General features: G+C 36.6%; 74 protein-coding genes and 1 tRNA gene (1 of these 75 cut by a window edge). 52 read left to right on the top strand and 23 right to left on the bottom strand.

The features are described from left to right. Positions 1-182: 182 nt before the first annotated feature. A complete protein-coding gene (locus tag ACXAGS_RS13365; protein WP_474907434.1) occupies positions 183-2,201 on the bottom strand; it encodes a putative porin in 2,019 nt (672 codons plus the stop codon). Between the two features lie 188 nt (positions 2,202-2,389). Here ACXAGS_RS13365 and ACXAGS_RS13360 point away from each other — a divergent pair, with 188 nt between their 5' ends. The 3 genes from ACXAGS_RS13360 to ACXAGS_RS13350 all read left to right on the top strand — a co-directional run bounded on the left by ACXAGS_RS13360 (position 2,390) and on the right by ACXAGS_RS13350 (position 8,136). Further along, entirely contained in the window at positions 2,390-6,649 is a 4,260-nt protein-coding gene (locus ACXAGS_RS13360) for a thrombospondin type 3 repeat-containing protein (RefSeq protein ID WP_474907432.1), read from the top strand. After that, entirely contained in the window at positions 6,646-7,362 is a 717-nt protein-coding gene (locus ACXAGS_RS13355; RefSeq protein WP_474907431.1) for a hypothetical protein, read from the top strand. Before ACXAGS_RS13360 ends, ACXAGS_RS13355 begins: the two co-directional genes overlap by 4 nt. Positions 7,363-7,464: 102 nt before the next feature. Further along, complete coding sequence (locus ACXAGS_RS13350; protein ID WP_474907430.1) at positions 7,465-8,136, top strand: hypothetical protein; 672 nt, start codon at positions 7,465-7,467, stop codon at positions 8,134-8,136. Between the two features lie 670 nt (positions 8,137-8,806). On the opposite strand, the gene ACXAGS_RS13345 is transcribed toward ACXAGS_RS13350, so the two are convergent. The 3 genes from ACXAGS_RS13345 to ACXAGS_RS13335 are packed head-to-tail and all read right to left on the bottom strand — an operon-like array spanning position 8,807 to position 14,146. Beyond that, positions 8,807-9,613: a hypothetical protein gene (locus ACXAGS_RS13345; protein WP_474907428.1), complete on the bottom strand. Its 807-nt coding sequence runs from the start codon at positions 9,611-9,613 to the stop codon at positions 8,807-8,809. 19 nt (positions 9,614-9,632) lie between these two features. Next, on the bottom strand, positions 9,633-11,087 hold the full coding sequence (locus tag ACXAGS_RS13340; protein ID WP_474907426.1) for a RagB/SusD family nutrient uptake outer membrane protein: 1,455 nt from the start codon (positions 11,085-11,087) through the stop codon (positions 9,633-9,635). A 14-nt stretch (positions 11,088-11,101) separates the two neighbouring features. Further along, positions 11,102-14,146 carry a SusC/RagA family TonB-linked outer membrane protein gene (locus tag ACXAGS_RS13335; RefSeq protein ID WP_474907424.1) on the bottom strand — a complete coding sequence of 1,015 codons (3,045 nt, stop codon included), beginning with the start codon at positions 14,144-14,146 and terminating at the stop codon, positions 11,102-11,104. Positions 14,147-14,359: 213 nt separating this feature from the next. Here ACXAGS_RS13335 and ACXAGS_RS13330 point away from each other — a divergent pair, with 213 nt between their 5' ends. From ACXAGS_RS13330 to ACXAGS_RS13270, 13 genes are all read left to right on the top strand, one after another. Beyond that, entirely contained in the window at positions 14,360-14,956 is a 597-nt protein-coding gene (locus tag ACXAGS_RS13330; protein WP_474907422.1) for a ribonuclease HII, read from the top strand. A 35-nt stretch (positions 14,957-14,991) separates the two neighbouring features. Continuing rightward, the gene (locus ACXAGS_RS13325) at positions 14,992-17,448 is read left to right on the top strand and encodes a ribonuclease HII (RefSeq protein WP_474907420.1); all 2,457 of its coding nucleotides are present in this window, start codon (positions 14,992-14,994) and stop codon (positions 17,446-17,448) included. A gap of 104 nt (positions 17,449-17,552) precedes the next feature. Next, the gene (locus tag ACXAGS_RS13320) at positions 17,553-18,875 is read left to right on the top strand and encodes an OmpA family protein (protein ID WP_474907419.1); all 1,323 of its coding nucleotides are present in this window, start codon (positions 17,553-17,555) and stop codon (positions 18,873-18,875) included. A 10-nt stretch (positions 18,876-18,885) separates the two neighbouring features. After that, positions 18,886-19,569 carry a TapB family protein gene (locus ACXAGS_RS13315; RefSeq protein WP_474907418.1) on the top strand — a complete coding sequence of 228 codons (684 nt, stop codon included), beginning with the start codon at positions 18,886-18,888 and terminating at the stop codon, positions 19,567-19,569. A gap of 301 nt (positions 19,570-19,870) precedes the next feature. Further along, entirely contained in the window at positions 19,871-22,624 is a 2,754-nt protein-coding gene (locus ACXAGS_RS13310) for a tetratricopeptide repeat protein (RefSeq protein WP_474907416.1), read from the top strand. A gap of 188 nt (positions 22,625-22,812) precedes the next feature. Beyond that, positions 22,813-23,007 (top strand): hypothetical protein, encoded by a 195-nt coding sequence (locus tag ACXAGS_RS13305; protein WP_474907414.1) that lies wholly within the window; start codon positions 22,813-22,815, stop codon positions 23,005-23,007. A gap of 19 nt (positions 23,008-23,026) precedes the next feature. Beyond that, positions 23,027-23,410: a single stranded DNA-binding domain-containing protein gene (locus ACXAGS_RS13300; RefSeq protein ID WP_474907412.1), complete on the top strand. Its 384-nt coding sequence runs from the start codon at positions 23,027-23,029 to the stop codon at positions 23,408-23,410. A 1-nt stretch (position 23,411) separates the two neighbouring features. Continuing rightward, positions 23,412-24,227 carry a DUF4412 domain-containing protein gene (locus ACXAGS_RS13295; protein WP_474907410.1) on the top strand — a complete coding sequence of 272 codons (816 nt, stop codon included), beginning with the start codon at positions 23,412-23,414 and terminating at the stop codon, positions 24,225-24,227. A 9-nt stretch (positions 24,228-24,236) separates the two neighbouring features. Continuing rightward, positions 24,237-24,842, top strand: coding sequence for a hypothetical protein (locus tag ACXAGS_RS13290; protein ID WP_474907408.1), 606 nt, complete (start codon positions 24,237-24,239; stop codon positions 24,840-24,842). After that, positions 24,839-27,085 (top strand): hypothetical protein, encoded by a 2,247-nt coding sequence (locus tag ACXAGS_RS13285; protein ID WP_474907406.1) that lies wholly within the window; start codon positions 24,839-24,841, stop codon positions 27,083-27,085. Before ACXAGS_RS13290 ends, ACXAGS_RS13285 begins: the two co-directional genes overlap by 4 nt. After that, on the top strand, positions 27,069-28,955 hold the full coding sequence (locus ACXAGS_RS13280) for an OmpA family protein (protein WP_474907404.1): 1,887 nt from the start codon (positions 27,069-27,071) through the stop codon (positions 28,953-28,955). The genes ACXAGS_RS13285 and ACXAGS_RS13280 overlap by 17 nt, the downstream gene beginning before the upstream one ends. A 66-nt stretch (positions 28,956-29,021) precedes the next feature. Continuing rightward, on the top strand, positions 29,022-29,660 hold the full coding sequence (locus tag ACXAGS_RS13275; RefSeq protein WP_474907403.1) for a hypothetical protein: 639 nt from the start codon (positions 29,022-29,024) through the stop codon (positions 29,658-29,660). Positions 29,661-29,711: 51 nt separating this feature from the next. Continuing rightward, entirely contained in the window at positions 29,712-30,383 is a 672-nt protein-coding gene (locus ACXAGS_RS13270) for a hypothetical protein (RefSeq protein WP_474907401.1), read from the top strand. 29 nt (positions 30,384-30,412) lie between these two features. On the opposite strand, the gene lipB is transcribed toward ACXAGS_RS13270, so the two are convergent. From lipB to ACXAGS_RS13255, 3 genes are read right to left on the bottom strand one after another with little or no spacing between them, the layout of a single operon-like run. Next, positions 30,413-31,129 (bottom strand): lipoyl(octanoyl) transferase LipB, encoded by a 717-nt coding sequence (lipB, locus tag ACXAGS_RS13265; protein ID WP_474907399.1) that lies wholly within the window; start codon positions 31,127-31,129, stop codon positions 30,413-30,415. A 25-nt stretch (positions 31,130-31,154) separates the two neighbouring features. Next, entirely contained in the window at positions 31,155-31,889 is a 735-nt protein-coding gene (locus tag ACXAGS_RS13260; RefSeq protein WP_474907397.1) for a hypothetical protein, read from the bottom strand. Between the two features lie 6 nt (positions 31,890-31,895). Continuing rightward, positions 31,896-32,051, bottom strand: a complete 156-nt coding sequence (locus tag ACXAGS_RS13255; RefSeq protein ID WP_010518549.1) for a YqaE/Pmp3 family membrane protein — start codon at positions 32,049-32,051, stop codon at positions 31,896-31,898. Positions 32,052-32,188: 137 nt separating this feature from the next. Between ACXAGS_RS13255 and ACXAGS_RS13250 the strand changes: the two genes are divergently transcribed. From ACXAGS_RS13250 to ACXAGS_RS13210, 9 genes are all read left to right on the top strand, one after another. Continuing rightward, positions 32,189-33,151, top strand: a complete 963-nt coding sequence (locus ACXAGS_RS13250; RefSeq protein ID WP_474907396.1) for a helix-turn-helix transcriptional regulator — start codon at positions 32,189-32,191, stop codon at positions 33,149-33,151. A gap of 92 nt (positions 33,152-33,243) precedes the next feature. Next, positions 33,244-33,789 carry a TlpA family protein disulfide reductase gene (locus ACXAGS_RS13245; RefSeq protein WP_474907394.1) on the top strand — a complete coding sequence of 182 codons (546 nt, stop codon included), beginning with the start codon at positions 33,244-33,246 and terminating at the stop codon, positions 33,787-33,789. Between the two features lie 57 nt (positions 33,790-33,846). After that, positions 33,847-35,538 (top strand): lysine--tRNA ligase, encoded by a 1,692-nt coding sequence (gene lysS / locus ACXAGS_RS13240; RefSeq protein WP_474907393.1) that lies wholly within the window; start codon positions 33,847-33,849, stop codon positions 35,536-35,538. Between the two features lie 184 nt (positions 35,539-35,722). Further along, positions 35,723-36,556, top strand: coding sequence for an AraC family transcriptional regulator (locus ACXAGS_RS13235; protein WP_474907391.1), 834 nt, complete (start codon positions 35,723-35,725; stop codon positions 36,554-36,556). 127 nt (positions 36,557-36,683) lie between these two features. Beyond that, positions 36,684-39,407, top strand: coding sequence for a PSD1 and planctomycete cytochrome C domain-containing protein (locus tag ACXAGS_RS13230; protein ID WP_474907389.1), 2,724 nt, complete (start codon positions 36,684-36,686; stop codon positions 39,405-39,407). A gap of 10 nt (positions 39,408-39,417) precedes the next feature. Further along, entirely contained in the window at positions 39,418-40,938 is a 1,521-nt protein-coding gene (locus tag ACXAGS_RS13225) for a DUF1501 domain-containing protein (RefSeq protein ID WP_474907387.1), read from the top strand. A 24-nt stretch (positions 40,939-40,962) separates the two neighbouring features. Continuing rightward, on the top strand, positions 40,963-41,847 hold the full coding sequence (locus ACXAGS_RS13220) for a sugar phosphate isomerase/epimerase family protein (protein ID WP_474907385.1): 885 nt from the start codon (positions 40,963-40,965) through the stop codon (positions 41,845-41,847). A 16-nt stretch (positions 41,848-41,863) separates the two neighbouring features. Then, positions 41,864-43,243, top strand: a complete 1,380-nt coding sequence (locus ACXAGS_RS13215) for a c-type cytochrome domain-containing protein (protein WP_474907383.1) — start codon at positions 41,864-41,866, stop codon at positions 43,241-43,243. A gap of 59 nt (positions 43,244-43,302) precedes the next feature. Next, on the top strand, positions 43,303-44,733 hold the full coding sequence (locus tag ACXAGS_RS13210; protein WP_474907381.1) for an SLC13 family permease: 1,431 nt from the start codon (positions 43,303-43,305) through the stop codon (positions 44,731-44,733). Positions 44,734-44,787: 54 nt separating this feature from the next. On the opposite strand, the gene ACXAGS_RS13205 is transcribed toward ACXAGS_RS13210, so the two are convergent. Both ACXAGS_RS13205 and ACXAGS_RS13200 read right to left on the bottom strand, forming a co-directional pair. Next, positions 44,788-45,525: a Two component regulator three Y domain protein gene (locus ACXAGS_RS13205; protein ID WP_474907379.1), complete on the bottom strand. Its 738-nt coding sequence runs from the start codon at positions 45,523-45,525 to the stop codon at positions 44,788-44,790. 223 nt (positions 45,526-45,748) lie between these two features. Then, entirely contained in the window at positions 45,749-46,471 is a 723-nt protein-coding gene (locus ACXAGS_RS13200; RefSeq protein WP_474907377.1) for a hypothetical protein, read from the bottom strand. Positions 46,472-46,737: 266 nt separating this feature from the next. On the opposite strand from ACXAGS_RS13200, the gene ACXAGS_RS13195 reads away from it, so the two are divergent. From ACXAGS_RS13195 to ACXAGS_RS13175, 5 genes are all read left to right on the top strand, one after another. After that, positions 46,738-49,239 carry a zinc-dependent metalloprotease gene (locus tag ACXAGS_RS13195; protein ID WP_474907375.1) on the top strand — a complete coding sequence of 834 codons (2,502 nt, stop codon included), beginning with the start codon at positions 46,738-46,740 and terminating at the stop codon, positions 49,237-49,239. Positions 49,240-49,395: 156 nt separating this feature from the next. Beyond that, complete coding sequence (locus ACXAGS_RS13190) at positions 49,396-49,587, top strand: hypothetical protein (RefSeq protein ID WP_474907373.1); 192 nt, start codon at positions 49,396-49,398, stop codon at positions 49,585-49,587. 89 nt (positions 49,588-49,676) lie between these two features. Then, positions 49,677-50,129: a hypothetical protein gene (locus ACXAGS_RS13185; RefSeq protein WP_474907371.1), complete on the top strand. Its 453-nt coding sequence runs from the start codon at positions 49,677-49,679 to the stop codon at positions 50,127-50,129. A 167-nt stretch (positions 50,130-50,296) separates the two neighbouring features. Then, positions 50,297-50,920 (top strand): transcriptional regulator, encoded by a 624-nt coding sequence (locus tag ACXAGS_RS13180; RefSeq protein ID WP_474907369.1) that lies wholly within the window; start codon positions 50,297-50,299, stop codon positions 50,918-50,920. Then, the gene (locus tag ACXAGS_RS13175) at positions 50,901-51,641 is read left to right on the top strand and encodes a DUF3307 domain-containing protein (protein WP_474907367.1); all 741 of its coding nucleotides are present in this window, start codon (positions 50,901-50,903) and stop codon (positions 51,639-51,641) included. The genes ACXAGS_RS13180 and ACXAGS_RS13175 overlap by 20 nt, the downstream gene beginning before the upstream one ends. 234 nt (positions 51,642-51,875) lie before the next feature. Here ACXAGS_RS13175 and hemL read toward each other — a convergent pair whose 3' ends face one another. The 4 genes from hemL to ACXAGS_RS13155 are packed head-to-tail and all read right to left on the bottom strand — an operon-like array spanning position 51,876 to position 55,271. After that, entirely contained in the window at positions 51,876-53,156 is a 1,281-nt protein-coding gene (hemL, locus tag ACXAGS_RS13170; RefSeq protein ID WP_474907365.1) for a glutamate-1-semialdehyde 2,1-aminomutase, read from the bottom strand. Positions 53,157-53,173: 17 nt separating this feature from the next. Beyond that, positions 53,174-54,034: a glucosaminidase domain-containing protein gene (locus ACXAGS_RS13165; protein WP_474907364.1), complete on the bottom strand. Its 861-nt coding sequence runs from the start codon at positions 54,032-54,034 to the stop codon at positions 53,174-53,176. Next, positions 54,031-54,936, bottom strand: coding sequence for a 1-aminocyclopropane-1-carboxylate deaminase/D-cysteine desulfhydrase (locus tag ACXAGS_RS13160; RefSeq protein WP_474907362.1), 906 nt, complete (start codon positions 54,934-54,936; stop codon positions 54,031-54,033). Before ACXAGS_RS13160 ends, ACXAGS_RS13165 begins: the two co-directional genes overlap by 4 nt. Before the next feature lie 2 nt (positions 54,937-54,938). After that, the gene (locus tag ACXAGS_RS13155; RefSeq protein ID WP_474907360.1) at positions 54,939-55,271 is read right to left on the bottom strand and encodes a hypothetical protein; all 333 of its coding nucleotides are present in this window, start codon (positions 55,269-55,271) and stop codon (positions 54,939-54,941) included. Between the two features lie 169 nt (positions 55,272-55,440). Between ACXAGS_RS13155 and ACXAGS_RS13150 the strand changes: the two genes are divergently transcribed. The 3 genes from ACXAGS_RS13150 (at position 55,441) to ACXAGS_RS13140 (ending at position 56,624) form a co-directional block, all read left to right on the top strand. After that, the gene (locus tag ACXAGS_RS13150; protein ID WP_474907358.1) at positions 55,441-55,602 is read left to right on the top strand and encodes a DUF5522 domain-containing protein; all 162 of its coding nucleotides are present in this window, start codon (positions 55,441-55,443) and stop codon (positions 55,600-55,602) included. A 75-nt stretch (positions 55,603-55,677) separates the two neighbouring features. After that, on the top strand, positions 55,678-56,256 hold the full coding sequence (locus ACXAGS_RS13145) for a DUF4136 domain-containing protein (RefSeq protein WP_474907357.1): 579 nt from the start codon (positions 55,678-55,680) through the stop codon (positions 56,254-56,256). A gap of 140 nt (positions 56,257-56,396) precedes the next feature. Next, the gene (locus ACXAGS_RS13140; RefSeq protein ID WP_474907355.1) at positions 56,397-56,624 is read left to right on the top strand and encodes a PLD nuclease N-terminal domain-containing protein; all 228 of its coding nucleotides are present in this window, start codon (positions 56,397-56,399) and stop codon (positions 56,622-56,624) included. Between the two features lie 29 nt (positions 56,625-56,653). Here ACXAGS_RS13140 and ACXAGS_RS13135 read toward each other — a convergent pair whose 3' ends face one another. After that, complete coding sequence (locus tag ACXAGS_RS13135; RefSeq protein WP_474907354.1) at positions 56,654-57,115, bottom strand: Lrp/AsnC family transcriptional regulator; 462 nt, start codon at positions 57,113-57,115, stop codon at positions 56,654-56,656. Positions 57,116-57,281: 166 nt separating this feature from the next. Between ACXAGS_RS13135 and ACXAGS_RS13130 the strand changes: the two genes are divergently transcribed. Next, positions 57,282-59,054, top strand: coding sequence for an aromatic amino acid hydroxylase (locus tag ACXAGS_RS13130; RefSeq protein WP_474907353.1), 1,773 nt, complete (start codon positions 57,282-57,284; stop codon positions 59,052-59,054). A gap of 84 nt (positions 59,055-59,138) precedes the next feature. Here the strand turns inward: ACXAGS_RS13130 and ACXAGS_RS13125 are convergent, their stop codons facing one another. Together ACXAGS_RS13125 and alaS are read right to left on the bottom strand one after the other, a co-directional pair. After that, positions 59,139-59,756, bottom strand: a complete 618-nt coding sequence (locus ACXAGS_RS13125) for a DUF4230 domain-containing protein (RefSeq protein WP_474907352.1) — start codon at positions 59,754-59,756, stop codon at positions 59,139-59,141. 6 nt (positions 59,757-59,762) lie between these two features. Next, a complete protein-coding gene (gene alaS, locus ACXAGS_RS13120; protein ID WP_474907351.1) occupies positions 59,763-62,378 on the bottom strand; it encodes an alanine--tRNA ligase in 2,616 nt (871 codons plus the stop codon). A gap of 105 nt (positions 62,379-62,483) precedes the next feature. On the opposite strand from alaS, the gene ACXAGS_RS13115 reads away from it, so the two are divergent. The 7 genes from ACXAGS_RS13115 to pbpC all read left to right on the top strand — a co-directional run bounded on the left by ACXAGS_RS13115 (position 62,484) and on the right by pbpC (position 73,675). Next, entirely contained in the window at positions 62,484-63,461 is a 978-nt protein-coding gene (locus ACXAGS_RS13115; RefSeq protein ID WP_474907349.1) for a M23 family metallopeptidase, read from the top strand. Beyond that, a complete protein-coding gene (locus ACXAGS_RS13110; RefSeq protein WP_167989644.1) occupies positions 63,461-63,790 on the top strand; it encodes a MerR family transcriptional regulator in 330 nt (109 codons plus the stop codon). Before ACXAGS_RS13115 ends, ACXAGS_RS13110 begins: the two co-directional genes overlap by 1 nt. Before the next feature lie 19 nt (positions 63,791-63,809). Further along, complete coding sequence (locus ACXAGS_RS13105; protein WP_474907346.1) at positions 63,810-64,409, top strand: LemA family protein; 600 nt, start codon at positions 63,810-63,812, stop codon at positions 64,407-64,409. Beyond that, positions 64,409-64,849 (top strand): TPM domain-containing protein, encoded by a 441-nt coding sequence (locus tag ACXAGS_RS13100; RefSeq protein ID WP_474907344.1) that lies wholly within the window; start codon positions 64,409-64,411, stop codon positions 64,847-64,849. The genes ACXAGS_RS13105 and ACXAGS_RS13100 overlap by 1 nt, the downstream gene beginning before the upstream one ends. A gap of 5 nt (positions 64,850-64,854) precedes the next feature. Beyond that, positions 64,855-65,661 (top strand): TPM domain-containing protein, encoded by an 807-nt coding sequence (locus ACXAGS_RS13095; RefSeq protein WP_474907342.1) that lies wholly within the window; start codon positions 64,855-64,857, stop codon positions 65,659-65,661. Positions 65,662-65,755: 94 nt separating this feature from the next. Continuing rightward, entirely contained in the window at positions 65,756-71,305 is a 5,550-nt protein-coding gene (locus ACXAGS_RS13090) for an alpha-2-macroglobulin family protein (RefSeq protein ID WP_474907340.1), read from the top strand. Positions 71,306-71,311: 6 nt separating this feature from the next. After that, on the top strand, positions 71,312-73,675 hold the full coding sequence (gene pbpC / locus ACXAGS_RS13085) for a penicillin-binding protein 1C (RefSeq protein ID WP_474907339.1): 2,364 nt from the start codon (positions 71,312-71,314) through the stop codon (positions 73,673-73,675). A 1-nt stretch (position 73,676) separates the two neighbouring features. Here pbpC and ACXAGS_RS13080 read toward each other — a convergent pair whose 3' ends face one another. Together ACXAGS_RS13080 and der are read right to left on the bottom strand one after the other, a co-directional pair. After that, positions 73,677-76,460, bottom strand: coding sequence for an outer membrane beta-barrel protein (locus ACXAGS_RS13080; protein ID WP_474907337.1), 2,784 nt, complete (start codon positions 76,458-76,460; stop codon positions 73,677-73,679). Between the two features lie 109 nt (positions 76,461-76,569). Beyond that, on the bottom strand, positions 76,570-77,871 hold the full coding sequence (gene der / locus ACXAGS_RS13075) for a ribosome biogenesis GTPase Der (protein WP_474907335.1): 1,302 nt from the start codon (positions 77,869-77,871) through the stop codon (positions 76,570-76,572). 209 nt (positions 77,872-78,080) lie between these two features. Between der and mgrA the strand changes: the two genes are divergently transcribed. The 3 genes from mgrA (at position 78,081) to ACXAGS_RS13060 (ending at position 80,547) form a co-directional block, all read left to right on the top strand. After that, entirely contained in the window at positions 78,081-79,100 is a 1,020-nt protein-coding gene (gene mgrA / locus ACXAGS_RS13070; protein ID WP_474907333.1) for an L-glyceraldehyde 3-phosphate reductase, read from the top strand. Positions 79,101-79,277: 177 nt separating this feature from the next. After that, positions 79,278-79,778: a GTP-binding protein gene (locus tag ACXAGS_RS13065; protein WP_474907331.1), complete on the top strand. Its 501-nt coding sequence runs from the start codon at positions 79,278-79,280 to the stop codon at positions 79,776-79,778. Positions 79,779-80,013: 235 nt separating this feature from the next. Continuing rightward, a complete protein-coding gene (locus ACXAGS_RS13060; protein ID WP_474907329.1) occupies positions 80,014-80,547 on the top strand; it encodes a lipid-binding SYLF domain-containing protein in 534 nt (177 codons plus the stop codon). An 82-nt stretch (positions 80,548-80,629) separates the two neighbouring features. Here ACXAGS_RS13060 and ACXAGS_RS13055 read toward each other — a convergent pair whose 3' ends face one another. The 4 genes from ACXAGS_RS13055 to ACXAGS_RS13040 form a co-directional block, all read right to left on the bottom strand. Further along, positions 80,630-81,337, bottom strand: coding sequence for an acetyltransferase (locus tag ACXAGS_RS13055; protein WP_474907327.1), 708 nt, complete (start codon positions 81,335-81,337; stop codon positions 80,630-80,632). 133 nt (positions 81,338-81,470) lie between these two features. Continuing rightward, positions 81,471-82,358, bottom strand: coding sequence for a GTPase Era (era, locus tag ACXAGS_RS13050; RefSeq protein WP_474907325.1), 888 nt, complete (start codon positions 82,356-82,358; stop codon positions 81,471-81,473). A 5-nt stretch (positions 82,359-82,363) separates the two neighbouring features. Next, entirely contained in the window at positions 82,364-82,834 is a 471-nt protein-coding gene (locus ACXAGS_RS13045) for an RNA methyltransferase (protein WP_474907323.1), read from the bottom strand. Beyond that, entirely contained in the window at positions 82,821-84,185 is a 1,365-nt protein-coding gene (locus ACXAGS_RS13040; protein WP_474907321.1) for an alanine/glycine:cation symporter family protein, read from the bottom strand. Before ACXAGS_RS13040 ends, ACXAGS_RS13045 begins: the two co-directional genes overlap by 14 nt. Before the next feature lie 106 nt (positions 84,186-84,291). On the opposite strand from ACXAGS_RS13040, the gene ACXAGS_RS13035 reads away from it, so the two are divergent. The 8 genes from ACXAGS_RS13035 (at position 84,292) to ACXAGS_RS13000 (ending at position 91,301) form a co-directional block, all read left to right on the top strand. Continuing rightward, on the top strand, positions 84,292-85,794 hold the full coding sequence (locus ACXAGS_RS13035; protein WP_474907320.1) for an aryl-sulfate sulfotransferase: 1,503 nt from the start codon (positions 84,292-84,294) through the stop codon (positions 85,792-85,794). Between the two features lie 155 nt (positions 85,795-85,949). Beyond that, positions 85,950-86,022: transfer RNA gene (locus tag ACXAGS_RS13030), tRNA-Met, on the top strand. A 111-nt stretch (positions 86,023-86,133) separates the two neighbouring features. Beyond that, positions 86,134-87,462, top strand: a complete 1,329-nt coding sequence (locus tag ACXAGS_RS13025) for a tyrosine-type recombinase/integrase (RefSeq protein WP_474907318.1) — start codon at positions 86,134-86,136, stop codon at positions 87,460-87,462. Beyond that, a complete protein-coding gene (locus tag ACXAGS_RS13020; protein WP_474907317.1) occupies positions 87,463-88,419 on the top strand; it encodes a hypothetical protein in 957 nt (318 codons plus the stop codon). 152 nt (positions 88,420-88,571) lie between these two features. Further along, complete coding sequence (locus ACXAGS_RS13015; protein WP_474907316.1) at positions 88,572-89,153, top strand: hypothetical protein; 582 nt, start codon at positions 88,572-88,574, stop codon at positions 89,151-89,153. Between the two features lie 11 nt (positions 89,154-89,164). After that, complete coding sequence (locus ACXAGS_RS13010) at positions 89,165-90,196, top strand: AAA family ATPase (RefSeq protein WP_474907314.1); 1,032 nt, start codon at positions 89,165-89,167, stop codon at positions 90,194-90,196. A gap of 4 nt (positions 90,197-90,200) precedes the next feature. Next, the gene (locus ACXAGS_RS13005) at positions 90,201-90,377 is read left to right on the top strand and encodes a hypothetical protein (RefSeq protein WP_474907312.1); all 177 of its coding nucleotides are present in this window, start codon (positions 90,201-90,203) and stop codon (positions 90,375-90,377) included. Positions 90,378-90,449: 72 nt separating this feature from the next. Beyond that, complete coding sequence (locus ACXAGS_RS13000) at positions 90,450-91,301, top strand: DUF6371 domain-containing protein (protein WP_474907311.1); 852 nt, start codon at positions 90,450-90,452, stop codon at positions 91,299-91,301. Between the two features lie 86 nt (positions 91,302-91,387). On the opposite strand, the gene ACXAGS_RS12995 is transcribed toward ACXAGS_RS13000, so the two are convergent. Continuing rightward, on the bottom strand, positions 91,388-91,836 hold the 3' portion of the coding sequence (locus ACXAGS_RS12995; protein WP_474907309.1) for a uracil-DNA glycosylase family protein. 217 nt of this gene lie beyond the right edge of the window; 449 of the gene's 666 nt are visible here — the last part of the coding sequence; its start codon lies off the right edge, out of view — the gene reads right to left on this strand; it ends in the stop codon at positions 91,388-91,390.

The raw sequence follows: 91,836 nt of genomic DNA, 5'->3' as shown, positions 1-91,836 counted from the left end.
CTAAAAAAAACAGTATGTCAATGAGCTTTAGAACTATCCCCTAAAACAAACCCTTTGTTGTTTTTCGGGCTGCAAATGTAACACCATTTCCCAATAAACCAACAAACTTTTTAAAGGTTTTTTTAGGGTAATTTAGAAACCACTGATAACCTAACAGTTAGCCTGTCTATTTTTTTAATCTTTTATGAAAAGAAATTCCAAACCAGGCCAAATCGAATTACAAAATCACGATAAGGATAGTTAGGAGCTGCATAGTAATTGTACTGTTTGGTCCAAATAGTGTTTAAATGTTCTGCCTTTAAAAAGATTCTTGTTTGCCTAACTTTAGCATTAATAAATAAGTCTATTAAAGGATAAGCACCATTTTCTTCCAAGGTTTGGCTATAGAACTCTGCCAGCAATGGATTATAACCATCCATTTTGTAAGAACTAAAATATTTAAAAGTTACCCCAGTTTGTAGAAACATAGCTTTATCAAAAACATCACTACTAAAGTATAATGTGTTTCTAGTAACCAATTGAGGAACATTAAAAACTTCTGCATCTTGATTTACTTCTTGATACAGAAATGTATTATTGAGCGCCCATTTTCTGTATTTAATCTCCTTTTGATACTTTACCTTAAGATAGTTAATAGTACCACTATCCTGAAAAGGCCTAACAAAACTATCTTGGCTACCGGCATCTATGGCCTCTTGAGTAATGTCTGACGCAAGACCAAAGTAGGTATAGTTATCCAACAAGGAGTAATCTATATTAAGGTTACCAAACCATTTAGAAACAAAACCACCCGTTAAGGTTTTAACCTGTTCGTTTTCGAAACTGTCTTTATTGTACCAATTGTAGTTGGTATAATCACTTTGATACAATAGGTAATTAAAATCTGGAAGCTTAGAACTTAAAAACAACTTACCGTATATAAGATGGTTGTTGTTAATTTGATATCCGACTTGAGCATCTAATAAATTACCGGTTAACTCTCCAGATACAGTGTACCTTAATTTACCATCAACCTCTAACCCACCTAATTTATTTTTGTAAGATGCAACCACCCCAATTTCTTCTCCCTTTAATTGACTTGGAATTAACCCTTCATCAGTTATAACCAAACTCCCAAAAGCATAATCATAATTATAAAGACTAATACCGGCATTGAGGTTACCAAGATTTTGATTGCTAAAATTTGCTGTTAATTGATTATAGGTTGTTCTTAAGGTTGATTTATCGTCTATTGGCGAGACAAAAAGGGCTTCGCCCAACTCATCTACCCGTGCACTTTGAAGAAATTGATAATATTTGGTTTCGTAGCTAAATTGATGACCAATTGCCAATAAAGTTGACCTACTTTTAATGCTATCCTTTTTAGGTCTTACCAAATTAAATTGATGATCAAGAAAGTAACGTTTACCAACAATTTTATTATCAGCGTTGGTATACCTGAGGTCTATTCTACCCCTATCCAACAAATCCTCATCTCCACTTTCGAATTGTAAAACCTTATCATCGAGTCCGCCACTCTCCTCTCCTTCCAAATCTTGTGCAGTAAAATGCCCCCTTACCCAGTACCTATTATTTAGTGTTCTATAATTAAAGGTGGCCCTAAACCTACCCGCTTGGGTTTGCTCGTAATCATATTTACCCAAAGAGCGTAATCCAGTATAGGCAACGGAAGCATTAAACCTTTTTGAAGTATTTAAAGTTAGCAAAGCGTCTAACAGCTGACCACGTTCCATGGTAGTTTTAAAAAACAACTCGGTAAGCGGTGTTGCTACATTATAGTAATTTACATCCTCTACTTCAAAATAAGCTATGTTTCTAGCAGACGCACCAATGCGGGGATAAAAATGATATGGATTACCAGACCTGCTTAATCTATTGTAAGCATGCCCTAAATTAGCAAAAGACATTAATTCAAAATCGTCTTTCCTTAAGTAGTTAAATTTATATTCTTTATTAATGGTTAGCGTAGTATCTAGAAAAGTGGTATCCCTCTCAAAGTTGATTATTTTGTAGTTGGCTATTGTAACATCTTGTACCTCTTTTCTCTTTTTCTTTCCGTTTACGCTATCTTTTTTGGAACGATCAAGATTAAGACCTTCCTTTTTATCTAGCGGCATTTTCTTTTCTGGCAATTTTGTTTGAGACCAATTAAAATTAGAACTCAATAAAAATGCCATTAAAATAATAAGGTTATACTTCATCCTTCTGAATTGGATTTCAAAGGTAATTTTTTCGATTCTAAAAAAATGCTAAAATATAAAGCATCAAAAAACATGCAATAGAACGAGAGTTTTATATTCTTAACAAAATATGTGCTAAGTTTTAAGTATTTTGTCGACCATTTTAATAAAAAATTATGAAAAGAAAGTTACTTCTGCTTTTGATTTTGATGACAGGCATAGCGAATGCACAGTTTAATGAGAGTGCTCCTTGGATGAATAATGTTGAGCGAAAAGGAACTAATTCTAAAAATAGTAGGCGATTTGAAAAAGAAAACGGTTTGTCTATATATCAGATTACGCAGGCATTTAATAATTACTGGATAGATAAAGATTGGAAAAAAAAGGGTAGTGGCTTCAAACCATATAAAAGATGGGAGAATTATTGGTTAAACTTGGTAGATGAAAACGGCTACATTCCAGAGCCATATGACATTTGGCATACTTGGAGAGAAAAGACTACCAATGGTTTAAAGGCAAACTCAACAGCGAATTGGCTCAGTATCGGCCCCTCATACCCTAGCACTAAAGCTTTAGGACAACCAGGCATTGGAAGAATAAATGCAATAACTGTAGATCCAAATAATAAAAACATATGGTATGCAGGGGCTCCTGCAGGTGGTATTTGGAAATCTATAGATTCTGGTGACAATTGGGTAAACTTATTCGATAATTTTTTACAAATAGGAGTGTCTGGAATAGCCATTGACCCAAATGATTCCAATATTATTTATATAACAACAGGTGATGATGATGCTGCAGACACTTACAGCATCGGAGTATTTAAAAGTTTAGATGGCGGTATAACATGGAATGAAACCGGGTTGAATCCCTCTAACAGTACGGTTAATTCCTTAATGAACGAAATTTATATTGACCCAACTGATTCTAATATAATTTGGGTTGGATCAAAAGAAGGTTTAAAAAAATCTATTGATGGCGGGGATAGTTGGAATACTGTACTAAATGAAAGCATTAAAGATTTTAAATTAAAACCAAATGATAGTAAAACAATATACGCAGTAACTAATGACAGCTACTTTAAGTCAACCGATGGCGGCAACAGTTTCAATCAAATAACAGATATTTTGCCAGAGAATTCAGGTAGGCTAGTATTAGGTACAACCCCTGCCAATCCAGAGGTATTGTACATACTTAGTGCAAATACAGCTCAACAAAATTATTCTTATCAAGGTTTTTACAAATCTATTGACAGCGGAAATAGTTTCACAGAAAGTCCAAATGAAACCGATATCATGGAAAGAAACCAAGCTTGGTACGATTTAGCTTTGGAAATATCACCTACAGATGAAAATACTATATTCATGGGAGCCATAAATGTATGGAGGAGTATAGATGGTGGGGATTCATTTTTTAGACTAAATAATAATGATTCCGATGTTACTGCAGCATATACGCATGTTGATATACACACACTAAAATTTTTTAATAATCAACTATTCTGTGGTAGCGATGGTGGTTTATATGTTTCATCAGATAACGGACAAACATTTGTAGATAAAACTGCTGGAATGTCTATTTCTCAATTTTATCGAATTTCTGTTTCTAAAAACGACGCAAATAAAATTGCAGGTGGAACCCAAGACAATTCTGGATTTATTAGAGATAATGAGCAATGGAGTATTTACACACTTGGTGATGGAATGGATTATGAAATAGATCCCATAAATGATAATTTGGTTTACGGTTTTGTCCAGTTTGGTAACGCCCTCTTTGTTTCAAATAATTCAGGTCAATCTATTTCTTTTGTTCCACCTCCTACTGATGCTAATGGGAATAACAAATCTGGTAATTGGATAACTCCTCTTGCAATAGCACCAAATGGGGTAGTTTATTCTGGTTTTGATGGATTATACAAATTAAATGGAACCCAATGGGAAGAAGTTTCTTCTGCCACTGGTACGGGCAATGTAGAGGATATTGAAATTGACCCCAATAATTTTGACAATATTTACGTTGCCAATGATAATTTTATTTATAGAAGTCAAAATGGGGGATTAACCTTTATTCCATTACAAGGTTTCGATTCTGACATCTCTTCAATTGCAATTAATAAAAACGACGGCAATATTATCTATGTCACTACATCTAAAAGAGTAGGAACTAGTCAACGAGATCAACAAGTAGCAAGAGGTGTCTTTAAATTAACCGATTTAGGCAATGGAAATATTAATCTTGAAGACATCACTTTAAATCTTCCATCGAATGAAGCTTTTTTCTGTATTGAACATCAAAAAAGAGATCCCAACAATCCTATTTTTGTCGGCACAAGTTTAGGAGTTTATAGGTTAGATGATCAACTAACAGAGTGGGAAGAATTTGATACTAATTTACCAAATGTTGCCGTAAGCGATTTGCAAATCAATGTTGACGAACAAATAATTACTGCCTCTACTTATGGGCGAGGAGTATGGCAAAGTGCCATACCAGTGCAGTTACCTGATTACGACATAAGACTTATATCCGCAAATCCTAATCAAAACGATGTATTATGCGGTGAGATTTTTCCCAGTGTTTTGATTGAAAATAATGGATTGAATGAAATAACCCAAATAAACATAAAATATTCGCTGAATGGTAATCCGCCAATTTTGGAAAATAGAGATGTAGTTATTGGTTCTAAAGAATCCATAAACATTGATTTAAACTCTTTAACAGGTCTAGTATCCGGACAAAATACAATTGCATTTGAGATAACAACTCCTAATGATGCATTTGATGACAACAATGAATTATTGAACTCCTTTATAATTAATGATTTTTCTATTGGTAATGAAATATATGATTTTGAAGACAACACATTAAATTTAATTACTGTAACAGAGTTATCCACTGATGACATATGGGAAGTTGGCATACCCAACGGCACTTTACTTAACAACTCTAGTTCTGGCAACAATGTGATAGGCACAAATCTAGATGGGAACCATCCTGATGCAACAAAGGCATATATCTATAGCGGTTGTTACGAATTATCTTCTATCCTGGCTCCTGTTCTAAAATTTAACATGGCCTATGACCTAGAGGAAAATTTTGATATTTTCTATGTAGAGTATACTTTAGATAATGGAGCAAATTGGGAAGTTCTAGGCTCTGCTGAAAGTCAACCAAAATGGTATAATAGTGCTAGAACTAATGCCAATTCTGGTGAAGATGATGACTGTCAAAACTGCCCCGGAGCACAATGGACTGGAACTAGCATAGAAATGATGGAATATGCTTATGACTTTAATTTAAATGCATCCCGAGGAGAAACAGACTTAACTTCTTCTAACAACGTAATATTCAGATTGGTATTTCATTCTGACCCTTCTGTCAATAAAGAAGGGGTGATTATTGATGATTTTCTAGTTAGTGGCTTTCAAGATGACGATGACGATGATAATGATGGAGTTTTAGATTTAGTGGATAATTGTCCTCTTACTGCTAATGCAAATCAACTAGATTCTGATGGCGATGGGATTGGAGATGTCTGTGATCAAGACGATGACAATGATGGAGTTTTAGATGAGGAAGACAATTGCCCATTAATTTCAAATCCAAATCAACTAGATGATGATGAAGATGGGTTAGGAAATGTTTGCGATAACGACAATGATAATGATGGAGTAAATAATGATTTAGATATATGTCCTAATTCAGCTCCAAATGCAATTGTAGATACTAGCGGATGTGAAGTGTTCTCCTTGCCATCTAGTAATTTTGCAATTTCTATTAAAAGTGAAACCTGTGCTTCAAAAGACAATGGTGAAGTAAGTATTGTAGCCGAAACCAACTTAAATTACATCGCGACATTATCTGGAATTGATGTTAATGTTGTTCAAGAATTTAATAATAATTCTTTATTTAAAAACTTGAAAGCAGGCCCGTATAGACTTTGTATTGAGGTAAATGGAGAAGATGGTTACCAACAATGTTTTAACATAGAACTTTCTCAACCAGACACATTAGACGTAAATGCAATCGTGAATAGTTTTACTAATGAACTTACGCTTAATTTAAAAGGTGGTGAATTATATCATATTCAAGTAAACAACGAAAATTTACAAACTACTGAAAATACAGTTCAATTTTCATTGAAAGAAAATTTTAATAAAATTAGGGTTACAACAGATTTATTTTGCCAAGGTATTTTTGAAAAAAATATAGTCCTGGACAAGAAACCTATAATTTATCCAAATCCAGTAACAGACGGTTATTTAAATATTGTTTTAAATAATTCGAATAAATCTGAAGTTAGTCAGATTAGAATAAACAGTTTAGATGGGAAGACTTTATTAAAAAAGAATTACTCAGAAATAAGTGTAGAAAATTTAAAAATTAATGTAAGCCAATTTTCAAGGGGAATTTATTTATTAAACATAATAACCGAAAAAGAAATTTTAATCTATAAAATTCTAATAAAATGAGAAAAGCCATATTAAATCCAATACTTGTACTTCTCTTCCTATCTTGTAGTGGCGGAAATGAGGATGATGATAATAATATAGATGATAGTATAACCACAGTTACGCCGCCACAAGCAGCAAACCTAATATTTCCAGAAAATAATACAGAATGTAATACTGGACTAATAGTCAATGATAATAAGAGTGATGTTAATTTTGAATGGGAAAATGCAGAAAATACAGATTTATATGAAGTTACAATTAGGAATTTAGAAAATAACGAAATTACAAAATCTACAGTGCTTACTAATTCTACAGTTGTAAGGATTGACAGAGGTACCTTATTTGAATGGGAAGTGAAATCTATGGCTAATAAAACAGAAGAAATTGCAGTAAGTGAGAAATGGCGGTTTTACAATGAAGGTCCAGGTATCATAAATTACTCACCGTTTCCTGCGGAAGCAATTTATCCAAAAAGAGGAAGTACAATAACCTACGCAAATGAAATCTTGCTAGAATGGAATGCAAACGACTTAGATAACGACTTAATTAGATTTGAAATTTTCCTTGGGACAGCAATAGATAATATAGAGTTTATAGGGGAAACCGATAGTTTATCCTTTAACATAACCAATTTAGAGCGCAATCTTAGTTATTATTGGCAAATAAAAAGCATTGACTTAAATAATAACAATACTTTATCTGAAATATTTGAGTTTAAAACAACGAACTAAAGAGCTTCTATTTTTTCTAAAAATATTATGAACTTAATAACATTAAGTCTCATAATATTTTTAGTTCTTGCAAGAAAATAAACAGACTCAATTAATTTTAAGATGAATTACAAAATTTTTGCTTTAAGCTTATTTGCTTTAAGTACTGTAAGCGCACAAGTAAATTTCACAACACCAGATGGAGAAGGTATCGTCTCATACCAAACAAAGGAAATATCCGATACTCCGTTAAAAACAATTGGCTCCCCTTACATTGAGCCGCAATTTAAACAGGGTAAGGTTTATTTTAATGGTGAAGCAAAGATAAATGGAGAATTACGCTATAATGCATACACGAGTGAGTTAGAGCTAAAACAAGGGAAAGATAATTACACCGCTATCCTAAAAAGAAATACAATTTCAGCTAAAATTGGTAGAGATGTATATAAAATTTTACCTTATGAAGATGAAAATGATGGAACAAGAACAGGATATTTTGTAATTCTAAATAATGGCAAGACTAAATTACTATTTAAGCCAGAAATACATTTAAGAAGAGGCAAATCTGCTAGCACAAATTATGATCGAAACGTACCCCCACGATATATAGATATTAGCTCTTATTACATTCAAATTGGAAATCAACCTGCCCGAAAAATATATTTAAAAAAGAAGTATTTTTATAAATTTTTAGATAAGGAAAAAGTTAAAAATTTAATTGAAAATGAATCCTTAAGAATTTCTAAACCAAAAGAAGCTATTAAACTTATTAAACTATATAATCAGGAAGCTTAGGCTTTGAATTTAACCCTACTAAAAAAATTAATAAGTCCAGAAAATGTTTTCTGGACTTATTAATTTACACCTTACCTTCAAAATAACCTTACCCCAAAACCAATCAATTTACTCACCAAGAAATTGAGCTTTTAATCAAATCCGCTCCTTCCACAGAAAAAAGAATGTTCCTACTCAATTGCACCTTCAAAAAACTTTGCTTAATTAAACGAGCGTTCTTTTATTCAGTAATATTTACTACACATAAAGCAACATGAACTAATTTAAGCTACCCGTCGTGAGACGTCTAATCACAGAAATAACACCCAAAAAAACCATATACCTATGCTGTGTTAACTGTCACAGAACTAATTATCAAAGCATAGCTATAAACGAATAACATTGGGACGATGAAATCCAGATTATCTTACCAAATAAATTCTTTGTTAATGATATAATATGCCTTAAAGCCAAGGAACAAACCATTTAGTTTAATTATATAATTACTAGGAATACGGTATAGTTATTATTATAATCTGTATGTTTCTTTCCTAGGGATAGAATGGTTAATAGTATAAATTTTAAAATCCAAACATTTCTACAAAATAAAAAACCAGAGAAATTAGCTTCTCTGGTTTAATATTAATTAAAATGTAAACCTTTTAACGGTTAAATAGTATTATAACAAACTCTACTGTGCACAGAAATCAATTTCAAATACACCTGCAGGACTATCAGGACCAGCAGCGTACACAACATTACCATTTGGAGCAACAATACTAAAAGAGATTTCTCCCCAATTATCTCCTGGGAAAAACCATTCTGCCGATTCTGTTCCTTCTGGGATTGTAATTGTTGTTGACCCAGAAGAACCTTCGTTTGTACAATCATACTCATTGTCCTCATATGGAGTACATAGCCCAACTTCGAACACAGTACCATCATTCAACGTTACTGTAAGTCCAGGACCTCCATTGTTTGAAGTAGTCTGCCAACCATCTCCATAACTATCTTCCATATTTATAGTCCAGACTCCGGGAGTAGGGGCCATATCGCATTGCCTAAATAAGCTAATAGTAAGAGTTCCTGTTCCAAAAGTCAAATCATTAGAATTAGAAACATCTGTTAGATTAATTATCAATTGCCTTGTGCCTTCCTCTGGTAAAGCCGCAAAGTTACCTTCAATTGTAATTGTACCAGTAAACTCTCCCCCGGCAATATTAGACGTTGTAATTGTATACTGATCAGGAGTAGCAGTAGAAGAGGGATCTATTTCATAAGAAATCATTCTTTCGCTAGAATTCTCCGTACTCGCCGTAACGCTTACTACTTGGGAAGCCCCCTCAACGGGAACACCTAAATCTAAAGCTGAAGTACTAAAAGAAGCTATTGTCTGTCCTGAAACTTTATCGTACACTACATTCTCTTCTTCGCAAGAAGTTAACACTATACCAATTGTAGCCAATAAAACACCAGTATGTTTAATTAAATTTTTCATTTTTTCTTTCTATTAAAAATTAATACCCTGGATTTTGTTCCAAATTAGCGTTAGCATTAATTTCAGCTACTGGTATTGGCAACTGAAACATTGTGTCTCCAGCAGGAACAAGCAAAACTTCCGCCGGCGTTCCTGAACCATCTATAATATCACCATTTTCAGACCTGACAATAGATTCTCCTCTTCTTTTCAAATCAAAAAATCTATGACCCTCAAAACAAAGCTCAACTCGTCTTTCAAACTGAATTGCATCTTCTAAATCCTGGCCAGATTCGCCACCTGTAAAACTTGTATACCTGTTAGTTCTTAGAATATCTAAAGTTGCTAAAGCAGCCGACTCTAGCCCTAATTCAAATTCTGCCTCTGCTTTATTTAATAATACTTCTGCAGCTCTTAAAACCTTTATATCAACTCGGCCATTTACTTGACCCGCTTCACCTAAAAATTTTCTAACGGCATTGTAATTATTTCCTTGGTTTGTTCCAACAAATTGAATAACGTTTCTTCTTAAATCATTAGCATCAATACTGTTAAAAAAATCAAATTCAACAGCATACTCTGAAATTGTTGACTCAGAATTTGACTGGCTATATAGCACTCCTACATTGTTAAAATTAGACTCAGAAGAAGTGTTAACGGACCATTCAATTATAACACCATCGTTAACGGTATCTTCATACACATCAATTAAATCCGCAGCAGCAGCTAATCCTGTAGATACTTCATCAGCAGCATCAACAGCTAATTGATAATCTCCATTATATAAATAAACCCTTGATAACAAGGCAAATACAGCATCTCTATTAAGCCTACCCTCTCCATTATCCTCTCCAATCAAAGTACTAGCCCTTACCAAATCACTAATTATTTCCGTATAATTACTAGCTACAGTTTCCCTAGAAGGGGTAGCAAAGGGATCCCCAGTATCTCCATCTTCAACTTTCAAATACACAATACCCAAAGAACCATTTGCATCAGAACTTTGAGTAGGTATTTTACCGTAAGATCTAACCAAATCAAAATGAGCCATAGCTCTAGCCGCCAAGGCCTGTCCTAATATGTTATTCTTAACCTCTCCATCTGCTAAGTTATTAATTTGACCAATAATCAAATTAGCAGCGTTTACCGCTTCATAAGCTTCACTCCACCATAGGGTAATTGCACCTCCAGTATTTGGATTAAATCTATAATCATAATATACCTCATTAGATTTACGCCCTGATTGAACTAAGACTACGTTATCGGACAAGATATCTGGAATACCTTGCATTCCAGAACCTGTATTAGAATAGTAATTCCAAAACTGGCTATAAATCCCGTCTACACCATTTTGAAAGCTAGATGGACTGTTAAAGAAAGTCTCTGGACTTCCTTCTGTAAAAGGCTGTAAATCATTCAACTCATCATCGCAAGAAACTAAAGTTCCCAGTGCTAGAGTGAAAGCTAAACCTATTTTATAAAAGTTATTTTTCATTTTAATTTTTTTTATTAAAATCCGATTTCAACACCAAATGTATAAGACTTTGTCTGTGGGTAGCTAAATAAGCTTACCGCTCCTGCTAGGAAACCTGCATCACCAGGCTCTGAAGTTTCAGCAGATCCAAGACCAATCTCTGGATCACCATTAAATTCGGTCATAGTGAATAAATTTTGACCAGTTGCAAAAACTCTAAACACGTCAATACCCGTTCCATCTAAGAACTTACTTGGAAGTTTATAATCTAATGTTAGCGTTCTTAGCCTAATATAATCACCTTTTTCTAAAAATCTAGTACTAGTTTGATCAGCAGTTCCTTGGAAAATTGGATTTGGTAATACATTTACATCTCCAGGCTCTTTCCAATAGTTAAAAGCTTCTACTCTCTGATTGCTATCAATATTTCCAATATTTATCCCTGCGGATCTCTGGAAATTAACGATGTAATTACCTCCTTTACCCACAAAGTCAGCTCTTAAACCGAATCCTCCATATCTAAAAGAAGTATAAAATCCACCTTCAATGTTAGCATAAGGGGATTTACCATCTAAAAGAACCTGATCAGAAGCACTATACGTATTAGTAATATTTCCATCAATATCATAATATAAAGGCTCACCATTTGCAGGGTTAACTCCGGCATATCTAACCATATAAAAAGAGCTAATTTCTTCTCCTTCTCTAAGGATATTTAAACCAAACCCTTCATTAACAATGTCCTCCCCGTTTACCAATGAAACAACTTTGTTATCCAACAATGATACGTTACCTCCTATGCTCCAAACAAAGTTTTCTCCTCTAATAACATCAGCATTTAAAGTAAATTCAAAACCACTGTTTTCAATTTCACCGATATTTGCTACTATAGAATTGTTTTCGTCACCAACTGTTTGAGACAAAGGTTGATTCAACAATAAGTCTTTTGAATTCTTTTTGAAATAATCTACTACACCATTTATACGGTTGTTAAACAAACCAAATTCAACACCTATATCTAGTATTGCTTGTGATTCCCATTGAATTTGAGGATTCCCTACGCCAATTGGAATAGCAGTAGTATTACCATTATATGTATTAAACTGAAGTAAGTTTAAAAATTCAAAATTTCCAATATTTTGGTTACCAGCAGTACCGTATGATGCCCTTAATTTTAAATTATTAAATACAGAACCCTCCATGAATTTTTCATTAGAAATATTCCACGCAGCACTACCACTATAAAAATAACCATACTTATTCTCAGGACCAAAACGAGAAGAACCATCCCTCCTTACAGAGGCAGACAACACATACTTACTATCAAAGTCATAATCCAAAAATAAACCTTGAGAAAACAAAATATTTCTCTCCTCGTCAGAGCCTGCTGAAGTAGCCTCTGCCGCAACATCTTGATATGGAATATTAGGAGAAGGAAAGCCTCTACTTGTAGCAAATAAATCTGTAAAAATGTTCTCATTATATTCTAACAAGAAGCTTGCAGACAAATTATGAAATGTTCCAAATGTATCATTATAAGTAAAAATATTATTTACGTTATACTGAAGAGAATTGGAAAATTCATCTGTTTGTGTTCCAGGGAAATTAGCATCTCCCACAAAACCTTGTAAAACTCCTCCAGCAATTGATCTATTTGTTCTATTAAATCTATTGTTTGATGCACCTACTGAAAATCTATTAGAAAATTTTTCAGAAAAAGTCATGTCTGCATATAAGCTACCTACAATTAAAAAGTTTCTATTATCCTCTGGCTCTGTTTGTAGTGCTAAAGCGATTGGAAATCCAGTTGAAGTACGATTATAAACTGGCTCCCCTTGATCATCTAATCTAATACTACCATCAGCATTTCTAGCAAATAGTGGCTCGTATGGATTGTAATCATACATTGCCCTAAACGGGTTTTGAACATTATTTCTATCCCTTGGTAAATCAGTAGTACTGCGAGCCAAAGAAATACTCGTACCTACATTTAACCAATCCTTAGCTTGATATGTTGTGTTGATACGACCAGTAATTCTTTCAAAACCATCTAAGTTATCTATAATACCAGAGTTCTTATCATATCCCAAGGACATAAAGTATGTTAATTTATCATCCCCCCCAGAAATTGAAAGCGAATTTGATTGAATAACAGATTTTCTCAACAACTCTTCCTCCCAGTTAGTATCCAAACCAATAAGCCTAGCTCTTTCAGCGTCGTCAGCAGTAGCTCCAGGTAAAGATTGAGCCGCATTAACACCTAAAGCAGCATATTGCCTTTCTAATTCCAATTTTTGCTCGGCATTCATCAAATCAAAAGGATCAGAAACTCTTTCACCGAAACCATAAGAAGATCTAAAAGTAATTCTTGCCTCTCCTGAACGCCCTTTCTTTGTAGTGATTAAAACAACACCATTAGCTCCCCTTGAACCATATTTTGATACTGTGGCTGCATCTTTTAAAATAGAAAATGTCTCAATATCATTTGGGTTTAAGTTTCCAATAAAATCATCATCCACAGGAACACCATCCACTACATATAATGGAGTTGTACTTGCATTTAAAGAGCCAACACCTCTAATAGTAACAAATGCAGTTTGACCTGGCCTACCATTTGCAGCAGTAACTTGTACACCAGCCGCTTGACCTTGCAATATATTATCTACACTTGTAGAGGGAACAAAAGCTTCAATCTTCTCTGTAGACACTGTAGACACAGCAGAGGTTGAAAGTTCTTTTGATCTTGCTCCATAACCAGTTACCACCACCTCTTCTAACGCTTGTGCGTCTTGCATAAGTTGTGCGTTGATTGTACTAGAGGCTCCAACAGTTTTATTTACTGTTTTCTGTCCTAGGTAGCTAAACCTTAAAACTTGCCCTGTACTAGCGGTAATTGAATAATTACCATCAAAATCTGTTTGCGTTCCATTGGATGTACCAACAACTACAATGGAGACACCAGGCAACGGCAGACCATCTTGATCTGTTACATTACCTGAAATCGTTTTCTCTTGTGCAAAAGAAAATGAAAAAGTTAACACCAATAAAGGCGTCAACATCCACGTTAACATTGATTTCATTTAAAAAATTTTTGAATTAGTCAGTTCCAAAAATGATAATTAATCGTTAATATTCCAAAAATATCACACAATCAACCCCCTATGTTGTTAAAATATGTTCAATTTTTACAATAAAGCATCCATAAAGACGTTACTGATGAATTTTATTCAACGATTTGTCCCATTCTCTAATTTGTATCTATGTATTTTGTTAAAAAACACACCTATTAAGATATGATTAACAGTTTTTATCAATCCTTTAACGAAGCGGGGACAGACGAGGCAGGAAGAGGTTGTTTAGCCGGACCCGTCACGGCTGCAGCCATAATTTTACCCAAAAGTTTTGAAAATGAAATTCTTAACGATTCAAAACAGCTAACAAAAATCCAAAGAAACCGTTTAAGGGGCATTCTAGAAGCAGAATGTCCCGAATATGGTGTAGTACATATTTCCGAGCAAGAAATTGATCAAATTAATATATTAAATGCATCAATCTTAGGTATGCATCGTGCCTTAGATCAATTAAAACAAATACCGGAGCATATATTAGTTGATGGTAATAAATTTAAACCCTATAAACAAATACCACATACCTGCTTTATTAAAGGAGACTCTAGATACTTATCCATTGCAGCGGCCTCTGTTTTAGCTAAGACGTACAGAGATGAATATATGCTGAAAATACATGAAGAATTTCCAGTATATAATTGGGCTAAAAACAAAGGTTATCCAACAAAAGAGCATAGGGCTGCAATCCTAAAACACGGGCCTTGCAAATACCATCGTAAAACTTTTAAGTTATTACCTGAACAACTTAGTTTTGAGTTGTAACCAAACCTTTTAACTTTGCTATAAAAGGCCACTAAATGAACTACAAGTTCCTAATTCCAATTCTATTGCTAATTTTTTCATGTAAACAAGAACCGGTAGTAAAAGAAACCTTACTAGATCTACTACCTCAAGATGCGGCGTTATTCTTAAAAATAAACAACCTTACCAACTTTAATAGCGAACTAAAAAACAACACGGTTTTACAACAAATACAAAAAACAAAATACTACCAGCAAGTTCAAGAAAAAACTGACTACCTAAATCATTTAGCTATTAACGAAGGTGGTATTTTAGGCTTTTACGAAGTGGGTAAAAATAAATTCGAATTTATTTTTGCAACAAAAGCAAACCTACTGGATGCAGACCTAAATAAAGTAACCAACAAAAAAATAGAAACCATAACCTATGAGAACAAGGAACTAACTCGTGTTACCCTAAACAACCAAATCTTTTACCTATATAATTTAGAAGATTTATGGGTGCTAGCTTCTTCAAAACTCTTGATAGAAAATATAGTGAGAACTGGAAGGAAGAATAAACCAAATCCTATTCTAGAAAAGTTATATGGTACTAGTAGTAAAAATACTAGTGCAAGCATTTTTATAAATTTAAAAGCTAGCCAAAATATATTTAAGTCTGTATTAAAGGAATCCAAAACTGCTTCTGTAAAGCATTTTGCAGATTGGTTGGCCATAGAATTTAGCGGCAAACCAGACGAATTGTTTCTTAATGGAATAATATTAGCCAAAGACTCCATAAAAAATTTCACGAGCCTTTTAAGTAAAACTACCCCGGTTACAAGTTCTTTTGTTTCTTACACCCCCAAAAACATAGAGGTTGTTACCGACTATACTTTTAACAACTATGAAACTTTCTTGCGAAATCAAAAAATCTATCTCGATGCAAAAGAACCCCTAGACACCGGTATTAAAGGAGTTGAGCAGTTAAGTGTTTTGCAGCTTAAATCGGAAAAAGCAGTGATGCTAACTACTTTTGACGCCGAAGCCCTATTGGGTTTAATTGAAACTGCAAAAATTGAAGAGAGCACCTATCAAGGAACTACCCTAATTAAACTAAACAATTCTAATTTCATAAGTGATCGTTTTAATCCTTTGGTCAAAGATTTCGAATCTAACTTTTGCACGGTTTTTGAAAATACATACATATTCTCAGAAACGGAGTCTGGCCTACAAACAATTATTGCCAATATAAAAAGTGGTAATACCTTAAGTAATGACCATGCTTATAATACAACCAAAGACCTATTGGCCAATGAAAGTAGCATTCAATTCTACGCCACTAAAAATGGACTCTTACAACTTTCTGAACTAAATGGACTAAAACCCCTTACAGAGAGCATTTCCAATTTAGACAATTCAACGGTACTTGCCGCCCAAGTAACGGCGGATGCAAATTTTTACCATGCTAATTTAGTCATCAAAAAACCTGGCAAAACAACCACTACAACGTCTGTAAGCCCATTGTTTACTTTGGAACTAAGTAACGATTTAGCTACTAATCCGCAGTTTGTAAAAAATCATAGAAACAATACATATGAAATTGTTGTTCAAGATACAGACAACAACCTATATTTAATTTCTGCTATAGGCAAAGTGCTTTGGAAAAAGAAGTTAGACGGAAAGATACAGGGTAAAATTCAACAGGTAGATTTATATAAAAACGGAAAGCTACAATTGGCATTTACCACCAACAATCAATTTTTGATTCTAGACCGAAATGGTGACCAAGTATCTAATTTCAATTTTAAGTTTGAAGGAGGCAACCTAAACCCTTTAGCCGTTTTTGATTATGAAAACAATAGAAATTATAGATTTTTAGTTACCCAAGGCACTGCAATACACATGTACAACAGCAGCGCAAACTTGGTTAAAGGTTTTACCTATACTAAGGCAGAAAGCCCAATTATACAAGCACCAAAACACTTTAGGATTGGAAATAAGGATTATTTGGTGTTTCAATTGGCCAACGGCAGTCTAAAAATAAAACACAGAGCCGGCCAAGATAGAATCAACTTTAAAGATAAGATTGACTTTTCTAATAACGAGGTCTACCTCTACAAGGACAAGTTCATAACTACCAACAAAGAAGGGGTATTACATCTTATAGATAGCAAAGGAAAGCTTGCTGCAAGCAATCTAAAACTTGGACCTAATCATGGTTTAGATGCAACTAGTAAAACCTTGGTGTACATGGATGAAAACACGCTTAGTATTAGAGGTAAGACAACGGAATTAGAGCTTGGTGTATATGAGAAGCCAAAGATTTTTTACATAGACAACAAACTATACATTTCCGTAACGGACATCCAGAATCAAAAAATCTATTTGTTTGATAGCCAATCCAAACCCATTGCCAACTTTCCAGTATATGGCTCATCTAGTATAGATTTGATAGATATGGATAAAGATGATAAATTAGAAGTGGTAAGCAAAGACCAAGAAAACTCCCTAATTGTTTACAAGTTAAACTAGCGCTTTACACAATAACAATTACCGTTTATACACATTTTGGAACAATCTCATTTTCAGTTTACTAATTTGTGATGAATCTAATGAATCAACACAAAACACTGAAAATGAAACTTCCCTTTAGAATAGCTAGCCTAACGGCATTACTATTCCTGTTTACGGCTCCCGTGCAGAGTCAATTTTTAAAAAAACTTGGAAAAAAAGCTAAAGAAGCCGCCGAACGCACGGTAGAGCGCCGTGTAGAGCGCGAAACCTCTAAAAAAACAGACCAAACTTTAGATAGTATTTTAGAGCCTGGCAGTAAAAAGTCCGAACCAAAAACCCTTCCAGAACCTACCAACCAAGATGATGAAAACTTAGACAACGGCAACAATGATAAAAATGCCACCAAAAAAACCAATAACAGCAATACCAGTGAAGAACCAAGATTAGAAGTATACAGCAAATTTGACTTTGTACCTGGAGATAAACCACTGTTCTTTGATGACTTTGCAAATGATTTTATTGGTGATTTCCCGTCTAAATGGAATACCGATGGAGGTGGAGAAGTGGTAAAAGTGAACAACAATGACCAAAATTGGTTTGAAATGCTATCTGGCTCATATTACATTCCCGATGTACCCAATTTACCAGAAGAATATACCATTGAATTTGATTTGTTAGCCGTTGGCGTTGATAAAAACACGTCGTCTGGAGCTTTGTTACATGTTATTTTAGACGAAAAGGACAACTTTAGTTATAGTAAAAACACAGTGTTCAGCTATCTTCCTTTTTGCCAGTATATAGCTGTTGACATTCGCATGTGGAATAACATTGATGGCAAAAACACAATTAACAATCGTATCAATGCGGATGTTAGAGATGAAATGAATCAAATGCCGCACATCTCTATAGCTGTAAACAAACAGCGTTTTCGCTTATGGATAAATGAAGAAAAACATGTGGATATCCCAAGAATTGTCCCATTAGGTAAGATTACGAAATTGAAGTTTGAACCGGTAGGGTTTAAAGATGGCAAAGAAAAACTCTTAATTAGCAATTTAAAAGTTGCCGAAGGCGGTGTAGACTTAAGACGAAAACTTATGGCGGACGGTAAAATATCTACCAACGGAATTTTATTTGATTCCGGTTCTGCCAACATTAAACCAGAATCTATGGGTATTATTCGGCAAATCTACCAAGTGCTGCAGCAAGACGCTTCTATTAAACTTAAAATAGTTGGCCATACAGATGCAGATGGAGATGATACTACAAATCTAAAATTGAGTGATGCCAGGGCACAATCTGTAAAAAAAGCACTAACAAACGTGTATGGAGTAGCCGCCGACAGGCTTGCAACAGAAGGTAAAGGAGAACTAGAACCTATTGCTGATAATACTTCTACAGAAGGAAAGGCACAAAACAGACGCGTAGAATTCATCAAACAATAAAAATAACATCATGAAAAATCTTATAATTCTACTAACATTAAGTTGTTTAACCTATATAAGCACTGCCCAATGCAGTCGTTATTATCCGTTAGAAAAAGGAACCACATTTACGTATGACAATCTTAATAAAAAAGGTAAATCCGATGGTGTTACCCATTACCATGTAAGTAATGTAAGCACCTCTGGCGGCGTAACAACCGCAACAATGGAGGTTAAACTTACAGACGCCAAAGGAAAAGAGTCTTTTTCCTCAGATTATTCATTTACCTGTGACGGTGACGTGGTACGTATTGACTATCAATCCTTGATGAACACAAAGATGTTAGAACAGTTTAAGGATATGGAGATGGAAATTACAGGCACCGATGTAGAATTGCCTAATAACTTGAATGTAGGGCAAGATTTGGCAGATGCCAATGTAGCTGTAACCATTAATATGAGCGGTATGAATATGAAGATGAATGTAGATACCGTAAACCGAAAAGTAGAGAAAAAAGAAACCATAACCACTAGTGCAGGCACTTTTGACTGCTATGTTATCTATAGCGAAATCAAAAGTAAAATGATGATGACCAACCAAACTTTTCCGTCTAGACTATGGCTAGCAGAGGGTGTAGGATTGGTTAAGCAAGAAACTTATAATAAAAACGGAAAGCTCATGGGCTCTACCGTGCTTACCAGTTTAGAAATGTAGTTATCAATACACCTTTTTGCATAGTACTTTACGAATTGATTTATAGGAATTTAGTTTTCATTATATATGACTAATTACTTTACCATCAAAGATTTAATAAAACTGGATTAACAACAACATGGTTAAAACTATCAAAATAACCTTTACCTTTTTTTTATCCATCTTTGTTGGTTTATCTCAAAAATCTAAAGAATTTTCAAATTTATCTAATTCCGATTCCATAGTATTTCAAGATTACCGTAAAAAGGTGGTAGTTTATATAAATCCGCAACCTGATAGTGCATTGTTTTATATTCAGAAAATGAGAACTTTCAGTTTAAACAAAAACTATAAGACAGGACTTGCGGACACTGAATACACCATGGGGCATTACTTCAGAAGAATCCAAAATATGGATTCCGCCCTTTTTTATTATGACAAGTCTAAAAAAATAGCCCAAGATATCGAATACAACACTGGTGCCGCTCGTGCATTGAATGCGCTTTGCAGAGGTTATTATTTGGTTGGCAAAAGTGATTTGGCAAAAAAATCCTGTGAAGATTGTCTATCGATTGCTGACCCAAAACAAGACATACATATTATAGTTGACACCTATACTGCTTTAGGTAATACCTATATACGTGAGAACAATTTTAAGAATGCCGTCCGTTATTTTTTAAAAGCCGATTCAATACATCAAAACCAACCGCAACGACCAGATATTATTGCCGCTTCTTACCAAAGCTTGGGCAGTGTTTATAAAGAGATTAACGATTATAAGAAGTCAATCTCTTATTATAAAAAAGCGAATCTAGAATTTGTAAAATTACCCGTCAACAAAGATTTTTTTGTAAATAACACAAATATGCAATTGGGTACGGTTTATTATCTGAACAATGATATTGCCGAAGCTGATTCCCTACTGACTCAAGCCTTGGATTACTTTACAAAAATAAAAGATGAAAATGCGCTGGCCCAAACAAGTACATATCTCGGGCTCACGAAGCTAGAACAAGGTGAGCTTAAAGAAGCTGAAAAATTATTAACCAACGGGTACACCCTAAATCGGGACAACAAATTTAGTTATGAAACCACAGAAGCACGCTTAAAACTTGCAGAATTATATTTGAAAAACAACAATCCCAAGAAAGCCGCACAGCATCTTGAGGGTGTTTTGCAGAACAACAAAGAGAACAACAAGTCCATCGAAGCCACTGCCTTGGAGCAACTAGCCAATGCCTACCACATGCAGGGGCTTAACGCAAAAGCTTACACTTTACTTCAAAAAGCAAAAGATTTAAAAGATTCCATTGGAGCTGTTCAAAATCAGGCAACAATTCATGAGCTGGAAACCATTTATGCAACCAGTCAAAAAGAGCAAGAAATTGCACTATTAAAGTCTGACAATCAACTTACACAACAACGACAGAAAAGTCAAAAGAATATTCTTTTAGCTGGTTTAGGCTTGACTTCACTGACTGGAATATTTCTTTTCTTTCTATTTAGAAACCGCCAAAAAACCAATAAAAAATTAAGGGAACTAGACTTGGCAAAATCTAATTTCTTTACCAATATATCCCATGAATTAAGAACACCTTTATCATTGATTCGAGGCCCCATTGAACAACAACTCAATAATGATAAATTAAATAGCGAATCAAGAAATGGTCTTACGCTGGCCAAAAAAAACTCTGAAAGGTTAGAAGAACTTGTGGATCAGATTATGGACCTTTCAAGATTGGAATCTGGCCACTACCAGCTGAAGGTTTCCCAACAAAATCCCGAACCATTTATCAAATCAGTTTTAAGCTCATTTGAATTTAAGTCGCAGCAAAAGAAGCAGAACTATGACACACAAATTAATTTGAATATACCTAATGCATGGTTCGATCAAGATGTGCTTCAGAAAATATTGACCAATCTTGTTGGCAATGCCATAAAATATAGTCCTGAAAACGAAACTATTTTGGTCAGGGTAGACGGAAACAAAGACCAAATGAACGTAAGGGTAAGTAATTCAGGCACCTCTCTTTCTGAAGCGGAAATAAACCAAATTTTCAATAGGTTCTATCGTGCCAATGATACAGCCTCTGGTACTGGAGTTGGCCTTGCTTTGACCAAAGAATTGGTGGAGTTACACAAAGGGCAAATAAAGGTTGATTCCAGCAACGACGAGGTAGCGTTTACGGTGCAATTGCCTATTTCAAAAAATGCTTTTTCCTCCGATGAAAAGCTTTCTTTTACGAAGGCCCAAGATATACTTAAAATTGATGTTACCGATGCGCATCAGGAAATTGTGAAAATTGATAAAGTTTCAAACAAAGACTTGCCAATATTGTTGGTGGTGGACGACAATGAAGACCTTCGAAACTTTGTGGGTTCATTGTTTGAAAAGGATTATCAAATTCACCTGAAAGAAAATGGAAAGACGGGATTTGAACTGGCACAAGAAATAGTGCCCGACATCATCATTACCGATTTAATGATGCCGGAGGAAGATGGCTTGCTTTTTACCAAAAAATGTAAAACCAGTGATGCCACCTCACATATTCCCATTGTAATGCTAACAGCAAAAGCAGGCGATGAAAATACTCTTGTGGGACTCGAATATGGAGCCGACGCCTATCTAACCAAACCTTTTAATACCGAAATTTTAAGGCAGCAAGCCAAGAATCTACTTGAAACACAACAAAAACTACAGCAACGCTTTAGCAAAGAAGTGGTTCTGACCCCAAAAGACATTTCCATCAACTCATACGATGAACGTTTTTTGACAAACTTGCAAAACATTCTTGACGATAAGTTGGTGGAATCCGACTTCAATACCGAAAATTTTGCCCAAGCATTGGGTATGAGCCGCATGCAACTTCATCGAAAGCTAAAAGCCTTAACCGGGCAAAGCACTACAGAGTTCATTAGAATTCAACGGTTAAAGCTTGCTGCCGGACTCTTAAAAAAATCCGATGCAAACATTTCAGAAATTGGTTACTCTGTCGGGTTCAACAACCATTCTTATTTTACCAAATGCTTTAAAGAACACTTTGGCGTCTCACCAACTGAATACAGCACAAACTGACCAAAGGCTAGAGAGAAAAAAATTTACCCATTATAAGTTTTTCTACATTTTTTTATTTTTCAATAGATTGATTTTCAACTATATATTATGCATGTTACAATAGTTAAAGCTATTGTTACATACGTGATAACTCTATTTTTCCTTCTCATCTAGTTTTGAACTGAAACCAAAATAGTTCCCAAATAGAATTGAAAAATGATTATGAGAAAAGGGTGTTTGAAGGAGACCTTTCCAAAATGGACAGCACAGAAATCTATTTAAATGTGACCCATTTGAACCATGGTGATTACGTAATAATCATCACGGACAAAAACAAGGTTATCCAAAGAACGACTTTTAAAAAATTGGATGTTAACCCTGACAAGGGAAATACATTAAAGTAAAACAGTAAAAATTAAGAAGATGAAAAAACAACTTTTATTCAGTTTGACAATTATTCTGTCGTGCTGCTTCGGGCTTATGGCACAGGATAAAAAACAATCCTCCGGCACCAAAGAAACTCCAAAAAAAGAAATGAACCTGATGGATGAACAAGCCAAACTGTTCGGAACTCTTTTTGGAGATATGGAAGAAGACCTTGACGGTACCAAAGACCCTTTTAAAGATGTAAAAAGCTATGAGGATCTTTTAAATAGGTCTAAAATGGACCCTGAAACAAAATCAAAAATGAGGGCCATGTACCTTTTGTATGACCAAAGCTTGGACCCAAAGCAAAAAGATTCCCTAAAAGTGTCCTTGGAAAAAATGTTCGCGGAAAGCATTAAAAAACCTGAAAAACAAAACTAAAATGAGAACTCACAAAAATCTATTGGCGTTGTGTCTACTATTTCTAGTGCCCACGTTACCCACCGAAGCCCAATTTTTGAAGAATCTTGGAAAAAAAGCACAAAGGGCCGCCGAAAGAACCATTGAGCGCAGAGTTGAACGCGAAACCTCAAAAAAAACCGACCAAACCATCGATAGCGTTTTTACCAAAAAAGAAAACAACGGTATAGAAATGGGGGCTGAGGCCGATAAAGCTTATGCTTTCAACACAAAATACGTAATGGAAATCACTACAGATAATGACGTAATGCCCATCACCTATTTTTTTGGTGCGGAAGACGATGTTATGGCCACAACCATGGAAATGAAGCCGAATGAAAAAATCTATTCCATCATCGATTTAGGCGAAAACAAAATCCATTCGCTAATGGATCTTAATGGACAAAAATCTCGTACCTCAATGAAGTTTTCTCCCAACAAAATAATGGAGGATACCGATTACAGCGATATTTCGGTAAAACCCAACGGCCAGGCCAAAACCATTTTGGAATACACCTGTAAAGGATATGAGGTGTCTGGAACCGATTTTAACGGTACCGTTTGGGTGGCAGAAAATACTGGATTTTCGTATCCAGAAAAGTTCAAGAACATGTCCATTAAAAATTCCACAAAAGAAGGTATAGACCCACAATGGATGAGTTTGGTTGAAGGTATCCCTCTAGAAATGGACATGGTAGACATTTCTAAGAAAAAACCGCAGAAAGTACATATGCTCTGTACCGAAATTGGAACAATTACTTTCACTCTGGACGCAACGGAATACAAAGGAATATTTTAATTGATAGTCATGAAAAAAGTCTTAGTCATATTTGGAATCTTACAACTACTCAGTTTCGGTTGCAAAGAGAACAAGCCCTCTAAAAGACCAACCTCAAAAATAAAAACCGAGGAAAATACCCAAGCAGCCACACCTAACGATAATGTGCTATGTTATATCAACGGAACGCCTTGGAGCTATACCGAAGCTTCAGGTGTTTTGGTGGACAACAAGAACAAAGGCACAAGAATGTTAACGCTCACCTTCACCAAATATCTTAATCCAGGAAAGGAGCATTTGAGCCTCAGCTTTAACGAAGCCACAAAAGAATTGTTTGAAGCCTCCGTTCAGATTAAACAACATGGCAAAGATGGCAAACGAATACATGCCATTTATCTCTATAATGAAAGAACAACTGAAACCAACCCCAATGGTAGTATTGCTGGCCAAGTAACCATAGGTGAAGACATGGCATCAGGTAATGCCCAATTGCAAAACCTGCACATTCAATATGAGGGCTCGCTTTTAGCCAATCAAAAAGATGCCGAAATCACGGTAACCGACCTTTCTTTTAACAACATTGCCTTCTCCGATGTCAAAAAAGAGATGGAAGCAATCTTTAAAAACTCAAAATGATGAAGACAAAATACACAATCGCAATTTGCCTGTTGACATTTTCCATTTTCGGAAACCTTCTCGCACAAAACGAACAAGATTTTACCCCACCGTCAATTGATGATGAAAAAGAAATTCCTGTGGTAAAAGAAGAACTTCCAGTTCCAATGGAAGGTGAAAATTTTACCGTTCGTTACTTCTCAGGAGTAACGGATGGAGAGGAAAGTAGGATTGCCATTAAAAGCTTAGGGTATATTCTCCGAAACACAATGGTACAGGTCTTTACAGAAAATGGAGACCAACTGGATGTAAAAATTGTCAAAAAGGGTTGGGATGATATTCAAAGACAAGGCTCAACTAAAAATGGAGAATTCAAAAGTGTTTTTAGGACTGCATTGGAATTTGGCATAATCATCTCTGCCGCTGAAAAAGGTATCCCTTTCATTGTGGCTATTTCTGCAGGTCCAGAACTTTTCCCAACCAGCAACTTATTTGTTGATATCAGCACTAAGCAACCCTCAATAAATGACAGTGATTCTCAAACTTTAGAAACTGATAAAACCACATCAATTTTCACAACTAAAAGCCTAGCTTTTATTCTTATCGCTCTAGCCATTATCATAATCGGGTTATTGTTTTTTATAATATTCCGAAAGAATAGGAACACACTAAGTATTATCTTAATGTTTTTTAGTCTTTGTTCACTCCATGCAGGCAAAGTTTTACCGCACGGCAACTCTTTAAACAATTCTAGGCAAACTCCTCAAATGCAGGAACTTATAAATAACAGTAACAAAAAAATAAGAGAGGCAATAGAAGATGAATACGATAAAGATAAAAAAGATGAAGAAGATCTCTTATCAGAAGAGGACATAGAATTTGAACCTGAGCTTAGCCCAGCAGGTCAACCCTCCTTACCATCTAGCTGTATAGCCACTGCCAATGCAAGTGAGGGCGGCTCCATGGATGGTGATTTTGAACAGAATAAAAAAGATGGTTCCCAAGATGACAAGTATAAAGAAGGAGGCAAAAGTGAAAATACATTTTCAGAAGATGGTATGGATTACGATTCAGAAAATTCAAGCTCCTCGAACCAACGCGAAAATAGTGGGGGTACAGAAATGATTTCGTCAAGTAATTATGAAGCCAAAGAACCCAATAATGAAAATCCGTTTACTGGAGAATCGTCTTCTGAAACCTATAGAAGACTCCCCAAATATGATGAAAACGGCAACCTAAAGAATTCAGGCGATTATCCTGATGCGCCCGTAAAATATGACCCAAACTGGGTGCCTGAAGAAAATGTTTTTGTTGAAAGTGAAGGGAGTACCGGTACATACAGAAGATTACCGAAATATGATGAATATGGTAATTTGAAAAACTCAGGTGATTTTCCTGATGCACCTATCAAATACGACCCAAATTGGGAACCTGCTGAAAATCCATTTACTGGCGAGTCATCATCCGGTGATTATAGAAGGCTCCCAAAATATGATGAAAATGGTAATCTCAAAAATCCGGGAGACTATCCTGACGCACCATTAAAATACGATCCGAACTGGATGCCTGAAGAAAATGTTTTTGTAGAAAGCAACGGCTCTTCTGGCACTTACACTAGAATGCCTAAGTATGACAAGGATGGGCATCTACTTGATTATGGCGATTACCCACATGCCCCAAAACAAATTGACCCTGAACGTGTTGATGACCAAGAATATATCATGAATGAAATTGAAGCCAATATTGATGATAAAGGTCTGCCCAAAGAGGGTGAAAACACAAATTTGAGTGAAGGAAGCCAAGGGGAAGAAAATAGGCCAGGCCAAAACAATACGTCAGATATAGATAGTGGAAGAAGGCAAACATCGAACAGTAGTAACGACAGGAAGAGTGAAGGTTGTATATGTTTAAAAAAGGCGTACAAAGAACTTCATAAAAGAAGGTACAGTCTTGAAAAACTCTCAAAAATAGGCAAATACAACAAAAAGGTCACAGATTTCGGTCTTTCGTTCGGTGATAATTTTTCAAGCTCCAGTGGAGTCGGTTCATTGGCCTGGAAAAACAAAAGAATAAAGATTATGAAGTCAATGAAAAAGTTTGACCAGTCCTATAAAGACAAGCATGAGCAAATCACCAAATTATTGTACAAGAATCTCATGGAGATAAATAAATGTGAACGCATGCTGGGAGAAGATAATTGGTACAATAAATATGGCTTTATCTATTACGAATTCATGAAGACACGCTATGCTACCTATAAATAGAAATTACATCTCCCTTTATCTGGCTCTTTTAGTTTTGACATTTGCTTTAGCATCCTGCAACTCAAATTCATCCAAAGAAAAAGAAAACCAAAGCGATTTAGAAGTATCGAAAGCAAGAGAACACGATAGGAATTCAAATAGAAACGCCAGAAATTCTCATGATACCAATGCTGAGGACAAAACTGAGGTTGGCACCGTGTTTATTGAAGAAGATTTTCTGGCCCAAAAAAAGGCAGCCGAACCTGAATGGGATGAAATTCCCAAAGTCGAGGAAGATGATAAGGAGCAATCTAAATTCGACGTGGACCCCGAAGAATTAAAGCCTTTGTTCAAAACGTTTTTTGGGCTTGATTCCGATGAATCCGATCAGCTTTTTGCTTACAAAGCAGAAATGGATGTCTTGAAAAAAGAAAACAAGTTTGAAGGGTCTGAAGGTAACCGATTACGACAAAAAGCATACGCTTTTATCGATGAGTTGAAAAAGACAAAGTCCAAGACCGTGGCACCTTTGGAAGAGTTAAAGTTCATCTTTCGAAAGTCAAATTTGGAGAAGAAAAGAAAAGACAGTCTGCGCTATGCCATTCGAGAGTCTTTGAAACGAATACCTCAAGAATTTCTGCGGGCCGATGGGGTGGTTGACATCTCCTACATTGAAGCGGAATTAAGAAAAGAAGAGTTCTACCTCATCATCGAAAAGTTTATTGAAGAAAACAAACAGCAAATGGTACTTCAAGAACTTGATGATTCCCAATTGGCTGAACTCATGGAGGTAACCGAAGAGGAATATCAAATGCTGAAGGAAACACCAGCCCAAATTCACCCAAAAACGGCCAGTGAGGCTAAAGAATTAGCAAAAGGCAATCTATCCGAAGAGATTGAACAACAATTGAAAAAGGCTTCGGTTTCTGAAAAGTTTACCGAACGCATGAAGGCCCAAAAGAAAAAGCAAGTGGCAGTTGCCAAAAAGTTCTTGGCCAATTGCAAAAGGGCAGAAACCAAGTTTTATAAAGAAAACCCAAGTTGGTACAGTGATAAGGATGGCCTGAGTGAAGTATATCTTTCCGACCATGACGATTATGTATTTCTACCACTAGGCAAACTTTCTTTTGCCGATCAGGTAATTTCTTTTGACAGGGGCGATGGGGCAAGTTCGGCCAATCCGAATGCCGCTTTAAACGAACCCGATTACGACCGCAGGTTACAAGATTATAGCAAAATGTGCAACTTGGGTACCAAAGGCATGTTGACTTTTCAATTTGTTGACAATGTGCTTATTGATGTCAACGGACCCGATCTTTTTGTCTTTGAAGTAGGTGCCATAGAACCAACACTTTTAGAAATTTCTAAAGATGGACAAAACTGGGTGGATATCGGTAAAATTGAAGGCGGCACGGCCCAAATCGACATTGAACCTTTCATAAATCCCGGAGATACGTTCAACTACGTTCGGTTTACCGATTTGGATACCTACAGCGCGGTGCCCGGTGCCGATATTGATGCCGTAGCCACCATTGGTGGGGCATTACGATTGAGTTTGGACAGTGCCGTTTTGTTTGATACCGGAAAATTTGAACTCAAGCCTGAAGGTGTAGCTGCTGTAAAAGCCTTAGCAACACAAATTAAAAACATTCCCAAAGGCACAATTTCAGTTGATGGACATACTGATAATGTAGGCTCCACTCAAAACAACATGACCCTCTCTAAAAAAAGAGCGGCAAGTGTGGCCAAAATACTCAAACAAGAATTGGGTGAAGTGGCCTTTAAATGGAAAGAAAACGGCTATGGCGAAGGCAAACCTTTGGTACCGAATACTACCGATGAAAACAAACAAAAAAACAGGCGTGTCGAAATTTTAATAACGCCTTTCTAAAATAACAATCATCTAAATTTTATTATCATGAAAAATGTAAAAGCAAGTATTTGCACGGGAGCCCTATTGCTCATTTTTACGGCTTGTTCAAAAAATGAAGAACCACAACCAGAAGTTTTAAGTGGTGAGAACGAGATGTTGTCTTTTCAATTTCTTGCGGAAGATCAACCCGAACGATTAATCGTTGATGTCACTGCTGAAATTGATGGCACCAATCTTAACGCAGCAATATTTCCATTAAATGTAGCCGAAGCCTTGACACCAGTAATAAGCGTTTCAGAAGGGGCGGATTATAGTCCCAAAGGGCCTCAAGATTTTACAGTGCCAGTAACCTATACCATTACAGCAGAAGACGGTACGGCAAAATCTTATTTGGTTTCAGTTGAAGAAAACTTTACCTCAAGAAACTTAAGCGAAATATTCAATTGGGCCATTCTTGATGCCGCTTCAGAATTCAATCCAATAGATGAAGATGTTTATGGAAATATAAGTGATAGCAACAATTCAATAACCTTCTCTTTTCCTTCTGGTTCAGACGTTTCAGCCATCGATCCTCAAATCCAGTATGTTGAAATGGATGGAACTATTCTTACAGGTGGCACCTTTCTCGATTTCAGTGAAACCGAAGGAGAGCCACTCATATTGCCATTTCTTGAAATAGATGGTTCTGGATTATATATAAATTTTAATGTTGAGTTCGAGTAATACTGCAATACACAAGTTTCTCGCTATGTAAAAACTTATAAATACACGAAAATGAAAACTAAAATTTTAAATAGTAAACTATTACTGCTGGCATTTAGTGCCTTATTCATTGTTTCATGCTCTGTCGAGGATGGTATTGATGGCGCGGTCGGACCTCAAGGACCCCAGGGCATCCAAGGTCCTAAAGGGGACCAAGGAGAGCCAGGTCAGGACGGAAACGATGGTACTGATGGACAAAATGGTCAGGACGGCACGAACGGACAAGATGGAGAAGATGGCCAAGACGGGACCAATGGCCAGGATGGGAATACCAATGTGAATACATATAACTTTAATATTTTAACTTATTCAGGAGAAAAGTTTGAAATACCTTTTGAAGAATTGACCGATAATGTATTAAGAGATGACGCAATATTAGCATATTTATATGCAGACGGCGTTAATGGTCTTTGGTATCCAATACCTGGTATCGCATATACACTTTCAGTGGAAGTGGAACTTAGAGAGGGTTTCATTAATATATATTTTTATTCAAGACAAACAGGAGCTATCGTGGAAATCAATCAAGGTTACTTTGACGAGTTAAAAATCGTCATAATATCATCGAGCTCAACAACCACAGGAAAATCCGATTCAAATACAATTCTGGCTAAAATGAAGAGCGATGGCATAGACCCTAACAATTATTATGAAGTACTGGATTATTTCAATCTGGAATATTAAAAGTTTGAAACCTATAAAAAAACCTCGTCTCACACCGAGGTTTTTTCTTTTATCATTTCCGCCTCAAAAAGTGCAGCAAAATGCTTTAAAAGTTTTTCCTTCACCTCGTCCATATCCACCTCTTTTTTGCCCAGTTCCACATTTAAAGAAGTAACGGCCTTATCTTTAATTCCACAGGGAATCATCAAATCAAAATACCCTAAATCCGCATTTACGTTTAAAGCAAATCCGTGCATAGTAACCCAACGGCTGGCTCGTACGCCCATGGCGCATATTTTACGTGCAAACGGAGTACCAACATCTAACCAAACGCCAGTTTCCCCTTCTGAGCGTTCCGCTTTCAATCCGTATTCGGCCAAAGTAAGAATCACCATCTCCTCTAAAAAACGGAGGTATTTGTGTATATCGGTAAAGAAATTATCAAGGTCTAAAATGGGATAACCCACCACTTGTCCGGGGCCGTGATAGGTAATATCTCCTCCCCTATTAATTTTATAGAATGTAGCACCTTTTTCTTCCAGAATTTTTTCATCTACCAAAAGATTGGCCATATCGCCACTTTTACCTAGGGTATAAACATGTGGATGCTCTACAAGTAGAAAATGATTTGGGGTTTCTAGCCCTGCATCTTCCCTTCTATTTTTAATCTTTACATCTACAATATTTTTAAATAGCGATTCTTGGTAATCCCAAGTTTCTTTGTAGTCCTTCTGCCCTAAATCCTCTAAGTACACCTTTTTATTCATGCCACAAAGATACAAAATAGGCAATCTAGTCTTCTAGTTCTACCTCTATCTGTATAGATTCTGGGTCTTTAAGCATTTCTAGAAAATTAGCTTCGTAGATTAAGGTTTTTCCATCCATAGAAAAGGTAGCCTCATCTAAATTTGTGCTTTTAATCCGTCTTGGAAAATGGTATTTAAAAGTATAAGTAGAACCACCCAAAAACATCTCTGCGCTTGCCAAACTATCTACACTTTGGTTAAATAATGCTTGGTCTACTATTTTAGCTGTTCTTTTGAACGTATTTCTCTTAAAAGAATAGTCCACCTTTGTTGCGCTACCATCAGCTTGTTTGGGCATAGGTTTGGACCCTGCAGACGGACCAACCGTACTTGCACTCTGGAAGGCATTAAAAGCATCGTTCATTTGAGAGATTTTTTGAAAATCTCCAAACATATCAAACCTCATTAACCCCTCAGCATCGTTCATTTGCATACGTAAGCTAAAGGGCTCCAAACGCATTAACTCCTCTTGCTCTTTAGGGCTAAGGGTTGCAATACTATCTTTTTTCTCTTTTATTAAATCTTTAAATACAATGGTAGAATCCATAACCTCTCCAGTTCTTACGGAATCTGAGGGTATCATACTCATCATTTCGCTCCCATCAAATCCAATATTCAGCTTTCCAGAGCCGTCCTCATTAAGATATATTTCTTCCGTAAAATTACAGGCTACAAATAGCACTGTTACAAGAATGGCCAAAACCGATTTAGCTGTTTTCATTATTATTTAGTTTGGATTATTTAGTATAACCAGCGCCGCGATTACCCCGGGCACCCATCCACAAAAGGTTAATAACAATACAATTAAAAAAGACCCACATCCTTTGCCAATTACGGCTAATGGCGGAAATAAAATGGCCAATAATACTCTAATTAAACTCATGATTTATTTTGATTGATGTACCTATTGGACGTATTTTAGGGTTCTTTGTTACAAAAATAGTTAGGGTGCGCCAATTTCTACTTCTTTTTTTGCTTTTACCGTCTATTTGCATAGGGCAATATCAGTTTAAAGGTTCTGTGACCGATAGATTTAAAAACAAAAACATATACCTATCGCTTATAAACGATTTAAACAAGACAGAAAGAGTATATCTAGACCAAATTATACAACAAACCACAACGGATAGCTTAGGTGATTTTGAGTTTAGTGGCAACCAACTCCCTAAGTACAATAGTCTTTTACGCTTACATATAGATACTTGTAATGACACTGTTGGCAACAAACATTTTATGCAAGCCTGCGAAGACACCAAATCAATTTTATTTTTAGCAAAAAATAAGGACAGTCTACACTTTCCGATGTCTGATTTTGGTGAAGCCTTTTGCAGCATAGAAGGTACCAATCCAATAGCAAAAGGGTTTCTGGATTTTGAGGCATTGAAAAATGAGTTTATACATGATTTTTCGGGCAAAGAGACTTCTGCTGAAAAGCAATTAAAACTTAACCAGTGGTTTACCAAATTTCATGAATTTGCCCAGGCACAAAACGAACCGCTTTTAGATGCTTATATCTTATTTTATTTGGGTGACCCAACTGCAGAAACCTATGATGCTTACAAGAGTTTTTTAAAAGAAAATCAAACTAAAAAACCGCTATTTAAAACAGCCAAACCCACCACTTTAGACTCCAATTTTAATAAGCAAATCAATCAAAAATTGGCTTCACTTGGCTTGGTAGCCGCAGATACTTACACCACACTTAATGTTTTTTGGATTGTTCTAAGTATAGTTGGGGGGCTATTGGTTGTATTTATTTTATATCGCAGAACTAAAAGAACTTCATCTAGGGCTTACCTAACAGCAATACTAACCCCACAAGAACTTAAAATTGCTAAGGCAATGGCAGCTAAAAAAAGTAATAAAGAAATTGCCAAAGATTTTTTTATAAGCTTAAGCACCGTAAAAACCCACATAAACAACATCTATAAAAAACTGGGTATTACAGACCGAGAAATGCTAAGCAAATACCTGTCTGATTAAATTTCAACCGGGGGTCTAGACCCTATCTCAACCCCTTAAAGCTTCAAACAAAAAGGATTTAGAGTGATTTTGGCCTAAAAATCCAAAACATCATGAAAAATCTATTTTTTACAAGTCTTACGCTCTTTTTTATCATCAACCTAAACGCCCAAACCGAATTACGATTCAAAAGCGGAACACCATTCTTGTTGGGAAAAATAACCCAAGAGCATTTAGAAGCAGCACCGTATAAAAACTGGTTTACACCTAATTTTAAAAAAGCTAGCATAGACCAATCCCTTATTCCGCAAATAGCAGAAAAAATTACCCATAAAAAAATCTTGCTATTCATGGGTACTTGGTGTGGGGATAGTAAAAGAGAAGTACCAAAAATTTTGAAATTACTACAACAACTCAATTTTCCAAAAAACCAATTAGAACTAATAGCAGTAGACGGCAGAAAAGAATTTTATAAGACGAGCCCTGATGGTAAAGCAACCGTTTACAACCTTAAAAGAGTCCCCACTTTAATTGTAATAGAAAACAAACAAGAATTGAACCGCATTGTAGAAACACCTATTTTATCTTGGGAAGCAGACCTATTAGCCATTATAAGTCACCAAAAATATGTTCCTAACCACACAACAAACAGATTATAATATGTTCATGATATTAAAGCGCAAAAGTGTAATTTTGCGCTTTAATTTTTTTAGCCCATGCAACTGTCAGAGCAAGAATTAGTACGTAGAGAAAAATTAGGCAAACTTAGAGCATTAGGCATTGACCCCTATCCTGCCGCCCTATACCCAGTAGACCACACCTCTAAACAGGTTAAGGAAAACTATCAAGAGGGTAAAAAAGTGGTTATTTCCGGACGTCTAATGAGTAGAAGAATTCAAGGAAAAGCTTCTTTTGCAGAATTACAAGACAGTGCTGGAAGAATTCAAGTATATTTTAACCGTGATGAAATTTGTCCGGGCGAAGATAAAAACCTGTATAATGAAGTTTACAAAAAACTGCTAGATATAGGTGATATTATTGGTGTTGAGGGGGAGTTGTTTACCACCCAAGTTGGTGAAAAAACTGTAATGGTCAAAAATTTCACCTTATTAAGCAAAGCCTTAAGACCTTTACCTTTACCAAAAGCCGATGCAGAAGGCAATGTATATGATGAGTTTAACGACCCCGAAATGCGTTACCGCCAGAGGTACGTAGATTTAGTGGTAAACCCAAAGGTTAAAGAGACCTTTATCAAAAGAACAAAAATTACCAATAGTATACGTGAATTTTATAATGCAAAAGGGTATCTAGAGGTAGAGACCCCAATTTTACAACCCATTCCAGGTGGTGCAGCGGCAAGACCGTTTTTAACGCATCATAACGCATTAAATATTCCACTATACCTAAGAATTGCTAACGAATTATACCTAAAACGATTGATTGTTGGTGGTTTTGATGGTGTTTACGAGTTTGCTAAGGATTTTAGAAACGAAGGAATGGACCGCACCCATAATCCGGAATTTACGGTAATGGAATTATACGTTGCCTACAAGGATTACAATTGGATGATGGATACCACCGAGCAATTGTTAGAAAAAATTGCTTTAGATGCCAACGGGAGTACAAAAGTAACCGTTGGTGAAAACCAAATTGAATTTAAGGCTCCTTATGCGCGTGTTCCTATTTTAGATGCTATTAAAGAACACACGGGTATAGATGTTTCTGGAATGGACGAGGCCAAGCTTAGAGAAACTGCTAAAAATCTAGGCTTGGAAGTGGATGATACCATGGGCGTTGGTAAATTAATTGATGAGATTTTTGGTGAAAAATGCGAGCATCATTACATACAACCTACATTTATTACAGACTACCCAAAAGAAATGAGCCCGCTTACTAAAGCACATAGAAGTAAACCTGGATTAACAGAACGTTTTGAGCTTATGGTAAATGGTAAAGAATTAGCCAATGCGTATTCTGAGTTGAATGATCCTATTGACCAAAGAGAACGTTTTGAGGACCAATTGAAGCTTTCTGAAAAAGGTGACGATGAGGCTATGTTTATTGACCAAGACTTCTTACGTGCTTTAGAGTACGGTATGCCACCTACATCTGGTATAGGTATAGGCATAGACCGTTTGGTCATGTTAATGACCAATAATTCTTCTATACAAGAAGTTCTTTTCTTTCCGCAAATGCGACCAGAAAAGAAAAAAGTAGAACTTACTGACGAGGAGAAAGCTATTATAGACATTCTTAAACCAAAGGGAGAAATGCCATTGGCAGACCTAAGGGCTGCTGCTGGTTTAAGCGGCAAAAAATGGGATAAGAGCACTAAAAACCTATCTAAGTTAGGCCAAATTAAGGTAGAAAAAACAGCTGAAGCACTTTTAGCCAAGTACACTGGCTAAAAGATTCACCACTTAGTATTACATAAGAAAAGGACAGCAATGCTGTACTTTTCTTTTTGGTCTACATTATATAACTTAGTTTAACAAAAAAATGTCTAGTTACGACTAAGGCCAACTGCTAATACCCTATTTTAAATTGATAAATACCAAAAAAACATCCAACCATGGTTTTCTAGGGCAAAAAATGATAGTTCTTCCAAAACCTATACAAAAAGAACTAAAAGAGAATCTACTTTCCAAAAGCTTTTATATTACGGATATTGGCTACTATCCAAAAGCTCATGGCCATTATGTACATAGAAAAAAAGGCGCTGAGGAATACATATTAATATATTGTACAGACGGTTTTGGCTCAATAGAATATAAGAATTACAAAACACAATTAAGCGCTAACACGTTTTGCGTTTTGCCAAAAAATGTGGCGCATATTTATGAAGCGGATTCAAAAAAACCTTGGAGCATATATTGGATGCATTTTAATGGCGATTTAGCCCTAGGTATTTTTAGAAAGTTTCAAAATTTATCTTGTAAAAATCCAGTAGCAGCCTACACAGAAGATAGAATTGGCCAATTTAATCAGGTATATACGTTAATTAAAAATGAACATGCCCTATCCTATTTGGAATATGCCAATCTTTTAGGACTCAATTTTATTTCCTCTTTATTGTATGCAGATATTGAAAAGAATAATCCTGTATTCTCTAATACCCTCGTGGAAAAAATTAAAGGTTATTTAAGCCAAAACCTAGACAAAACGTTAAAGACAAAAGATATTGCTGAACGTTTTAATTATTCCAATAGCTATGTACTAAATACGTTTAAAAAACAAACGGGTTATTCGCTAATTCAATTTTTTAATCTAAAAAAAACACAAAAAGCCTGCGAATATCTAAAATTCACTGATTTAAGCATTAAAGAAATCAGTTTTAAATTAGGATTCCAAGATCCATTTTATTTCACCCGACTTTTCAAAAAAAATATAGGCTGCTCTCCTTTAGCTTACAGAAAAGCGAACTAAAAACTTTAAAGTGTATTATCCATACTTATAGTAATATAGTCCAGTTTTATAAATAAGTATCCTATTAATTTTAAATCAGTTTAGATATAGTGATTCTAACACTGATTAAATTGATAATACTACATAATTGAAAACTATAAACTATATTTTTTATCTAATTCTATTTACATTTTTAAGCCTTGCGTGTAAACCTGAGAAGCGTGTAGATTTTAGCACCCAAATAAAACCCATCCTCAATAAAAGATGTATCTCGTGCCATGGCGGCGTCAAAAAAAGTGGAGGGTTTAGCGTATTATTCCAGGAAGAGGCTTTTGCAGCTACAGAATCTGGAAAACCGGCCATCATTAAAGGCAATGCGTCGGCAAGTGAATTTATAAAAAGGTTGCATTCTGATGATCCTGAGCTTCGCATGCCCTATGAAGCAAAAAAATTACCCGAAGAAGAAATCGAATTGTTGACCAAATGGATAGACCAAGGTGCTGAATGGGGCGAACATTGGGCATATTCACTTCCTGAAAAAGTTACGGTACCTTCTATTACATCGGAGGCCAGTTTTGTTCCCGAGGATGCGTCCGATTTTATCAAAAATGACATCGACCATTTCATTTTGGCCAAATTAAACGATAAAGAAATTACTCCCAATGGTTCGGCTCCCAAGAACGTTATTGCCAGAAGGGCGGCTCTTGATATTATCGGCCTACCTCCGTCAGAGAAAGAATTGCAGGATTTTGAAGCCGGTATCATTTCATACGAATCCTTAATAGATTCTTTATTGAACGATTCTGCATACGGGGAAAAATGGGCGACTTGGTGGTTAGATTTGGCCCGATATGCCGACTCCAAAGGGTATGAAAAAGACCGAGGAAGAGAAATATGGAAGTATCGTGATTGGGTCATTGATGCTTTAAATCAAGACATGCCCTATGATCAATTTACCATTGAGCAACTTGCGGGAGACCTCTTACCAGACCCCTCTGTTGATCAACTAATTGCCACTGCTTTCCACAGAAACACCATGAATAATGATGAAGGCGGTACGGACGATGAGGAATTTAGGGTAGCCGCGGTTATGGACCGTATCAACACTACTTTTTCTGTTTGGCAGAGCACCACCATGGAGTGCGTTCAGTGCCACAGCCACCCCTACGACCCCTTTGTGCATAAGGAGTATTATAACCTAATGGCATTTTTTAATAATACCAGGGACGAGGATGTTCCTAATGAATCTCCTGTTCTAAAAATGTACACACCGGAACAGCAAGAAAAAGTGAATAAGGTAGTTGATTGGATTGCTAATTATGGCGATAAAGCTAGAGTCAAAAAAATAAAGGATTTTTTACAGTTTACAGAACCCGTTTACAAATCGCATTTCTTTAAGGAGTTCAAAAACAGTGTATATGATGACCATGCCTCGGTAGTTTATTGGGATTACGGCAGCACCATTATCGAAAATGCCTATACGGAAGAAGCTAGTTTTGTATATCTAAATTACCGCTCCCACTACAATGGTACTAAAATAACCATTAGAAAAGGAGACGCCAACGGCCCTATACTGGGTCAGTTTACGATCAACAAAGCTAAAAACAACACCACTTCCCGATTTCCTATTAAACGGATATCCGAAAAAACGAATATCTATATTGAAACACAAAACAATTCGGTTGCCAAAGAAGTAAATATCCTAAACCTCTATTGGGTGGGTTTTATTCCTGATATACCAGGAAAAAATGAACCTGGGTGGAACAACATTAATTCAGACTTCCTAGAACTCTTGAACACAAACCCGCTTACCGTTCCCATTATGGCCGAAAACCCGGAGTATATGAAGCGAACGACGCAGTTGTTCGACCGAGGAAGTTGGCTTACCAAGACCGATACCGTGAAACCCGGTGTACCGGCTAGTTTAAATGCCTGGAACAATGATTGGCCTGATGACCGATTGGGTCTTTCCAAATGGATGGTAGACAAAAAGAATCCGCTAACGGCCCGTACTTTGGTGAACCGCGTATGGCATCAAATTTATGGCCGGGGAATTGTATCTACGGTAGAAGATATTGGCTCGCAATCCGAACCTCCCTCCCATCCGGAACTTTTAGATTGGCTCTCCCTCCGGTTTATGAACGAAATGAACTGGAGCCTTAAAGCACTTATAAAAGAAATCGTTATGTCCGGAACGTACCGCCAAAGTTCTGAAAGCAGTCCGAAAATGTATCAAATAGACCCGGAAAACGAATTTTACGCGCGTGGACCTAGAATTCGTTTAGGGGCGGAACAAATTAGAGACCAAGCTTTGGCCGTAGCTGGAATTTTAAGTAATAAAATGTACGGTCCAGGGGTTATGCCACCACAACCTGATGGCGTTTGGCAGACCGTTTACAATGGTGCTAAATGGGTAGAAAGCAAAGGCGAAGACCGTTACAGAAGAGGGGTTTACACCTATTTAAAACGAACAAGCCCCTACCCTTCTTTTCTGACCTTTGATGCAGGCTCACGAGAAGTCTGTACCATTAGAAGAACGGTAACCAATACACCTTTACAAGCACTGGTTACGCTTAACGACCCCGTGTATTTAGAGGCTTCTTACCATTTGGCAAAAAATAGTTTTAATGTTGCCGATATTGAAAAAAGTATTGGCGCAGCGTACGAAAAAGCAACCCTTTCCAAAATAGAAGCTCAAAAACTAAATGCCCTTGTGGAGCTTTATGAAAGTTCTCTCACAGCGTTTAAAAAGGACCCTACGGCGCACGAACTCTTTTTACATTTTGAGGAACAACCAAGCCCAGAACTGAGTGCCCTTACCGTTGTGGCCAATGCCATTATGAATTTGGATGAATTTTTAACCAAAGCCTAAAACTAGAAAAGTGAAACACCATACCGATATCGTAAACAGATTATTACGGGAAAAGCTCGAAAGAGAAACCCAAGCCAAGACCAGAAGGCACTTTATCAAAAGTTGCGCCCAAGGCATGGGTGGTTTGGCCTTGAGTTCTATTTTTATGGGTTGTGATCCGCTGCAAAAACCAAAAGCAATTGCCCAAAGCAGTTTCACGGAAAGGGATTTGAATCCACTTGCTACCTTGGCTCCGCATTACGGACCTAAAGTAAAATCGGTAATCTACTTGCACATGGCCGGGGCACCTTCGCAACTGGAAATGTTCGATTACAAACCGCAACTTCAGAAATACCACGGACAAGATTGTCCGCAATCCTTATTGGAAGGTAAAAAGTTCGCTTTTATCAAGGGAACGCCCAAGCTAATGGGGCCTCAAGCCGAATTTAAACAAGAAGGCGAATCAGGTAACTGGGTGTCCAACTTTCTACCGCATTTTAAAAAGGTAGTTGATGAAGTAGCATTTTTAAAAGCGGTGCATACAGATCAGTTCAATCACGGTCCCGCACAATTGTTCATGCATACGGGTAGTCCAAGACTGGGCAGGCCTAGCATTGGCGCTTGGGCAACATACGGTTTGGGTTCAGAGAATCAAAATCTACCCGGTTTTGTGGTGTTAACCTCAGGTGGAAACACCCCGGATGCCGGTAAAAGTGTTTGGGGAAGCGGCTTTCTACCCTCCGTTTATCAAGGCGTGCAATGTCGCTCTAAAGGCGACCCAGTGCTTTATATTGATGACCCGGACGGAATTTCCCGAAACCTAAAGAAAAGCGCTATTGATGCCATTAATAAAATCAATAAAGAGGAATACGCAAAATACGCTGACCCTGAAATTTTAGCGCGTATTAATCAATATGAAATGGCCTACCGCATGCAGATTGCGGTTCCAGAGGTCATGAACATTAACAACGAACCCGAGCAAATTAAACAAATGTACGGCGTGGAGCCCGGAAAAGAATCGTTTGCTAATAACTGTTTACTGGCCAGAAAATTGGTTGAAGATGGAGTACGCTTTGTACAATTATTCGATTGGGGATGGGATACCCACGGAAACGTACGTGAAGGTTCTATTGATTTGGGATTGCGCAACAAATGTCGTGAAATTGACCGCCCTATGACGGCTTTAATAATGGATTTAAAGCAACGAGGTCTTTTAGAAGACACCCTTATTGTTTGGGGAGGCGAATTTGGTCGTACGCCAATGCAGGAGAACAGAGGTAACAAAGAAATGGCCTACAAAGGTAGAGACCACCACGGTGATGCTTTTACGATGTGGATGGCCGGCGGAGGCATTAAAAAAGGTGCTTCGCACGGTGCTACGGACGATATTGGGTTTTCTGGAATAGAAGGCAGGGTCTCCGTGCACGATGTACATGCCACCATTCTACATTTACTCGGTTTTAACCATGAAGAATTTACTTTTGATTTTCAAGGCAGACCCTTTAGATTGACCGATGTAGAGGGCAAAATTATTAAAGAAATACTGGCATAGACCAATAAGCAAACCAACCAAAACATGATACTTAAAAAGATTTTGACAGCTTTTGCACTCTCGTTTTTTACCCTTTTGGGTATGGCACAGTCCACAAAAAAAGTACTTTTTTTTCAAACGGATTGGGGTCGTTCCATTTCTTGGGATGCCTTTTGCGAAAAAACCAAAGCTTCTGGTTATGACGGACTGGAAACTTGGTTTCCTAAGAACGAAAAAGACCAAAAAGAGTTGAAATCCGCTTTAGAAAAACATGGTCTGCAGGTTGGTTTTCTAAACGGCACCAATAAGTCCATATCATTCAAAGAAAGTTTAGCGACTTACACTAAAAACTTCGAAAAAATCGCGGCTTGGAAACCTGCCTACATCAATTGCCATACGGGCAACGATTTTTATTCCTTTGAACAGAACAAGGCTTTTATTGAAGCTGCAAACGAAGCCGCAAAAAAATATAATATACCCGTATACCACGAAACTCATAGAGGTAGATTTAGTTTTAATTTGGTAGATACCAAGAAATACTTAAAAGCCATCCCTGAACTAAAATTGAATCTTGATATTAGTCACTGGATGGTGGTGCACGAATCCCTATTGAATACCCAAGAAGACGAACTTGAGGATGTGATGAAAAGAACCCATCACATTCATGCCAGAGTTGGCCATGCAGAAGGACCCCAAGTTAGTGACCCACAAGCCCCGGAATGGAAAAAAGCAGTGGATAGACATCTAGATATTTGGGAGAAAATAATCCGAAGTAAATGGAAAAATCAAGATACTTTTACGGTAACAACCGAATTTGGACCGCCAAACTATATGCCCACTTTGCCCTATTCCCATTTACCGGTTACGGACCAATGGAAGGCAAATGTGTACATGATGCAAGCCCTAAAACAACGTTTAAATTTGGAGTAGTTTGTATATGGAAATGATGCAACAATTACTCGGGCGCTTGCACCCCTTAATCGTACACCTACCCATTGGGTTTATTATTTTGGCGCTGCTTCTGCAATGGTATGACCGAAAAGCGAATGAATGGTCAAAAATTATTTCTCTCGTTTATTTCTGGGCAGGCATTTCGGCAGTAATGGCTTGTATTTCTGGCTATTTGCAATACCAAAGCGAAGGATATTCCTATGACTCCGTAAAATGGCATTTATGGTCCGGGATTATAACCGCTGTTTTTTGTTTCGCAATGTACCTAAAACTCGCCCCGAAGAAAGCAGCAAATTTTTTGGCCAAGGCACCCATTTCTATTTTAAGTGTTGTGGCCTTTATTTTGATTTCCTTTACTGGGCACCATGGCGGTAACATTACCCATGGCGAAGAATATCTGGTAGAACCCTTGCCTAACGCGGTAAAATCTATGTTAGGCTATGAGGTGATTGAAGAAAAAGAATTGGCACTCACCGAAGAAAACTGGGAAAAAGCCCTCGTTTACGAGGAAGTGATTCAACCTATTTTAAGCAGTAAATGCGTTAGCTGCCACAATCCCAAAAAAGACAAAGGTGGCTTGCTGTTGCATTCCAAGGAAGGTATTCTAAAAGGTGGAGATAACGGAGATGTTTTGGCATCGCATAGCGAAGAGAGCGAACTGTACGCCCGTATGGTATTGCCCATGGAAGATGATGACCATATGCCACCAGAAGGCAAAAAACAACCTACCAAGGAAGAAATTAAATTGATAGCCGCTTGGATGGATGCTGGGCATCCGTTTGAAGGAACCGTAAAAGAAAGTGGGTTAAAAAAGGACCTTTTCACCTCCTTTTTTCCTAGTAAAAGCTATAAAGGCCATCCGAAAATAGAAGTTCTTGAAGCAGCGCAAGACAGTATTCAGAGCATTGAAAAATTCGGAATTTATGTTGATCCTATCAGCGAGTCTACCCATTTTTTAAGCGTATCCTGCATCAACAAACCTGATTTTAAGGATGAAGATTTTGAAAAATTAATCCCCATTAGACAACAGATCGCCCAACTCGATTTAGGAGGAACACAAGTAACGGATGCCATCTTTGAAAAGTTGGTACAACTCCCTAATCTTTCCACCCTAAAACTAGACAATACTTCACTAACAGGCAATGGTATAGTGGCTTTAAAAAATTTAGAACACCTGCATATCATCAACTTATCCGGTAGTAGTTTTGACCAACCAACGGATATTTTTAACTCCTTTAAAACTTTGGAAAAAGTTTATCTATTTGAAACGAAAGTGGATAAGAACGGAACGAAATCTTTAAAAGATGGACAAATCGTCTTGGACTACGGAGGATACGAGTTACCTACCATTCCTTCGGATTCTATCATCTATTAAAAATCAGGCTTTTATAAGAAAGAGAAAAAAACTAGTTTAGGGGACTTATACCACCAACTATGGATTTAAGTAAACGATTAGGACTTATCATAGCGCCTTTACTATTTTTAGCCGTACTCCTTTTACCTTTTGATTTAGTGAACCCTAAAGGTGATGCCGTAATAGCGGTTGCTCTTTGGATGCTTGTTTGGTGGATAACCGAGGCTACCTCAATTTCAGTGACCGCCCTACTGCCTTTGCTTCTTTTTCCATTACTGGATATTTTACCTATAGCAGAAGTTGGGGCCAACTATGGCAGTCCAATTGTATTTCTATTTTTTGGGGGTTTTGTAATGGCTCTTGCTTTAGAAAAAGTGAATTTGCACAGACGTATAGCTCTTAATATTATACGAATAACCGGAACAACGCCCAACAAAGTTGTCCTAGGCTTTATGATTGCAACTGCCACTTTAAGCATGTGGATTAGTAACACCGCGAGTACCGTAGTAATGCTACCCATAGCACTGTCCGTAATTAATTTATTAATTCATGATGCGGACGGTTTTACCAAAAAGGATAAGAATTTTGCGCTTAGCGTTATGTTGGGCATCGCTTTTTCTGCCAATGCCGGCGGCGTTGCAACGGTAATAGGAACACCTCCTAATTCTGTTATGATAGGCTTGTTAGAAAACGAATATAACATTCAAATATCTTTTCTAAAATGGATGATTATGGGTTTACCGTTTTCCATAATCATGATAGGTATTACCTATATGGTCCTGGTGAAATTAATGTTTCCAACAAGGGGGCTTTCTTTTAATGCGTCTACCTCAGTAATCCAAAACGAACTGAACAAACTTGGCCCCATGTCTGGAAAGGAAAAACAAGTACTAATTATCTTTGGAATCACTGTGTTTTTATGGATATTCCGAACCTTGATTAATTCAATTTTTCCAAATTTGGGTTTATCGGATACCATGATAAGTATTTTTGCTGCCTTGGCTTTGTTCGCTATACCCTACAATACCAAAAAAGCAGATTTTATTATTCAATGGCAAGACACCTCTAAATTAGCATGGGGTATCTTAATACTATTTGGGGGAGGATTGGCTTTAGCTAAAGGCATGTCTGTGAGCGGAATTGTAGACTTGGTTGCCAACTATATTGCAACTAGCGACATTAGCATTCTACTAATGGCCTCCTTTTTAATATTATTAATGCTTTTTATGACAGAGGTGATGAGCAATGTGGCTTTAGTTGCTGTTTTGGCTCCCGTAGTTGCAGGTATTGCCATAGGTTTAGAGATTCCTGTTTTACATTTGTTAATACCCGTAACTATTGCCAGTAGTTGTGCGTTTATGTTACCTATGGCTACTCCACCTAACGCAATTGTATTTGCAAGTGGTCACGTAAAAGTTTCTCAGATGGCTAAAGTTGGGGTGTTGCTAAACTTAATAGCGGTAGGCTTATTAATCCTAGTTTTTCAGTTTGTGGTGCCTATTCTATTTTAATAAAAAAAGCTCTGGACAACCAGAGCCTTCATATACCTAATTCAAATCTATTCTTTATTTAAAGTCAGAAAACTTAAGTTTTGCAGCTCCAGTTTCTGTCTTTGAAAAATCTATTTTCTTAAAGCCATTTTTTTCTATGGCCACATCGGTTAAAATAATTTGTTGACTAGCAAGTGTTTTTAGATTATTTAAATCATCAAAACTGTTATTGGCTAGGTAGAGTCCTTTAAGATTCTTTAGTTGTTCCATACCTAAAGGCATTTTCCCTTCTAACTTATTGTTAGTTAAAACCAAATTTTCCAATTGTTTCAATTCAGTCAAAGACTTTGGAAGTTCACCGCTTAGTTGGTTGTTGGCCAAATTAAATTCCTTTAAACTTTTTAATCTATTAATAGTTGACGGGATTTTACCTTTAAAACGATTACCACTTAAATCCGCAACCATAAGATGATCAAACTTTCTTAACTCTACCGGAATTCTACCTTCTAGTTTATTGTTGGACAAATCCAACACTTTCAAATTTCTTAAGTTACCAATTGTTAGCGGTAAATTACCCACAAGATTATTGTTAGAAAGTTCTAGACCTACAACCTTGCCGTCCTCTACCGTAACTCCGTACCAAGTACGAACTGGTTTTGTTTGATCCCATTTGTGAGTCCAATTTTCCCCGTTAGTTTTAGCTTTTAATTCTAGTAATGCAATAATTTCTCTATTACTTACTTCCTGTGCGTTTAAGCTACCCATAGTGGCAACTAAACTTGTAAAAACTAAAAGGTACTTTGCGAATTTCATGGTATAAAGATTTGGTAAAACAAATTTGAGATAGAAGTAAAGACTGCACAAAAAAAAGTGGTCAATCCATTTCTATTTGTTGTCAAAATAGTAAAAATCCCAAGTGGTTAGATAAAAGGGTCTTTTTTTTCGATGAACTACAATAAAAAAGCCCAATTCAATAATTGGGCTTTTTCAACTAACTAACTCAAAATTTGATAAAATGAAACACCTTATCTTTTCTTTATTTTGCGAATGCATTAAAATTAACAGGCAATAAAGATTGATCTGTATGTACGCTCTCCATATCCTTAATATCTATATAATTTACATTCTGTAACACGTTACCCACGCTGTAGGGGTCAAAATTTTCTGGCAAATAATCAGCGGTTTCGAAACCCAGTTCCTCTTCGTCCAAAGATTCTATTTCTATGTAATTAACACTGCTGATATCAAAATAAAAGCTATATGGATTAAAACCTTCTGGCAAATGCTTTTTGGAGTCAAAATCTATCTCCTCTTCTATTTCAGTGTAACTAACACTCATAATATTTGCTGGCGCCGCATAGGCATCAAAGTTAGAAGGCAAGTAGTCCTTTGTGTCAAATCCCAAGTCATTCTCCTCCTCTATTTCTTCATATACTACGTCCTTTAAATTTGCATAGTATTTGTAAGGGTCAAAGTTTTCCGGAAGATAATCTTTAGTATTAAAATCTAATTCTTCCAAGTCCTCTAGGTCTATATATTCAATATCCTCTACGTTTAAATAGGTAGTTTTATCTTCAGCAATTGGCTCAGTATACAAGGTACTTACCACTAAATCTTGATGTTTTTCTTGCAAAGAAGCTAGTTGGTCTTGAACCAAAACCTCATTTTTAAGAATTTCAAAATTTTCTGCTTTCTGTGTCTCTGGCATGGGACTATTTCCTAAAAATAGCGCTCCATAAATCATTACTAATTTGAACATTTTTTGATTGATTTGATGATTGATGTCTTTGCAAATAAGACCGCGGTTTTTGAGTTTTGTTACAGCAATATTTTCGTTTTAACATTTTTTCAATATGTATCTTATCCCAACAATAGTGCAGCATACAAGCCATAATACCAGTAAAAGGCAGGACTCCCAATGGTTAGACAATAAACTTAAAATAATCAGCATTAATATTCTTTTAACACCATTACGAATTAATTTTTAGGTTCTTTGAAAGTATTGACTAATCCAAAGTGACTAAAATGATTCAAAAATTACTTCCAAAAGCATTGCTTTTGGTCTTGTGTATGGGGCTTGTAACCCCTTCCTCAGCACAATTATTTAAAAAAAAGAAGAAAAAAACAGAACAAAATTCTGCTCCTAAACCTAAAAAGGGAGACATTCAACCTTATTCCAAGGTAATTACTAAAGAAGCTAAAACAGATGATGGCTTGTTTAAAGTACATACTTTAGATGACAAGCATTATTACGAAATTCCAGATTCTCTATTTAATAGGGAAATGCTTATGGTAAGTAGAATTTCTAAAACCGCTACCGGAATTGGTTTTGGCGGTGGAAAAATCAACACCCAGGTAATGCGTTGGGAAAAAAAGCCTAAAAAAGTATTATTACGAGTTGTTTCTTATGAAAATTTTGCAGCTGATTCTTTACCTATCCACGAAGCTGTAGTAAACTCCAATTTTGAACCTGTACTTTACTCCTTTGATATTAAAGCTTTTAACAAAAAGGATTCTATAAACCAAGCTACGGTCATAGAGATAGATCCTTTGTTTACCAAAGATGTAAATGCCCTAGGGCTACCGTCCGGTTACAGAAAAAGATACAAGGTAAGTAGACTAGATGGCGACAGAAGCTATATAGAGAGTGTAAAAAGTTATCCGTTAAACATAGAGGCAAGGCACGTTAAAACTTATTTTGCAAGTAGTGCTCCTAGTAACTCTAGCCTTGGTTCTATTTCTTTGGAAATAAACAACTCTATGATTCTTTTACCTAAAGAACCAATGAAACGTAGGTATTTTGATGAAAGAGTTGGTTGGTTTGCCCGCGGACAGGTAGACTATGGCCTAGACGCGCAAAAAAGTAAAACAATTACCTACCTAGACAGATGGCGCTTAGAAGTTAAAGATGAGGACATAGAAAAATTTAAAAAGGGAGAATTGGTAGTACCTAAAAAACAGATTGTTTATTATATAGATAGGGCTACACCAAAAAAATGGATTCCTTTTATAAAACAAGGTATAGAAGATTGGCAAGTAGCTTTTGAAGCCGCTGGTTTTAAAGATGCCATTATTGCCAAAGACCCACCTTCTAAAGAAGAAGACCCAGAATGGAGCCCAGAAGACGTTAGATATTCCGTTGTAAGATATTTAGCTTCACCTATACCCAATGCAAACGGACCACACGTTAGCGACCCTAGAAGTGGAGAAATTTTAGAGTCTGACATCAATTGGTACCACAACGTGATGACATTGTTACGCAATTGGTATTTTGTACAGACTGCCGCAATTAATCCTGAAGCACAATCAACTGAGTTTAAAGACGAAATTATGGGTCGCCTAATTCGTTTTGTTTCCTCACATGAGGTTGGCCACACATTAGGGCTACCCCATAACATGGGTAGTAGTGTTGCCTATCCGGTAGACTCATTACGTTCTGCTTCGTTTACTAAAAAATTCGGCACAGCTCCTTCCATTATGGATTATGCGCGTTTTAATTATATAGCGCAACCGGGTGATGAGGGTGTTGCGCTTATGCCAGATATTGGGGTTTATGACAAATACGCAATTGAATGGGGTTATCGCCCTATATTGGATAAAACTGCTGAAGAAGAAAAACCAGTTTTGAACCAATGGATTTTAGCGCACGACGGAGACCCTTTATATCGTTTTGGGCACCAACAAGTAGGAGATATTCATGACCCAAGTTCCCAAACCGAAGATTTAGGAGATGATGCAGTAAAGGCTAGCCTTTATGGTATTGCAAATCTTAAGCGTATAGTACCAAACCTAATTAAATGGACTACCAAAGAAGGTGAAAATTATGATGAGTTGGAAACCATGTATGGTCAAGTATTAGCACAGTTTAATAGATATACCGGCCATGTTGCCAATAATATTGGTGGTGTATACGAATACCATAAAACAGCGGACCAAGAAGGTGCCGTTTATATTCATGTTCCCAAAGAACATCAAAAAAAATGTATGGACTTTCTGCAGGATGAGTTATTTACGACACCTGAATGGATGCTAGACGAAAACATTATTAGAAGAACACAATATTCTGGAGCTGTTGAACGTATAAGAGCATTACAAGAAAGCAGGCTAAAAACTGTTTTAGGGTTAGGAAAACTTGCCAGAGCTATAGAAAATGAAGCATTAAATGGCAAAGAAGCTTATACTATTACAGCTATAATGTCTGACCTAAGAAAAGGACTTTGGTCAGAAACCAGAACGGGTAAAACGCTAGACACCTATCGTAGAAATTTACAAAAAGCACATATTGATCAGTTGGCATATTTAATGACAGCCGAAAACCAAAGAAAGCTTCCAGATTTTGGAGGTTACCGTAAATCTACTGCTGTAAATACTAGTCAATCAGATATTAGATCGGTAGCTAGGGGTGAATTAAATAACCTTAAAAGGGATATCAGAAATGGTTTGGCAAGAACTAATGACCAAATGTCTAGATATCATTACCAGGATGCTTTGTTCCGTATTGAGCAAATACTAGACCCCGGCAACTAGTCAATTATAAAACTTACACAAAAAGGCCTGTTTTTCTTACAGGTCTTTTTTTTGTCTATAGTTTTTTACACTTCACCTACAGGAAATTGCCATTCACAACAAATTTGAATTTGGAGCAGAACCTTTTATTACTTTAGAAGTCCCAAATTCTTACAAATGAAAGCGTATAAAATTAAAAGCTTACTGTACTTTGCTGGTTTTGTAGCAGCAGCCGTTATGTATTATAATCTTGAACAACAAGATACTTTCCAAGAAACCATAACCACTTCTACCGTAGTTGAAACGCAAATAGAAGATTTACCGCAAGCAGAATTAGATGCCGAAACTTTTGAGAAAGAAGTAGATTAATTTTCTTTAGTTAAAGTATTCCAAATTTAATATTTCGGTTAAACCTTTTATACAATACATCGTCTTAATAGTAAATCAAAACTATTATAATGATGAGGAAGTTAAGAACATTTTTAGTTGCGTTTCTTGTTACAGGAACTTTTGTATTTGCACAACCCAGACATAAAGATGGGAATAAAGAGAAGCGAAAAAACTATACCCCAGAACAAATTGCCACTTTACAAACAAAACGGTTAACCTTAGTGCTAGACCTTTCAGATAAACAGGCTGAACAATTCATGAGTTTGCATTTAGAACAAGCAAAACTTAGGGAACAACAGCATACGTTACGCAAGTCTAGAGAGGAAGAGGACAGAGCAAGTCTAACAGAAGAGGAGCTTTATGCTATGCAAAATGCTAGACTAGACCAAAAAATAGCTTTTCAAAAAGAAGTTAAAAAAATACTATCTGAAGAACAATTTGAAAATTGGAAAAAAATAAGAAGACATCGCGGCGGTAAAAAGCATAAAAAGATGAGAGAAGGCGAACGACATAGTAGATAATGTTTTTTTGTTGATGTTTTATCCCTTGTATTTTTAAGTAAATGCAAGGGATTTTCTTTTTATATAAATTTACTTTTCATATATATCGTCTTTTTAAACGATAATATATTTTTTCGTTTATTTAAACGATATGTAAAAATATCGTATTTTTATACGATATTTATAGTATGAATAATACCATAGCAATTTTAACAGGAGATATCATCAATTCTAGGTCTGTAGCTACTCAAGAATGGTTAATCCAATTAAAAGCTATTCTAAATCTGTACGGGCAAACTCCAAAACAATGGGAAATTTACCGTGGAGATAGTTTTCAATTAGAGATTAAACCGGCAAAAGCATTACAAACCGCTATTCTAATTAAAGCTGCCCTTAAGCAACATAAAAACTTAGACGTTAGAATTTCCATAGGAATTGGACAAAAAGATTATAATGCCGAAAAAATTACGGAATCTAACGGCGATGCCTTTATACGTTCAGGAGAGGCATTCCATAAGATGAAAAAGCAAACTTTAGTTATTAATACAGCAGATCCTGAACAAAACGAAACACTCAACTTAATGCTAAAACTGAGCCTATTAACTATGGATAATTGGCAACCCGCCACTGCACAGACAGTTATGGTGGCGCTAAAAAACCCCTTTGCGCAACAAAAAGATTTAGCTAAAAAATTGGGCAAATCCCAAAGCACAATTAGTGAAGCGCTATTACGAGCCGGATTTGACGAAATAAGTCAGTTACTACAGTATTATGAAAAAAAAATAACCAACAATGATACTTTTACTATTTAAACTATTAGCAGCTCATTTCATAGGAGATTTTGTTTTACAACCCAAAAAATGGGTACTTCATAAAGAAAAATATAAAGTCAAATCCAAATACTTGTACGCCCATATTAGCGTTCATGTTATCTTATTGCTTTTATTTTTAGGGTTAAACCACATTTGGGCCGTGGTTTTTATTGGTATAACACATTTTCTCATAGATTGGGCAAAACTTGCATTTAGTACTCCAAAAAATAACAGTGTGTTATTTGTTATTGATCAATTAGCACACCTCTTGATTATACTTCTAGTTTACTACCTAATAGAACCATTCGCTATATCTTGGTCTAACTATTTTAACGTACAATTTTATCTGTTGTTATTGTTCCTAGTCCTTACCACTTTTGTTTCTGCAATACTTATAAAATTATTTCTTACGCCCTATATAAAACTACTAGACTTAGAAGAAGATAAACCAGAACAACCTACACAGGGAGAACCACTACCAAATGCAGGAATGTATATTGGCGTTTTGGAAAGATTGTTTGTTTTTGGCTTTATTATTGCCAATCAATGGGCAGCTATTGGGCTGCTGATTGCCGCCAAATCTGTCTTCAGGTTTGGGGACTTAAACAAAGGGAACAACAGAAAACTTACAGAATATGTTCTTATAGGAACCCTACTGAGTTTTGGCTTGGCTATTCTATGTGGTCTGGGCTATACTTATTTTATAGTCCAATTGTCCTAAAGAAATATCACAAATGCGATTATTTTCGATAAAAAACACAGACACAAACAAAAACCATAGTTTTTTTGTGGTTTTTCTACAACACCTAATGGAAATAAGGAATTAATTTGCAACGTGTTAACATTAACCACAAATTATTCTGGTAGCACAATTGGGGGTACTACCTTAATAAACTTAAACACAAACGCAAAAGCCTGCTAAAAGCAGGCTTTTCTATTTTATGGTATAAAGTTTTTAAAGCTTACATTTTTCTACCGCCTCTATTGTTTTATCCAAATCCTGATAAGAAATAGCATCGTTTAAAAAATAGCTTTCAAACGCAGAAGGTGGCAAATAGATTCCTTGGTCTAACATGCCATGAAAATACGCTTTAAAATAATCGTTATTCCCTAAGGCAGAAGAAGCAAAATCTGTAACCGGTACCTCACAAAAATGAACTGAAATCATACTACCAAATCTATTTATTTGGTGCGTAATACCTCGTTTTGTCAATACAGACGCTATTCCTTTATGTAGGTATTCCGTTTTATCTGCCAAGCTGGTAAACACTTCTGGTTTTTCGTCTATCTCTGTTAGCATGGCTAAACCTGCACTCATAGCTAAAGGGTTACCACTCAACGTCCCTGCTTGGTATACGGGACCTTCTGGAGCTAAGTGAGCCATAATCTCTGCACGTGCCGCGAAAGCGCCTACAGGCAAACCACCTCCAATAACTTTACCAAACATTACAATATCCGCATCTATACCTAAAGCTTCTTGCGCACCACCAGTTGCCAATCTAAAACCAGTCATTACCTCATCAAACAACAATAAAATACCTTCTTTAGTGCACAGCTCACGCAAGCCATGGATAAATTCGTCCTTAGGAATTATACACCCCATATTCCCCGCTACTGGTTCTAAAATAATGGCTGCGATTTCTCCTTTGTTAGCTGCTACCAACTGTTTTACCCCTGCCAAATCGTTATAATTGGCCAACAAGGTATCTTTTGCGGTTCCTTGGGTAACACCAGGACTGTTTGGACTACCAAAAGTTACCGCTCCACTACCCGCTTGTATTAAAAACGAATCTGAGTGACCATGATAGCACCCAGCAAATTTTATAATCTTATCCCTACCAGTATATCCTCTAGCCAAACGCACCGCACTCATACATGCTTCTGTACCGGAATTAACAAAACGAATCTTGTCAATGTTCGGTACCATTTTTACAGCTAACTGCGCCAATTTGGTTTCAATTTCTGTTGGAATGCCAAAAGAAGTTCCTTTTTTGGCTTTTTCTATAACCGCATTGAGCACCGGTTCATGAGCATGGCCAAATAACAAAGGTCCCCAAGAGGCTATGTAATCTATATATTGATTGTCATCTTCATCTGTTAGGTAAGCACCTTTAGCGTGTTTTATAAAAATAGGTTCTCCGCCTACCGCTTTAAATGCCCTTACGGGGGAATTTACACCGCCTGGAATGTATTTTTTTGCTTCGGTAAATAATGCACTGCTTCTTTGGTAACGCATGTAATTTTGTTTTGCTATTAATTGGCTCTCGCCTTTCTAATATTTAATACTTGCCCAATAGACAAGGTAGTATCTTTAAGGTTATTCAATCGCATTAATTCGTCTACGCTTATAGCATAAGTTCTAGATAATGCATATAGAGTATCGCCTTTAGTTACCACATGGGTAAAAACATCGTACTTTTTAGGTTTTCTAACCGTTTCCAAACCATTTTCTACCACTTCTTCATCATACTGGTGTAAGTTGTATTTGTCTATAAGGTAGATTAATTTGTTTGGGTATTTAGGATCGGTTGCATAACCCGCTTTTTTAAGTCCGTACGCCCATTTTTTATAATCGTCCTTAGCATAATTAAAAAGAAAACGATACCGCGAACGCGATGCTAGAAAAATACTATGGTCCCTAAAACTGAACATGGGGTGATTGTATTTTCTAAAACATTCCCCTTTGGCATCATCATCATGAAAATCGAACTCGCCCTGCCAGCCCGTGTGGCATTTTATCCCAAAATGGTTATTGGTCTTAAGCGTTAATTCACCTTTACCAGACCCACTTTCTAAAATCCCTTGAGCTAAGGTAATACTGGCTGGTATACCAAACGCACGCATCTCGTACTGTGCCATTTCATGAAACTCGGCAATATATTCCGTAGTATTTGCCACGGGGAATTTTTTAAAATAACCTGGGTCTTCTGGTAGTGGGTATAATTCTGATTTATTGAACTTAGTTCCTTCTAACCCATTATTAGGTTTGTAAACACCCCTTTGTGCACTTGTAGTTTTAGCGTTACTAGGTCTGGAAGTAGTCCTTTTTTTCTTAGCACCACAGCTGGCCAAAAGTAACACCACCGTAATTAGGGCAATCCATTTTCTTATCATAAATCCAATACCGGTAATTTTTTCCGTATTAATTGTTGGTTCATCCCTTTTATTCCCTGCAAACCACCCGTATGGATGGCCAAAATTTTTGTGCCTTTAGCAAAATTGCCTTGGCCAATGGCTTGCCATAGTCCAAATAGCATCTTACCCGTATAAATTGGGTCTAAGGGAATCCCCGTGTCTCGTTTAAACTCGTTGATAAACCGTATCAAAGGTTCCGTCACTTTAGCATAACCCCCAAAATGATAGTCGGTTACCAATTGCCACTGTTTATTGGTTGCAAATTTATCAATTTCAGCTTTTAGAAAATCGCCCTTTAGTGCCGGATATGCCAAAACCTGTTGCTTTTCTGTTAAACTATTGATGATACCCGCCACGGTACCTCCTGTTCCCACAGCACAAGCAACCACATCAAAATCCTTGTCTTCTGCTGTTAAAATCTCTTCACAACCCTTTACAGCTAAGGCATTTGTACCGCCTTCTGGAATAAGGTAAAAAGCACCAAATTCTTTTTCTAATTCTGCAAGATACTTGGCTTCGTTTTTAAGACGATATACCTCCCGGGTAACAAATAAAAATTGCATACCATAAGATGCGGCTTGCACCAAAGTAGGATTGTCCTCCCATTTTTCTTTTAATTCTTCGCCCCTAATAACCCCAACAGCTTTTAATCCTACCTCTTTTGCTGCACAAGCGGTTGCTACGATATGATTGCTGTAAGCCCCACCAAAAGTAAGTACCGTTTGTTGGCTTTGGGCCAAAGCTGCCTTAATGTTGTATTTGAGTTTTCTAAACTTGTTGCCACTAATAATGGGGTGTAGCAAGTCTTCTCGCTTTACCCAAAGAGCTACTTGCTGTTGTTCTAAAAGTGGATGTTGTATTTGCTGATTGTAAGAAGACAAGTTTACGGACGAAAAAGAAAATTGATAAAGCTATAGGGTTTTCGTCTTGCAAGATACCCTAAATCGTTCTCTTTTGCATAAGCTTCGCGCTCAAAACTAATATTTTGGTAAGCGCGGTAACTATCTAAATACAACACTGTTCTTAACAGCCATTCCATGACATACCAGAGGTAAAAAAAGAGAACCAAAAGTTCCTTTTGTTGCCGTAAATGAATACGTTCATGATTAATTAAAACCGTGTCTTCTTTGTAACTATCTTCTTTAACTATAATGAAGGGCCAAAGCGTAAGACCTACATAGTTTTTTCTAAAAAAGTGTCGAAATACCAATATCATTACAGCAAAAATTCAGACTACGTTTCACCTAATCCATTCAAATATAATTTTTAATTATCAATGAAATCATTTTCCCGGTTTAACAACGGCTTAATTTCGATAAATGCGTTAAAACATTTTAAAAACTGAAAATCCCCAGTTAATTTTGAATTAAAGCAAGTTACTATCCATGCGTAAAATACTACCTTTAGAAGAAGGTGATTTTTATTTGAGTCCAGAAGGTTATAAGGTGTTTACAGCACAATACCACCTTAAAAGAGGTTATTGTTGCGAAAGTGGTTGTAGGCATTGCCCTTACGGCTATAATAAAAAGACCAACAAGCAAGAGTAGCTCTAATTTCGGCATAATAATTGATGCTTATTTAGAAGTTAGCGAGCTCATTTTTAACATTATAAAAAAATTGATATGAAAAATTTTAAGTGGATAGCCTTACCCCTCCTTGCTGTAGTTTTCTTAAGTTCTTGTGCCACCGTAAACGTAATTACGGACTATGATAGACAGGCCGATTTTAAAGAATATAAAAGTTATGCGTTTTATAAAACAGGAATTGACAAAGCACAGATTTCTGATTTGGACAAAAAACGAATTTTAAAAGCCATTGAAACTGAAATGGCCAATAGAGGTTTTGTAAAGTCTCAGGACCCAGATATTTTGGTAAGTATTTTTACCAAAGAGCGTGAGCGTGTAGATGTCTACAACAACGTTGGCTGGGGCTGGGGTGGCTTTTACAATCCTTGGGCTTGGGGTCCCGGTTGGGGCTGGGGCTGGGGTGGTGGTTTTGGACCCAATGTTAGCGCCCGTACGGAAGGTTCTTTATACATAGACCTTATAGATGCCAAAGACAAAGAATTGGTATGGCAAGGACGCGGTGTTGGCACCTTGAATAATACCAAAGATATAGCCAAGAAAGAAGAGCGTATTCGTGAGTTTGTAGCTCAAATTCTAAAAGAATATCCGCCTATGCAGACAATAGCAGCCAAGTAATTAGCAAATACTATAGTTAGGCGAAGCATCTACCGCAAGTTTGAGTGTTCATCAGTACGGTTATAGGTAGGTGCTTCGCTTTTTTATTACCACAAACTTAGATTTTTATATATTTACACTTAACCGTTAAAATATTAGGTATGCTTTCTACTAACTTTTTAGGAATGATAGGTCCATGGCAGATTGTTTTGATACTAATTTGTCTATTAGGAGTTATACCGACTTTAATTGCTTTAGTTGATATTTTAAGAAATAGGTTTGAAGGAAACAACAAGATAATTTGGATTCTTGTGGTTTTATTTTTTAACTTTTTTGGAGCCGTGCTTTATTTTATTATAGGTAAAAAACAAAAAATCAAACTTCAATAGTTTTATCCTTTTATAGCCCAGCCATTTTATCACAGTAACGGAAACCGATTATCTTTTTTTGCTTCTTTGAGTCCAAAAGCACTCTTTACAGAACCTATGTTTGGCAAGGTGGCCACGCGTTGTTTTGCAAAAGTGTAGTAGGAATCTAAATCTTTCACTATAACTTTTAATAGAAAATCAAACTCCCCACCTACCACAAAACATTCTACTACCTCCGGAAAATCTTGGATACGGGCAATAAATTGGTCCATCAAATCAGCTTTTTGCACCTCTAAAGACACAAAACTGAATACGGTTATACTATCCGCTATCTTATCCTTATCCAGAATAGCTGCATATCCTTTTATAAATCCCTCTTTCTCTAAACGTCTAATACGGTCATAAACGGGGGTTTTGGTAAGTCCCAATTGCTCCGCAATGGTCTTGGCTACCATTTTCCCATCTTCCTCTAAGAGTTTCAATATCTGTCTATCTATAGCATCTAATTGCATACATTCCTGATTTACTCTTTACAATCAATGAAATTTAATGCTTTTTCCTCCTATAAACACTTATTACAGGAATTATTTCTATTTATTATTCCTATAACACGTTATATAATCACTTTATCCTAATTTTAAAGGAACTGCAATAAACTAAAACTACAAACAGCATCTCATGGTAGAACAGCCTTACGAAAGCAATCCTGTTCTGGATAAACTACCAGAACATTTAAGACAATACATTAAACCACAGAATTACGAGGAATACACGCCTGTAGACCAAGCGGTGTGGCGTTACGTAATGCGAAAAAATGTGGACTACCTGAGCAAAGTAGCGCACAAATCTTATGTAGATGGCCTGCAAAAGACAGGTATCTCTATAAATGCTATCCCAAATATGTATGGCATGAACAGGATTTTGAAGGAAATTGGCTGGGCAGCAGTAGCAGTAGACGGCTTTATCCCTCCTTCTGCATTTATGGAGTTCCAAGCTTACAATGTATTGGTGATAGCTTCTGATATTAGGCAATTAGAGAATATAGAATACACACCGGCTCCAGATATAATTCACGAAGGTGCCGGCCATGCCCCAATTATTGCCAATCCAGAATATTCGGAATATCTAAGGCGATTTGGAGAAATTGGCGCCAAAGCTATTTCTAGCGGAAAAGATTACGAACTATATGATGCCGTACGGCATTTATCCATCATAAAGGAAGCTGAAGGAACCCCACTAGAAGCGATTGAAAAGGCAGAGAAACGTATTGGGGCATTACAACAAAACATGGGAAAACCTAGTGAAATGGCCCTGCTCCGTAATCTACATTGGTGGACCGTGGAATATGGACTCATAGGTACGCTAGAAAACCCTAAAATATACGGTGCAGGCTTACTTTCTTCCATAGGAGAAAGTGCGTGGTGTATGACGGACAATGTTAAAAAACTACCATATACCTTAGAAAGCGCTCTAACCGATTTTGATATTACCAAACCGCAACCGCAGCTTTTTGTAACCCCAAACTTTGCTCACCTGAGTCAGGTTTTAGAAGATTTTGCAAATACCATGGCGCTGCGTACGGGTGGCTTATCTGCTGTTCAAAAATTAATTGACTCCCAAGCCTTGGGCACACTAGAACTAAGCACAGGATTGCAAGTTTCTGGTTATTTTGAACGTGTATGGAGTCATGAAGGGCTACCCATTTATTTTACGACTAAAGGTGCCACGGCCTTAGCGTACCATGACAAAGAATTGGTTTGCCATGGCACCGAACAACACCCAGAAGGGTTCGGTTCTCCCGTAGGTAAGCTTAAAGGCATAAATCTGGCCATTGAAGATATGAGCCCGCGCGATTTAAAAGCGTATAATATTTTTGAAGGCGAAACGGTAGAATTGGAATTTGTTGGTGGGGTTACTGTCTCTGGAGAAATTATTACGGGTACACGAAATTTACAGGGTAAAATCATTTTAATTACATTCCAAAATTGCACGGTAACCTACCAAGACGAAGTACTATTTAAACCGGATTGGGGTCTTTACCATATGGCTGTAGGTTGTGAAGTGCGTAGCGGGTATAATGGCCCAGCAGATTTAAAAAGCTTCAATTTGGTTTCTCACGCCTTGAGTGACGCTACCGTAAAAAAGAAGAGAGACGATGACAAATTAGCTCTAGAGGAATTTTACCAGCGTGTACGGGATTATAGAGAAGGTAAAAACACTATTATTTCTAGAGGTAAGCTATTTCAAGAATTTGTAACTCGTTTTCCAAAAGACTGGTTGTTGCCAGTAGAGTTGTATGAACTTGCCGTAAAAGGAAACAGAACTGGTTTAGCCGCAGAAATAAAAGCACATTTAGAACAACTAAAACTAGACCGCCCTAAGGTGGGGCATCTTATTGACGATGGCTTGGCTTTGGTAGACCAAGGACTAAAAGTGGGTTCTGAATTATAATTGGTTAAAAGTAAATTTTCAAGGTCATTTGTAACTCTGGAAAAATGAAAGGTGAGAAATCTCTAAGAGACAATAAAATTTCAACTAATCTTTCAACTGTAGCTCCAAATCACTCAGCTCCGTTACGGTTTGATCTTGATAAACGAGCGTCCAACCCATAGAATTAGTTAAGACCAACAGTTTAGACAATTCACTAACCAATCGGTTATTTGCATTGGAATACAACGTAGAGGCTTCAACTTTTTTTAAAAGCGAAGCCTTTACATTTTTCTTTATTTTATTGTAATCCTCTGCTGCAAAGGGATTCAAATAATCTTGAGTAACATCATAATACTCAAAATCTGGATGTAGTTTAATTTCTGGCTCAGGAATATGGGTTATCTGCACCGTTTTAGATTCCTGGTCTACTGTAAAAGCAACTTGCTTAAGGTCAAACACTATCTCAACATCAGCATTAACCACCACCAACGCTTTTTTTTCTGCGGTTACCAATGGTCCAAATAATTCCTTGCTATCCTTATAATTGTAAACTTCCGCAAAATGGCCCTCTGTTACTATTAACTTAGAAACCTGTGCAATTTGCTGCTCAATAAGCATAGAATTTTCCTTTAGGATAGAGCGCTCTTTCTGGGTATCCATATAACTATTATAAATGAATACCGCCGCTAAAGCAATTACAATTCCAGCAAGGATTTTTTTCATTCCTTTTTAATTAAGGTATGCTTTAACCTTATCCAACGCCTCCGGAATACCAGCAGGATTTTTACCTCCTGCCGTAGCAAAGAAGGGTTGGCCACCACCACCACCTTGAATGTATTTACCCAGCTCTCTTACAATTTGGCCCGCATTCAATTCTTTTGCTTTTGCCAGTTCTTTAGAGATATAGCAACTTAATAGTGCCTTACCGTCTTTATCTGCAGCTAACAATACAAACAAATTGTCTTTGTTGGCGCCCATCTCAAACAACAGATCTTTGATGCCACCAGCATCTAAATCTACTTGTTTGGCCAAAAAGTCGACTCCGTTTATGGTGGTAACTTCATTCAACAATTCTGACTTTAATCCTTTTGCTTTCTCTTTAAGCAATTGCTCTACTTGTTTGCGCAATTGGGCATTTTCGTCTTGCAAATCTGCCACCGCTTTTACAGGGTCTTTGGCTTTATTTAATAGACCTTTAATATCGGATAAAGTAGCATCATTCTCTTGGTAAAACGCTTTTACGGCATCAGAGGTAATCGCCTCTATTCTTCGGATACCTGCGGCCACTGCGCCTTCTGAGGTTATTTTAAAGTGCCATATTTCACTGGTATTTTGCACGTGCGTACCGCCACACAATTCAATAGAATTTCCAAATTTAATGGTACGTACGGTATCGCCATACTTTTCTCCAAACAATGCCATTGCCCCTGCTTCTAACGCTTGTTTTACAGGAACGTTTCTATTTTCTTCTAAGGGAATCTGCCCTGCAATACGGGCGTTTACAAATTGCTCTACCGCTTCTAATTCTTCTGGAGTAACTTTAGCAAAATGACTAAAATCAAAACGTAAATGCTTGGAATGCACAGCCGACCCTTTCTGCTCTACATGCGTTCCTAAGATTTCTCGCAACGCTTGATGCAACAAGTGTGTCGCCGTATGGTTACTAGCAGTACGTTGGCGCTGTTTTTTATCTACAACCGCTTTAAACGTACCCGCTAAATCTGCTGGCAAGTTCTCTGCAAAGTGTACAATCTCGTTATTCTCCTTTTTGGTGTCTAAAATGTAGGTTACATCGCCATTAGTAGCTTCTAAATAGCCCTTATCCCCTACTTGACCACCACCTTCTGCATAGAAAGGGGTTAGGTTAAAAACCAATTGGTAACGGTCCCCTTCCTTCTTAGTAGTAACCTTACGGTATTTTACCACTTTTACTTGTGCTTCTAAAGCATCGTACCCAATAAATTCTTGCTCAGCATCTTGTTCTAATACCGTCCAATCTCCCTTACTGATTTCAGAGGCGGCCCTAGAACGTGCTTTTTGGGCCTGCAATGCTTTTTCAAAACCCTCTGTATCTAAAGCAAAACCTTTTTCCTCTAGTATCAGCGCTGTTAAATCTATTGGAAAGCCAAAAGTATCGTACAACTCAAAAGCCTTATCTCCCTCTACTTTTTTATCCTTGGCAGATTTCATCACAGAATCTAACAACAACAACCCTTGCTCCAAGGTAGATAAGAACGAATTTTCTTCCTCCTTAATCACGTTCTCTATCAGTTGTTTTTGGTCCTTTAGCTCAGGGAATGCTTCTCCCATTTGTGCGGCCAACGTACTCACCAAACGATAAATAAACGGCTCTTTGGTATCTAAAAACGTGAACCCGTAACGGATAGCCCTTCTTAAAATTCTACGGATAACATAGCCTGCTCCTGTATTACTAGGCAGCTGCCCATCTGCAATAGCAAAAGCCACCGCTCTTACGTGGTCTGCAATTACACGGATAGCAATATCTGTTTCCTCGTTTTTACCGTACTTACTTTCCGTTATGGCTTCAATTTCACGAATTAATGGTGTAAAAACGTCAGTATCGTAATTACTTTGCACGCCTTGCAAAACCATACACAGACGCTCAAAACCCATACCGGTATCGATATGCTTTTCTGGTAAATTCTCTAATTGCCCATTGGCTTTTCTATTATATTGAATAAATACTAAATTCCAAATTTCTACCACTTGCGGATGGTCCATATTTACCAATTCTGCCCCTGGGGTTTTGGCTTTTTCTTCCGCAGAGCGAATATCTACGTGAATTTCTGAACAAGGTCCGCATGGCCCCTGATCACCCATTTCCCAGAAGTTATCCTTTTTATTCCCCATTAAGATGCGTTCTTCTGGCACAATAGCTTTCCAGAAATTAAACGCCTCTTTATCCATTTCTAATTGGTCTGCATCTTGGCTACCTTCAAACACGGTAACATACAAACAATCCTTATCAATTTTATAGACATCTGTTAACAGCTCCCATGCCCATGCAATGGCTTCTTTTTTAAAATAATCGCCAAAGCTCCAATTCCCCAACATCTCGAACATGGTGTGGTGGTACGTATCTTTACCCACCTCTTCCAAATCGTTATGCTTACCGCTTACACGTAAACACTTTTGGGTATCAGACGCGCGTTTAAATGTGGGTTTGGTATTGCCTAGAAAATACTCTTTAAACTGGTTCATTCCCGCATTGGTAAAAAGCAATGTTGGGTCATTTTTCATTACCATTGGGGCAGACGGAACTATCTTGTGTTCCTTATTCTTAAAAAAGTTTAAAAACTGTTCTCTAACCTGTTGGGATGTCATATGGAGAGTGCTACTTTAAATTATTTTTAACTCAACAAACAAAACAATTTTTATATTTGTTTGTTACCATAAATTGAAAGCCCAAAAATAGGATAAATTACCTTCATGTCTAAAGTAAAGTACTATTACGATCCAGATACCCTTTCTTACCGAAAAATAGAGCCTAAAAAATCTAAACGATACCGGAATGTATTTTTGTTCTTAGCCGGTTCTGCACTATTTGGTTTTCTGGGGCTTACCGTTCTATTGAATACCAATTTGGTAAATACGCCAAAGGAACTTTCCTTAGAAAGGGAAGTACAGAACTATGAGCTACAATACGAGATTTTAAATAAAAAAATGGACCAAATGGAACAGGTCCTTGCCAACATAGAAGATAGGGACAACAACATTTACCGGTTATACTTTGAGGCCAACCCAATTCCGGAAGAGCAGCGAAAAGCTGGTTTTGGTGGCGTAAATCGCTATAAATCTTTAGAAGGCTTTAATAATTCTGAGATGATAGTGAATACCACCAAACGGTTAGATATTATCCAGAAACAAATGGTTATCCAATCCAAATCTTTAGACGAAATTACCCTCTTGGCAGAAGAAAAAGAAAAACTATTGGCTGCCATACCCGCCATACAACCGGTACGAAACGAAGATTTAACCCGTATGGCCTCCGGTTTTGGTTGGAGAACAGATCCTTTTTTAAAAACACGTAAAAAACACTGGGGAATGGATTTTACCGCCCCAAGGGGAACACCAATATTTGCTAGCGGAGATGGTAAAATTACCCGCGCAGACAACAATTCTTCTGGTTACGGAAAGCATATAAGAATAGAACATGGCCATGGCTACATGAGTTTGTACGCACACTTAAGCAAATACAATGTTACTCCCGGCCAAAAGGTAAAACGAGGCGATTTAATTGGATTTGTTGGCAATACAGGCCGTTCAGAAGCGCCCCACTTGCATTATGAGGTTTGGAAAGATGGGGAACGCATAAATCCTATTAACTTCTACTACGGTAGTTTATCTCCAGAGGAGTTTGAAAGCATGTTGAAATTTGCTAACCAAGAGAATCAATCGCTCGACTAATGCATATAGACCTTCCAGAAAAACGATATTACGGTATAGGAGAAGTAGCCGAAGCTTTTGGTGTTAACACCTCATTGATTCGGTTTTGGGAAAAAGAATTTGATATTCTTCAACCTAAAAAAAATGCAAAGGGTAACCGAAAATTTACCCCAGAAGACATTAAAAATCTTAAATTGATTTTTCATCTGGTAAAGGAGCGTGGATTTACGCTAGAGGGAGCAAAAATTCATTTAAAAGAAGAAAAACATAAGACCCTTTCTCGTTTTGAAGTGATAGAAAAGCTACAAAAAGTGAAAGCAGAATTAATAAAAATTAAAGAACAACTATAACTACAATAAACACTAGAAAATGAAAAAAGGATTAATTGTGGTTGCTGTACTAGTCCTTATTGGTATTGCAATCTATTCATGGGCTGTAGGTTTTAACAACACAGCAGTAAAACTCAAAGAAACAACCACAGAAGCTTGGGGTAAAGTAGAAAGTTCTTACCAAAGACGTAACGACCTTATTGGGAACCTAGTTAAAACCGTACAAGGAGCGGCAGACTTTGAAAGAGGAACCCTAACAGATGTAATAGAAGCACGTTCCAAAGCAACAGCTACCACAATAGACCCTGCCAATATTACGCCAGAACAATTACAAGCATTTAACCAAGCGCAAGGCGGTTTAAGCTCTGCTTTATCTCGATTATTGGTAACGGTAGAACGCTACCCTGATTTAAAAGCCAATCAGAATTTCTTAGAATTACAATCGCAATTAGAAGGGACGGAAAACCGAATTAACGTAGCTAGAGACCGTTTTAATGAAGCCATTAGGCCTTACAACACCCATATTAAAACGTTTCCTAATTCTGTTTTAGCTGGGTGGTTTGGTTTTGATGAATTGGCATACTTTAAAGCAGAAGCCGGTGCGGAACAAGCCCCGGATGTTGATTTTAATTTTGACTAATGAACGCTAAGGTAGAAGCCTTTTTAACTGCAGAAGAAGAACAAGAAATTGTAGCTGCCATTATTAAGGCAGAAAAAAATACTTCTGGAGAGATTCGTGTGCATATTGAAGCTACAACGCAACTAGACCATTTTAGCAGGGCGCAACAAGTATTTCATTTTTTAAAAATGGATAACACCAAAGACGAAAACGGGGTGTTAATATATGTTGCCGTACAAGACAAACGCTTTGTTATCTATGGTGACCGTGGTATAGACCAAGCGGTACCCAAAGGTTTTTGGGAATCTACCAAAGAAGTTATTGCCCAGCACTTTAAAAAGGGGGCTTTTAAAGAGGGTATTGTAGCAGGTGTCTTAAAAGCTGGCCAAGAATTAGAAGCACATTTTCCTTGGCATCACGGAGATGTTAATGAGTTAAGTGACAGTATTTCTAAAGGGTAAACCACATGACCAAAGCATTGGGTATTAAGTATATTTTAGGTTTTACGCTAAGCATATTTTGCTTACAGCTTAGCTGGGGGCAGTTTACAATACCAGATAGACCTAAAGTAGAAACCAGTGTTTATGACTATATAAACCTATTATCGGCAGGGCAAAAAAAACAGTTAGAGCAAAAATTAATTCGTTACTCAGATAGTACTTCTACGCAAATAGTTATTGCCATTATAAATTCTACCGAAGGGGAGAATATTAATTACTTGGGAGCCCAATGGGGTCAAAAATGGGGTATTGGCCAAGAAAAGGAGGATAATGGAATTCTAATACTCTTGGCCAGAAACGATAGAAGAATAGCTATTAATACCGGCTATGGTGTAGAAGAATTCCTAACGGATTTTATGAGTAGGCGCATTATAGAACAGGTAATAATTCCTCAATTTAAACAAGACAACTACTACGCAGGGTTAGACAAGGGGGCAGATGCTATCTTTCAAGTATTAAACGGGCAGTTTAAAGAAGACCGAGATTTTAATAAGCAACCGTTTTTTAAAGACGCCCTACCATTTATCATTTTTATCATCATCCTCTTTGTAATTATCAGTAGCAGCAAACGTAATGGAGGCGGCAGAAACAACCGTGGCGGCAAAGGCGGCCGTGGATTGGATATTTGGGACATGATAATTCTAAGCAACATGGGCCGTGGCGGCGGGTCTTCCGGTGGTTTTGGCGGCGGCGGCAGCTTTGGAGGTGGCGGCTTTGGCGGCGGCTTCGGAGGCGGTGGTTTTGGTGGTGGTGGCGCATCTGGTGGTTGGTAAGTATTGCCTTAACGCCAACTTCACGGTTTTCAGGGTAAAAACAAGTACGTTTTAACCGTAAATTGCGTTAGCTTATAAGCGGTAAACCTAACCCATGAAAAACATAAACAAACTATTGGTTTTAACGGCACTACTAATTGTGGGTGCCTGTAAAAAACAAGCTACAAACCAACAAACCGATAATCTTTTCAAATTCAAAGAATACATTGGTTACCATACCATGGGGAGACAAAGTATAGGCACGCCTATAACCATTGGTCTTAACCAAGTTTTAACCGATTTTGAAATTAGCCAAGAGCTGAGTAAGGATATCCTAAGAATAAGCCCTAAAACAGAAGGCACCTTGACCATAGAAAATGGCCAAAAGCTAATTTTTGTACCCGCTGAACTACTAGAGCCCAACACCACATATTCCGTTAGTCTAAACCTTAATAAACTACTACCAAAAATTCCATCAGAATTTAAAACCTATACGTTTGAATTTCAAACCTTGGAACCCAATTTCAAAATTAACCTTGACCAATTACAATCTTACGCTAAAGACTTACAATACATTAATGGAACTTTAGAAGCTAATGATTTGTTACCCTACCAAAATTTAAAATCCCTACTATCGGTAACACAAAATGGCAAACCCCTTTCCGTAAAATGGAACGAGGCTGACCGTCCAAGCCTATTCTACTCCTTTACCATAGATAGTATCTCTAGAAAAGAAAAAGATAGTAAAATTCAAGTTTCATGGAGCGGTAAAGCTGTTGGCGTGGCAAACAACGGAACAACGGAATATACCATTCCCGGGCGTAATAAATTGGTAATAACGGATGTAAAAACATCCGCATCACCCAATGCCATTTTGACCATAAACTTTTCAGAACCCCTAGAGGCCAACCAGAACCTAAATGGCTTGGTACGTATTGAAGGTGCAGAAAATTTAAGATATGAAGTGAGCGGCAACTTGCTTAGGGTTTATCCTTCCAATAAAATAACAGGAGAAGTAAATGTAAAAGTTTTTGAGGGCATTAAGAGTATCTATGGTTACACCCTAAAAAACACCTTTTCAGAATTTGTTTCTTTTGAACAGCTTAAGCCTGGCGTTCGTATGCTTTCTAAGGGTACTATTTTGCCTAATTCCAGTACAACACCTATCTATTTTGAAACCGTTAATCTTTCTAAAGTTGAAGTAAGGGTCATTAAAGTATACCAAAACAACATGCTTCAATTTTTACAGTACGGCAACCTGTACCAGACTTATAGTTCAGATTTACGCCCGGTAGGCAGAAAGATAGCTTACAAACTATTGGATTTAGAAAAAAACCAGAACACTACTGGTTCTTGGACAGCCCATGCCTTAGACCTCTCCAAATTAATACAGGTAGATCCTGGCGCTATGTATAGAGTCGAATTCAGTTTTAACCATAATCATATCACCTATGATTGCGAGGCATCAAAATTGGATACCGAAACCCTTTTTTCTACTGCTACTGATGAGGATGCTACCGAAGCGGAAGAGCGCTATTGGAACAACGAAATTTATTATTGGCGAGACCAAAACTACAATTGGGAAGAGCGAGACAATCCCTGCCACCCAGCCTATTACAACCAAGACCGTTTTGCTTTCACCAATTTATTGGGAAGTGATTTAGGTTTAATCGTAAAAAAAGGCAATAACAAAACCTATCATTTTGCAACCACCAATCTACTAACGGCCCAACCGGAACCCGGCACTTCTATAGGCCTATACAATTTTCAACAACAAAAAATTGCTTCTATAAAAACGGACGCAGAAGGTTTTGCCATTTATGATGGAGCTAAAACCGTGGCTTTTGCCATTGCGGAAAAGAACAACAATTTTGCCTATGCTAAATTAATGGATGGTAATTCCCTTTCTTTAAGCAAGTTTGATGTTTCTGGAGAAACCTTACAAAAAGGGTTGCAAGGTTTTACCTATTTTGAAAGAGGTGTTCACCGCCCAGGAGATATTGCGCATCTAACCTTTGTTCTAGATGATAGCGCCAACCCATTACCCAAGGACCATCCTGTAGTTTTGGAAGTAACCGATGTAAACGGAAAATTGGTACAACGCAACGTCTTAAAAGATAATCCCATCGCTGTTAACGATAGCCTATTTGCCCAAAAGACCAACAACTTCTATTACTTTCCTATTCCTACCCAAGTAGATGCTCCAACGGGAAGTTGGTTGGCTAACATCAAGGTAGGGGGCGCGCAATTTTCAAAATCATTGCGAATTGCAACTGTAAAACCAAATCGTTTAAAGGTGGCACTTGCTTTTGAGAATGATATTTTGCACGCCAATACACCTAATGCCGGTACGCTTAAAGTGAATTGGTTACATGGAGCGCCTGGTAGGAATCTAAAGGTGACAGTAAATGCGGTTCTTGAAACCGACAACAATCCATTTCCTGATTATAAAGGTTACGAATTTACAGACCCCGTTAGAAACTATGCTAGTTCTGAAATTCAATTTTTGGAAGGAACGGTAAATAACCAAGGGCAATTAAAATTAAACAAAGAAATAGCGGTTAACGGCAAAGCACCAGGAATGTTAAAAGCCACTTTTACCACACTAGCTTTTGAAGGTGGTGGAGACTACAGTTTAGATGTATTTTCCAAAAAAGTAGCTCCTTATTCACATTTTGTGGGATTAAAGTCGCCCAAGGCCAAAGAATACGGTTCTTTCTACACAGATGAAAACAACACCTTTGAGGTACTTTCTATAGACGATTCTGGAAAAGCAGTTGCCAATAGGGAATTGGAGGTACAATTATTTAAAATAGAATGGAGATGGTGGTGGAACCGTGGTTACGATAACTTATCCCGCTATGAAAATGCAACCATTCATAGACCCTATAAAAACTTAACTATTAAAACAAATGGTTCTGGAAAAGGAGAATTTAATTTTAATATTCCAGATGAAGAGGGTGGCAGGTTTTTAATCCGGGTACTAGATAAAAAGTCTGGCCATGCAACCGGTAGGGTAGCTTATTTTTATAAAAATTGGTGGAAACGTCCCAATAACAATGATACGGAAAGCTCAAAAATTCTATTGTTTACTGCAGAAAAAGACTCCTATAAAACAGGAGAAACCGCTACCATTTCTTTTCCTTCAGAAGCTGGCAGTAAGGCTTTGTTAAGTATTGAAAACGGTAGTGAGGTACTACTGCAACAATGGATTAGCACGACAGCTAAAGAAACCAAAACTTCTTTTGCCATTACACCAGAAATGGCACCAAATATATATGTAAACATTTCGCTTTTGCAACCACATGGACAAGTTAAAAACGACATGCCAATTAGGCTTTATGGCATTGTTCCGTTAAACGTAGAAAATCCAGAAACCATTTTAAATCCAAGGCTAGAGATGCCAGAAGTCTTGAAACCAAAATCTAGTTATACGGTAAAGGTTAGCGAGAGCAATGCAAAACCTATGACCTACACTTTGGCCGTTGTAGACCAAGGACTTTTAGATTTAACAAGATTTAAAACACCAGACATACATAAGGCGTTTTTTAGCAGACAAGCTTTAGGCGTAAAAACCTTTGATATTTTTGATGACGTTATGGGCGCCTATTCGGTTAGCGTAGATAACATTTATGCCATAGGAGGTGGCGGAATGGCAGATGAGGCCAAAAATAGAAAAGCACAGCGTTTTAAGCCGGTAGTTACCTATTTGGGACCGTTTAATTTAAAAGCTGGGGAAAAGGCAACACATACTATAGCCATGCCCAATTATGTAGGAGCCATTAGAACAATGCTCATTGCCGGTAATGAAAACAGTGCGTATGGAAAAGTAGAAAAAGATGTTCCGGTTAGGCAACCGCTTATGGTTCTTAGTTCTGTTCCAAGAAAGCTTACAGCTGGCGAAACCCTTACTGTACCCGTAACTGTATTTGCCATGGAAAAAGGTATACGCAACGTTTCGGTTAACATTTCGGCCTCCGAGGCTTTAGAAGCGTTAGATGGAACACATAAGAACTTAACTTTTGACGCTGTAGGCGATAAGATTGTAAACTTTAAATTCAAAGTTAAAGCCAATCCAAAACATCAAACCTTGACGGTTAATGTGAATGGACATGGTAAAAAAGCAAGTACTACCACAGAAGTACAAATTGTTAACCCAAACCCAATTACAAATAAGAGCACGCTATATCAATTAGACGGCAATGCTTCGGAAGCGATTAATATCTCCCTTTTTGGAACATCTGGTACAAATGCGGCCAGTATTGAATTCTCTACCCTTCCGCCAATGGATTTTTCTAAACGCTTAAAGTATTTAATACAATATCCACATGGTTGTGTAGAACAGACTACCTCTGCCGTTTTTCCTCAGTTATTTTTAAGTGATGTGGTAGATATTACCTTTGAAAAGAAAAAAGAAACCGACAAGAATATTAAAGCTGCTATACGTAAACTAAGCGACTTTCAATCGCCCGAAGGAGGATTGAGTTATTGGCCTGGATACGGTGCGGTAGATGATTGGGGCACTACATACGCCGGTCATTTTATGTTAGAAGCAAAGAGAAAGGGGTATCAATTACCGCTCACCTTTCTAAGTAACTGGTTAAAATACCAAAGCACTACCGCAAGACAATGGAGCAGACAACAGCAGCGATACAATACAGACTTGAATCAAGCTTACCGTTTATACACCTTGGCCCTGGCCCAACAGCCAGAGCTTGCGGCAATGAATCGTCTGCGAGAAAGCGCCAAATTAAGTAACGAAGCTAAACTTAGATTGGCTGCAGCCTATGCCTTAGTAGGAAAGAAAAACATTGCCAAAACCTTGGTTAATACCGCCAATATAGAGACCAAAACCAGTAACAATGATTATTACACCTATGGTTCCGTATTTAGAAATAGAGCCATGGCCTTGGAGACAATGGTATTGTTGGCTATGGACGAACAGCGGGAACTTGCCTTGTCCTTGGCCAAGAATTTAGCTTCCCAACAATGGTATAGCACTCAAGAAACAGCATTTGGACTAATTGCATTGGCTAAAATGGCAGAAAATAACGGAGGTAAATCTATAAACGTCTCTTACGTTTACAATGGTAAAAATACAACTGTAAAAACAGAAAAAGCAATTGCCAACAGAGAACTACCTATCATTGGAAATTCTGAAACTATCACCGTAAAAAACAACAAAGCCAATATATTATATGTTACGCTAAACCAACAAGGCAAACTACCTGTTGGAGAAGAAATGGCTCAGCAAAGTAAATTGAAAATAACAGCAACATACACCTTACCAAACGGTAGCACTACTTCTGTTGAAAACATGAAACAGGGCACGGTATTTACGGCGAAACTAACCGTAAATAATTTAACCAATGATGCTGTTTCCAATGTGGCTCTAACACATATTATTCCAAGCGGATGGGAAATTGTTGACACCTCTTTTGCCACAAATACAAATAAGAACCAAGGTGTTGATTACATGGATATACGTGATGACCGTTCGTATATCTATTTTGATTTAGAAGCGAAACAAACCAAAACGTTCTATATTAAGCTAAACGCTTCTTATTTAGGCAACTACTATTTACCGGGAACGCAGGTAGAAGCCATGTACGACCATACCTACCAAGCTAGGAACAAGGGAAATTGGGTAACTATTAGCCAATAAGTTTACATGTACAGGTTAAGTGAATTAATTAAAAAACACAAACTTAAATTAGGTACTGCCTTAACTTTGTTTGTCGTTTGGTTATTTTGCTTACCCAACGTACTTTTTGATCAGCCTACTTCTACCGTGGCCTTATCTGCCAATGGGCAACTTATGGGGGCAAGAATAGCAAAGGATGGGCAATGGCGATTTCCTGCAATGGATACCGTACCTTACAAATATGAGCAATGTATTTTGCTCTTTGAGGACGAATACTTTTACCAACATCCAGGTTTTAACCCAATTTCTATTCTAAAAGCGATACAACACAATTTAACCAAGAAAAGCAGGCGAGGCGGTAGCACCTTAACACAACAGGTTATACGATTAAGTAGGGGGCAAAGAAAAAGAAGTTACACCGAAAAGCTAGTTGAGCTAGTGCAGGCCACCCGATTGGAAGCTCGTTTTTCTAAAAAAGAAATTTTACGCTTGTATGCTAGCCATACCCCCTACGGTGGAAACGTTGTTGGCTTAGAGACTGCGGCTTGGCGGTATTTTGGTATAAGCGCTAAGCATTTAAGCTGGGGGCAAACCGCGGCTCTGGCCGTTTTACCCAATTCTCCTTCACTTATTTTCCCTGGTAAAAATGATAACGCCTTATTAAAAAAAAGAAATAGGCTACTGCAAAAGTTACACGATAAAAAAATACTGGACGTAACAGGATTAGAGTTGGCCTTGGCAGAACCTTTACCCCAAAAGCCATTACCACTACCCAACTTTTCACCTCATCTAACGGAACGAATTAAAAATGAACATCTTGGCAAACGGATAAGAACTACCATAGATGCTACCTTACAAAAAAGACTCAATCGCTTAGCAAAGGTGCATCATCTATCTTTAGCAAAAAATGAAATTGATAATTTGGCCATATTGGTACTGGATGTTAATACCCGAAACGTACTGGCCTATGTAGGCAATGCACCTAACGTAGATGCAGAGGCCTATTTTGTAGACATTATTAGCAAAAAAAGAAGTACGGGCAGCACCTTAAAACCGTTGTTATTTGCTGCATTGATGGACGAAGGCCAAATATTACCCAATACCCTGGTAAAAGATATTCCAACGGTAATAAATGGATATCAGCCTGAAAATTTTAACAATACTTATGCTGGGGCCGTACCTGCTTCCAATGCCTTGGCCCGTTCTTTAAACATACCCGCCGTACGTTTGTTACAAGCTTATGGCTTGCAAAAATTCTACAATAAATTAAAACAGGTACAGCTACCGTCTTTAAATAAGCCCGCTTCCTATTATGGACTTCCTTTAATTTTAGGTGGTGCTGAAGCTACCCTTTGGGAACTTACCGCAACCTTTGCCAACATGGCTTCTGTGGTAAACCATTTTTCTGAAAGCAGTAGCACGTACAGGACACATGAATTTAAAGCGCCCAATTACTTGGCTAACCAAACCTATAACTTTGGTAATGACCAAAACAAGGCAACAGTTTACAGCGCAGGGGCTATCTATGAAACATTCCAAGCCTTACGTAAAGTTAACCGACCAAAAGGAGAGGAAAACTGGTATTTCTTTAATGACTCCCAACCCTTGGCTTGGAAAACGGGCACCTCTTTTGGCTTTAAAGATGCTTGGGCCGTAGGAGCAACCCCAAAATATGCCATTGGGGTTTGGGCCGGAAATGCAGATGGAGAAGGCAGACCAGGATTAACTGGAATTACTGCCGCAGCACCTTTACTTTTTAAGGTGTTACAGCAGTTACCACAATCTGGTTGGTTTGCAACCCCCTATGATGATTTAATGGAACTGCAAATATGTGATAAAAGTGGATTTGAAGCTTCACCCTTATGTGAGAAAACGAATAAAACATATGTTCCGTTAGCTGCTAAAAAAGGGCTTAATTGCCCATATCACCGGCAATTGTCCTTAGACCAAACAGGGGCGTTTCAAGTTAACGCTAATTGCTATCCTATTGAGAACATAGTTGCCAAACCTTGGTTTGTTTTACCACCTACCATGGCCTTTTACTATGAAAAACAAAATACGGAATACAAAAACCCTCCCCCCTTTTTAGACAACTGTGGCGAATTTAATCAACAAGAACTAGTATTCTTATACCCTAAAAAAGGGGAAACCCTTGTTTTACCCAAAGACCTTGGCAACCAAACACAAGAAGTTTTGGTAAAAGTTGCCCACAAAATGGAAGAATTGCCCGTGCATTGGTATTTAGATGAAAGCTATGTGGGCACTACCACGCACTTTCATGAACTTTTATTACCCCTTAAACCTGGGGACTACAAATTAAGCGTAATGGACGATAATGGAAATTTAATAGCCCAAAACCTAAGGGTGGTAACAACAGGGATGGAAAGGTAATTTACATTCTATAGAAACGCCTACCTCCTTGCCTTTTTGGAGCGCCACTACCACCAAAGGAATCGAACTTAATAGTTAGGCTTCCCATAAAATACCTACGCAATACGGTACCCTGAAAATCTTGTATAAAATCATCACCAGTAGTACGGCGTGTATTAATGTTCTGGTTTAACAAATCGTAAGCCAATACTTTTAAGGTTGCTTTTTTCTTAAACAACTGTACACCAAGGCTCATATTCCAAAAAAGAGCATCTTTATCAAAACCGGGCCCTACATTGCTGTTGTAGCTGTAATTGATGTCATTGCCCAAAATCCAATTACGTGGCCAATAAGTTGTAGTGCGTAAACCTACGTTATGGGTAACAAAAGAAACGTCTTCTAAACGGTCTAAATTGTATTTGGTTTGGTTGTAATTAAAACGATAAGACGGCTCTAATTCTAGCAGCTCTTTTAAGTTTAAAGTCGCCGACACTCTTGGACTTATACTAAATCTTTTTGCTTCTAATAATTGGCCATTACTAAAGCTTTTTTGTTTGCTATAGTTAAAACCGGGATTAATACGAAATCCTATGGCATACAATGTATCTTTTTTGATGTTCTTGGAATAATTGATTCCTGCCCAACCTTGGTAATTACCAGAAATATTGGTGTAGGTGGTTGTCCTTATCAAGTTATCGTCCGTTGTGGTTACGGGTACAATTTGGTCATCTACAAAACCTATACTGGCGTAGGCAAAAAGCCCTGTACGCTCTTTCCAATTGTAATTATTAAAATTTAAATAGATATCCTTGGAACGTATAGGTTCCAAGTCCGGATTTCCTTGTATAATATTCAATGGATTGCTTACATCTGCCACAGGTTGTAACTGACTTACGTTTGGCAACCTAATATTATTATTATAGTTTAGGTACAAGCGCGTGTTTTTGCCAAAGGTATAATTGAACCAGCCCTCCGTTGTAAAAATGCGATACTCTTTGTTAAATTGGGTTCCTTGTAAAAAATCAGCATTTTCTAAGCTTAGGATATTCCAGTCCGCATTAACCCCAAAACGTATTTTTTTATTGTTCATTTGAAAACCCACAGAGGGTATGTTTCGGGTTACATGGAATTCAAAATCTGAACTTAACAACTCATTAAAACTTGTATACAAAGCTGTTGTTTCATCCAAATTAAAAACCGTTCTATTGTTTTTTTCTTGTTCGCTTTCATAAGTGTAACTAAAATTCAAATAAACATCTTTCTTTAAAGGCTGTCTATATCTTGCACTTAGGGTGTAATTATCTTCTTTACGGTCTACCAGGGTTTGTTGGTCTAATGCTGTTTGTTCATTCCCTGTAAAAACTTCACTTAAGGCATTAAGATATACCGTATTCTCCGTTCTATTATTGGTGTTCCTAAAACGTATACGAATGTATTTACCAAGTGTATCTAGCCGTTTCATAATACTCGTGGTATTGTTAAAACCACTATTAAAACCGTCTTCTCTTGTAGTTGTAGTATTTCTATTAACTAAGTCTCCAAAGGCATCCGAGCTCTCCGTTTCATTTTGGTTTAGGGAATTGTATCTATTTACACTCAACGTAGGTTCAACAGTAATTCTTAAAGTTGGGTCTATGTCAAATTCCAGATTGGCAGAACCTCGGTTAGAATTGGTAGCACCTACAAAGTTACGTTCGGTATCTGTAAAGAAACTACCGGTTGGCAGTATGTTTTCTCTAGAAACCACTTCGTTGTTATAAGAATCACTGTATGCAAAAAAATAATTTGCATCTAGTTCATACTCATTTTTCTTTTGGTCTGCAAAGCTACCGCCCAGGGTACTAGAGGTAACTATACCGCTACCAAAACCAGAAGGTAATTGCCCCAAAGAAACACCAGCATTCTCATTAAAATTAAAGCCGCTTCCTCTGGAATTACCTACCATTTCATAAATCTCATCAAAAGAAAAACCTGCATTATTAATGTTGTTGGAACTGGCTAACAAACTTAAACGCTTGGTTTTATTAAAGTAGTTAAGTAAACCATTTCCTTGGTACCTGTCATCTGTACCATACCCACCAGAAACACGGCCCATATAACCTTTATTCTTATCTTCTTTAAGTGTTAGGTTGATGGTTTTGGTTTGCCCGTCACCAGCTTCACCAGTAAACTCCTGTTCCTTAGTTTTAGAATCCGTGATTTGTATTTTACTTATAATATCCTTGGGAAGACTTTTAGTGGCAACCGTTGGATCGCTGCTAAAAAATACTTGGCCATTTACCAATACCTGATTTACCTCTTTACCATTGACCGTAATTTTACCATCGGTACCAACCTCTACTCCTGGTAACTTTTTTAGTACATCTTCTACGGAAGCATCTGGTCTTACCTTAAAAGAATCAGCATTAAACTCTAACGTATCTTTTTTAACGGTAATGGGAACACGGTCCGCAACTACGTTAACCCCTTGTAACTGTTGTGCATTTATTTCCATACCCACAACCCCTAGCGCTATCAACGGTTTTCTGGTTACTATTTTAGATAGCTGTTTATAACTATTGTAGGTAAATACAACTCTTAACTCCTTTCTTGCAGATTTACCCTCTATCTCAAAAAAACCATTTTGGTCCGTAATAGAATAGGTAACCAGCGTACTGTCTTTTATTGTTTCTACATGTACGGTAGCAGCTTCTAATACAGAATTATCCGCTATGTCTTTAACGGTTCCTGTAATCTTAAAATCTTGTGCGAATAGGGAATTTACGGTTACTAAGAATAGCAACCATAATTGTGGTTTATTTTTCAAATTTGGTCTGGTATTTAATTGGTCTAGTTCTGTTTAGCCTTTAAAATACCCAAACCTTAGAAAGTAGTTTTATGGTTTAACGTTACTTTAGCAGAAACTTTAGCTAAAATTATTTTTTACGCATAAATACGGTGATAGGAACACCTGAGAAATCGAAGTTCTCCCTAATTTGATTTTCAAGGAAGCGCTTGTAGGGATCTCTTACATATTGGGGTAAATTACAGAAAAATGCAAACTGCGGATATTGGGTTGGCAATTGTGTACAAAACTTAATTTTAACATATTTACCCTTAATAGATGGTGGTGGCCTGTTTTCGATTATGGGTAACATAATATCATTCAACTTGCGCGTAGGAATACGCTTGGACCTATTTTGATAAACCTCTACTGCCGTTTCAATTGCTTTATAGATGCGTTGTTTGTTCAAAACAGAAATAAAAAGAATTGGCACATCTACAAACGGTTCTAGTTGCTTTTTAATGGCTTTGGTGTAATCTCTAACCGAATTGGTTTCTTTATCAACCTTATCCCATTTATTCACTAAAATAACAATTCCCTTATTATTGCGTTGCGCCAGCCAGAAAATATTCTGTACTTGCCCATCAAAACCACGGGTAGCATCTAACATTAAGATACAAACATCACAATGCTCAATTGCCCTAACAGATCGCATTACCGAGTAAAATTCCAAGTCTTCCTTTACCTTGGCCTTTCTACGTATACCTGCAGTATCTACCAAGTTAAATTCAAAACCAAAGCGGTTGTATTTAGTATCTATACTATCTCTAGTGGTACCTGCAATATCCGTAACAATATACCGATCCTCTCCTATTAAGGCATTAATGAATGATGATTTACCAGCATTGGGCCTACCCACAACTGCAAACCGAGGTAAATCGTCTACTATTTCTTCGGTCTCTGGCAATACTTCTACCAAAGCATCTAATAACTCACCAGAACCACTTCCGTTAATACTGGATATGGTAAAATATTCTCCCAAACCAAGTGCATAAAACTCCACCGCATCTGCTTCGCGCTGGGCATTATCTACCTTATTAACTGCTAAAAAAACTGGCTTATCTACCTTTCTAAGTAAATTGGCAACATCCTCGTCCATACCGGTTACCCCAGATTCTACATCCACCATAAAAATAATGGCATCTGCCTCATCTATGGCCAATTCTACTTGCTTATCTATTTCTTGCTCAAAAATATCCTCACTACCAATAACATAACCACCGGTATCTATTAGCGAAAATTCCTTTCCATTCCAATCACTCTTACCATAATGACGGTCACGAGTAACCCCACTTACCGCATCCACAATAGCCTCCCTACGTTGAATTAAACGGTTAAAAAAAGTGGATTTACCAACATTAGGTCTCCCTACAATAGCAACAATAGCGCCCATCCCTTGAAATTTTTGGCAAAAGTACCATTAATTTTCATAGGCTGCTATTTCTTAGTGATTTGTACTAAAAATAGTTTATTGGGCCAACTAATTTTTACTACTACTTTTTACACTATTTACATGAGATTTGTCTACTAATACTTCACAACCTCATCTTATTCATGGTTATTGTACCTTTCTTTTATAAATTGAAGATTTAAAAACGGGATATGGAAATTAACGATACGCAAAATATGATGGGCTATGTGGCCAACCCAGAACGATACAAAAAAATGCAGTATAAAAGGTGCGGAAATTCTGGACTTTTACTGCCTAAGTTATCCTTAGGATTATGGCATAACTTTGGTGACACGGACAACTTGATTACAGCCAGAAATATTTTAAGAACAGCTTTTGACCTTGGCATAACACATTTTGATCTAGCCAATAATTATGGCCCACCTTATGGTGCTGCAGAAACCAACTTTGGGAAATTATTTCAACAAGATTTTAAAAACTACCGAGATGAGCTAATTATTTCCAGTAAGGCCGGTTTTGATATGTGGCCAGGACCTTACGGCAATTATGGTTCTAAAAAATACTTGATTGCCAGTTTGGACCAAAGTTTAAAACGCATGGGGCTAGAGTATGTAGACATCTTTTACCATCATAGACCGGACCCAGAAACGCCTTTAGAAGAAACCATGGCCGCCTTACATCAAATTGTACAGCAAGGGAAAGCATTGTACGTGGGTATCTCCAATTATCCTGCAGAACTAACGGAAAAAGCATATGCCATCTTAAAAGAAATGGGAACACCTTTACTTATACATCAGCCAAAGTATAGTATGTTTGAAAGATGGGTTGAGGACGGTTTATTAGACGTTTTAGAAGACAAAAGAATAGGTTCCATTGTCTTTTCTCCCCTGGCACAAGGTTTATTAACGGATAAGTACCTAAATGGGTTTCCTGAAGATTCTAGAGCGGTACGCGATGCAAGATATTTAGATACCGGACAAATTACACAGGACCTTTTAAACAAAATCAGCGCATTAAATGATTTAGCTAAAAAAAGGAATCAAAGTTTGGCACAAATGGCCATTGCTTGGTTGTTACAAAAACCCCAGGTTACTTCGGTTTTAGTAGGAGTTAGTAAACCGGAACAATTAACAGACAATGTAAAAGCATTAGACCGTATAACATTTGATAACAAAGAGCTACAACTCATAGAAGACATCTTGGCTAAATAAATTCTATGACAGTATAAATTCCAAACTAATTACCGTTAAAAGTCAATCTTAACAAATCTTAGCAATTGGTTTTGGCGGTTTTGCTCAAGTATTAAATTTCATGGGATTAACTATTTGCAGAGCAATAAATCTTGTTGTTTAAAAATTAAATATCTTTTAGTTAGTTAAACTTAACCAATGAGTTCATTAACAGAAGAAATAATTCTACGTCCACGTTTCAAATTTACCCTGAACAAACCAATGGATTTGGTCCTTAAGCATTTGGACAATTTAGACAGGCCTCCATTTGTTATAAACAGATTGGACGAACATGTTTATATAAAGTTTAAAAAAGAAGATAGCAATTTTTGGACTCCACAATTGCATTTAGAACTTATGTCGTTTAAACCCGAAACTACCATAATTTGTGGTGTTTTTGGCCCAAACCCTACTTTATGGACCTTTTTTATGTTTTTACATTTTGGAATAGCTACCCTATTTATAGTAATAGGGATTTTTGCCTATAGCAAACATACCCTTGGACACAATATTACTCCATGGTTAATGGGTATGGCAGCTTTAATTTTAATATGGATTACCCTTTATGTTTTTGGTAGATTGGGCAGGCAAAAAGCAAAACCACAATTGGACCAATTAAAATTGTATATGGGTCTATTACTGGATGAATTAAAAAAGTAGGTCTGTACAAGATACCTCAACAGACATCATATAAGTAGCTTTTTAAAACAAGTTTTTTTAATTACAAAGCATTCTTCAAAATCCTAATAACAACCAGGATAAGATTAGAAATTATCGCACACCTTATATTTTAAGCTTTTACAACTTATAACAAAATCTTAGCTAAATCTAACAGGGCTTTAACGACTAGGCTTCAATTCCCATACGTATATCTTTTAAACAAATAATAGAACCTATGAAAATCTTAAAATCAATTGTATTGGCAGTAGTTTTAGTAAGCACAACTACACTTTCTGCCCAAGATAAAAAGGAAGAAAAATTAATAGTTGATGCCCACAAGGCCAAAAAAACACTTTTAAAGCAAGATCAAGGGCTAGAAGCGTTCTTTGAAAACGCTGCTGGTTATGTAATATTCCCGAATGTAGGTAAAGGTGGTTTTATAATTGGTGGTGCTTCTGGTAATGGTGTGGTTTATGAGAACGATGGAATTGCTGGTTATGCCAATCTAAAGAAACTAAATATTGGTTTACAAGCTGGTGGACAAGCCATTATTGAGGTTATCTTTTTTGAAACGGAAGAAGATTTAGCTGAATTTAAAGAAGATAATTTTCAGTTTGCGGCGGAAGCCTCTGCCGTAGCGGTAAAATCTGGAATTGCCTACAACGCAAAATATAAAGATGGCGTAGCCGTATTTGCTTTACCAAAAGCAGGATTAATGGCGGACGCCTCAGTGGGTGGACAAAAAATTGAGTTTACTCCTGTAAAATAATCGTTTTTTGATTGATGTTGATTGAAATGGGCCGGTAAAAAACTACCGGCCCGTTTTATTTCTGTTGGCAACCTCTTTACGTTTACTTTAAAAATTCAAAATCTACATTACTAGATTTTGCAGTCCTACCTAAGTAAGGTTCTCCAATTTCCCTTATTCTTCTGATTTTTGCAGGCGAACCATAAGCAACTACTCTATCCGGTAAATGATCAAGAACTAGAGAGCCTGCACCAACCACTGTATGCTCCCCAATCTCAATATTTTCTATAATATTTGTACCAATACAAACAACAGAAAAATCTCCTAAAATTAACTTTCCTCCCGTATTTACGTTAGGAGCCAAACTAGAGTACAAGCCCATTGTACTATCATGATCTAAAGAAGATTTAGTGTTTAAAAAGCAAAAGTCGCCTACTTCTGAACCAGAATTTACAATAGCACCTGGCATAATGGCTACTCCTCTTCCAATAAAAACATTATCTGAAATAATTGCGCTGGAATGAATGGTAGTTATAAAGTTGAAGTTGGGATAAATCTTTACTATTCTTTCAACTATTAAGCTCCGAGTCCAATTGTCTCCTATTGCAACTATTCCTCCTATAAGATCGTATTCAGAAATAAGTTTTGGAATATCAAACTCCGTTCCTAAAATGGGATAGTCAGATAAATACGTACCTTTTTTCTTATAAGAATCTACAAATCCTATAGGATTATATTTTCCTTCACTTTTAATGCAATCCAAAACAACACTGCCTTGGCCAGATGCACCAATAATAATTATATTTTTCATAGCGGGGGTTTTGCAATTCATCGATGCAATTTGCATTTCATCGATGTGTAAAGATAATCAAATGATTGTACAACGCGTATTAAAAAAATACTTTTCGATTAATTACCTAAATTTTCAAATACAACATAGGGAATTATTTCTGTTGGTAACCAAAACGCTTTAGCTGATTGCTATTGCTACGCCAGTTTTTATTCACTTTTACGTAGATTTCTATATGTACTTGTTTATCAAAAAACAGCTCTAAATCTTTTCTTGCTTCTACCCCTACTCTTTTTAGCGCGTTTCCTTTATGCCCTATTATAATGCCTTTTTGACTATCGCGCTCTACCATAATAATAGAACGGATGCGAATAATATCTTCATCTTCTAAAAATTCTTCTGTCTCTACTTCTACCGCATACGGAATTTCTTTTTTGTAATGCAATAAGATTTTTTCCCGGATAGTTTCATTAACAAAAAAACGTTCTGGCTTATCTGTTATTTGATCTTTAGGGTAATAGGCCGGGCCTTCTGGTAAAAGCTCCAAAATACGCTCAAATACTTCACGAACATTAAAATTCTGGAGTGCCGAAATGGGGTGAATCTCTGCTCTTGGCAACAAATCTTGCCAATATTGAATTTGTTCTTCTAAAACACCCTGTTCCGAAGTGTCAATTTTATTTAAAAGCAATAGAACCGGAATCTTGCTGTTCTGAATCTTTTGAAAAAAAGCTTCGTCTTTAAGTCCCTTTTCGCCAATTTCTACCAAATACAAGAGTACATCTGCATCTTCAAAGGCGGACTTTACAAAATCCATCATGCTGGTTTGGAGCTCATAAGCTGGCTTTATGATACCAGGTGTATCTGATATCACTACCTGAAAATCATCCCCATTTACAATACCAAATATACGGTGACGCGTAGTTTGTGCTTTAGAGGTGATTATTGATAATTTTTCGCCTACAAAGGCATTCATTAAGGTAGATTTACCCACGTTTGGGTTACCTATAATATTTACAAAACCAGATTTATGTGCTCCCATAAATTTTACCTTTTGTGCATACGGGGTTTAGGTAAATTTCTATCGTACATTACAATACTCCCCGCAACGGCTACATTTAAACTTTTAATCGACTTAAATTGTATTAAGTGATGTGCTTTATCACACGCCACCCTACTTAATCCGTGGTCTTCTGCACCCAATAGATATACACACCTTCTTGGATGTGTAAAGGTCTCTAAAGCCACAGCGTTTTCCTTCATTTCTACCCCAACCAATTCTGCCCCTTTTGGTAGATTCTTATAAAAATCTTCAAAAGTATCATAATGAAAATAAGGCATCGCCTTGACCGCATGGTGGGTATCACAAGCCTGTTTGGCATATCTATTACCAATAGTAAAAATAAAACTTGCCCCTAAATTTTGAGCGGTTCGCCATAAAACACCCAAATTTTCCGGCGTCTTACCATTCTGGATGCCAATACCAAAAAACTCGTGCTCAAAATTATCTGTGCTCACTCTTTAACTTCTGAAAATAGATTTTGGCCTCTTTATTTACTTTAGGCGCTAACAAAAGTACGGCAATCATATTGGGTATTACCATTAAAGCGTAGGAAAGGTCTATTAAGTTCTTAACCAAATCTAAAGATGCTACTGCCGCAAAGACAATCATCACCACAAAATAAACATTGTACCATTTGCCAATTTTTGCGTTGGTTAAATACGATAAACTCTTAACCCCATAATAGGAATAGGTGAATAATGTTGAAATAGCAAAAGCAGATACAATGACCATTAACAGTATACCGCCCCAACTACCCAAGGCTGCATTAAAGGCATTCAACGTCATAACAATACCACTACCATCTTGTAAATAAGCCCCACTCAATATTAAAACCACAGCGGTAAACGTACAGACCAAAATGGTGTCTATAAATGGCCCTAACATGGCCACCAGACCTTCACGTATTGGCTCATTATTCTTAGATTGACCGTGGTACATTGGCGCACTACCCAGACCAGCTTCATTAGAAAACATAGCGCGGCGAACCCCTAAAATAATTAGACCCCAAAAACCACCCGTAACTACCGTTTTAAAATTCCAAGCCTCTGTAATAATTAATTTTAAGGAAGGTAGAATTTGACCAGCATTGGTTACCATAACGCCAATAACAGCTAACAAATAAACCATCACCATAAAAGGAACAATTGCGGTAGCCACTTTAGCTATATTTTTAAGTCCGCCAAAAATGACAAAAGAGGAAATTATAGCTAGGGCAAAACCAATACCCAGCTTCCAATTAAAGTCGCCAAAAGCAGCGATTGTTTCATTCGGCTCCACAACACCCATAAAGGTTTCCGTAAATTGATTTGCCGTGAACACACCCAAAAAACCAAACAGACCGGCAATACTAAAAAATACCGCTAAAGGCTTGGCTTTTATCCCTAGCCCTTGGGTAATATAAAACATTGGGCCGCCTTGTAAATTTCCTTCAGAATCTCGCCCCCTGAACATTATGGATAAGCTACAAGAATAAAACTTAATGCACATACCAATGATGGCCGTAACCCAAATCCAAAAAACAACTCCCGGCCCACCGTCGTGTATGGCAATAGCCACTCCAGAAATATTACCCAAACCTACTGTTGCGGCTACCGCGGCAGATAAGGCTTGCAAGGAACTTACATCGCCTTGAGCATTTTTATCGTCATATTTACCCTTTGTAATATCTAAGGCATGTTTAAAGTAACGGTACGGTAAAAAGCGCGAGTACACCACCAAAAACAATCCGCCTCCTATCAATAAAATAAACATAGGCCACTCTGTAAAAGAAATGGCTTCTGCTAAAAAATTATTAAGTTTATCCATAGGGTGTGAAGGTAAGCATTATTAGCAATTTTGTAAGCATTGTAAATACCTAACTACTTATAGCCTATACGAGGCAATTAACTAACTTTAAAATAAAGACCCAACAATGCGAGTATTAACCTATACCTTCATTTTAGCTATTCTTATTAGTCTATTTTCTTGCAAAAGAGATGACGATAATCCACAGGAAATAACGTACACTTTAACCGTTAATAGTTCTGATGGGGGAACGGTAAACCTAGAATCCGGAACATTCAATGCAGGCAGTACGCTTACTCTAATTGCCACCCCAGAACAAGGTTATGCCTTTGATTTTTGGGAAGGAGATGCAAATGGTAGCAATCCAGAATATACTCTTGTCCTAAACCAAGACTCTGAGGTTACCGCTAATTTTAGCTCCATAGACACCAATCCTGAAATTTCTGACAACATTGTTCTCTTAAACGAAGATTTGATAGATACTTCTGGTTACGTGTTTGCTATTGAAAACGGTGGTAAGCGCTGTTTTTTAATGGACCATTATGGACAAATAAAACACGAATGGAATTTTGAACTTTCTCTAGGGCAAGATGCCGAATTAACAAAAGAAGGTAACCTAATTGGCTTGTTTAGAGGAGAAAATAGTCCCGTTAGTTTTGGTGGGCAGAGTGGTATTTTAAGAGAGATAGAACCAGATGGTACTGTTATTTGGGAATATACGATAGCCAATGATAACGAAATTGCCCATCATGATTTTACACAATTGCCCAATGGCAACCTATTGGTCTTGGTATGGTATAGGGTTTCTAATGCAGAAGCAAAGGCGGTTGGCTTAAACAACACAGGTGACGTTTTCATGGAGAAAGTTGTAGAAATAAATAAAGAAGACAACAGTGTTGTCTGGGAGTGGAAAAGTTGGGACCATATTGTACAAGATTTTGATGCCAGCTTACCAAACTTTGGAGTACCAGCAACCAATAAAAACAAAATCAACATTGCTTACGCCAATAATAATGTACATGAGTTTGTAGCCCTTGGCGACTTAATTCATTTTAATGGTATAGCCTATTACCCAGAACTAGACCTCATAGCCTTAAGTGCTAATTTTTATAGTGAAGTATGGTTTATAGACCATAGCACTACAACTACAGAAGCCGCAACAGAAGAAGGCGGTCAATTTAATAAAGGAGGGAGTTTATTGTACCGTTTTGGTAATGAAAAAGTATATGGTGATAATAACGCCGCATCTACTTTAAATTTTAATCACCATCCTAGTTTTATAAAAACCGGTAATGAACTTAGTCTTTTAATTTACAATAACAACAATAGTGAAGAGCAATCTAGAGCCATGGAATTTAGATTGCCCGCTATAGACGGTACCAATTTAGATTTACCACCTTCATTAATTTTTGATTTTACCCATCCAGATTTGTTTTATGGTAGGGTAAGTGGGGCAGTACGCTTGCCTAATGGGAACACCCTAATTTGTGAAGGCGATTATGGTTATTGGGAAGTTACACCAACTTTAGAAGTGGTTTGGAAATTTGATGGGTTTAATCAGCTCTATTGGAGAGGTCTTTATTATACAGGAGATAGCGAAGAAATCGTAAACTTAGAAAGTAGAACATAACCTTAGGATTATTGAAATTATTAAAAAGGGCTAAAGTTAATTTGGTGTAATCTAAAAAGGGTTGTATATTTGCCATCCGATTCGCAAAAAGATACGTTCTTGAATTGGTTTAAAATGACAATTTAGTTGCTACGCGAGCAATAATAAACATATATCGCGGGGTAGAGCAGTAGGTAGCTCGTCGGGCTCATAACCCGAAGGTCGCTGGTTCGAGTCCAGTCCCCGCTACTAAGGCTAAGGCCAACAGAAACAACGGTTCGTATACACACGAACCGTTTTTTTATGTCCAAGATTTCCTTACTTTTACAAAACGTATACGAAAACGAATACGTTTTATCTATGAAATTGAACTATTCTGAGCCTAAAATCTACACTGGAGGCGTTAAAATTTCAGAATGGTCCAAGTTATCCAAAAAAGAAAAAGAGTTTGCACTTTCTAAGCGTTGGTATGTATACTACTCTTTTCGAAATCCCGAAAATGGTAGATTAAAGAAACAGAACCCAATTTTTGGAGGAGCGAATCGCATGAAGGAGATGAAGTCTAGAATGCAAATCCTTAAGATGCTAAGAGATGCTCTTTCAATACTTCTGTATAAAGGCTATAATCCCTACAAAGACAACTCTAATCTTAAAGAATATATCAAAGAAGAATATCTTTCTTTTCCTAAGAAAACTACGTCAAGCCAAGCTATAGCTCCAAACAGTAAAATGCCTAATCAAACTGATGTTGAAATGGCAGAGGAACCCACCATTATAGAGAATCAAGTATCTATTAAAGAAGCCTTTGACTTTGGTTTAGACATAAAAAAATCCATGATGAGTGCTAACAGTTTCATCAGATATAAAAGTCGTATAAATATCTTACTTAAATGGCTGTCAGAGCAATATGACGTAGACAAAGAAAATCTTTCAATTATAACCAGAAAAACTATAATTGAACATTTAAATTTTGTTCTAAGCAAGAACAATAATAAAGGAGGTTACAACAATGCAAGAAGTGACATTAATAGCTTATTCAAAGTATTTGAAACAAACGAATTAATAACCAATAATTTTGTTGCAGATATACCCAAACTCAAACACAAGTCTAAAAAATTCCAAGCATTTCCTAAATCACTTGAACAAAAAATTGATAAATATTTGGAAGAACATGATCCAATGCTAAAACTGTTTATTCAATTTATATGTTATAATTATCTAAGGCCAATAGAAATCTGTAGGTTAAAAGTTGGAAACATAGATATAGAAAATAAAACCCTAAGTGTCCAAACAAAAAGCGAGAATTTTAAAATTAAAAGGCTTCCTGATATCCTTATTGAGCAGTTACCAAATCTTTCTAATTTTCCAAAAGACGCCTATTTGTTTACAAGATACGGATATGGTAAAGCATGGGATGTCAAAGAAATGAGCCGATCAGACTACTTCACCAAACGATTTAAAAAAGTTGTAAAGGATCATTTTAATTTAGAGAGTGAATATGCGCTATATGCCTTTAGGCATACATATGTTAGTAAGCTTTACAAAGAGTTCAGAAAAACCTTAAGTCCTTATGAAACTAAAAGCAAATTAATGTTGATAACAGGACATTCTTCCATGAGTGCCTTAGAAAAATATTTAAGAGGTATTGATGCAGAAATACCAGAAGATTATTCAAATTTATTAAGATAAATGGAACACAAATTTCACGGATTTTTTAAATCAAAACCTTTAGACAAGGGAAACCATGAAGATTACCTTACCAGGATTAAGAACAATAATATTGGGATAGTTAGGAACAAATTAAATTTAAAACCTCTAGTAGCTTCTAAAAAAGATAAAGAGGTTGAGGTCACAGCTTATTTTGGAATAGAAAATCAATCTATCAGATTCAACGAAAAAGTACTTAGAGAAGTCTATGACTATATTGTTTCAGAATATAGAGTTCATGTAGATTTAGCTATTAAAAGTGAGACTGATAAAATTGAATCTGAATTATTCTTTATATCTGATAAACAAAAAAAAGATAGAGCTCTAGAAATTTCAAAAAATCACTATGAACACGCCTGTCCTTTAAACAAACATAAGTTAGACAATCCACTCAAAAATATAGATGATTATCGTTTTGAACTTACCCAAAAAATTGGCACCAATGAAGATTTTGTCATCTCATATTTAAACGGTAATACAGATTCAATTCTAATTGATTTTGTTGATGAACATTTTTTAAGGGAAATATTAAATTTTCATAAACATTTAGAAATACTTTTATGGATAAACAAGAAATATAGACTCTTTAAAAATAATCATAATCTTAAAGACCCAACATTATTTAAATTATTTAAAGAGTATGAAGACGTTTTTAGGGAATATGAAAGTTTTGAATTTACACATGAGTATTTAGAAGAAAATAAGAACGATAAATTTTCTTCTCATATTGACAGTATCTATTATTTCTTATTCCATTTTGAACCTAAACTAGTATATACTAATCAACAGGGATTTCTAAACTATATTGAAGCTTTTTTTGGTTTTAAAAAAACCAAAATTAATCATTTAAATACCCTTCAAAATTTCGGGATAGAGAACAAAGCACACCTTAAAAGAGTAGAAGAGATTAAAGGTAGATGGGAAAAATTTAATTCATAAAATATTTTAAATCCAAAATCAACCAACCTTAATCCCTTTATACATATAGGCTAACGTGATTTTCAGAGATGTTCAGAGATATTGGGAGATAAATTAAGAGATACTTTATTCGTGTAATATAGAAATCTTGCGGTCATTAAAAATTAAAAGTAATGACAGTAATTTTAAACACAAGAATAAGTACGCATTTAAAAGAAAATCTTAATGCGATTGCCAAAGAGCAGAATATTACAGTTTCTGAACTAGCAAGAAATATTATTAAGGATTACATCGAAAATCATAATTCTAGGTTCTCTAAAAACAATACTCCCAACATCAGTACTATTGATGAGGATTATTATGTTGACGATGATGATGATTTTGTTGACCCCCACTCTCTACAAAAAATAATAGTTACTTGCGATGCAACTCCTGTAAATACTCACAATCCTTTAACAACTTACAAAGACCTTCTGTGTTTACTCATAGCGGTTACCGATAAACTTATTTTTCCGAGTTCAAAAATTGGTAAAAACTATTTTCAGACTGAGAAGTATTGTATTGAAAGATTACTAGAGTTAGATAATATCTCTTTACCCTTAAAAAAGGAACTTCTTAAAGTTTTAAATGATTATAACCGGGCACTTTTTGTGAGTAATGACGAATCAGTAGAATTTCAATTTACAAAGCCTAACCATCAAAACAGTTTAGACTATTCCATCCTTTTAAAGGAATTAATCAAAATAAACCAATAATTCTTTTAGCTATGGACAATAAATTATTACAAAAACTTGAAAGAGATATAGAGTACAACACTCCTAACAAAGAGATTGCTTACTTAACCACTCAATGTCTAATAATTAAACCGGTCAATAAGTGGATTGACTTAGCTAAAAAAAGGCCTATCCCCAATATGTTGTTTAGTGAGTTTTGGTATGAAAATGAATTGGGAATTCTTTATGCGGACACCAATGTTGGTAAATCCATATTAGCGGTTCAAATTGCAGAAAGTATAAGTTCTGGGGTTGCCATAGAGGGGTTTAAAATCACCTGTCTTGCCAAAAATGTTTTATACTTAGACTTTGAACTTACCGATAAGCAATTTGAAAAGCGATACTCTGATAATTATAAATACCATTATCATTTTCATTCTAATTTTAAAAGAGCTGAATTAAACCCATTCATAGAGCTTCCTAAAGAATTTAAAAGCATGGAAGACATGCTTATTCACCAGCTTAGGAATCAAATTAATATTGAAAACACAGAAGTCTTAATCATCGATAATCTTACTTATCTAAACAACGATAATGAAAAGGCAAAGAATGCTCTTAATTTAATGAAGGAATTAAAAACACTTACCAAAGAGAAAAATATTTCCATATTAGTTTTAGCCCATACACCAAAGCGTGATGCCACTATGCCTATTAGTAAAAATGATTTAGCAGGTAGCAAAATGCTAATCAACTTTTGTGATAGTGCATTTGCTATCGGTTCTTCTTGTACTGAACCCTCTGTTAGGTATTTAAAACAAATTAAGCAACGTAATACAGAACAGTTGTATCATGGTGATAATGTTATTGTATGTAGAATACAAAAAGAAACAAACTTTTTGGGTTTCAATTTTTTAGAATACGGAGCTGAACATGAGCATTTAAAAAAACGTTCTAATGAATTAGATGCTAGAGATGCTGAAATGATGAACCTCATAGCAAAAGGCTTATCTAACGTTAAGATAGCAGAGCATTTAGGCGTTTCTGAGGGAGCCATAAGAAAGAGAAGAAAAGCTTGTAACATCTAATAAAATGGATGCCTCTCATGTATACGCAATTGCAAAAGCCCTTCCAAAAGAAGAGCTTTCTAAATTGTATTACATGTTACAAAAAGAATTTACCCCTATTAAAATTAAAAAAGACAATCGAAGGAAGATTGATTATTCTATTTCTGACGCACTAAATTACTTATTAGAAAACCTGCCATAATTCCCTATTAAAAAACTCGTACCTCGTACCAAGGTACAAGTAGGTACGAAGTACGAATCAAAACTAACTTAAATGAATTATAAGTATACACTAGATACATCTAGCAAAAAATTCTATTGCCCAAATTGTCATAAAAAAAGGTTTGTAAGATTCATAGATATTGAATCAAAAGAGTATTTGCAGTCCATGTATGGTAGATGTGACAGGGAAAGTAAGTGCGGATATTTTGTTTTACCCAGAGGCAATAAAACAATTACCAACGGATTACCTATGGTAACAACAAAAAAGTACAGTGTAATTTCAGATGATGCAATAGCAAACTACTGTACCAATTATGATAACAACAATTTTGTTCAATATCTATTATCTCATTTTAAGGAAGAAGATGTAATACAAGCTATTGAAAGATATTACTTAGGCACAGGATACAAGTGGTGGGGATGTGTAATATTTTGGCAAATAGATAAAAGTTTCCAAATAAGAACCGGCAAAGCAATGCTTTATAATGCCAATACCGGCAAACGCATAAAAAAACCCAAGACATGTATTACATGGATGCACCGCGTAATACAATTTCAAAACTTCAATTTAAAACAATGTTTATTTGGTTTACATCTCTTGAATGAACTATCTATAGATGCTAAAATTTGTATAGTTGAATCTGAAAAAACTGCAGTGATACTAAGTATTTTATTACCCAATTACGTATGGATGGCTACTGGAGCCAAGGTTAACCTTAAAGAAAGTTTGCTACAACCGCTAAAGCAATACCGTATACTCGTATACCCAGACAAATCTGAGTTTAAAGACTGGCACAACAAATGTATTACACTTAATAAAGCGGGGTACAACATAAAATGCAGTAGCTTTTTAGAAATAGAAGGGAAAATTGAAGGAGATGATTTGGTGGATTTGTTGTTATAATACTCTACCATTAAAAATACTAGTTACAAATTTTTAAAGTATAGCATCCCTCAAAACCTTCGATTAGACCTATTTATTTTGAACTATTAAAAACTTAAATCAAAAATCTTTTCTAGAATAGGCCCTTCCATTTTACTTAATTTCAAATATTTTGGGTGATATGTGCGGTATGATTTTTCTGGCAAGCTAGGGTGTTTCAATTTAACGAATTGTCGCTGTTTCCAACCCATTATTTCCTCGAATTCAATATCCAGGAAGGTTTTCTTCAATCTAAAATTAAAATCTGGGCCCACCAGAAAAATACATATGTCCGGGTTTAAGATATCAATCTCTGAAATCAAGATTGAATCTACTGTCGAAATTTCTAGTTCGTATATGCCTTGCGGACGACCCTCGTTAATATCGTATTTATTAATATTAGTCCAGGCACAAGAAAATTTAGGCATATCAAATTGAAGCTCCAATTTTCTAATAAATGACCAGAATGGGGAGGCCATATATTTTTCTCCTAAATTGAATTTTTGATAAGTATGCA

The sequence above is a fragment of the Croceivirga sp. ABH4_376 genome, from assembly GCF_056160685.1.
The sequence above is the reverse complement of the archived record's forward strand: the minus strand, read 5'-3'. Positions and strand labels throughout refer to the sequence as shown.

What these genes read in the sequence shown, in the direction of transcription:
- ACXAGS_RS13365 (WP_474907434.1), bottom strand. Translation starts at nt 2,201, where the DNA reads ATGAAGTATAACCTTATTATTTTAATGGCATTTTTATTGAGTTCTAAT.
- ACXAGS_RS13360 (WP_474907432.1), top strand. Translation starts at nt 2,390, where the DNA reads ATGACAGGCATAGCGAATGCACAGTTTAATGAGAGTGCTCCTTGGATG.
- ACXAGS_RS13355 (WP_474907431.1), top strand. Translation starts at nt 6,646, where the DNA reads ATGAGAAAAGCCATATTAAATCCAATACTTGTACTTCTCTTCCTATCT.
- ACXAGS_RS13350 (WP_474907430.1), top strand. Translation starts at nt 7,465, where the DNA reads ATGAATTACAAAATTTTTGCTTTAAGCTTATTTGCTTTAAGTACTGTA.
- ACXAGS_RS13345 (WP_474907428.1), bottom strand. Translation starts at nt 9,613, where the DNA reads ATGAAAAATTTAATTAAACATACTGGTGTTTTATTGGCTACAATTGGT.
- ACXAGS_RS13340 (WP_474907426.1), bottom strand. Translation starts at nt 11,087, where the DNA reads ATGAAAAATAACTTTTATAAAATAGGTTTAGCTTTCACTCTAGCACTG.
- ACXAGS_RS13335 (WP_474907424.1), bottom strand. Translation starts at nt 14,146, where the DNA reads ATGAAATCAATGTTAACGTGGATGTTGACGCCTTTATTGGTGTTAACT.
- ACXAGS_RS13330 (WP_474907422.1), top strand. Translation starts at nt 14,360, where the DNA reads ATGATTAACAGTTTTTATCAATCCTTTAACGAAGCGGGGACAGACGAG.
- ACXAGS_RS13325 (WP_474907420.1), top strand. Translation starts at nt 14,992, where the DNA reads ATGAACTACAAGTTCCTAATTCCAATTCTATTGCTAATTTTTTCATGT.
- ACXAGS_RS13320 (WP_474907419.1), top strand. Translation starts at nt 17,553, where the DNA reads ATGAAACTTCCCTTTAGAATAGCTAGCCTAACGGCATTACTATTCCTG.
- ACXAGS_RS13315 (WP_474907418.1), top strand. Translation starts at nt 18,886, where the DNA reads ATGAAAAATCTTATAATTCTACTAACATTAAGTTGTTTAACCTATATA.
- ACXAGS_RS13310 (WP_474907416.1), top strand. Translation starts at nt 19,871, where the DNA reads ATGAGAACTTTCAGTTTAAACAAAAACTATAAGACAGGACTTGCGGAC.
- ACXAGS_RS13300 (WP_474907412.1), top strand. Translation starts at nt 23,027, where the DNA reads ATGAAAAAACAACTTTTATTCAGTTTGACAATTATTCTGTCGTGCTGC.
- ACXAGS_RS13295 (WP_474907410.1), top strand. Translation starts at nt 23,412, where the DNA reads ATGAGAACTCACAAAAATCTATTGGCGTTGTGTCTACTATTTCTAGTG.
- ACXAGS_RS13290 (WP_474907408.1), top strand. Translation starts at nt 24,237, where the DNA reads ATGAAAAAAGTCTTAGTCATATTTGGAATCTTACAACTACTCAGTTTC.
- ACXAGS_RS13285 (WP_474907406.1), top strand. Translation starts at nt 24,839, where the DNA reads ATGATGAAGACAAAATACACAATCGCAATTTGCCTGTTGACATTTTCC.
- ACXAGS_RS13280 (WP_474907404.1), top strand. Translation starts at nt 27,069, where the DNA reads ATGCTACCTATAAATAGAAATTACATCTCCCTTTATCTGGCTCTTTTA.
- ACXAGS_RS13270 (WP_474907401.1), top strand. Translation starts at nt 29,712, where the DNA reads ATGAAAACTAAAATTTTAAATAGTAAACTATTACTGCTGGCATTTAGT.
- lipB (WP_474907399.1), bottom strand. Translation starts at nt 31,129, where the DNA reads ATGAATAAAAAGGTGTACTTAGAGGATTTAGGGCAGAAGGACTACAAA.
- ACXAGS_RS13260 (WP_474907397.1), bottom strand. Translation starts at nt 31,889, where the DNA reads ATGAAAACAGCTAAATCGGTTTTGGCCATTCTTGTAACAGTGCTATTT.
- ACXAGS_RS13255 (WP_010518549.1), bottom strand. Translation starts at nt 32,051, where the DNA reads ATGAGTTTAATTAGAGTATTATTGGCCATTTTATTTCCGCCATTAGCC.
- ACXAGS_RS13245 (WP_474907394.1), top strand. Translation starts at nt 33,244, where the DNA reads ATGAAAAATCTATTTTTTACAAGTCTTACGCTCTTTTTTATCATCAAC.
- lysS (WP_474907393.1), top strand. Translation starts at nt 33,847, where the DNA reads ATGCAACTGTCAGAGCAAGAATTAGTACGTAGAGAAAAATTAGGCAAA.
- ACXAGS_RS13235 (WP_474907391.1), top strand. Translation starts at nt 35,723, where the DNA reads ATGATAGTTCTTCCAAAACCTATACAAAAAGAACTAAAAGAGAATCTA.
- ACXAGS_RS13220 (WP_474907385.1), top strand. Translation starts at nt 40,963, where the DNA reads ATGATACTTAAAAAGATTTTGACAGCTTTTGCACTCTCGTTTTTTACC.
- ACXAGS_RS13215 (WP_474907383.1), top strand. Translation starts at nt 41,864, where the DNA reads ATGCAACAATTACTCGGGCGCTTGCACCCCTTAATCGTACACCTACCC.
- ACXAGS_RS13210 (WP_474907381.1), top strand. Translation starts at nt 43,303, where the DNA reads ATGGATTTAAGTAAACGATTAGGACTTATCATAGCGCCTTTACTATTT.
- ACXAGS_RS13205 (WP_474907379.1), bottom strand. Translation starts at nt 45,525, where the DNA reads ATGAAATTCGCAAAGTACCTTTTAGTTTTTACAAGTTTAGTTGCCACT.
- ACXAGS_RS13200 (WP_474907377.1), bottom strand. Translation starts at nt 46,471, where the DNA reads ATGTTCAAATTAGTAATGATTTATGGAGCGCTATTTTTAGGAAATAGT.
- ACXAGS_RS13195 (WP_474907375.1), top strand. Translation starts at nt 46,738, where the DNA reads ATGATTCAAAAATTACTTCCAAAAGCATTGCTTTTGGTCTTGTGTATG.
- ACXAGS_RS13190 (WP_474907373.1), top strand. Translation starts at nt 49,396, where the DNA reads ATGAAAGCGTATAAAATTAAAAGCTTACTGTACTTTGCTGGTTTTGTA.
- ACXAGS_RS13185 (WP_474907371.1), top strand. Translation starts at nt 49,677, where the DNA reads ATGATGAGGAAGTTAAGAACATTTTTAGTTGCGTTTCTTGTTACAGGA.
- ACXAGS_RS13180 (WP_474907369.1), top strand. Translation starts at nt 50,297, where the DNA reads ATGAATAATACCATAGCAATTTTAACAGGAGATATCATCAATTCTAGG.
- ACXAGS_RS13175 (WP_474907367.1), top strand. Translation starts at nt 50,901, where the DNA reads ATGATACTTTTACTATTTAAACTATTAGCAGCTCATTTCATAGGAGAT.
- hemL (WP_474907365.1), bottom strand. Translation starts at nt 53,156, where the DNA reads ATGCGTTACCAAAGAAGCAGTGCATTATTTACCGAAGCAAAAAAATAC.
- ACXAGS_RS13165 (WP_474907364.1), bottom strand. Translation starts at nt 54,034, where the DNA reads ATGATAAGAAAATGGATTGCCCTAATTACGGTGGTGTTACTTTTGGCC.
- ACXAGS_RS13155 (WP_474907360.1), bottom strand. Translation starts at nt 55,271, where the DNA reads ATGATATTGGTATTTCGACACTTTTTTAGAAAAAACTATGTAGGTCTT.
- ACXAGS_RS13150 (WP_474907358.1), top strand. Translation starts at nt 55,441, where the DNA reads ATGCGTAAAATACTACCTTTAGAAGAAGGTGATTTTTATTTGAGTCCA.
- ACXAGS_RS13145 (WP_474907357.1), top strand. Translation starts at nt 55,678, where the DNA reads ATGAAAAATTTTAAGTGGATAGCCTTACCCCTCCTTGCTGTAGTTTTC.
- ACXAGS_RS13140 (WP_474907355.1), top strand. Translation starts at nt 56,397, where the DNA reads ATGCTTTCTACTAACTTTTTAGGAATGATAGGTCCATGGCAGATTGTT.
- ACXAGS_RS13135 (WP_474907354.1), bottom strand. Translation starts at nt 57,115, where the DNA reads ATGCAATTAGATGCTATAGATAGACAGATATTGAAACTCTTAGAGGAA.
- ACXAGS_RS13130 (WP_474907353.1), top strand. Translation starts at nt 57,282, where the DNA reads ATGGTAGAACAGCCTTACGAAAGCAATCCTGTTCTGGATAAACTACCA.
- ACXAGS_RS13125 (WP_474907352.1), bottom strand. Translation starts at nt 59,756, where the DNA reads ATGAAAAAAATCCTTGCTGGAATTGTAATTGCTTTAGCGGCGGTATTC.
- alaS (WP_474907351.1), bottom strand. Translation starts at nt 62,378, where the DNA reads ATGACATCCCAACAGGTTAGAGAACAGTTTTTAAACTTTTTTAAGAAT.
- ACXAGS_RS13115 (WP_474907349.1), top strand. Translation starts at nt 62,484, where the DNA reads ATGTCTAAAGTAAAGTACTATTACGATCCAGATACCCTTTCTTACCGA.
- ACXAGS_RS13110 (WP_167989644.1), top strand. Translation starts at nt 63,461, where the DNA reads ATGCATATAGACCTTCCAGAAAAACGATATTACGGTATAGGAGAAGTA.
- ACXAGS_RS13105 (WP_474907346.1), top strand. Translation starts at nt 63,810, where the DNA reads ATGAAAAAAGGATTAATTGTGGTTGCTGTACTAGTCCTTATTGGTATT.
- ACXAGS_RS13100 (WP_474907344.1), top strand. Translation starts at nt 64,409, where the DNA reads ATGAACGCTAAGGTAGAAGCCTTTTTAACTGCAGAAGAAGAACAAGAA.
- ACXAGS_RS13095 (WP_474907342.1), top strand. Translation starts at nt 64,855, where the DNA reads ATGACCAAAGCATTGGGTATTAAGTATATTTTAGGTTTTACGCTAAGC.
- ACXAGS_RS13090 (WP_474907340.1), top strand. Translation starts at nt 65,756, where the DNA reads ATGAAAAACATAAACAAACTATTGGTTTTAACGGCACTACTAATTGTG.
- pbpC (WP_474907339.1), top strand. Translation starts at nt 71,312, where the DNA reads ATGTACAGGTTAAGTGAATTAATTAAAAAACACAAACTTAAATTAGGT.
- der (WP_474907335.1), bottom strand. Translation starts at nt 77,871, where the DNA reads ATGGGCGCTATTGTTGCTATTGTAGGGAGACCTAATGTTGGTAAATCC.
- mgrA (WP_474907333.1), top strand. Translation starts at nt 78,081, where the DNA reads ATGGAAATTAACGATACGCAAAATATGATGGGCTATGTGGCCAACCCA.
- ACXAGS_RS13065 (WP_474907331.1), top strand. Translation starts at nt 79,278, where the DNA reads ATGAGTTCATTAACAGAAGAAATAATTCTACGTCCACGTTTCAAATTT.
- ACXAGS_RS13060 (WP_474907329.1), top strand. Translation starts at nt 80,014, where the DNA reads ATGAAAATCTTAAAATCAATTGTATTGGCAGTAGTTTTAGTAAGCACA.
- ACXAGS_RS13055 (WP_474907327.1), bottom strand. Translation starts at nt 81,337, where the DNA reads ATGAAAAATATAATTATTATTGGTGCATCTGGCCAAGGCAGTGTTGTT.
- era (WP_474907325.1), bottom strand. Translation starts at nt 82,358, where the DNA reads ATGGGAGCACATAAATCTGGTTTTGTAAATATTATAGGTAACCCAAAC.
- ACXAGS_RS13040 (WP_474907321.1), bottom strand. Translation starts at nt 84,185, where the DNA reads ATGGATAAACTTAATAATTTTTTAGCAGAAGCCATTTCTTTTACAGAG.
- ACXAGS_RS13035 (WP_474907320.1), top strand. Translation starts at nt 84,292, where the DNA reads ATGCGAGTATTAACCTATACCTTCATTTTAGCTATTCTTATTAGTCTA.
- ACXAGS_RS13025 (WP_474907318.1), top strand. Translation starts at nt 86,134, where the DNA reads ATGAAATTGAACTATTCTGAGCCTAAAATCTACACTGGAGGCGTTAAA.
- ACXAGS_RS13020 (WP_474907317.1), top strand. Translation starts at nt 87,463, where the DNA reads ATGGAACACAAATTTCACGGATTTTTTAAATCAAAACCTTTAGACAAG.
- ACXAGS_RS13015 (WP_474907316.1), top strand. Translation starts at nt 88,572, where the DNA reads ATGACAGTAATTTTAAACACAAGAATAAGTACGCATTTAAAAGAAAAT.
- ACXAGS_RS13010 (WP_474907314.1), top strand. Translation starts at nt 89,165, where the DNA reads ATGGACAATAAATTATTACAAAAACTTGAAAGAGATATAGAGTACAAC.
- ACXAGS_RS13005 (WP_474907312.1), top strand. Translation starts at nt 90,201, where the DNA reads ATGGATGCCTCTCATGTATACGCAATTGCAAAAGCCCTTCCAAAAGAA.
- ACXAGS_RS13000 (WP_474907311.1), top strand. Translation starts at nt 90,450, where the DNA reads ATGAATTATAAGTATACACTAGATACATCTAGCAAAAAATTCTATTGC.